The following is a 104181-nucleotide window of genomic DNA, read 5'->3' as shown; positions in this document are numbered from 1 at the left end:
GTATAAAGAGGATGTATCCGGAAATGGGCAACTAGATTTATTTGATATTAATGATGGAAATAATAATTATGTGGAAAGTAGAAATTCAGGCACTTCAGAAAAAGAATACTTTTACTCTGCAAAGCATTATGCAAAAGTAATTTATTCTCATTTTTTGGGTAAGTATATTTCGAAGAAGGAATTTGATGATTTTATGAGGGACCATGAATACATCCCAGTAGATTGCAAAACTGAAGTGAAGTTCTACTTAGAACAGCTGTATAATATAATACCAGAAACTGAGGGAGCCAAAATCATAGGCTATGATTTTAGGAATTAGGAGAAGATAAATGAATGAATCAAAAATTGAGTGGACTGATTCTACTTGGAATCCTGTTACAGGTTGTACCAAAGTTTCTATAGGTTGCGACAATTGTTATGCTGAAAGAATGGCCAAACGATTATCTGCTATGAAGAACCCCAGATATATTAATGAGTTTAAAACAACTATGCATGAAGATTTATTGGATCAGCCATTAAAGAAGAAAAAACCAAATATGGTTTTTGTGTGCTCAATGTCAGATTTATTTCACAAGGATGTTTCAGATGAATTCATTCGATCGGTATTCAAAACGATGAATAAAGCAGATTGGCATACGTTTCAAGTTTTGACAAAAAGACCTGAGCGACTTAAGAATTTAAGTCAATCATTGACATTTACGGATAATATTTGGATCGGAACATCTGTTGAACATGAAAGATATTTTAAGCGAGTGGATTTACTAAGGAGTATTCCTGCAAAGGTGAAATTTCTTTCTTGCGAACCTCTATTGGGCTCACTTTCAGGAATTAATCTTGATAGAATTAACTGGGTCGTTGTTGGAGGAGAATCCGGTCCTAAATCAAGAAATATGGAGATTGATTGGGTAAGGGAGATACGCGATGTATGCAAAAAAAATGAAGTATCCTTTTTCTTTAAACAATGGGGTGGCTGGAATAAAAAGAAGAATGGTCGTGAGCTAGATGGTAGATTTTATGATCAAATGCCGTAATATAGATAATAGCTACTTTGAGAAAAGTAAATTATCTTTGTTTGGTTGTTCTCCTAAAGACATAATTTGTTTTGATAAAAGTGGTAATAGCCGTAATACTAAATTGTTTAATTGAGAAGTGCATTGTTCAGAACGAACTTAAATTACGAGAAGCACAGCATTGTAAAGAAGCTTTACAAAATCTGAACAAATTCAAGTTGCTTTTGAATTTCGATTATCTTATAGTTATCATTGAAAAGTAGAAGAAAAGAATGTTCAATGCGTTGATATCTTTTCCGTCCTTAATGTTAGGAAGCAAAAAACTTAGTGTATCAATGAATTGTAAATACTTAGATTGGGGTGTAAACAGGAGTGAAAGATTACTTTTTTACTAAACTTAAGAAGGATGTAGTTCCTTATAATTGGCAACAAGCGCTAAATAATTTTTCAAAAAAAAATGATAAACAGGTCTATCTTATTCGCGAACCGTTATCAAAGACAAATGAAGAATATGAGTATAAAGATGCTTTTGTTATACTTATACCAGGGTATAAAATAGGAATCTGATGAGTTCGAAGATTTTGTTGAAGACTTTATGGAAGATTTAGGATATTTATCGGATAAATTTGAATATAAAGAAAAATTAGGAAGACCAAGAAAATGGAAGAAGGATCAAATAGCTGTCATTAATGAGGTTCCTGTAGATATTGAAGAATTTTTTAAAGATTTAAAGAAGTTTCAGCAAAAATCTGATAAAGATAGAAGGATATCAGAACTGCTAATTTCACTTCTTACTGGAAGTATAAATAACATTTACGATATTGATATTGAAGAACCCAAGTCACTATTAGAGAAAGTAAAGCAAAAAATTGTCTTGTTCGATGGCGATCAAACAAGATTCATTTTTGAGGAAATAAATCAACCAATGATCCGAATTCAGGGGTTGGCAGGTACAGGGAAAACGGAATTACTTTTACACAAGTTAAAGGAATTATATACAACTGGAGATGACACTAAAATTGCATTTACTTGTCATAATAAAGTCCTTGCAAGTAGCCTCAGGAATAGAATACCTGACTTTTTTACTTTTATGAAAGTTGAAGAACAGATTGCTTGGGAAGAGAGACTCTTTGTTTTTCATAGTTGGGGATCGTCAAAGATTCCAAATTCTGGTTTGTATTCAAAAATATGTCAACATTATGAACTCCCATTCCATGCATTTAATTTCGGTGATTTTAAAAGAGTCTGTCAAGAGGCCATAAAAGATTTAAGTGAAAAAGAAGAGGTTACTCCTTTATTTGATTATATACTAATTGATGAAAGTCAAGATTTTTCGGAAGAATTTTTTCAGTTATGTAGTATGGTTACCAAAAACTCAGTGTATATTGCTGGAGATATATTTCAAACAATATTTGTGAAACAGTCTACGGATGTTTCGCCAGATTTTCTTCTCAACAAATGCTATAGAACTGACCCAAGAACGCTAATGTTTTCTCAAGCAGTGGGTCTGGGATTATATGAAAGACCTGTAATTAATTGGTTGAATGAAAGTGAATTAAAAGCTTGTGGTTATGATATATCAATTGACGGCAATCAGTACACACTTAGTCGACCTAAAGTTAGACGATTTGATGATTCAGACGAGGATTTTATACCAGTAGAAATAGAAAGAACGAGTAGTAATTATATATTGGAGAGTATTATTGAAACAATTAATAAAATAAAAAGTAATAATCCGACTGTTGAGCCAAATGACATAGGTATAGTATTTATAGATGCAAATAAAAAAATTTATAACCAGATTGATCAATTAGAGTATAGAGTATACGAGGAGTTTCAATGGGATATAACAAAGGGATACGAAAATAAGGAGCAAGTTGAAGGAACTTTATTTGTTAGTAATAGAAATAACGTTAAAGGACTGGAATTCCCGTTTGTAATATGTGTTACGGATGATACTATTTCTCAAAATATTTCTTTGCGAAATGTTCTGTACATGACATTAACAAGATCATTTATATCTACGTATTTAATTATGACTGAAAAAAATCAAGATTTAGGTATATTATGGGATGAGAAGTTAAATGATATTATTTCCCAAAATAGATTAGTCATTCAAAAACCTGAAGAGTCAGATATTCTTTCAGAAGAAGAACTTCGAATAGACAAAGCCAAATATCAAAATATTGAAGAAATGCGAAATGACATATTTAGACGTTACAATATTACCAATACATCAGATAGAATAATGTTAACCGAAATTGTGGAATTGCACTGTAAAAATAAAATAAATGTAACTAAATCGGATGTCGAAAAAATTATTAGAGCCAATATTAATTTGTAAATTAGGTGATTAAATGATTTTAAAATTTTATTATAATAAACGAATAAGTAGCTTAATAAATTCTAGAATAGATTCAAAGGAACACCTATGGAAAATAATTTTAGAATCTTGCAAGCTGATTTTAGTTGGTGATTTAGTAAGTTCAGAGAAATCATCAGGGGAGTTGACCATTGATACAGAAAATAGAAGAATCTTTTTCAGCCAGAAGTCAACTAATGATGAAATAAAGCATTTTAGTTTTCAATTTCCATTTAAGATAGAAGATAAAAATGACTACTACACTTTGAAAACGTATAGTCAAGATACGGAAATACTAAATGCACACATACAGGTTATACAAACTTTGTTAGATAGAGGAATTCTTAGTGAATCACGTGGTATTTATGGAATACAATTGGAGTTTTGTGAATTAATTGAGAATACCTTAAATGATTTGTTTCTACCCAAGAAAATTACCGAAGATTTAGATGATATTTTGCTGGAGTTATTTTTATTTGAACCTAGCTATATTCGGTTTGATGAAGATCAAAAGAATTGTAATGGAAAAATCCATCCGTTGTTTCATTTTGATATTTTCTATTCTCAGCAGACCACCTTAAAATTAGGACTGAATAAATTATTTGAGTTTGATAACTTTTTCTTATTTCTTTCTAAAAATGAGAGTGAGTGTTTTTATATTTCAGACTGATAACAAGATCGGTCTTTCATAATCAAGATATATGAATGAACATATATTTTGATTATTTAAATTGTGCCTTCTTTTGAAACGTATAATAAAGCTGGAATCCTTAAGTAAAAAGATTCCAGCTTTATTTAAGACAACCTAATTTTCATATTATTGGTTTAAGAAAGTAAGTACCTAATCACTTAGTACTTACTATTTCCTTATATCCTTGCTCAATATAATTACTAAAAAATAAGTTGAGATCATATTCATCTTTCCATTAATCAGACAGAAAGTTCTGAAACTTTATTAGAAAACTAGCCTACCTGTTATGATAGTGTTTCCATTTGATAAATCATAGATAAATATGTTTGTTACGTTTCATCTACCCACCCTCAACAACCGGTTGGATCCCCACTTCCTCAATCCTGCGATTCCGCATCTTCGATATAGTCATCTTCAAGCCATCCAATTGAATCGTTTCACCCTCCATAGGGATTCGTTCGATTGAAGCCAAAATATAACCTGCGACGGAGATTGAGTTTGTGGAATTAGTAATATTGAAAAGCTCTTCTAAGCAATCGAAGTCTGAACGTCCATTTACCAGGAAACTGTCATCTGCCAGTTTGTAATAATCCAATTTCTTACCATCATATTCATCCCAGATTTCTCCGACCAATTCTTCAATGATATCTTCTAGCGTAACGAGACCCGCAGTCCCACAGTGTTCATCGATGATGATGGCTATATGGATTTGCTCGGCTTGAAATTTTTTCATCAGTTCTGAAACTTTCATACTTTTCGGGATAAAGCTGATTGGTTTGATAATCTCTTCTAATTTCTTTTCACCTTTCAGTACATGGTAATAAAAGTCCTTTTGATACACCACGCCGGTTATTTCATCAATGTTGTCCTGACAATAGGGCAGACGAGATAAGCCGGAGGATTCAAAGAGTTCCGCTATTTCTTCTGTACTCTTTTTACTGTTATTGGAAGTAATATCCGTACGTGTTAAAAATTTTTCTGTACTTCCAAATCGTAAAATGCGACGACACTTTTGATCAGAAGCTCGTCAGCCTCAACGATCGAACCCTCTTGAGCTGCTTTTTCCATAAGAATCATCCATTCATCTTCGGTGATGGAAGGTGTCGTTTCTTTGTTTATAAAAGTTTCATCAGTCTAATTTTTAAAATAGAGAAAAAGAGAGTCCACGGATAAAAATCGTCAATAAGGCCTTCAGTGGATGGACAAGGGCTAATGCAGACAGTCGTTCAAATCATTACCAGTCTGAAAGTGAGCGATATAGTTTCCTATAAGGAGTTCTTAGGTATACCAATTTATACAGTTCTTTTTGAATCCGTTTTCCATCTCCCCTCATTTAGTGCTATCATGAAATGAGAACCACAGATATTTCCCCTTAAAAGTAATTCTTACACCTAGACATCTGTCTGCAACTGAACTCCATTAAATGTTTCTTTATTGAACAAATTCAACTGCCTATTTTCATGTGATGTTTTTTTGCTTTGGAAAAAGGAGGTAGAACGATGTTCCAAGATTACAAAGTTGTGATTACTGGTGCGACTTCTGGTATTGGTCTGGCGACGGCTCGGCTGTTTATCGAGGAGGGCGCGACGGTCATCGGGATTGGACGAAATTTTAGCCGGACGACGGATTTAGGTGATCGGTTTATTCCTTGTACGTGTGATGTGCGGGATGCCGATGCAATCATGAAGACGTGTGAATTCATCGGAGAAACGTTTGACAATGAGCTGGATGTGTTTGTCAACAATGCGGGGTTTGGTGAGAATACCACGATTCGCGATGTGACGGTCGATCAGTTTGATCGCTGCTTCAGTCTTTTGTTGCGGGCACCGATGTTGTTTGCCAAAGAATTGTATCCTCTGTTATTGAATGCGCCGAAGAACAACGCGAGTATCATCAACACCGCTTCTGCTGCCAGCCGGACAGTCAGCTCTGAAAATCCATTGTATAATTTAGCGAAAAACGCCGTGGTGCTGTATACCAAACAGCAAGCTATGGGGTTTATTGGTGTGCGCTGCAATAGTGTGTCGCCGGGCTTTATCCAAACGCCGATTTTTCAGCGTGAGGGTGTCAATATGGAAGAAAACGACGTGTTGGCAATGTACGATCAGATGGCGAAGGTCACTTGCGGTCGAACAGGAAAACCGGAAGAAGTGGCGGACTTGATCGCGTTTTTAGCCTCGACGGATGCACAGTACATCAATGGCGCCGATGTCTTGATCGACGGCGGCTTGATGACGGTCAGTAATTAATGCCAGTTCCACTTTTCGCAGTTTGAATTAAAGAGAGTTGTTTAGTGGAATGGTATGCGTGGCGAAAATAAAACTCATTTTTGAAAAAAATGAATTCCTTAAAGTGAGATAGAAGGAGGATTCAACATGTTAAAAGAATACATCGTAATGATTACTGGCGCGACTTCTGGCATCGGCTTGGCGACGACGAAGGAGTTTCTGGATCAGGGGGCGACGGTGATCGGGATCGGACGGAATTTTAGCCGAACGAAGGATTTGGGCGAGCATTTTCTGCCGTTTAAGTGCGACGTGACGGATGAAGAACAGATCAAGGCGGCGGTGGCTTTTGCGAAGGAAAAATTTGGCAGGCTGGATAGTTTGATTTGCAATGCGGGGTCAGCGATCGTAGGCACGGTGGAGGAAGTGGATTCTGGAGAGTTTGAGCGGGCTTTTCAATTGTATGTGCTGCACGCGGCGATGTTTACCAAGTATTGTGTGCCGCTTTTGCGTAAATCGGAAAATCCTAGCATCACGCACACGGCATCGGTGGCGTCTTTTATGATTGGGGATTCGGTTCCGTACAATGTGTTGAAGGCGGCCTTATTGAATTACACACGGCAAAGTGCGGCGGCGCTATTAAACAATAATCCAGCGGATATGTTCGGGCGGCCAAAAGCGGTGACGGAAATCGAGGAGGGTGACAATACTTTCATTCGGGTAAATGCCGTTTGTCCTGGATTGATCCGCACGAATTTGATGCCGGATCAAGCGTGGGAAATGCTGGGGACAGAAGCGGCATTGAAGGCGATCCCGAGTCGACGGATCGGAGAGGACTGGGAGCCGGCGAAATTGTTTGCCTTCTTGGCATCAGCGAAAGCCAGCTTCATCACGGGTGCGACGATCACGATCGATGGCGGCTGGTACACGACCCATGCGCGGGTTTAAATGATTGAAGGAGGAATCGAAATGAAGGAAAAGTATGCACCATTATTTGAACCGATTGAATTGAAACATGGAGGTCGTTTGGAAAATCGTTTCGCAATGTGCCCGATGGTGGTTTTTGGCGCTGATCCGGCAACGGGGAGCCCGACGGAAGAGGATGTGAAATACTTTGAACGCCGGAGCAAGTTTGCCTCACTGCTAGTGACTGGAGCGATCACGGTTCAGGAAAATATTCAAGGCCATCCGAAGCAACTGTCCATTTTTAATGACGAGGGGATCGACGCTTACAGCAAATTGGCGGCAGCGATGAAAAGCAACGGCAGTAAGGCGATCGGTCAGATCCAGCATCCGGGACGCGAGGGTGTCTATGGCTGTAATGTGACAGGCAAAGCGTATGCGCCAAGCGCGATCGACTTTCCATTTTTAAAGTATAAAGTTACCGAATTGACCGAGGATGAAGTCTGGCAAGTGGTGAAGGATTTTGGATTGGCGGCGCAGCGGTTGTTAAAGGTAGGCTTTGATGGGGTAGAGATTCATGGCGCGAACCACTATTTGATCCAGCAATTCTTCTCTTGTTACTCGAATCAGCGAGAAGATTATTGGGGCGGCTCTTTTGAGAAACGGATGAATTTTGCGATCGAAGTGACGAAGGAAGTCTTGAAGGTCGCGCGCGCTGAAAATCCAGAGGCGATCGTGGGCTACCGGATCTCACCAGAGGAAATCCATGGAGAGATGGTCGGATATGACTTAGAGGATTCATTGAAATTGATCGATAAATTATTAGAACAGGACCTTGATTTTCTTGATCTGTCCTCTGCGGCGGGCGGGAATTTTGGCAAGGATGCCTACAAGGCAATGCCGCAAAGGGGGGACTTCACTGATCCAGTCAGCTTAGTGATCAGGAAGGCTGTTGCCGGCAGAGTCCCCGTCGTGATCTCTGGAACGATCCGTTCAGCCGATGAAGCGCTAGATGCTTTGAACTACGGGGATATTGCTTCGATGGGTGTTGGTGCATTGGCTGACCCAGACTTCAAGGAGAAGGTTTTAGCGGATAGGGAAGACACCATCCACATGAATGTCAAAGGACATACAGAGGATCTGGAATTGCCGATTGGGTTGATCGAGGTTTATACAGCAGGGATCGGCTTGCCTCAAGTGGAAGGGTTGATTGAGAAATAGCGTCGGAACATCGTTGTTTGGCTTAGTTAGCAACGGTGTTTTATTTTTATTTATTCATTTTCCAAAGAAAATGTTAACTAATTTTTTATTCAAAATGTTTATGAAGTCTTTATTAAATAATCAATGAATGATATAATAAAAAACGTTATTAAACTGCTGTAATATTTTTTAAGTTACAAAAAAGTCATTTAATTAATTAAATATGTAGAAAATAGTTTTTACCGAAAGAGATCGGTAAATAGGGAGGCGGATAAACTTAATTTTAGGGGTTTGGGAGAAAAAATATAAGGAGAAGCATTCAACCTGAATGTGTGGTGAAAAATGATTACAGAAAAACAAAAAGTAGCGATCGTTTCATTATCTGTTTTGTTGGTTGGGGAGATTCTTGCGGTGATCAGTATTGGTCTGATCTATTTTAACAGGGAATTTTTCGGGGAACACATCAATATTATTCGAACGTTTATCAATGCGTCGACAGCTTTCTTTGGCTGCTTCTTTTCATTTATAGCAGCACTGCTGATGTTTGAATTTTTGAAGCATCGTGAGAAACAAAAGGAAGCAGCGAAGACGATGCGTTTGTTTACTAAATTAAAAAAGGAATACGAGATCAATTATTCGGTCTTGCTTGAACTGGGGGAAGAAATCGCCAGCGGGTCTTCTGAATTAGCGAAATTGCTGCGGGAAAACCAGCAGGTGCGGGATCTCTTCGTGTTAGCCGTTTATCGGTTGGACTTTGTCATGTATGACACGTATTACCATGAGGTGGATTGGCACTTGATTCGTGAAATGGATAGTCACAGTGAGAGTTATCTTGAGCTGTTTGAGAAGAGCCATCAGATCGAGTACCTGTGCCAAGCGATCGTAGAGAACAAGATTCATACGGAGGAGAGTCTGAAGCATCTGTTGATGTTGCTGACTCAAAAAATCAGTCTTCTGCAGCAGCGTCAAACGGCGCTTGAGCTGAAACAAAAACCTGCTGAAATGGACAGCCAAAGCGACTATGTGGCTGAACCGGCCGGCGTGGAAATGGTCCAAGAATAAGTCTAAAACCAGAAACCTGTTTCTCAAGGTTACTGGTTTTTTTGTTTTCTAGTGGTGTGGGGATTGACCGGATAGGACGCGCAGCTTACCGGAAAGGAAATAGGGGTATGTTTGCTCGCGTAAATGGCTTACTATAAAGGAACAGAGGGAGGCAGGGTATGGACAAAGGGGTAAAGATTCAACTAGAGATCGGGCGTGAATGGGTGCAGCCTGAAGTTCAGATTCGAGCGGCAGAGGAGCAGATCGGCGCGCGGATCGCCCGTTGCTTTGACACGTATCAAGAGGAGCAATTGGTGATCAAGGTGAAGGACGCGTCTGTTTTCGTAACAAAAGTAGACATTGTGTATATCGAGATATTCAATAAGATCGTCACCTTGTATACGGAAAATGAGGTTTACTCGTTTCGTCGCTCGTTGGCAGCGTTAAAGGAAGAATTGCCAAGCGGGCAGTTTTTACAAGTATCAAAATCGGCGGTGGTCAACACGAAGGCGATTCAAAAGCTCGAGGTCGCTTTTTCGGGGAACTTGTATGAGTATCTAAAGAATGGACAAAAAATAACGGTCTCCCGGAGATTTGTCGAGCAATTGAAGCAGCATCTAGGAATGAACGAAAGGAGGCGCTTTTTATGAAAGAACTATTGAAGGTATTGGGGCGTTCGATTGGGATCGGGAGCACGATCTGCATGGTATTCGCTGTACTTTTTTCTACGAATGAAGTGAGGCGGACCGTGGCGAGTTTTCTTATATTGTCTGTGGTCATCGGTTTACTGGGGCTGGTCTATCAGATGAAGAAAGGGTCGCTGCTGCTGCACACGCTGATCCACATCGGCGGAAGTTTTCTTGCCTTTTTGATCGTGGCTAGGATCAATCACTGGTTTCCCTTCAAATGGCAGATCATTTTCTCGGCTTCACTGTCCTTTTTCGTTGTTTTTTTTGGTATCTGGATGTTTTATTACCTAAAATGCAAACAAGAAATCGAGAAAATCAACCAGAAATTATAGAAGAAAAAACAACACAAATAAAAATAACTCATTTGGTTATAAAAACCAACTATTTATAAAAAAATAAAAAAAGGGAACCGTCAATACGTCTGTAATCCAGTATACTATCGGTGAGGGATACTAGTTTTTATATAAATTGGTGATAAAACGTGTCGTGAGAGCCACCTGTAGGAAGTTGGTCATTTGTAGAGAGAATTGTCAGAGACTCTTTCAGCAGATGCACAGGTTGAAGGATTTTTAGACAGTTGGCAACATGTTGCAAAGGATTTTTTTAAAACGCTATAAAGGGAACAGCTAGGATCTTCCTCGACAAGATTTCTAGCTGTTTTTTGTTGGAAACAGTCAGAAAAAGAAAACCCACTAATGATACTAAAAATTGAAGGAACTTTGACGGAACAAGGGGAAGCGGCTATGATAGTTGAAAGGGTGTTAAAAAATAAAGGGGAAACTATGTGGGAACATAGGAAATGGGGGCAGCTATGGAAACAAAGAGTAGGCGCACGAAGGGAAAGAAGTACGAGACCTTTGACGCGATCTGTCAGGAGATGCAGGAAAAGAACTACCATAAACAAGACAAGACGTTTTCAGCTAAGGAAGGGAGCACATTGATGATGCTGCTTCCGGTGCCGTTCATCGTGCTTGTTGTGGTTGGTTATTTTTGGCGCTGGGGAGCGGAGGCATCACCGTTATGGGAAATCAACTTTTCCTTATTCATTCTATGCTTTTTCATTTCGATACCTGTTCATGAGCTGATTCATGGATTGGCTTGGGCAAATTACGCGAAAAAGAAAATGAAAAGCATTACTTTTGGGTTTAACGTCAAGGAATTAATGCCCTATTGCCATTGCAAAGAGGCGTTAGAAATGAAAGCGTATAAGATCGGTGTCTTGGCACCGGTGGTCGTGCTTGGAGGCGGGACATTTTTACTTTCGCTGATTTTTCCAAACACGGAACTGATCCTGCTTTCTGCCTTCAATATCTTCATGGCGGCGGGGGATCTGATGATTTTCTGGCTGGCACGCAAGATCCATGAAGGAGTCGTGATCGATCACCCGGAACTACCAGGATTTGTGGTATTCACAAAGTAAACTAAAAAGACAGGATTCCTTTTTTTGAGGAATCCTGTTTTTTATCTTTTCAAATACATTCCTAAACTTTCTGGTGCAGTCTCAACGAAGCCAAACTGTTTGTAGAGGTCATCTGCTGGGCGATCCGCGATCAGATTGATATACGCCTGCGGATCGATCTCATTATGGATATGCGTCATCAACAGCTTCATGATCTCCTTTGCCAGCCCTTGTCCCTGTTCTTTCGGAAGCACGGCGATATCGACGATTTGATAGGTCGTCCCGCCGTCACCGATGATTCGCCCCATTCCCACCAGTTTTTGGCCAGCGCTTCTGCGAATGATGACGGAGTAGATGCTGTTGCTCAACCCGATCTTACTCGCTTCTTTTCCTCTGGCAGACAGGCCGCAAGTTTGACGCAGCGCCAAGTATTCTTCGACTTCTGGAACATCGATTCGGATGGTATAGTTCTCCATTTTAACCCCTCCTTAAGACAATATATAGGCTCATTCTACGCTAGTTTTGCCTAGAAACAAAAAATAAACTATGCAAAATACGAATATTTTTTGAGTTTAAACGTGAAAATTAAATTTGTTTTTTTAACAGCCCAGTCACAGCACGGCATTCCGCTTGTGAAAACGTGATTTGGCAAATTTGCGGATTGACAAGAGCAAATTATCGGTATTATAGTCATGGCGTGATCACCACTCCGTTAAAAAAGAAAGGGAATTGTACTATGCCAGAAAACCAACTTACACCACAGCAATTATTTTCATTATCCAGAAAAACATTGGAAAAGCGCACCGCCGATTTTTATCAAGAAAGTCGTGATGAGAAAGCAACGATCAAACTATTGATAGCGCTTCAAGTCCGTGACGAATTGGGAGAATCCGATTTTGCCTTCTTTCTGAAGGATTTGGTTCGCCATCTATTTATGAGAACCAAAACGACACGTGCCTTGCGCCGTTACGCGGTCTATTTCAAAGACTATTTCGAAAAAGAGGAATGGCGGTTATTATCACTGCGGCTGCTAGCGATCAAGACGGTTCTTACTGAGAAGCTCCAAGGCTTGTATACCCAATTTGTCAAAGAACCATTAGCAGGATTTGCCGGCTCTTGAGGCCAGACTATAAAAAGGAAAAGGAGGAAGGTACATGATAAGATTAGCAGCGACATTTGAGAACAGCGAAGGAAAACACCATCGTTTAAGTGTGAAGGACCCAGATACGAGCAAATCAGCCGATGAGATCAAGGCCTCTTTGGAAAAATTTGCGGCGCTGGATCTATTCGAGAAAGACGGCATCGGCTTGTTTAAAAAAGTGGTCGGGGCCAAATTTGTTGAACGAATCGTTACACCGATTTTTGATAGAACGCATGAAGAAGCAGAGGAATTGACGGAGACTGCTCTAGATCAAAGAATAGCTCCGGTGAAACGGTCAATTCAGGATATTCGTGACCCGAAGGAATTGATCTTAGAACAACGAATGGTCAAGCCAGGGATTTTGCAGCAGCTCTTCGCGTTTCCAGCGGGAATTGCTCCTGCAGAAGTTTCGGAAGCAGAAGCCATGTCCTTAGTATTAAGGATGCTGCCGCAGGGAGGCGAGCTAGAGGATATCAGCGTCATTGAAGGGACAGATCCGTTGAGGTTCCGACTGCTCATCAAGCTGAAAGAGGAAGGAAAACCGCTGGGGAAGGAAAGTCCCCCAGATAGGCTACGAAAAAGCCGACACTTGGACTGAGAGAAAAAATAAACAGAAGCAAATCATGAGATTTCCTTCTGTATGGGCGATCAGGAGTCTTTTTTGTAGCTGCTCAAGCGGCCATTGTCGTCCCAAGCGCCGTATCGTTTATTTGCTTTGGTGCTGGTCAGCAATTTCTCCAGCCGCCGTTCAAACAGTTCGTTGTTTGCGGCGTAGCGCTGTATATTGTCGATCTTGATTCGTTGATAGAGTTCTGGGAAGCGTGCAAAATGCTGCTGAATCTCTGAATCTGCTTCAAGGGCCCGAAGTATCCGCGGATCAATCACGAAACGTTCCGGAGAAAGATCAGGCAAGCGCATTTCACCGAGTTCGGTCATTTGATCTAAATAAATCAAACGACGGGCACGTTCCTTGTTCAGCTCCGTCCATTGACTCTTTTTGGATCTAGGCGACAGCCGTTGTGCGACTTCCGTTTCAGAAAGCTTTCTCTTTGTGCTGTCGATCCAGCCGAAACAAATAGCTTCTTCTACGACATCTAAGTAGGTCAGGTTTGCCTGCGCTCGATCGATCACGACCCAACATTCTTTTTCAGAAGCAGCATGGTCTGCTAACCAATCTCTCAGGTCCTGTCGACGCTGAGGTTTATATAAATGATTCATTTCCAAGGATTTCACCTAATTTCTGTCAGCTTTTAATTCAGAGAGCGAATCCGCTCGCCTGCCGCGAGAATTTGCTGGTGGACGCTCTCCCAGGAGGTACCGTTGAATTTTTCATAACGCTCGAATACCAAGGGCAGCCCATTTGCAGTCTTGATGCTCTCAGAATCCATCAACTGGAAATGCAGATGCGGCTCCGTGGAATTTCCTGAATGTCCGATGTTGCCGAGAAGCGCACCCTGCTGAATCGTCTGTCCTTCCTTAACCGCGATCGAATCCTTTTCCAGATAGCAAAAGGCCGCATAAATCCCTGCGGTTTGTTTGAGGACGACATAATTTCCTGCGATTCGTTCAAAGCTGTCACGCGCTGGGTTGAAGAAGAGAGAATGACGGATCGCTGTGGTTTGATCATGGAGCCACGAGGCTTTTTCACCATCCAGAGTATTATTCTTCACGGTGACGACTTCGCCGGCAAACAGCGCATAGACCGGCTGACCAAAACAATAATACTGATCCAGCGGAATACCGCCAAAAAGATAGTTCGCTGAATTTGCAGTATGCGAAGCCTCTTTCTGATCCTTTTGAATGAAATCAAACGCATAACGCAAGCCGAATCGGTCTGTCCCATGACTCGGAACACGATCCGCCGGGCTTGTTTCCGTAAGCCATTCTCCCCGTAGAGGGAATTCAATAGTGACTGCTTTCTCCATCACGGAACCTTCTTTCTGTGGCGGCTTATTTTTGCTTGCAAGTGACGAGGGGACTATCCAGAAAACTAGGACACAACCAGGTAAAATAAGGTTTCTTTTCATCAGGCATCCCTCAATTATTCCTCATAAAAAACGCTTCGAAGATCTTCCAGATACTGAGTCAGTTTATCGGTGATCGCTTGATAATCGAGCTGATCGTAATCAGTCTTCTTTATTTCCTCCACTATCTCATTTGTAAACCCAATATTTCCCCAAAGTATCAACTGCTTACAACGGGCAACATCCAGTCCGGTCCGAAAGTTCGTTTCATCGATAGCATCAAATACATCCTCTGCACAATAGGAAGGCTGTTGTTTGGCCTTGTGTGCTAATTTTTGATTGATCGCTGCTGACTTCGTTTCGACTTGTAAATTGGTAAAATCAAAAATCCACGGATGTTTTTTCATCAAGTCGATCTGCAACGTATAAGATTGCAGCAGGCGCTTAAAGATATCCGTTTCCTGCCAATCCAGCTTATCCCAATAGTCATCAGTCATTGTCTTTTGGCAATAATCCAGCAAGAGTAGAAACAATTCCTCTTTGCTTTTTACATAGTGAAACATCAACGCCTTCGAAATTCCAGCAGCCTTAGCAATTCGATTGGTCGAAGCCTCGTCATAGCCTCGCAGTGAAAATTCTCTCAACGCCGCATTCAAAATACGTTGAACCTTTGGTTCATCCGTATTGAGTTCAATCAAAGTAATCACTCCTTTACCTGTTAGGTCAATTAGAGTGTAACAAGATTTACCTGATAGGTCAAACTTGTCGGCGGACAATGCGCTATTGATTACTAAAGGGTCGATGTTTCTTTTAACACCATACAAAATAAAAAGCCTCTAAACTTTTCTAGAGACTTTTTCGTAGAAGTATTTGGTTAACACCGTGTCACGTCCTATTTATTCTTCACTCATCCGCTAATCCGACCAGTTTTAGGGGACGGGTTCCTAGTGATCGCAGCTACGACAATTCCTTCTATTGCCAATTCTGGAAAGACGTTTCAATCCGATGATTCTTTAATCGAATCGGCAACTTGGATCAATCCGTTTCATCTTCTGATTGCTTTCTATCAATCGAGGCAAGCTAAAGACTCTTCTTAATTTCTTCAATCCACTTTTCAATCGCCTCAGCTAAAAGATATTGCTGCTGCATAACGGTTTTCCCGGCGTCATGGATATCAGCAGAATCGTTACTATCAGCTACGTCATCTTTCAACCGCCGCTTCATCTTTTTAACATTGGCTTCGAGGATACTGATGCAGGCTTTTTGATCTGCTGAAGACAAACTGTCCAGATTAAGGATGACGGCATTGAAGTCTAGAAAAATAGTGATGGGTCGGGCAGCGATTCCAAGCATTAATTTCTCAAATTCAGTCTTGCCTTTTTGAGTCAGTGAATAGACGGCTTTCTCCGGCATTTTTCCATTCTTCTTCAAGGTACTTTTGACGTACCCTTGCTTTTCCAATTGCAGCATCTTTTTATAGATCGTCGGGGTGCTGACTTTTACCCATTGAGAAATATTCCGATAGTCAATAAGTTTTTGGATATCATAGGCGCTCAAAGAGTCTTTTTTTAGAATACCCAAAACAATCAGATCAATCGTCCGCATCACAAAACCCTCTTTCTATGCTGTTTGTTTATAGTATATGTACAAGTATTATTGAGTAGACTACTATAAGTTATAGTATTTTGTTTTGTTGGGTAAGTCAAGCATCTCTGATAGCCCTGGATGCTCTTTTTAGTTGAAAGGGTGTGAGAATGGCGGCAATAAAAATGGAACCCCTCAGCAAGTGTAGAGAGGTTCCAGTTAAGTAGCCAGCTATTTCCCATCTAATTTTTTCTTTAAGCGTCTGTTTCTGCTATACATGAAGATCACGACAGCGATCAGTATGAGGATCACGGCGATGCCGACCCAGATCCAGGGAGGGGTCGTTTTTTCTTCGATCGAGACATCGCTGTCGTTGTAGTGTTTCGCCTCTTCACGATCAATCGTAAATGTCGGGCTGGCGTGCCATTTCTGATCACCAGCAGTGACAGTCGTTTTGACCGTGTAGGTACCGGGTGTGAATTCTGTATTGTCCATTAAAATTAAGAATGGGAAGCGGCTGCTTGGTGCGATCGAAAGCTGTTCCTTCTTCGCTTTTGTGATCGCTGTGCCATCTTTTTCTACTTCATAATCGATGGCGACATTTTTGACATAGGTTGCTTTTTCATTGTCAATCGTGACCATCACGGCGTTGCGGTTATTTGCTTGAGTTGCTTCCGCTTTGGTGATGTTCAACTCTGGTTTTACTTCGCTGGTCTTGTTTTGTAGCAAGACAGCGATCTCTCGTGAAAACACATTTTTGATATTCCCGTCGACTTTTTTATCAGAAAGCTGTTCTAAATACAGTCCGCCGGCTAAGACACCGTCGAATTCTTGTTTTGGCATGTGGACATCTAAATAAATATCCTTGGATTGATTTCCAGCTAAATCAATCTCTTGGTCGCTAAGCTTGACGTGGTCGGTGATAGAGGGACCAAAAGCACTCTCATCTTTATTCATCCCCGAGTATTCAACGACCCCCAAACTGTTAGTGACCGCACGATTGAAGGCAGCCTTGAGCTTGATGGGTTCCGCCGTTCGATTGGTCAGCGTGACTGTCAAGCGTTCTTCTTCATTTGGCTGGTAATGTAAATCATAATAAAGCTGATTTTTGTCTAGTTGCTGCTCCGAAGGGTGGATCACCGCATCGAAGCTGTCCAATGACTCTCCATGAGCGACAATTGGTAAAAATGAAAAGGCTAGGATGAGGAACACGCCCCGTATAGCTCTGTGTAATTGCTTTTTCAGCATTTTCTCTCTCCTTTACTTCAATTGTATTCTCCGCGTAATGGAAGAGTCTCTCTCAATAATCTTTCCCCTTTTTAAATCAAAGAACGAGGTCTCGTGTCTGACAGTTGATCGCCACTTTCTCAGTAAGTGCAGCTGCAAACGGGACATCCTTCTGTTTTTTAGCTTGGTGTAGCTGAGAATGTCCAGACTACGGTTGTTTGGTATTGTGCTGCGGTTTTAGCAGTATTCGCTGGCACACCGAGTGTAAACTTCGTGATCGGCAGCGCCGTTTCACCAGCGCCTTGATTGGTTTGAGCGGTGATGACAGAACCTGTCTGTCCTACGAGGAGGTTATAGGTGCTGTCATTAGCGATTCCTTCTCCTGTTGGCAACGAATTTACGTTATTGGTCAGCTCTCCGACGGTAAAGGAAAGAGAAGCCCCGGTGAGTTCTTTTTCACCAGCCTTGAAGGCTTCTGGCTGTGCGACTTTTATCGCCCATCCTGAGCTGGATGCCTCTCCACGATTGTCGCTGACGGCGACTTTCCCTGTCGTTATAGGTGACGTTTGAACACCATCCGAGGTGGCTGTCCACGTTTCTGCTGTTTTTGTCTGAATCGGATGTGAACCAAAGTTGAGGCTCGTTGGCAATGAAGCACTTGGATCGTCCGGATCTTGCGGGTCAAAGTTGATATTCCCGGATGTGTAATCCACCGTTCCTGTCGTATCTACTGCATGTGCGCCAGTGGAGAATGCGAATAAGCCGCCGACAAAAAGACCGGCGATGACGAATGCTGCTTGTTTTTTCATTTCATTTTCCTCCTATTTTTAACGAGTCGCCATCCCAAAAAAGCAATGACGAGTATCAATAGTCCAATGATACTTAAAAAAATATTCCGTTGATCATTTGTCTGTAGAAAACGTGTTATTCCAGAACGTGTAACGTTGTTTTTTTGACTGGGTGTGGTCGGCCTGTCTGTCTGGTTCCCATGGCTCGTCGTAGAATGGTGGGAATCAGCAGTGGTACTAGACGATGGTTCTGATGTTGAATTAGCCGAACTATTGCTGATTGCGGTACTGCTCTCGTAATAGTATTGGACCTTCCCGTTGGTGACAGTTGCTTCGGCTTCGGTCTGTCGAGAAAGAACAACGAAGAGTGACAAGAAGGCGATGATGACGAGTATCCGTTTCTTCAATTTGCTCCTCCTTTCTCAGTCCAAATGAAAAAATGCCCCCTCATTTTCTGCGCAGAAAAGAGTATGAACCTTATGAAGCGATTATAGCGCCTACATCAAAAAAAAGACCACTATAGTACTCACACAATCTTCACAATTAAGCAAAATATTTTTCTTATTTTTAATTTTTTTGTTTTAATAAGTGGAGAGATAGTTGAAAAGAAAGGGTTTACACAACAAAAACAGCTATGGGTATGTGAAAATAGCGTAGTTTTTGAAGCGTAATTATCGTAAAACCGATTATTTTCTTGAAAAAGAAAATTTTGACAGATATAACAGATGTAATAAAAAAGGAGGAATCAACATGAGGCAGAAATGTGCGCGTTTCTTCTATCAACTGTGCCTCGTAGGAAGCGCCATTTTTCTATTTTTAGCGAGTTCCAATCTGATAGTCAGCGCAGTATCCGTCGATTTATTTGCAACGACACAGGTGAAGAACTCTAGTGGAACGACCGCCGCTGCACCGTATCTGAATGTCAGTCAAAAACCCGTCACCTTTACGATCGACGGGACAACGACTGGCGTAGGACTGATCAAAACGGGTAAAAAGTATGCACTCATCTCTGTGCCGTCGCCGTTATCAGGAAAAGTGACGCCCAATGGGTCTTCAATGGTCACCACGACTGTAACGATTCCGTTGGCGGATTTGCCGGTGGGCAGTCTTTTGGGGTTGTTGTCGACACTGGTTTCTACTATTAATGGCTTATTGTTTTTGAATCCGTCCTTACAGGCACCCTTGAACAGCCTGAACCAAGCGATCAATAACCTGAAAAATGAAAACTATGGAAACCAAAATCTGCCGATCACGACGGAGCAATTATCTGCCACTTTGCTTGGTGTCAATATCAGTCAAGGGCTGCTGCCGATACTAACAGGTACGTTGTCGAATCGGTTGGTCGACTTGAAGAACGTGCTCAATACGCTGCCGCTGGGACTGATAGGGGCGATCCTCACCTCCGTGTTATCCAGCGTTGACGGCTTGATCACTGCATTAGCCAATCCGAACTCAACGACCAGCACCAATCTTGTTTCCGCATCGATCCTAGGGTCAACAACGGTTTCGATCCCAACTTTTGTAACAAGTCCGACAGGGATGACACAAGATTACGCGGCTATCGTTCGCGGAGGGATCGTACAAACGGATGATCTGACGATTCAATTGCTGAGCAATTTCGGCGGGAGCACGAACCTTTATTTTAGTGCAGGATCGGTAGTCATGAAGAGTGAAGGACTTCCGACCAACTTGAACTTCGGCAGTCACCCCATCCAAACAAAAGTAGATGAAACGTGGAATGCCCACGTTGGCGGCAGCAACGCCAATCCGCTTCAAACTGGAAAGATTCGAATAGAGGATACTCGGACCATCGCCAAATCTTGGCAATTAAAAGTCTCACAAGCCACGAACTGGTCGAGCGGACAAAAGAATCTAGCGAATGCGCGTATGAATATGATGGTGGGGGCATGGAACACCAATTTCCAGAATTACACAGGCGTCTCTAATCAAACGATCCAGCTCGCACCGGGAAATCAGATCACGCTCATGACACTTGGCAGTACGACCGCCCCGGGCTATGTAGAACTGCCGTTGAACCAGTTCCAATTGTTTGCACCAAAAAATACACCAAAGCAAACGGGAAGTTATCAAACGACACTCAGATGGACCATATCTGCCACCCCTTAAAAAATCCGACACAAGCGCCTAGATTTCTAGGTGCTTTTTTTGTGGGGAAATCATCCCAAAGAAGGAGAATTTTTCCAGACTATGTGAAAAATAATTACATTTGTTTTTCGCTATGCTATCATAAATACGAGGATATTCTTACAAAATAATCGATAAAGTTTGTGAATTGTCTTTTTGAAACAAAAAATCGTGCAAAGTATCAAAAAAGAGTATACGCAAATTTCTCTCGAAAAATAATTCATTTTATCCGATTTTAAGGAGTATTTTGGGTGAAAATTAGTAGAATCGGACTTGAAAAGGCAGCGTTCTAAAATAATACTTAACATAGAACACGAATAGATACAGGGGAGGTTTGTCTATGGAAGCATTAACGAAAGCAATCGCAACATTCAAGGGGGGCGTGAAGGTCCCGCATAATAAACATACAGCTGAATTTGAAAGCGTTTTTATGGATCCGCCGAAACTCGTTACTTTGCCGATGCAGCAGCACATCGGAGGCCGCTGTACCCCGCTGGTAAAAAAGGGCGACAGCGTCACTGTGGGGCAGAAGATCGCGGATTCTGATGCCTTTGTCTCCGCGCCGATCCATGCATCCGTTTCAGGAAAAGTGAAAGGGATCAAGCCCGTTCTGATGGCAAACGGACAGATGTGCGATGCGATCCATATTGCCAGCGATGGCTTGCAGGTAGTCTTTCCAGACCCTCAGCCAGTCGCGATCGATTCAAAGGAAGCGTTATTGAAGGCTGCGCGAGAGAGCGGAGTCGTCGGGATCGGCGGGGCAGGATTTCCCTTGCACGTCAAATTGGCTGTGCAAGACGACACGCCTATTGACACATTGGTCATCAATGGCGCGGAATGCGAACCCTTCATTACCTCCGATTATCGTGAAAGTCTCGAGTATCCGGAGCGGATCATCGCAGGGATGCAGATGGTCATGAAGCATTTGAAGATCACCCGCGGAGTCGTCGGCATTGAAAGCAACAAACCAAAGGGCTTAAAAAGGCTGCGGGATCATTTGAATGAACTGGCGGACCGAGACCCGGCGATCACCGTGATGGAAATCCCGTCACTGTACCCTCAAGGAGCTGAAAAAATGCTCGTTTACGCGACGACAGGACGGAAAATCCCGCCTGGGGAATTACCTTCAGAGGTCGGGTGCCTGATCCTGAATATCTCGACCATTTCCTTATTGCAGCGATACGTCGAGACCGGCATGCCCTTGACCCATAAGCGAATCACGGTGGATGGAAATGTTCCAGAGCCTAAAAATATCGTTGTTCCTGTGGGGACACCCATGGGCGAGGTGATCGCCTGCTGCGGAGGGCTGATCGATGAGCCCAGCAAAGTGATTTTAGGCGGTCCCATGATGGGGGTAGCTCAGTTTTCAGTAGAACTGCCCATCACCAAGCAAACCAATGCCATCACCATTTTGTCTCAAGCGGAACGTTTACCAGAGGAATCTCCCTGTATACGCTGCGGACGCTGTGTAGAAGCGTGTCCGATGTCTTTATTACCTGTACAAATCGAACGCTGCACACGAAACAAGGATGTCTCCGGCTTGAAAAAGCTGAAGGTCTCCGCCTGTATGGAATGTGGCTGCTGCGCATTTGTTTGTCCTGCTGGGCGACGGCTCGTACAGACGATGAAGCAGGGGAAACAGTTGGAAAGGGAGGCTGCTAAATGATTAAATTACCAGTTTCTATCTCACCCCATCTTCACTGCGGGCGCAATACCCGTTCGATCATGCTGGATGTGATCATTGCATTGCTCCCAGCGGTCATTGCGGCAACGGTTATTTTTGGATTTCGTGCGCTTCTCTTGGTCGTCGTAACGGCGGCCGCCTGTGTCACCAGTGAATACCTCACACGAAAAATTTTAAAAAAACCAGATACCCTCTCTAATTTGACTGCTGTTGTGACAGGCATCTTGTTAGCATTGAATCTCCCAGTGACATTGCCGTTCTGGATGGCTGTTCTAGGTGGTGTGATTGCGATCGTGATCGTGAAGGAATTTTTCGGCGGCGTTGGACAGAATTTTGTCAATCCGGCGATCACTGCCCGGATCGTTTTGATGATGTCCTTTGCGCCTCAAATGAGTACGTGGCAGCCGCCATTAAACTACTATATGTTCCGACCAGACGTGATCTCATCAGCCACCTACTTTTCAGCCGCTCAAACAGGGCAAGAGCTGCCTTCACTACTTGATATGTTTTTAGGCATCCGCTCAGGAAGTCTGGGGGAAACCTGCGCAGCCGCTTTACTGCTAGGCGGCGGGTATTTAGTCGTTCGGAAAGTGATCTCACCGCTTATTCCACTTTGCTTTATTGGGACTGTCGGTATTTTAGCTACGTTATTAGGCGGTCAGCCCCTCTACCAATTGATGTCAGGCGGGTTGCTATTAGGCGCGATTTTCATGGCGACGGACTACACGACCTCGCCAATAACAAAAAAAGGAAAGGTCATTTTTGGGATCGGCTGTGGGATCGTTACGGTGCTGATTCGCTTTTATGCGGCATTGCCGGAAGGTGTTTCCTATGCCATTTTATTAATGAATATCCTGGTTCCCCACATTGAGAATTTGACGATTCCGAAGGTTTTCGGGGAGGAGGCAAAGGTGAAATGAAGCAATCAAAAGCCAAAGTCATTTTTAGTGACGCCTTGTGCTTGTTCATCATTTGTTTAGTGATCACGTTTGCAGTTGCCGGGACACGGGCAGTTTTCAAAGAGCGGATCGCCAAGCAAGAATGGGCGCAGACCCAACAGGTGATGAGCCAGTTGATCGATGCCGAGAGCTTTAAAGAAATCAGCGTACCAAAGGACAATCAGGGCTATAAAGCTTTGGATACAGCAGGAGCGACGGTCGGCTATCTTTTTGTGACAAAAGCGTATGGCTATGGCAGCGATGTGCGTGTAATGAGTGCTGTCAAAGAAGGAAAAGTCACGGCTGTCGACGTTCTGGATGCATCGAATGAAACACCCGGTCTGGGGCAAAACGTTACAAGAAAAGATTTTAGTGATCAATTTGACGGCATGGATGAATCGCTTGAAGTAGTAAAGACGGACCCATCAAATAAAAACCAAGTCGAAGCGGTAACTGGAGCCACGAAATCCTCAAACGCCGTAGCTGCATCCGTCAAAGAAGCGCTTGCGTTGTTTGAGCAAGTAGCCCAGTCAGAGAAATAGGGGGAGAAGGAATGGAAAAAGAGAAGGCATCCGCCATTTTTAGCAAAGGATTGATCAGCGAAAATCCCGTTCTGCGGCTGACTTTAGGAACGTGTCCAACATTAGCGATCACCACCTCTGCCATCAACGGTCTGGGAATGGGAGTGGCAGCGACGGTCGTGCTTTTGGGCTCGAATGTCATGATCTCACTGTTGCGGAAGGTGATCCCTGATCGTGTCAGGATTCCAGCATTTATAACCATTATCGCAGGATTTGTCACCGTGGTTCAATTGATCGTAAAAGCATTGGCCCCAGCACTGGATGCGACATTGGGGATCTATCTGCCCTTGATCGTTGTGAACTGTATCATTCTTGGACGTGCAGAAGCCTATGCCAAAGACCACGCGGTTCTTCATTCCGCTTTAGATGGGTTGGGGATGGGCGTCGGCTTCACCATGACCCTTCTTTGTATGGGGGGGATACGTGAATTGCTGGGCAGTGGAACCATTTTAGGTTTTCCGATCACAGCAGGTGTCGTACCGCCTATGACGATCATGCTGCTGCCGCCAGGCGGGTTCTTTATTTTTGGCATGCTGGTCATGGCAGCCAATAAACTAAGCGACCGAAAAGCAAGAGAACTTGATTGTAACGCTTGTCCGATCGCGGAGGCGTGCACCGCCGTGTGTGAAGAAAAGGCGGGTGATGAGTGATGCAGGCGTTTGTGACGATTTTAGTTGCAGGCATTTTGACGGATAATTTTGTGTTGTCTCAGTTTTTAGGCATTTGCCCATTTCTCGGCGTGTCCAAAAAGTTGGATACCGCCGTTGGTATGTCGCTGGCGGTGACCTTCGTCATGGTATTGGCGACACTAGTGACCTATCCGATTTACGATGCGTTACTCGTGCCCTTAGGCTTGGATTATCTACAAACGATCGTCTTCATTTTGACGATCGCTGCACTGGTTCAGTTAGTGGAGGTCGTGATGAAGCGCTATATGCCCCCGTTATACAATGCACTGGGCATCTATTTGCCGCTGATCACAACGAATTGTGCAGTGCTGGGAGTCACCATCTTGAATTTTTCAAAAAACTACACATTTATGCAATCTATGGTCAATTCCTTTGCGGCAGGCATCGGATTTTTGTTAGCGATGGTGATTTTCGCTGGCGTACGCGGCCGTCTCGAAGGCAATGATATTCCAGAAGCCTTGCGAGGATTGCCGATAACATTGGTGGCAGCCGCGATCGTCGCGTTGTCATTTCTAGGATTTGCCGGCTTGGCAGAAGGATTGTTCAAATAGGGGGTGAAAAAATGACAGAAATCATGATACCTATCGGCATTGTCAGCAGTATGGGGTTGATCGCAGGGGTCATTCTTTCGCTTGCGACGATCATCTTTCATAAACCAGCGGATGAGAAAGAAGAAGCTTTACGTGAAGCTTTGCCGGGGATCAATTGCGGCGCTTGCGGTTTTTCGGGCTGTGACGGCTATGCTAAGGCGATGGCTCAAGGCGAAGCCGGGGCGACTAACTGTACACCGGGAGGAACGGTGACTCGCCAGGCGCTGTCGGAGATTCTAGGTGTGGAGGTAGGGGATATAGAGAAAATCGCTGCCTTTGTACGCTGCAATGGGACTTGCGAATATACCAACAATAAAATGGATTACACAGGTACACCGACCTGTAGTGGAGCCAATCAGATTTTTGGCGGTCCGCAGGCGTGCCGCTTTGGTTGTATGGGGTTTGGGGATTGCGAAGCAGTGTGTGAATATGATGCTTTACATGTCGTGGATGGGGTCGCCAAGATCGACGCTGAAAAATGTGTCGGCTGTCTAAAATGTATTCAGGCCTGCCCTAAAAACCTTATCGCGATGCTGCCCGCGGAGAATACCGCGATCGTCGTCTGTTCCAATCAAGACAAAGGAGGCGGGGTGCGGAAAATCTGCGACGTGGGCTGCATCACTTGCAACCGCTGTGTGAAAGCCTGCCCGCAAAAGGCGATCAAGATGGAAAACAACGTGGCGGTGATTGATCCAGAGGCCTGTATCAATTGCGGCGACTGTATCGAGGTATGCCCTCAAACCTGCATTTTAAAAATGCCCAGCAAAGAGAAAGTACCAAGTTGAGAAAAAGCCAGAGGAATCTTCAATTCATTGCTGGAGCTAAAATAAAAAAAGAAACGGACAGGTGTTCAAATGAAGCTATTAATCACTAATAATTATGAAACATTAAGTCAAGTGACCGCGGACCTTGTGTTATTGAAATGGGCAGAAAATCGCCGGGTAAACCTCGCATTGACTGCGGGCTCTTCCCCGAAGCGTGCGTATGAGATTTTAGCAGAGCGTTTAACGCAAGTGACGTTTGATAAGAGCTTGGCCCATTTTTATAATTTTGACGAGGTTTCGTTAAAAGGGCAGGAAGACGGGTTAACGATGCAGGCCTTGAAAGAAGAATTTTTCCATCCGTTAGGGATCGAAGCAGAAAATATCGAAGTGCTCCATGCGGGCAATTATCAGGAGTACGATCATCAGATTGCTGAAGACGGCGGCTTGGATCTTGTTTTGATGGGGATCGGCGGCGACGGACATTTCTGTGGAAATCTTCCCCAATTCACAGCCTTCGATTACGGCGTTTATCGCGTACCGATTGATCCAGGCGATGAATTGTACACGTTCATAGATGACGCCACGCCATACGAGCCGGGGGAAGAAATGATTACCTTTGGGGCACAGACGGTTTTAGCAGCCAAAGAGCTGGTGCTGATTGCCAATGGTGAAAAGAAGGCGGAAATCATTAAGCAGGCTTTGGAAGGACCGATCACCGAAGACGTGCCGGCTTCTGTTTTACGCCTGCATCCCAACTTGACCATCATTTTGGATGAAGAGGCCGCAAGTAAATTAAAATAAAAAAAAAGAGCGAATCCGCTCTTTTTTTTTATGCATTTTCTTCTAATTCTTCCTCTTCAACTGTTTCAAAGTACTGAGAATGAACAAAGACGAGGACGATTCCGATAAAGACCATCGCACTAGCAAAGTAGAAGGTATAATTTCCGCCGAATTTCGCACCGATCAAACCAGCGACAAAAGGTGCCAGTGATCCGCCGAAGAAGCGGACGAAACTATACGTGGAAGAAGCAATATTGCGTTTGATACCTGGGATCTCCATTGCGATCGTCGTCATCAAGGTATTGATGATTCCTTGGAAGAAACCAGCGACGATCAATGCCGCGGCTACTAATGAAGGGGTATCCGCATTGATTCCCATTAACAATAAACAAATGACAAAGCCGATAAAACCGATCATCAAGGTGTAAAAAGTTCCGATCATCTTTTCAAAGCGCGTAGCTAAGAAAATCGAGGAGATCGCCAGCAAAATGCCCCAGCCAAAGAACGTCATGCCGACTTCCATCTCAGAAAAGTTAGGCATTAAAAACGGCGCATACGCCAATAACGTGAAGAACCCGAAGTTGTAAAGCAAGGCAATCAAGCCAACAGAACGCAGCTTGTGGTTTTTCAGCGCCTTGACCCCAGCGAAAAAGGCGATTTTTTCTTTGTCGCCCTTTGGTTCTTTGAATAGAATCAGAATTGATAAGAAAGAAACCATCATCAATACAGACACGCCCGCAAAAGGCAAACGCCATGAAATGGACCCCAGTGAACCACCAACTAAGGGCCCGATCGACATCCCTAAGCCCATCGCAGCTTCATAGAGCATGATGGATTTTTCCGTTTGCCCCACTAAGACACTAACGATCGCAGAAAGGGCAGTTGAAATAAATAGCGCATTTCCTAATCCCCAGCCCGCCCGGAAGTAAATCAAGGCATCGATCGTGTTGGATAATCCCGCAAAAAGTGCAAATAAAATAATAATAAATAGTCCAAGCATCAAGGTCTTCTTTGTGCCGATCCGACTCGAAACAAAACCCGTAAAGAGCATGACGATCCCTGTTACCATCATATAGCTTGTAAACAATAGGGTAGTTTGTGCAGGGGTTGCTTGTAAAGATTTGGCGATCGAGTTCAAAATCGGATCGACCAAGCCGATCCCCATAAAGGCGATCATGCAGGCAAAAGCAACCACGTATGCAGCTCTGCCATTTTCCTTTTCTGTTACTAAATTCTCGTTGTTTTCATTTAAATTTTCCATTAAGTCACCACTTTCCATTCCATAGTGTAATCACAATTGCATTTTATGTCAATATTTACATAAATAAATTTACATATAAATTTTGACCAAAAAAAGCAGATCTTCAAAAGATCTGCTTTTCCATCTATTTCGCAAAATAGGCTTCAATTTTCTCCTCTGCCCAGTCACACCATGCAAGTTCTTCTTTACTCAATCGGATTTTCCGTTCTAAAATCAATTCTCGACCAAAGTTTTTCCGTCGCTCTTCCGCATCTAACTCATCCAAGCTAGCCAAGACTTTAGAGTAATCATTCACTTGTTCATGAAAATATTGTTTTCTTTCCATAATCAAAAATTTAGACGTGTCCCGATCCAAAGCTGAGATAGTAAAAACTTTTGCCAAAAATTCATCTTTTTGTGAAGGCGCGTGACTCTTGGTAAAGACCCACTCTTTGACTAATTCTTTTCCGGCAGGGGTAATATCGTAAATTTTCCGTTTCCCGTCTGGAATGTCGATGATCTCAATCAACTCTTGCTTACGCAGTTCCTTCAAAGTCGGATAAATTTGACTGTGGTGCGCTTCCCAAAAGAGATTTAAGAAGCGTTTCAATTCATACCCTGTCAGAGGCGAGCGAATCAGCATCGCCAAAACAACATAACTGATCGTATTCATTGTGTGATCCCTTCTTTTAAGGATAAGTGCTGCAATTTTTCTTCGTGTCTATTGTATCACTGATTGAAAAATATGACTAAAATAGATAGGCAATTTTCAGACTTTCGGCGGATGTACTCTCAGCCGCTTTTTTATACACTTAGAACAGAGAGGAAGATCGTCATGAAAGTGTTATTTGTATTTGAGGACCGCGAATATTCAAGCTTCTTCGTGTATGATTTGACGAGCGGTGTGAATAGTCTATTGCGTGTTTCACCAGAAATTCGTATTCAAAAGCTGACACTAGGTGAGTTATACACGCAGGTGCCCATCGAGAAATTCATGTCCTATTTTTCAATTGCTTTTTCTATAGAAGTAAAGAAATATTTGATTCTGAAAAAAGAAAACAGCCTATTAGGGGTGAAAGAAGCCGGTCTGGAAGAAGATGGCAGAATGCCTGTTACCATCTATAAAACATTCGTTGCACAAAAAAATGGGCAGCGTTTTACAAAAGGCGAGCATCGTTTGTCATTAGAAGAAATCGATGCCTACATCAGCTATCAAATTGATCAGGACGGACGCATAGACGTATTTGAACGACAAGAAGACATCATTCGCTTGATGAAAAGAAAAACGGTTCGTCCGCGTTTGTCATCCATTACGACTAATTACGGAACAGTCAAGGAATACTCCGGCAGCAACCTTAATCTGAAGGACATGCTGAAGCTGGGGACAGGCTATTTAGCAAAAGGCAGTGCTCGGATGAACAAGATCAACGTACCAGAAGCAGGAAGTTTCTCCTTGCTTGGGACATTTCCTTATCAACTTGGGGCAATCGACTGGGAAAAGAACAGTATAAAACTGCGTTCAGACCTGGCTCGCTAAAAAGTTATTCACAGGGAGGTCAGAAAAAGGGGTTTTGCGGCGCTGTTTAGCCGCTTACAATGCCATAAACGTTGTTAAATCAACACTTTTGCGAGTTTCACAACTGAGAAACTTTTTGGAAAAACCGTTTTATTGCTATTGACATTCGCTAGAAGTATTTGGCTATAAAAGGAAAAAGAATGTAAGAAAGACGAAAAAAATGGAGGGATCATTATGATTTGGACATTAATTGTTGGCGCAGTCATTGGCGCGATCGGCGGCAGCCTTTCTGGACGTGGGAAACAGATGGGGTGCTTATTCAATATTATTGCAGGGTTGGCAGGATCATACATCGGTCAAGCGATCTTTGGTCATTGGGGGCCGCATTTAGCAGGGATGGCCTTAGTCCCATCGATACTAGGCGCAGTTGTAGTAGTAGCGGTCGTCTCGTTCTTTACAGGACGTCGGTGACGAAGGATAGAAGTCGATTTTTCGGCTTCTTTTTTTGTCCTTTTTTGGAAACGTTCATCTTTTGAGCGGTCGTCCTTGTTAGATTTCTCTTTCTAATCGTGTTCGTTCTGTTTTTTTGGCACTCTTTGTTATAATAGAAAATGGGTGATTAGAATGATAAAACGAATTGAGAAATTACGTGCATTGATGAAAAATGACGGAATCGATGCCTATTTAGTAACAAGTCCAGCCAATCTTCGCTACCTGACGAATTTTACTGGAACGGCTGGTTTGGCTTTTATTACATTAAAGGAAGCCTTTTTCATTACGGATTTTCGTTACACAGAGCAAGCAAGTGAACAAGTTCAAGGAATGACGATCCTTCAGCATCAAGGCGATATCGTAGGTGAAGTTATCAAGCTGATGGAACGTGAAGGAATCCGTGTTCTTGGTTTTGAGGATGCATTTGTGACCTACGCGGAATATTCTGTTTTTGAAGAGGTGATTGATGCGGAACTGGCGCCTGCCAGCGGTCTGATCGAACGACTCCGAGAGCAAAAAGATGAGGGAGAAATCGCAATCATCGAAAAGGCCTGCGCTATTGCGGACGAAGGTTTTGATCATGTTTTGAAAATGATCCGTCCAGGAATGACCGAGATTGAGTTAGCCAATCAATTGGACTTTTTCATGCGATCACTCGGCGCCAGCGGAACTTCTTTTGAGACGATCGTGGCTAGCGGCTTACGATCCGCTTTGCCCCATGGAGTGGCCAGCGAGAAAGTAATCGAACAAGGGGACATGATCACTCTTGATTTTGGCTGTGTCTATCAGGGGTATGTTTCAGATATTACTCGGACCTTTGCGATTGGTGATCCAGGCCAATCTCTGAAAGACATGTATCAAATCGTCTTAAATGCGCAACTAAAGGTCATTGAAGCGGCCCAGCCTGGCGTCACTGGTGCTCAGTTAGATGCTGTAGCCAGAACGTTCATTAGCGAAGCTGGATATGGTGACGCATTTGGACATTCTACAGGTCATGGCATCGGCATGGAAATCCATGAGGGGCCAACTGTTAGTCGCTCAAATGAAGAAGCTTTGGCTGTCGGGAACGTTATTACGGATGAACCAGGCATTTACATACCTGGGCTTGGTGGAGTGCGTATCGAAGACGATCTAGTGATCGTAGCTGATGGGAATCGCCTATTGACACACTCACCAAAAGAACTTATCATTCTATAACATTTTTACTAAATAAATTAGAGTGGGATCACCATAGAGGAGTCCTTTTCTTCTTTAAACAAGACGTTTTATTAAAAAGAATCAGTGGTCATAGAGTAGTGGTAGCGTTAGTAAACAAGAAATGATAAACTAGAACCAAATCTGTAAAGATGGGGTACTATGCAGGGAATCAATTTCTTTGACAGCTTAATAAAACAGAGATTGATTGCTTTTCATTGAATTAGGAGGAAGTATCATGATTTCAGTAAACGATTTTAAAACTGGCTTGACTATCGAGGTGGACGGCGGCATTTGGCGTGTAGTCGATTTCCAACATGTAAAGCCGGGTAAAGGTGCGGCCTTCGTTCGTTCAAAATTAAAAAATCTTCGCACGGGAGCTGTTCAAGAAAAAACATTCCGCGCGGGTGAAAAAGTAGCGAAAGCACAAATCGATAATAAAAAAATGCAGTATCTCTATGATGATGGAGACAACTACGTATACATGGATATGCAGAGCTATGAACAAATTGAAATGCCTAAGCAGCAAGTGGCAGAAGAAATGCTTTATGTATTAGAGAACACAGAACTAACAGTCATTATGTATGGCAATGAAGTGTTAGGTGTTGATTTACCAAATACAGTAGTATTGCAAGTTGCAGAAACAGAACCAAACATCAAAGGAGACACTTCTTCCGGTGGATCAAAACCAGCTATCATGGAAACAGGTCTGACTGTCAACGTTCCGTTTTTCGTAAACCAAGGGGACAAATTGATCGTCAACACGCAAGACGGCAGTTACGTTTCTCGTGCCTAGAAAGCTGTTCTGTTCAATAGAAAATAGATAGTGATACGTATCAAACTTATTTTTCTGAAAGGAAAAATAATTACATTCGCAGGAGTAAGGATGTCAGTTCTACTTTTCGCAGAATAAACAAAAGAAAAGTAAAGAGATATCCAAAGAAATTTAAAGAATTGATAAGTATAGTAGAATGATATACGGCACGACAAACAGATTTATTTTTCTGAAAGGAAAAATAATTACATTCGCAGGAGTAAGGAGAGAGTAAAATGGCAGATGAAAAGAATTTAGTTTTAGGCGCGAGCCCTGAGCTTGGCGAAATTATTATTGCACCAGAAGTAATCGAAGTAATTATTGGGATCGCGGCTTCAAAAGTCGACGGTGTCTACGGTATGCGAGGCTCTTTAGCAAGCAATGTGAATGAATTGCTTGGAAAAGCGGCTCACGGAAAAGGTGTCTACCTTAAAAATGATGAAGATGGATTGAAAGTTGATATCTATTCTTACTTTGATTATGGGACTTCCGTTCCGAAAGTAGCTATGGCAATGCAAGAACGTGTGAAACAACAAGTCCTGTTTATGACAGATGTGGCATTGAGTGAAGTGAACATCCATGTCGTCGGAGTTGTCGCTGAAAAACTTGAACAACCAACGTTAGAAGAATTATTCAATGATGAAGAGGAAAATAATGAGTAAAGAATTGTCACGTCATGAAATTCGGGAGAAGGCCTTACAAGCGTTATTCCCATTGGATTTCAATCAAGAATTAACAAAAAAAGATGCCATTGATCATGCTTTGAGTATTGACCAACAAGAATTTGTCAGTGAAGACGAAGAAGAATTCGTGCCGGTCTATCTAGATGAACTAGTTGGCGGAGTTGTTGAACACCAAGCAGAGCTAGATACCATTATCCAAAAGCACCTGCGTTCCAATTGGTCGATTCAGCGAATTGCGAAGATGGATTTGATCATTCTGCGAATCGGGATCTACGAGATGTTGTACAACACTCAAGTGCCCAATCGTGTCGTCTTAAACGAAGCGATCGAGTTAGCCAAAACTTTCAGTGATGATCAATCTAGAAAGTTCGTTAATGGAATCTTATCTAATGTAATGAAAGAGATCGATGAAGCTGGGGCAAATAGCTAATTTAGCTATTTTTCCCAGCTTCATTTAAACTATAGAAAAAAGCGGGGAATGAACGTGGCACAACTTATTAATGGGAAAGAATTAGCAGAAAAATTGCAACAAGAAACAGCTGAACAAGTAAAAACATTCGCATCAAAAGGAATCCATCCAGGATTAGTCGTGTTATTAATCGGAGAAAACCCCGCAAGTCAAATTTACGTTCGAAACAAGGAACGTGCAGCAAAAAAAATAGGAATCCATTCCGAAGTAAAACGCTACCCTGAGACGATTACTGAAGCAGAACTGATCAAGGAAATCGAAGGGTTCAATCAAGCAAAGGAATTCCATGGAATTTTAGTACAATTACCCTTGCCAGAGCATATCAATGAAGAAAAAGTATTGCTTGCCATCGATTCATTAAAAGACGTGGATGGCTTCCACCCAATGAATATGGGGCGGTTATTTGCGGGCATTCCTCATACGATTCCATGTACACCGTATGGCATCATGAAAATGTTTGAGGCGTATGACATTCCATTAGCCGGTAAGCAAGCTGTCGTGATTGGTCGAAGCAATATTGTAGGAAAACCGATGGCGATTTTATTGTTAGGGGCAGACGCAACCGTTACATTGACCCATTCAAAAACAGAAGACCTGGCTAAAGTAGCTAGCAAGGCAGATATCTTGGTTGTTGCGATTGGCAGAGGACATTTTGTAACGAAAGAGTTCATTAAACCAGGTGCAGTCGTGATCGATGTTGGAATGAATCGTAACGAAGATGGAAAACTGATTGGTGACGTGAAATTTGATGAAGTTGAACCAATCGCTAGTTATATTACACCGGTCCCAGGAGGCGTGGGTCCGATGACGATCACCATGCTGATGCAGCAAACAGTCGAGTGCTGCGAGCGACAAGTAGCGGATCATAAATAGCAAAGAGGTGTTTAAATGGCACAAGAGTACTTAACGGTCAGTGCATTAAACAAATATATCAAACGAAAATTCGACGTAGACCCCTATTTAGAGCGGGTCTATTTGACCGGAGAAATTTCTAACTTCCGTATGCGTGCAAATAGTCATCAATATTTCAGCTTAAAAGATGAACGTTCTAAAATTAGTGCGATCATGTTTAAAGGTGCCTTTCAAAAGTTGAAATTCTCTCCCAAAGAGGGAATGAAGGTTATGGTAGTCGGGCGTGTGGCATTGTATGAGGCTAGCGGCAATTATCAAATCTACATTGATCACATGGAACCTGATGGCGTCGGAGCATTGTATCAGGCGTTAGCTGAACTGCGAGAAAAATTAGACAAAGAAGGCTTGTTTTCTCAACCGAAGAAACCATTGCCACGCTACCCAAAACGGATTGCGGTGATCACGAGCCCAAGCGGCGCGGTGATTCGAGATATCATTACAACTGTGAAGCGTCGCTATCCGATCGCTCAGTTGGTCTTATTTCCGACGTTGGTCCAAGGAGACAAAGCAGCAGCGGATATCGTAAAAAATATCAAAAAAGCAGAATCAATGGATTTCGATACGATGATCATTGGTCGAGGCGGGGGCTCTATCGAAGATTTATGGCCCTTTAATGAAGAGAGCGTCGCACGAGCGATCGCGGCTTCTCCGATCCCGATCATCTCTTCGGTGGGCCACGAGACAGATACAACAATTGCAGATCTTGTGGCAGATGTACGTGCTGCAACACCAACGGCAGCAGCGGAATTGGCGGTGCCGGTATTGTCTGAAGAAATTTTACGAATCAAAGAAAAACAGGCACGATTGGAGCAAGCATTTCTACACCAACTGCAACGAAAAAAAGAACGCTTCGAACGGCTACAGCAATCGTATATTTTTAAACAGCCCAATCGCTTATATGAGGCGCAAAGTATTCAATTGGATCGCTTAACACAGCAGCTCCAGCAAAATATGACAGTCTTAGTAAATCAGCGAGAACGAGAATTGATGCAATACAGCAATCGTTTGGCACAAGCAAATCCTATTAATCGTGTCCATCAAACACAGCAACAGATGATTTATTTGCAAGAGCGACTGCAGCAGCAAATGCAAGGCTATCTGGAAAGCAAGCAACGGCGTGTTCAGCAGGCCATCACGTCTCTTGATTTACTAAGCCCATTAAAAACCATGGGACGCGGGTTTACCTACACTACGCAGGAAGAGCATGTGATCCGATCGGTGAAAGCATTAAAAGAAAAAGAGATGACGGTCCACTTTGTTGATGGCACGGTAAAAGCATCTATTCTAGAAATTGAGGAAGGAACAGACTGATGGAAAAAAATACAACCTTTGAAGAATCAATCACGCAATTGGAAACTATCGTGACCCAATTAGAACGTGGAGACGTGCCACTTGAAGAAGCACTCGAAGCCTTCCAAAAAGGCATGGTTTTAAGCAAGCAATGCCAAGACACATTGACGAAAGCAGAAAAAACATTGACTAAGATGATGAGTGATGAGGAAGAAGTCCCTTTTACAGGTGAGGAGGAAGCTTAAATGTTGCAGCAGCTTTCTATCGAAGAACTACCCAAAGTCGAAAAAGAAATCCTTGATTTTATCAACACCTGCACGACGCATGAAGAGTTAAAGCAAAGCATGTGCTATTCAGTAGAAGCAGGCGGCAAACGTATTCGGCCGTTGATCATTTTAGCCACGGTTCAAGCATTTCGAAAGGAATTAACGCTCCCTGTGTATCAAACTGCTGGTGCACTTGAATTGATCCACACGTACTCCTTGATCCACGACGATTTGCCAGCGATGGATAATGATGACTTGCGTCGTGGAAAACCGACCAATCACAAAGTTTTCGGAGAAGCGTTGGCTATTTTAGCCGGGGATGCATTGTTGACCGGTGCTTTTCAATTAGTTAGCGAAACAACATTGAATCCCTCTGAGAGCGTTCTATTGATTCAGCTTTTAGCGAAAGCAGCTGGCAGCAGCGGGATGGTAGCAGGACAAGCTGGCGATATGGCAGCGGAAAAACACCATGTGCCCCTCGATAAATTAAAAGCGATTCATCGTGGAAAAACCGGTGCATTATTGACCTTTGCCTTTGTTGCGGGAGGAATCTTGGCGGATCAGACCGAATATGTCATTGATCTGCTTGAAAAACTCGGTGAACATATAGGCTTGGCTTTTCAGATCCGCGACGACCTTCTAGATGTGGTTGGGACGACCGAGATGCTAGGCAAGCAAATTGGACAAGATGAAAAATCAGACAAAAGTACTTACCCAGCATTGTTGGGACTCTCTGGAGCAAAGCAAGCTTTAATCGATGAACTGGCGCAAGCAGAGGCGACGGTCCAGCAGCTGACAGAAGCAACCGATTTTCAACCGAAATTGTTTGAAGAGCTGCTTACGCTTTTTGCATTGGAAAATGACTAAGCCGAAGAAAAACGAAATCTATTTATGAAGTAGGGGACAAAATGAAAAAAGAACGTGTCGATGTTTTAGCTTTCAATCAAGGACTTTTTGAAACCAGAGAAAAAGCAAAACGCGGTGTAATGGCTGGGCTTGTTTACGATCAAAAAAACGAGCGGTTAGACAAACCTGGCGAGAAAATATCGATTGAGACTATCTTGCAAGTAAAAGGTCAAAGTCTTGCGTATGTTTCTCGTGGAGGACTAAAATTAGAAAAAGCATTGAAAACTTTCGATGTGGATATCCATCAAAAAATCCTACTAGATATTGGTTCTTCGACTGGCGGCTTCACCGATGTAGCATTGCAAAACGGTGCTACGTTGAGCTATGCATTAGATGTCGGCTACAATCAGTTAGCATGGAAGCTGCGCCAAGACGAACGTGTCGTAGTGATGGAACGCACCAATTTCCGTTATTCAAAACGGGAAGATTTTGATCAAGGACAACCAAATTTTGCAACGATCGACGTGTCGTTTATCTCATTAAAATTGATTTTGCCTCCGTTACATGAAATCTTGACAGATGATGGCGATGTCGTCGCATTGATCAAGCCGCAGTTTGAAGCTGGAAAAGAATATGTAGGTAAAAAGGGCATCATCAAAGACCCGAAGACGCATCTAATGGTTTTAGAAGACATTACGTCCTTTGCGGCAGCTCATGGATTTGATGTGCAGGAACTAACATACTCTCCTATTACTGGTGGTGAGGGAAATATCGAATTTTTAGCTCATCTGAAAAAGGTCCCTGTTCCCGGAACCCTAAATGCAGCAATCGATTTGGCGAACGTCGTTTCAGAAGCGCATCAAAAGCTAGATAAGTAGTCAGGAGGAAACGGAATGCGGAAACAAGAGCGGCATCGGATTATCACACAATTGTTGAACGAGTACGATGTAAAAAAACAAGAAGATTTTGTAGAAATTCTTTCTCAACAAGGCGTGACAGTCACACAAGCAACGATTTCACGAGACATCAAAGAAATGAAGCTGATCAAAGTTCCGGCTCAAAATGGCGGCTATCGCTATAGCGTACCGCGAAAAGAACAAGAAGACGTGAATGGAAAATTAGCAGATCTTTTAAAAGAAGCAGTCGTTTTCGTTGATCAAATGGAAAAATTTATCACAGTAAAAACATTGCCTGGGAATGCTTCGGCCTGTGCAAATTTATTAGAGAAACAATTCACGAAAATCTTATTTACGACTTTGAATGATGATGACAGTATCTTGATGATCGCTAGAACAGAAGAAGATGCCAAGTACATTCAGCAAGATATTGCTCAGAAAAGTCAAAATAAGTAGCATGTCTCATTAAAAGGAGAATCTGAAGAATGTTACAAGAATTGACAATCAAAAATTTTGCCATCATTTCTTCGTTGCACTTGGGTTTTACCGACGGCATGACAGCTTTGACTGGTGAAACGGGTGCCGGAAAATCAATTATTATTGATGCCGTCAGCTTATTAGCGGGTGCCCGTTCATCCATCGAATACATTCGACAAGGCAGCGAGAAATGTTTGATTGAAGGCCTCTTCGATTTACCAAAGCAGAATGAATTTCAGCTTCTCATGGAAGAGTTAGGTATTGAGGTTGACGAAGCAGGGCTCATCGTTCAAAGAGACTTGAATGTCTCTGGAAAAAGCATCTCCCGAGTCAATGGCAGGATCGTGACGCTAGCTAACTTACGACGAATTGGACAGTTTTTAGTTGATATTCAGGGGCAAAATGATCATCAGGAGCTTATGCATCCTGAATCCCATTTACGATTGCTGGATAGTTTTGGTGATGCTGCTTTTCAGCAAATTAAACTGACGTATCAAACGGCGTATCGAAGCTATATTACTTTGGTGAACCAAGTCAAAAAGTTTAAGCAAAACGAACAATCCTTTGTCCAACGAATCGATATGTTGACGTTTCAACAAGAAGAGATCGGAAATGCAGAATTGACAGTTGGTGAAGAGGAGAAGCTGCTTGAAGAACGTGAGAAGCTGACGAACTACCAACGAATCGTCGACAGTCTTTCGAACAGCTATCAAGCGATGACGAACGAGGAAACGAGTTCTCTTGATGCGATTGGGTCAGCGAGTCAAGAACTGCAAACAATTGCTTCTCTAGATAAAGAGTACGAAAATATCTCAGACAATGTTCATAGCGCATATTATTTGCTGCAAGACGCTGTTAGTGAGATAGGGCGTCAGTTGGATCTTTTGGAGTTAGATGAAGAGCGACTGGATTTAGTCAATGAGCGTTTAGAATTGATCCATCAATTAAAAAGAAAATATGGCGATTCGATCGAGCATATTTTGAAATACTATGATCAAATCAGTCAAGAATTACTAGACTCTGATTTTTCCGGAGACAAGCTTGAAAAGCTTGAGAAGGAGCTAATCGACAAAGAGGAGCAGCTTCACGAATTCGCGAAGACGCTGCAAACTGCTCGAAAAAGTATGGCGGAGAAGTTAGAAGCAGAAATTCAACGAGAGTTGAAAGATCTTTATATGGAAAACGCCCGATTTAAAGTAGTATTTAAGGAAATTTCTTTTGTATCAGATGGTATAGATGAAGTAGAATTTTATATTACGACCAATCCTGGGGAACCCCTGAAGCCTTTAGTTAAGGTAGCATCCGGCGGAGAGATTTCTCGGATCATGTTGGCATTAAAAACCATTTTTTCAAAAACGCAAGAGCTGACGAGTATCGTCTTTGATGAAGTTGACACAGGAGTGAGTGGTCGTGTCGCACAAGCAATTGCAGATAAAATTTATCAAATCGGAAAGAATTCTCAGGCGCTCTGCATCACGCACCTTCCTCAAGTAGCTGCAAAAGCAGATCATCAACTATTTATTCGCAAAGAAATCGTTGGCGGTCGGACAGTGACGAAGGTGGAAGAAATGAAGGAAGCAGATCGGACAGAAGAGATCGCGCGAATGCTTGCTGGAACCGAAATTACCGATCTAACGGTGAAGCATGCCAAAGAATTATTGCAATTAGCAAAAAAATAGCCGGAGCAGCTGCTCCGGCTATTTGCTTACATAATACTAAGTAGACTACTCAAAACTAATGAACCAATTGTTAAAATTAACATGGTCCAAATAACAACCTTGGTAACTTTAGAAAATGTACTAGTGGATTTTTTGTTATTCATGATGTCACCATCCTCAAAAAAATTTCAAATTCATCATACTCTATTTCGTAAAACTCCGCAATCAACTGGAAAAAACTTTTAAAAAATACTAAGAAATCTTTTCGCGACGATATTGCGAATTCAATTGTTAAAACTCTCTAAATCCTTTATATTTTAAATGAATTGAAACACGAATGTAACGATAATGCAGTATAGTGAGGGTAGTAGTTTGAAGAGGAAGGACTGTATTTGTTGGCATCATTTTCACCAATATTATTGTTATGGTACATTTTTCCAATAATCGTCTTTTTAGGGTCTGATTATATCGTAACAACTTTTAAATTAAAACAACGCTTCAATTTGAAAACGCCAGATATTACTGTGCCATTTTTAATTGTTGGAATGCACGAAATTTCAAAAAGTATTAGTTCGTTTTCGATTTTACCATATTTTTTATTAACCATCCTATTATTAGGGATAAGTGTTGTGGTCTTTCAAGCCTATCGCTATCGCGAAATCATGTATGGTCGCTTCTTTAAGATGTTTTGGCGCTTGACGTTCTTATTGTCTGTTCTGGTCTATTTTATACTGATTATCGCTAGTATTATTAATGCCTTATAAACGCTAAAAACTTCTAAAAGACTCTAAATTACCCGCCTTCTGCCTGACAAGACAACATGGTTAGAGAAGGTCAAAAAAGTGTTATTTTTGTTTTTTACAAAATGTGGTAGATTGTGGGGGATTGTGGTAGACTAATCTCATGCGGTGGTAAAAAGGGGTGGAGTCTAGATGTTCATGGGTGAATTTCAGCACAATATTGATGCGAAAGGTCGATTGATCGTTCCATCAAAATTACGTGAACAATTAGGCGAAAAATTCGTTGTTACCCGAGGCATGGACGGTTGTCTGTTTGGGTACCCATTAGACGAATGGAGCCAACTAGAAACAAAGTTGAATGAGATGCCGCTTTCTAAGAAGGATGCGCGCGCGTTCGTACGTTTTTTCTATTCAGCAGCCACTGAGTGTGAGATTGATAAGCAAGGTCGAATTAACATCCCAGCATCTTTACGCAGTCACGCTTCAATTGAAAAAGAGTGTGTGATTATTGGGGTCGCTAATCGAATCGAGATTTGGGATCAAACACGTTGGAATGACTTTACAAAAGAAACAGAAGCTAGTTTTGATGACATTGCAGAAACAATGGTCGATTTTGGATTTTAGAGAAGAGGATTATGAATGACAGACTTTCAACATACAACCGTTTTGCTTCATGAAACAGTTGATGGTCTAGCAATCAAACCAGACGGTATTTATGTTGATTGTACATTGGGCGGAGCTGGACATAGTGAATATTTACTGAGTCAGCTAAACGCGGACGGGCACCTTTATGCTTTTGATCAAGATCAAAAAGCAATTGATAACGCAAAAATCCGCTTAGCTGAGTATGTACAAAAAAATCAAGTGACCTTTGTTAAAGCTAATTTTAGAGAACTTACGGCTGAATTAAATCACTTAGGTGTGACGGAAGTCGATGGGATTTTATATGATCTAGGTGTTTCCTCTCCACAACTGGACGAAGCAGAGCGTGGCTTTAGTTATCATCAAGATGCACCACTGGATATGCGCATGGATCAAGATGCACCTTTGAGTGCGTATCAAGTTGTAAATGATTATTCTTATCATGAATTAGTGAAAATATTTTTCCGTTATGGAGAAGAAAAATTTTCTAAGCAAATCGCTCGTGTGATTGAACGCAAGCGAGAAGAACAACCAATCGAAACGACTGGACAGTTAGTAGATATTATTAAAGAAGTGATACCTGCACCTGCGAGACGTAAAGGCGGACATCCCGCTAAACGTGTTTTCCAAGCAATACGTATTGCAGTAAATGATGAGTTAGGTGCGATCGAGAGTTCTTTAGAGCAGGCGATTGACTTGTTAGCGATTGAAGGAAGAGTCAGCGTGATTACCTTCCATTCACTAGAAGATCGGATCGTCAAAACGATGTTTAAAGAATTCAGTACACCAAAAGACATGCCTCCGGGCTTGCCGATGGTACCGGAAGAATTTCAACCAGTATTAAAACTGGTCAATCGTAAACCAATAGTTGCCTCAGAAGAGGAATTAAATGAAAATAACCGCGCGAGAAGTGCTAAATTGCGAATCGCTGAGAAAGTGAAGAAAGGATAAGGACGATGGCTGAATTAAAAGATAAACAACAGTTTCAATTTGATTCTCAGCAAGAAGAGATTCACCAAACGCCAGATTCTTTTCAAGTCTTCGTTTCTCCTGGAGATCGCTTAAAGAAAATCACACGAGTTGAAAAATTTGCTGTGTTAGCCTTCTTAGTGATGTTGATTGGACTATCTATCGTGATGGTTAATTATCGTAACGAAATCAGTAAAACTCAAAATGAAATTACAAGTATTCAAACGAACATTGACGCAAATGAAAAAACAGCGACCCAACTACAACAAGAAAAGAGCGAATTGTCTCGTTCCGATCGGCTTAAAGAAGTTGCTGAGAAAGCTGGTCTTTCGATCAATGACGCGAATTTAAGGAAAGTGAAGTAAATGAGCTTTAAAAGGCTACGAAGAAAAATCCGAAAAAAGAATTTAACTCCGATGAACAATCGCAAAAAAGTAGGCGTTATTTTGTTTGCTACAAGTATTGGATTGTTCTTTTTGTTTGCCGTTCGCATGATTTATGTTGTAGCGGGCGGACACGTTGCGGGAACCTCCTTGAAGGCTAAAACAGAGGAATTGTACCACGGCGGCGAGGTTGTCAAGGCGAAGCGCGGGACGATCTATGATCGCAATGGGGAAGTCATCGCAGAAGATGCAACCTCTTACTCGATCTATGCGATTCTTTCAGAAAGTTATGTATCAGGGAAAGATAAACTATACGCGCAAGAAAAAAACTTTGACGAGTTAGCTTCTATTTTACATAAGTATTTAGGGATCAAAGAAAAGTCAGCGCTAAAAACCCTGAAAAGCGGTATAAACAGTGATGGTACAAGTAAGTACTATCAGGTTGAATTTGGAAGCAAAGGGAAAAATATCTCTGAAGAAACCAAACAAAATATTGAGGATGCAATGAAAGCTGCGAAAGTTAAAGGCCTGTACTTTAACGAACACACCGATCGGATGTATCCAAATGGGAATTTCGCGTCTCATTTCATCGGCTATGCACAACCAGATAAAAAAGAAGCATTGGTCGGAATGATGGGGCTTGAAGCGGCCTATGATGATGTCTTAAAAGGGAAAGATGGAAAAGTCGTTTACCAGAAAGACGAAAATCAGCGCCCTATTCCAGGTAGTGTTGCCGAAGAAAAAAAGGCAGTCAACGGAGAGGACATTTACACAACCTTAGATGCAGGTCTTCAAAGTTATTTGGAAACATTATTAGACAAAGTCAATGCAGAAGCAAAACCTTCAGAAATGACCGCAACATTAATGCAAGCCAAAACAGGAGATATTCTTGCGATGTCTCAACGTCCGACCTTTAATCCTGAAACGAAAGAAGGATTAGGAGAAGAAGATGCGTGGCGGAATTTCTTGATAGAAGATAGTTATGAACCTGGTTCGACGATGAAGGTCTTTACTACTGCTGCTGCAGTAAATGAAGGCATCTTTAATGAAAATGAAAGTTATATGTCTGGCAAGATCCAAGTAGCTGACGCTACCATTAATGACTGGGATCTGGGTAAAAAAGGAATTTTGACCATGCGTCAAGCGCTGTCTTGGTCTAGTAATGTCGGGATGGTCAAATTAGAGGAACGATTAGGCGATAAGTGGCCTGAATACGTAAAGCGTTTTGGCTTCGGTCAAAGTACCTACTCTGGTTTACCAGGTGAAACGAAAGGCACGCTGCCAACAAGCAATATCGTTGACCAAGCGATGAGCGCATATGGGCAAGCAATTGGTGTAACAAACTTCCAAATGATGCGCGGGTTCACCGCAGTAGCAAATGATGGAAAAATGTTACAGCCTCATTATATTGAAAAAGTTTCTAACCCTAATACTGGAAAAGAAATTATCATGAAGCCAGAAGTAGTGGGTGAGCCAATTACACCCGAAACTGCGAAAAAGGTCCGTGAATATATGCGAGATACTGTTGAAAGTGAAAACTATGGTTCTGCGTACGATCAATATAAAGTGCCAGGATATAATATTTCAGCAAAGACAGGAACAGCACAGATTGCAGAAAACGGTCGGTATTTGACTGGTGAAACAAACTATATCTATTCAATTGCTTTGATGCTTCCTTCCGAGGACCCAGAGTATATCTTGTACTTAACGATGAAACAGCCGCAAGAGAACAAAGCAGGGATTTTGGGTGATATCGCGAATCCATTACTGAGTCGTGCAATGGATTTCCAAAATAGCGATTCAGATTCTTCGAACGAAGAAAGCAATACAAAAGTCACTGTAGAAGATTATCGCAATCTTTCAACTGCTAAAGCAGCGGCTGATGCTAATAAACGCGGAGTGACTGCGGTAGTTGTTGGAGACGGCGACAAGGTCGTTCAACAATCTGCGAAGCCAGGAGAAAAAGTCATGGCAAATGAACATTTGATTTTGTTGACAGATGGGAAGAAAGAAATGCCCGATGTTCGTGGCTGGTCAAAAGCAGATATCTTAAAATTGACCAATCTATTAGATATTGATGTTAGCTTTAAAGGGGACGGTTATTGCACGAAACAAAGTATTGCTCCTTATACAGAAGTATCTAAAAAGAAATTGAAAATCACGTTAGGTTAGGACTGGAGAGAAAAAAATGCAACCGGCACAACTATTTATTGCTTTTGCCAGTAGTTTCGCAATTACTGTTGCAGGCATGCCTTTTATTATTGGTTACTTTAGAATGAAGAAACAAGGACAAGAAATTCGGGATGAAGGTCCGAAATGGCATAATTCAAAAGCGGGAACTCCCACAATGGGTGGGTTAGGATTTTTAGCTGCCGCAGTGATCACTGCGATTTGGTTTAGCCTTTGGGCTCATCAAATGACAACATCGCTACTAATTTTGGTCTTTGTTTTACTATTGTATGGAATCATCGGATTTTTAGATGATTTCATCAAATTGTCGAAGAAACAAAATGAAGGACTGACTTCTGGGCAAAAATTTATTGCACAAGTTATCGTAGCAATTGTCTTTTACATTGTTTATCGAATGGAAGGCTACCCGAATACCTTGAATTTCTTTGGTATTGATTTACCATTAAATATTATTTACGGCTTGTTTGTGATTATATGGCTGGTTGGCTTTTCTAATGCAGTAAACTTAACTGACGGAATTGATGGATTGGTTTCTGGTCTAGGAACGATCTCCTTTGCAACATATGGAATCATCGCATGGCATCAGCAACAGTACGAGGTATTGATTGTCTGTCTTGCAGTCATGGGCGGATTAGTCGGATTTTTCCCATACAATAAGAAACCGGCGAAAATTTTCATGGGTGATGTTGGTTCACTCGCTTTGGGTGGATTGTTGGCAGCTGTGTCGATCATTTTGCATCAAGAGTGGACATTGCTACTGGTTGGATTGGTTTACATTTTTGAAACAGCAAGCGTGATTATTCAAGTCACTTCCTTTAAAATGACAGGGAAGCGTGTTTTTAAAATGTCCCCATTGCATCACCATTTTGAAATGTCTGGTTGGTCAGAATGGAAAGTGGATACGGTGTTTTGGGCAATTGGACTTATTGCATCCATTGTTGTTTTATTGATCGTACTGTAGGAGATGACTAGAAAATGAAACAAATCAAACAATATGAGAACGAAAAAGTATTAGTATTAGGATTAGCAAAAAGTGGATTTAGTGCGGCCAAGTTATTAAATGACTTGGGCGCACTTGTTACGGTCAACGATGGAAAGCCGTTTGAAGAAAATCCAGAAGCCCAAGGGTTATTGGAGCAAGGCGTACGAGTGATCACTGGACATCATCCGATCGAATTGTTGGATGAAGATTTCTCTTTGATGGTTAAAAATCCTGGAATTCCGTACGATAATCCTTTAGTAGCAAAAGCAGAAGAACTGCATATCCCAATCTTGACCGAAGTGGAGTTGGCTTATCAAGTCGCAGAGTGCCCAATCGTTGGAATCACTGGAACGAATGGCAAGACGACGACAACCACCATGATCGGTCTATTGTTGAATCAAGAAAGAGCGGCAGGAAAAGCTCACTTAGCTGGGAATATTGGTTTTCCGGGTAGTGAAGTTGCTGCAAAGGCAAGTGCAGATGATGACATCGTTATGGAGCTATCGAGCTTTCAACTAATGGGGATCAAAGAATTTAAGCCGCAAATTGCTGTGATTACAAATATTTACGAAGCGCATTTGGATTATCACAAGACTCGAGAAAACTACGTGGCGGCAAAATGGGCGATTCAAGAAAATATGACGGCTACAGATTACTTAGTACTCAATTGGAATTCAGAGGAATTACAGGAAATGAGCAGAGGAACTAAAGCAACTGTTGTTCCTTTCTCAACTAAAGAGGTATTACGAAATGGTTCTTATCTATTAGAGGGTGCATTATATTACCAAGACGAAAAAATCATGGATGCTTCCGAACTAGGAGTACCCGGCGCACATAATATTGAAAATGCTCTAGCCGCAATTGTTGTAGCAAAATTAAAAGGCGTTTCCAATAAAAGCATTCGGACAGCATTGAGTAATTTCCATGGTGTACCGCATCGAACACAGTATGTAGATACAATCAATGGACGGAAATTTTACAATGATTCAAAAGCCACGAATAGTTTAGCTACAGAAATGGCATTAAGCGGTTTCGATAATGATCGCCTGATTTTATTAGCGGGTGGTTTGGATCGCGGAAATGGATTTGATGAACTAATACCTTCACTCGAAGGAATCAAAGCAATGATTCTTTTTGGTGAAACAAAAGATAAATTAGCTGATGCTGCGAAACAAGCAGGAGTTGAAACAATCATTAAAACATCAAATGTTGAGACTGCCGTACCATTGGCGTATGAGCAAAGCAAAGAGGGCGACAGTATTTTACTTTCTCCCGCTAATGCAAGTTGGGATCAATACCCCAACTTTGAAATTCGTGGAGACAAATTTATGCAAGCTGTGAAACAGTTAGAAAAGTAGGGAAAATGAAATGAGAATACTTGTGACAGGCGGCGGCACGGGCGGACACATCTATCCAGCCTTAGCATTTATCCGTTACGTACAAAAAATCCAACCGGATTCTGAATTTTTATATGTGGGAACACATCGAGGGTTGGAAAATAAAATCGTGCCTGAGACAGGCATCTCTTTTAAAACAATCAAAATTCAAGGATTCAAACGAAAACTTTCGTTAGATAATGTAAAGACCGTACAGTTGTTTCTTGAGAGTATTAAGCGTTCGAAAGAAATCTTACGTGAGTTCAAGCCAGATGTTGTCATCGGAACGGGGGGCTATGTCTCTGGATCCGTGGTCTATGCAGCTGCACGAATGAAAATTCCAACGATTGTTCACGAACAAAATAGCGTTCCAGGGATCACAAACAAGTTTTTAAGTCGCTTTGCTGACCGAATTGGGATTTGTTTTCCGGATGCAGCGCAATATTTTCCAGAAAATAAAACAGTATTAGTAGGGAATCCGAGAGCTCAAGAAGTTGTTACTAGCGGAAAATCGGAGGTTTTAGAACAGTACGGATTATTTTCCGATATCCCTACAGTTTTAATTTTCGGTGGAAGCCAGGGCGCATTAAAAATAAATCAGGCAGTTATTCAAGCACTGCCTAAATTTTCTCAAAAAGAATACCAAGTACTTTACGCTTCAGGAGATCGTTATTATAACGAGATTTCCGAAAAAATCGATGTAGACAAAATCAGTCACAACCTTTCGCTGCAACCATATATAAAAAATATGACAGACGTTATGGCGAATGTTGATCTGTTGATCGGTCGGGCTGGAGCAACATCAATTGCAGAATTTACGGCCTTGGGATTGCCAGCAATTTTAATTCCGAGTCCTTATGTGACAAACGATCATCAAACAAAAAATGCACAAAGCTTAGTAAATGCTGGGGCTGTCAAGATGATTACTGATGCAGAGTTAACAGGTGAAAATCTAGTAGAAGCTGTAGATGAAATCATGGCGGACTCTGAAAAAAGAGAAAATATGGCGAAAGCCTCTCGACAAGAAGGGATACCCGATGCAGCTGAGCGCCTTTGGGCATTGGTAAACGAGATCGTCAAATAGTTTTTGGAGGTGAGGAACATTAGCCGCGAAGAGTTTCCAGAGGAAAACAAAGAGCAAGAGGAAAAACCAAAACCTAAAAAAGAAAATTTAACACCTTGGCAATTAGCAAATATGGAATATTTGAAGCAGAAAGCACTAGAAAATGGCGAACCGGAAGTACCACCCAGTATTTCTGAGCACTCGGAGACATCAAGCACTGATGAACCCGCCGATGAAGAAGACGAAGTACCAGTAGAGCAGGAAACAATCGATGCTGAATTTGAGATAGAAGAGAACACGGAAGAAGAAGAGACTTCGAAAGGACCGAAAAATGGATCTTTCTTAGAACGGCTGCCAAACATCAAGCACGAGCGAAATCGTCGTTTGGTTCGCAGGTCTTCAATTTTGATCGGACTATTTTCAATACCGGCACTATTATTATTATATTATATTTCGCCCTTGGGTAAGCTAGGCGGAGTGAGTGTCCAAGGTAATGAGAGAATTTCAGCAGAGGTAATAAAAAAAGAACTCAATTTTACTGTAGGCGATAATCTTTGGAGTCAGTTTTTTGACCGTCAAGATAATATCAAGAAGTTAAAGAAGCAAGAATTGCAAATTGAAAATGCGGAAGTCCATATTGATGGCTTTAATCATTTCGAAGTGCAAGTAAAAGAATTTCCGGAAGTCGCTTATTTGGAAAGTAATGGGAAATATTCACCTGTTATTTCTAATGGGAAAATCATACCAGTTGAAGTTGAAAAAAGTAATGGCGATTTACCGATCCTGGAAAGCTTTACTGGATCAAAACGCATTTTAAATGTACTAGATGGCTATAAAAAATTAACAGAAGAAGTCAAACAGGGAATTTCTCAGATCAAGTACGCTCCAACAAGTGAGAATAAAGAGTTGCTAGAAATTTTCATGAATGATGGAAATAAAGTTTTGGTAAGTATTAATGAATTAGGCACTAAAATGAATTATTATCCTCAGGTCGCCAAAGAAATGAATGACAAACAAATCAAAGGTGTCGTAGATATGGAAGCAGGGATTTACAGCTACCCCTACGCTGAGAATTCAGCTACTGAAGATTCAGCGCAGGACTCAACAGAACAAACCGAAACACCCGCTGGGAATGATTAAATTTATTACAAGAAAATGTTGAATCTTCTTTTTCATTCTAGGCAAAATGTGGTAAAATTGAAGGCAGTGAATTACTTGCAAATAATTATATTTCATGCTTAACAGTAACTTAAAATATTAAATCTGAATAAAGCATTTATTTGAAAATAGGAGGGAATCCCATTCATGGCAAAAGCAGGAATGTATGTAGGCCTTGATATCGGGACAACATCGATAAAAGTTGTTGTTGCCGAGTACATCGATAGCCAAATGAATATCATTGGTGTTGGAAACGCAAAATCAGAAGGAATCAACCGTGGGATTATCGTAGATATTGATAAAACAGTACAAGCGATTCAACGAGCAGTAAAACAGGCCGAGGAAAAAGCCGGGATTCAGATCAAAAGTGTCAGCGTAGGATTACCTGCCAACTTATTAGAAGTTGAGACTTGTCAGGGAATGATCGCTGTTAATAATGAATCGAAAGAAATTATGGATGAAGACGTTCGTAATGTCGCTTCAGCAGCAATGGTTCGTTCAGTTCCTCCTGAAAGACAAATCGTTGCATTATTACCTCAAGAGTTTACTGTTGATGGCTTTGAAGGCATCAAGGATCCACGAGGGATGATCGGTGTTCGACTTGAAATGTTCGGACTGGTCTTTACAGGGCCTAAGACGATTATCCATAACATTACAAAATGTGTAGAAAAAGCAGGATTGACTGTTGCTGAAACAGTGATTACTTCTTTAGCATTGACAGAGTCTACTTTATCAGATGGTGAGAAAGATTTTGGTACGATTGTTATCGACATGGGCGGCGGTCAAACAACAACGGCAGTTATGCACGATAAGCAATTAAAATTCACTCACGTGGATCAAGAAGGCGGAGAGTTTGTTACAAAAGATATTTCCATCGTCTTAAATACGTCATTCAACAATGCAGAGGCATTGAAAATCAATTATGGAGATGCCTATCCAAGTCGTACGTCTGCTGACGAAGATTTCCCAGTAGATGTTATTGGGAAAACAGATCCTGTGAAAGTGGACGAACGCTATCTAGCTGAGATCATCGAAGCACGGCTGGAACAAATTTTCCGTAAAGCCAAAGAAGCATTGGATGAAATCGAAGCCTTAGATTTACCTGGCGGTGTTGTGTTGACAGGTGGGGCGGCTAGCTTACCAGGCGTGGTCGATTTAGCAGAAGATATTTTTGGGACAACAGTGAAGCTGCACGTACCAAATCAAATGGGATTGAGAAATCCAGTCTTTACAAATGTCATCAGTATCGTCAATTATTCAGCTGAACTAAGTGATGTGTATCATTTAGCAAAATCTGCTGTTACAGGTGAAAAAGTGTCCTTATCTACTTCACCTCAAACAAATGCTGTTTCAACAGCTCCTGTATATGATGATTACGAAGCAGCAAATGACTATGAAGAAGAAACAAAGCCAAAAAATGAAGAAAAAGTAACTGGAAAGATCAAAGATTTCTTTTCAAATATTTTTGATTAATTTTATAAGAGGATGCTTCTTCTTTACGCTTTAGCGTAATATTAGTAGAATGATAGACGGATGAAAATGAAGGCTTACTTTTTTCCTGAAAAAGTAATTACATTAGTATGAAGTAGGAGGAATAGAAAACATGGAATTCTCAATAGATAACAATATTAACGAAGGTGCAGTTATTAAAGTTATCGGTGTTGGCGGAGGCGGCGGAAACGCCATTAACCGTATGATCGAAGAAAACGTCAAAGGCGTTGAATTCATCGCATCAAACACTGATGTACAAGCCCTTAAAAATTCAAAAGCAGAAACAGTGATTCAATTAGGCCCTAAATATACTCGTGGGTTAGGTGCTGGATCGCAACCTGAAGTTGGCCAAAAGTCAGCAGAAGAAAGCGAACAAGCAATTAGTGATGCACTTGAAGGTGCAGATATGGTCTTTATCACTGCCGGAATGGGCGGCGGTACTGGTACTGGAGCTGCTCCGATCGTTGCGAAAATCGCAAAAGATCTTGGTGCTTTGACAGTCGGTGTCGTAACGCGTCCATTTAGCTTCGAAGGACCAAAACGCGGACGTTTCGCGGCAGAAGGTATTTCATTACTGAAGGAAAATGTAGATACCTTATTAATTATCTCAAACAACCGTTTACTTGAAGTTGTTGACAAGAAGACGCCAATGCTTGAAGCATTCCGTGAAGCGGATAATGTGCTACGCCAAGGAGTTCAAGGTATTTCTGACTTGATTACAGCTCCTGGATATGTAAACTTGGACTTTGCCGATGTGAAAACTGTGATGGCAAATCAAGGAACTGCATTGATGGGTATCGGTGTTGCTAGTGGTGAAGATCGCGTAGTCGAAGCAACGAAGAAGGCAATCTCTTCTCCATTATTAGAAACTTCAATCGATGGTGCGGAACAAGTATTATTGAACATTACAGGCGGTTTAGACATGACATTATTCGAAGCACAAGATGCTTCTGATATTGTTGCAAATGCAGCAACCGGTGATGTAAACATTATTTTAGGTACATCAATCAGCGAAGAATTAGGCGATGAAATTCGAGTTACAGTAATTGCGACAGGAATTGATCCAACAAAAAAGGAGCGTAAGGCTACTCGTAACACACAACGTGCTAGCCAAATCCAATCAGTTCCTCAAAAGCAAAATTTAGATATTGAACCTTCAAGAAACAATGAAGGTCAGTCGGCTTTCGGAGAATGGGACATTCGCAAAGAAGAAAACATTCGCCCAAAAGTTGAAGAAACACAATTTGAGAATATCGAAAAGAAAGAATTTGAAACGTTCAACCGTGAAGAAGTAAAACCTGAAAAAGACGAAGAACTAGACACACCACCATTCTTTCGCCGTAGAAAATAAGAGGGGGAGAGCACATGATCGCTGAAAACTTGCATAGAATCGAGCAAGAGATTCAGGAGTCGTGTGCTCTTGTTTCACGTAACTTGCAGGATATTACGATGGTTGCGGTGACCAAGAGTGTCGACTCCATAGCAGCAAAAGAACTCGTTGAATTAGGCGTGACAGATTTAGCTGAAAATAGAGTAGACAAATTACTTGAAAAAAAGCAAAGTTTTTCACACGATCAACAGATAAAATGGCATCTTATTGGTAATTTACAGCGTCGCAAGGTAAAATTGATTATAAATGAAATTGATTACTTTCATGCGTTGGATAGTTTACGCTTGGCACAAGAAATTCAAAAGCGTGCAGAGCATCCGATTCATTGTTTTATTGAGGTGAATGTTTCTGGAGAAGAATCGAAGCACGGGCTCAAACCTGAAGAGCTTCATTCTTTTGTTGAAGAATTGGAAAAATTAGACAAGGTCTATGTGGTCGGATTAATGACCATGGCTCCTTATGACGCAAGTCAACAGGAGGTCCGCACTATTTTTTCTACCTTGAAACAGCTTCAAGTGAGTGTGAAAGAAAAAAACTTGCAGTACGCACCATGTACAGAATTGAGCATGGGGATGAGCCAAGACTTCAAAACGGCAATTGAAGAAGGTGCCACTTTTGTTCGAATCGGAACGGCACTATTTAGGAAAGGTTAGGTAAAGTTAATGGGAATTAGTCTAGCAAAGATCACTGATTTTTTTGGTTTAGCGGATGATGATATGTACGAAGAAGCAGCACCTGCACCAAAGAAGCAGGTTAGCCGCCCACAACAACAAAGCGCGCCTAAAAAAGAACGCGTCAGAGCGCCACGTTCTACATATCAAAAGCAAGAGATTGAACGTCCAAAAGCAAGAGTTCAAACGAAGGCTCAGCCAGTTGCTGAACCTCAGACAAATCGTAGAGCTGAAGCTGTAATGAAAAAAGCTGAAAGCGCACCAAAGAAAAACGAAAAAGTCGTATCGATGCCAAACAATAATAGTCGGGCACAACGACTTGCACCAAAAATTGAACAAAAAAGTAAAAATCGTATTTCAGTAGTTGAACCAAGAGCCTATAACGAGGCGATGACTATTGCGAAGCGAGTTGGGCAAGGTGAAGTTGTTTTGATCAACTTTCAGTCCTTAGATGAAATGAAGGCACGTCGCGTCGTTGATTTTCTGACAGGTGCTGTTTTCATGATTGATGGTGATATCAAACGTGTCGGCAATGAAATGTTTTTATGTACACCGACTAGCGTTGAAATTACCAATACTGCTTTGAGTTCAATGGTTGATGATGACATTTATGGTTTAGAAATGTAAAGGAGCCGCTTATTTGGAATTGATTATTACACTTTTTAATATTTTAACTCGACTAGTTTATCTTTATACGACAATCTTGATTGTCTACGCATTGATGTCATGGTTCCCTGGAGCCTATCAATCTAGATTTGGACAACTTTTGAGTCGAATTTGTGAGCCGTTTCTTGATTTGTTTCGCCGATTGCCATTGCAATTTGGTGGAATCGATTTTTCAGTGATGGCAGCGATTTTTGCATTAAATTTTGCGATGAGGATTTTACAAAGAATTCTGATTAATCTGATGTTCTAAGGGGGTGGCGAAATGAATGCGAATGTCTATCAACACTTTAGACCTGAAGAGCATCCATTTGTTGAAAGTGTTGGCGATTGGTTAGAACAAGTCGAAAGCCAATATGCGCCTTACTTAACGAATTTTTTAGACCCTCGACAAGCATATATCTTAGAAACCTTGATTCGCGAAAACAGTGAATTGAAATTTTCTTTTTATGGCGGTTATGAAGATGCTGAGCGTTGTCGCTGCATGATTTATCCTGAGTATTATGAACCGCAGATCGATGATTTTGAACTTGTAATGATCGAAATCAATTATCCTAAGAAGTTTACAGAGCTTTCTCATGGGAAGATTTTAGGAACATTGATGAATGCAGGGATCAAGCGGGATTATTTTGGCGATATTATTTCTGATGGTGATCGCTGGCAAATCTTTTTAGCGAAGGACTCAGCGAGCTATATCGTTAGTCAGGTAACGAAGATCGGTCGTGTATCTGTTCATTTAGAGGAACGATCTTATACGGAGATTATCATACCGAAAGACAGTTGGGCTGAAGAAACGACGACAGCGACTTCGATGCGTTTAGATGCAATCATTTCTACTGTTTACAATATTTCTCGTCAACGGTCGAAGCAATTGGTTGAAGCCGGAAAAGTAAAAGTAAACTGGTCAGTCAATGAACGTCCAGATTATTTACTTGATTTACTAGATGTCGTTTCGGTTCGTGGATTTGGCCGGATTCAGATCCAAGGATTAGAAGGAAAAACAAAGAAAGAAAAATTCCGTTTGCGCTTAGGCGTTTTACGAAAATAAATTTATGAGGTGAACAATAATATGGCATTAACTCCATTAGATATTCAAAACAAAAGTTTCTCCACCAAAATGCGTGGGTATAATCAAGATGAAGTCGATGATTTCTTAGATATGATCGTTCGCGATTATGAAGACAGCATCGCAAAAAATCGTGAATTAGAAAAAGCACTAAAACATTCTGAAGAAAAATTAGAATACTTCAATGAATTGAAGGAAGCGTTGAACCAATCAATCGTTGTGGCACAAGATACAGCGGACAAAGTAAAATCTTCTGCAAGCAAAGAATCTGAAGTCATTGTAACTTCTGCGCAAAACCGTGCGGATGAATTGATCTCAAATGCAATGCAAAAAGCCAACTTGTTAACGACAACGGCGGAAGATAAAGCAAAAGAAATCTTAACGGACGCAACCTCTAAAGCGCGTCAATTGGCTGCTGAAACAAATGATTTGAAGAAGAAAACGCGTGTCTTCCATCAACAATTATTGTTATTATTGGAAACACAAATCGATCAAGCGCGCAGCGGGGACTGGGAAGAAGTATTGAAGCCAATGTCTTCTTATGTCGGTGACGGTCATGAAGTTTTGAGAGAAGTTTTGGCGAATGAACTTGACAGTGATACGATTGATGCAGTAGACTCAAATGAACCAATAATTACCGATGTTCCTCAGGACGAGGACATGGGATTAACGATTGATATTCCTGAATTAATTAAATCAGATGAAGAATAAACAATCTAGAACAGAAAAGCTGATTAGATTCTTTTAGCGAGCCGATGATAGTGAAAGTTCGGCAGACCCTCTAATTGGAAAGATCCTCTAGAGCATTTGATTGTGAAGCTTAGTAGCAGTCGACGCGTCATTGCGTTACCGATGATCAGAGGAAACTTCTAGGTTTCAAATTTGGGTGGTACCACGACAAGCTCGTCCCTTTGCGGATGCGCTTGTTTTTTTGTGTTTTACAGCTTCGAAACTTAGGAGGCTGTATTGTAAGAACTGAGTAAACTGCTTTTTAGGCAGAAACACTATATTTTTAAGGAGACGATGGATCGTGAAGACAAAAGAAACTCTTCAACTTGGAAAAACCGGTTTTCCTATGCGGGGGAACTTACCAAACCGTGAAGGTCAATGGGAAAAAGAATGGGAAGAAAATGGCATTTATGAAAAACGTCAAAAATTGAATGAAGGCAAACCAACATTTGTTTTGCATGATGGTCCTCCCTATGCAAACGGGAATATTCATATTGGTCACGCGTTAAATAAAATCAGTAAGGACATTATTGTGCGCTCAAAATCAATGTCAGGCTTTCGTGCACCGTATGTTCCCGGCTGGGATACTCATGGTCTCCCGATTGAACAAGTTCTTGCGAATAAAGGAATTAAACGTAAAGAAATGTCCATGGCCGAATACCGTAAAAAATGTGAAGAATATGCGTTGTCTCAAGTGGACAAACAGCGCGAGGATTTCAAACGTTTAGGAATTGCTGGCGAATGGGACCATCCTTACGTTACCTTGACACCTGATTATGAAGCTGCAGAAATTCGTGTGTTTGGTAAGATGGCTGAAAAAGGCTACATTTATAAAGGCTTGAAGCCTATTTACTGGTCACCATCAAGTGAATCTTCTTTGGCTGAGGCAGAGGTTGAATATAAGGACGTGAAATCTCCTTCAATTTTTGTGGCCTTCAAAGTAAAAGATGGCAAAGGAATCTTAGATGCAGATACGTCCTTCATTATCTGGACAACTACACCTTGGACCTTGCCAGCAAACCAAGGGATCTCTGTAAATCCTGCCTACACATATGTTGTTGTAGAAGAAGCAGGGAAAAAGTATGTCGTTGCGAAGGACTTATTGAATAAAGTTGCTGAGGAATTGGATTGGCTTGATCCGAAGGTTATCAAAGAAGTTGCTGGGAAAGACCTAGAATATATGACTGCACAGCACCCATTTTATGACAGAGAATCATTGGTTATTTTAGGGGACCATGTCACCTTGGATGCTGGTACTGGTCTGGTTCATACGTCTCCTGGTCACGGGGAAGATGACTACTTTGCTTGGAAAAAATATCGGAATGACATCATTTCTCCAGTGGATAATCGCGGAGTGATGACGGCGGATGCACCTGGTTTTGAAGGTGTTTTCTACGACAAAGTGAACCCGATGGTCACAGAATTATTAGAAAAAAATGGGGCATTGTTGAAGTTAGAATTCTTTACCCACAGCTATCCTCATGACTGGCGGACTAAGAAGCCAATTATTTACCGTGCAACACCACAATGGTTTGCTTCAATTGATAAATTCCGTCAAGATATTTTAGATGAAATTGAGAAAGTGGACTGGATCATTCCTTGGGGCAAAACGCGTCTGTACAACATGATCCGTGATCGCGGCGATTGGGTGATTTCTCGTCAACGGGCATGGGGCGTTCCATTGCCAATTTTCTATGGAGAAGATGGGGAAGCGATCATTACACCTGAAACGACGGAGCATGTGGCACAGTTGTTTGCGGAGTTTGGTTCTAATGTATGGTTTGAACGGGAAGCAAAAGATTTATTGCCAGAAGGATTTACCCACCCAAGTTCGCCTAATGGTCTCTTTACGAAAGAAACAGACATCATGGATGTATGGTTTGATTCGGGTTCTTCACATGAGGCCGTTTTACGCCAACGGGACAACTTAACATTCCCTGCGGATATGTACTTGGAAGGATCAGATCAATACCGTGGCTGGTTTAACTCAAGTATCACGACAAGTGTAGCAATCAATGGTGTTGCTCCTTATAAATCAGTTCTTTCTCAAGGATTTACGTTAGACGGTGAAGGCCGTAAGATGAGTAAATCATTGGGCAACACCATCGTTCCGGACAAAGTCATCAAGCAGATGGGTGCCGATATCTTACGTCTCTGGGTGAGCAGTGTCGATTATGAAGCCGATGTGCGTGTGTCTATGGATATCTTGAACCAAGTGTCAGAAGTGTATCGTAAGATTCGTAACACGATGCGTTTCTTGTTGGCGAATACCACAGACTTTGAGCCTTCAGAACACACCGTTGCTTATGATGAATTGCGTTCCGTAGATAAATACATGCTAGTTCGCTTGAATGATGTGATCAAAACGATTCGTGAAGAAGGGTATGAAAAATATGATTTCACGCAAATCTATAAAACAGTTGTGAACTTCTTAACTGTTGATTTGTCTTCCTTCTATTTGGACTTCGCGAAAGATGTTGTATACATCCAAGCAGAAAACAGCTACGAACGTCGTTGTATGCAAACTGTTTTCTATCAAGCAGCCGTTGCATTGACCAAATTATTGACACCGATCATTCCTCATACGACAGAAGAAATCTGGACGTACTTGAAGGAAGAAGAAGCGTTTGTTCAATTAGCAGAATTGCCTAGCTATGAAGAATATCCTAACCAAGGCGAATTGTTGGATACGTGGAAGGCCTTCATGGACTTCCGTGACAAAGTCTTAAAAGCCTTAGAAGAAGCACGAAATGAAAAAGTAATCGGTAAATCGCTAGAAGCGAAAGTAACGATCTATCCAAATGAACAAGCGGCTGCTATGCTGACCGCGTTAGACGCAGACCTTGCTCAGCTCTTGATCGTATCACCTGATTCATTCAGTATCTCGAAAGAAGCAGCACCTGAAAATGCTGCGGCGTTTGATGATGTCGCTATCTTGGTTGAAAAAGCAGACGGTGAAGTTTGCGATCGCTGCCGCCAAGTTCGTACGACGGTCGGAGAAGATGAAAAGCTGCCAACCTTATGTGCTTCATGTGCGCATATTGTAGAAGAAAACTATCCAGAAGCAGTAGCGGAAGGATTGGAATAAAACGTCTTATAATAGAAGAAACCCGTGTCGAATGGTCGGCGCGGGTTTCTTTTTTTGATTTTTAATGTGCAAGCCATAATGGAACATAAAAAAAAGCTGGGAAGCGTGTCCCAGCTTTTGGTTGTTAATCCAATTTTCCGCGTTCACGGTACCATTGATCAGGCTGCCAAGCCCATTCATGACCGTTCTTGGCTAGAAGATCGAAGGCGCATTGTGGTCCCATGGTTCCAGAAGCGTAGTTCGGGAAGCCTGGAGTGGTCTGATCCCAAGTATTGCGGATACGATCCACGATCTCCCAAGAGTTTGCTACTTCGTCCCAATGAGAGAAGTTTGTACCATCGCCATTTAAAGCATCTAATAATAGTTTTTCATAGGCTTCAGGACTGTTTTCTGTTACTTCAGCGCTCTGACGGAAATCTAATTTTACTGGTTCTGTCGTGAAACCTTGGCCGATTCGTTTTCCGTTTAAAGTAAGCGAGAAGCCTTCTGTAGGTTGAATATAAATGGTCAAGATATTTTGCGGCAATTCTTCTTCACTAGAAACATCTTCTTGTTCAGAGCTAAAGACATTAACAGGAACTTGTTTGAAGACGATATTGATACGTGTTCCTTTTTCAGTCATTCGTTTCCCAGTCCGAATATAGAACGGGACACCTGACCAACGGAAATTATCGATCATAAATTTACCTGCAACAAATGTTTCCATTAAAGAATCTTCAGCGACATTTGGCTCATCGTGGTAAGCAACGAAGTCTTTGCCATCTAACGTCCCTGCGTCATATTGTCCACGAACAAAGTTTTGCAGTACTTCTTCGGGATTGTACCGACGAATAGCTTGTAAAACTTTTACTTTTTCCTCACGGATGGACTTGTTCGAGAAAGAAGTAGGAACTTCCATCGCCAACAGCGCAACAACTTGTAAGATATGATTTTGTACCATATCCTTTAACGCGCCGCTGTGTTCATAGTAACCACCGCGATCTTCTACACCTAGTGCTTCAGAAAAAGTAATTTGAACGTTTTCGATGTAACGGTTGTTCCAAAGGGATTCAAAGATGTTGTTTGCAAACCGGATCACGGAAATATTTTGAATCATTTCTTTTCCTAAATAGTGATCGATACGAAAAATGTCTTGCTCTGGGAAAACGTCGCGAATCTCATTATTCAGTTCATTTGCAGAATCATAATCAAATCCGAAAGGTTTTTCGATCACTAAACGGTTATAGCCTGTAGTAGTCAAAATTTCTTGAGATTTCAAATGACTCACAATGGTTCCAAAAAATTGAGGTGCCATGGCTAAGTAATATATGCGATTGCCTTGCAAGTCATACTTTTCATCCAATTCATCAGCCAAATCTTTTAGCTGGTCATAATGTTCAGTGTCATTGACATTGTGTGACAAGTAGTAAAAGTGGTTAGAGAATTCTTGTGCTTCTTCCTCTGTTGGGGCGAGGTCCTGGATCGTCTCACGAACGATCTCACGATAATGATCGTCGCTCCACGGCCGTCTAGCCGTACCGATCACAGCAAAGTGTTTTGTCAGATTGCCTTTTTTATATAGACGAAACAACGACGGGTATAATTTCCGTTTTGCTAAATCGCCTGTGCCACCAAAGATGGTGAATAGTGCTGCCTGTTCCATAAGTTTCACTCCTAGCTAATCATAATGAGTTCTTTTCAATCAAAAACGCGTATCTAACATCCCGAAGGATCGTTAATTATAAGGCGTCTACAAAAATCGTTGATGCGGCTTTGTAACTAATTGAAACCTCTTTTTGGTCGTTTTGTAAAGTAATCGGCCCTTCATAGGCAGCAATTTTTGTGATTTCGTATTCTTCATGGATGGCGATGCCAAGATCCATCAAATAGTCGAGCAAGTCTTTTTCGTCTAAAACACGAGCGATCCGAATAGTTGTTCCTTCAGGGTAGCTTGCTAAGGTTTGACGGTCTTTTTCATGAACGGTCTGATCTTGTTGCGGAATCATTCCGCCATGGGGACAAAAAGTTGGATGGTCTAAATAATGATCCAATTTTTGTTCTAATTGTGAGGATGTCACATGCTCTAATACTTCTGCTTCATCATGGACTTCATTCCATGAATAGCCTAAATGATCGACTAAGAAGACTTCCCATAAACGATGTTTACGGACAAGCGTACTCGCCTTTTCCAAGCCAAGCGGTGTTAATTGAACGCCTTGATAAGGGGAGTGCTCAACGAGTCCTTCTTTTACTAGTTTATTGATCATCTCGCTGACAGAAGCGCCAGAAATGGACAAACCAGCGACAATTTTTTTATTGCTGACTTTTTCTTTGTCGCCACCTAATTCTAATATTAATTTTAAGTAATCTTCGCGATTTGGTGTCATTGGTGTTCATCCTTTCATAACGAAGCATATCAGATTAAGTTTACCAAATAAATCTTCTTTTTTCCATTTGATTGGACTTTTCTTTTTGGCTTGTTCAGCTAGTGATAACAAAAGTAATTAAAAAAAATTTCTAAGAACACTTGCCTATTTTTTTAAAAAAAGGTAGTATATTAAAAATAAATGAGAATTGTCAAACTATTTAAAGGATTGATGTTGAATGACAAAGCAACAAATGACAGAGGCCCGGACCATGTATGATCCCTCTTTTGAGAAGGATGCATGTGGTATGGGCTTTATTGCTCAAATGAATGGAACAGCTTCGCATCAATTGGTGAAGCATGCATTAACGATGTTGAAACGAATGAATCACCGAGGCGGAACCGGGGCAGAACCTGAAACAGGCGATGGCGCTGGAATCTTGGCGACAATTCCCGACAACTTTTTTCAAAGAGAAGCAAAAGCGGCAGGTGTTGCTTTGCCGGATCGTGGACATTACGCAGTAGGAATGTTCTTTTTGCCAGCGGATGAGAAGCACAAGAGCGGACTGCAACAGGCGCTCGTAAAGGAAATTGAAGCGGCGGGTTATTTGGTCCTTTGGCAGCGGGATGTGCCGTTCCAGTATGAAAACTGTGGACCAGGTGCTCAAAAAGTCATGCCTAGATTTGTGCAACTGTTCATAAAGCGGCCGTTAGAGGTTGAAACAGCGCGTGAATTTGAAGACCGCCTGTATCGTTTGCGCCGTAAGCTGGAGAAGACCTACCATGCTGGGGAAATGGCGATATGCAGTTTATCCAGCCGAACAATTGTTTACAAGGGCATGCTGCATGCATATCAAGTTGGTATTTTTTATGATGATTTGCAGGATGAAGGCTTTGCCGCAAGTATCGCGGTGGTGCATTCGCGCTTTTCGACCAATACTTTTCCTAGCTGGGACCGCGCACAGCCTTTTCGATTCTTAGCGCATAATGGGGAGATCAATACCTTAAGAGGATCTGAAAATTGGATGAAGAGTCATGGCATCGAAGTATACAACGAAGAAGATTCCGACTCCGCCAAGCTAGAAAATTGTATGGAATATTTGTACCGAAACGGTCGTGATATTCCTCACGCATTAATGATGATGGTACCAGAAGCCTGGTCAGAAGAAGCGGGTTTGGGCGAAGAGCAGACTGCTTTTCAAGAATACAATGCCAGCTTTATGGCTCCGTGGGATGGTCCTGCGGCGCTGTGCTTTACAGATGGTGAAATGGTCGGCGCTACGTTAGATCGAAACGGGCTGCGTCCTTCTCGATATTCGATCACGAAGGATGGCTTTGTTCAAGTGGCCTCTGAGTCTGGCGTCGTTGATTTTGCGCCTTCGAATGTGATTGAAAAGGGTGTTTTAGGACCGGCGAATATGATTTTGGTTGATACGGTCAAGGGAAAGTTCTACCGCAATCAGGAAATCAAAGAAAAATATGCGAAGGCACATGCGTACAATGAGTGGTTGACTGAAAATCGGATTGAGCTGTCGCAGCTTGCGGAGACGGAACGTAAAGACGCCTCGCTGACTGAAAAAGACCTTCAGCGTATGTGGAAATTGAACGGCTATACCGATGAGATCATTCGAGATGAATTGTTGCCGATGGCGGAAAAAGGCGAGGAACCGGTCCTCTCAATGGGCTATGATTCTCCTTTAGCTGTCTTGAGTGACAAGCCGCAATCGCTATTCACGTATTTCAAACAGCAATTTGCCCAGGTCACGAATCCCCCAATCGATGCGATCCGGGAACAACTTGTGATTGGAACAGAGATGTTCTTGGGAAGAGATGGGGACATTCGTGTGGATGATGCCCATAATTGTCAGAAACTGAAAATAAATAGCCCGGTTCTCAGTACGAGTGATTTTCTGAAAATCGCACAATTAAATACAAAGGAACAAAAGGCAGTAACACTCTCGACGCTTTATCCAATCGACGGACAAAACGCATTGGAAGACGGGTTGGAATATATGTTCAAGGAGGCCGAGTCTGCTATTGATGCTGGCGGGACCATCCTTATATTGAGTGATCGAGGCTCAGAAAAAGCGAAAATGGCGATGCCGATTTTGTTGGCAGTGTCTGGGCTCCACAATTACTTGGTGCGAAAAGGAAAGGCCTCATTAGCAAGCTTGGTCGTGGATTCTGCTGAGGTCTGTGAAGTTCATCATTTTGCGACTTTGATTGGCTATGGTGCCAGTGGCATACACCCTTATGGGGCCTATGCGACATTGAAGAATTTCGAGATTGAAAATGGTCTGGAAAATTACCGCAAGGCGGCTGAAAAAGGAATCGTGAAGGTGATGTCGCGGATGGGGATCTCAACGATCGCCGGTTATCACGGTGCACAACTCTTTGAAGTAGTGGGGATTAGCGAACCGGTTACTAACAGGTATTTCACTGGAACGGCTAGCCGTATCGGTGGTCTGTCTCTGCATCAAATCGAAGAAGAATATTTACAGCGGCATCGGTTAGCTTATGGACCGAAACAAAATGACCTGTTAGCCTCTGGGGGAAGCTTCCAGTATAAAGCAGATGGGGAACATCATTTGTTCAACCCGAAGACTATTTACAATTTCCAGCAGGCAGTTCGTGCGGGCGATTATCAATTGTTTAAACATTACGTTAGCCAAATGAATCAAGAGGCGTTGGATGAACCGACCAATTTACGGGCGTTATGGGAGTTCAAGAAAGAACGACCATCAGTAAAACTCTCTGAGGTCGAGCCTGCGAGTAAGATCGTTAAACGCTTCAAAGTCGGGGCGATGTCTTATGGTTCTTTGAGTGAAGAGGCCCACCAGTGCATTGCAGAGGCGATGAACCGGATCGGTGCCAAATCAAATAGCGGTGAGGGCGGAGAAAATCGCAACCGATTCAAGCCTAAAGCAGACGGCAAGAACTTCAATAGCAAAATCAAGCAAGTGGCTTCTGGACGTTTCGGTGTAAATGCTGAATATTTAATGAGTGCCGAAGAATTACAAATCAAAATGGCGCAGGGTGCTAAACCGGGTGAAGGTGGGCAATTGCCAGGAAACAAGGTCTTTCCTTGGGTCGCTGAGATTCGTGGCTCCACACCTGGGGTCCGCTTGATTTCACCACCGCCGCATCATGATATTTATTCGATTGAGGATTTGGCGCAGTTGATCTACGACTTAAAAGCGATCAATCCCTATGCGAAAATCAATGTGAAGCTGGTGTCAAGTACGGGTGTTGGAACGATCGCGACAGGCGTTGTGAAAGCTGGAGCTGACGTGGTCGTTATCTCGGGATACGATGGCGGAACTGGCGCGTCTCCACGAAATTCAATTCGGGATGCTGGATTGCCGTGGGAGATGGGTGTGGCCGAAGCACATCAAATACTGGCGATGAATAACTTGCGTCAACGGATGACGTTAGAAACAGATGGGAAATTAATGACGGGCCGTGACGTGGCGATGGCGATTCTACTGGGTGCGGAGGAATATAGTTTTGCTTCCCTTGCTTTAGTAGCGATCGGTTGTGTCATGATGCGTGTATGTAGTTTGAATACCTGTCCGGTAGGCGTAGCCACGCAAAATCCAGCTTTACGAAAATTTTTCGTGGGCAAACCGGAGCATCTGATTCATATGATGTATTTTATAGCAGAAGATTTGCGGGAAATCATGGCTGATTTAGGCTTTAGAAGCATTGATGAAATGATCGGCCATACGGAAGTGCTGGAACCGCGCTTTATTGCAAAAGGCAAAGCAAAATCTTTGGATTTCTCACGTATTTTATCTACCAGTATTGGGATCGAACGGAAAACAGAAGATCCATTTAAGGAAAAGAGAGAATGGCCTGAGTTGGATCACTTCGCTGAAGGTGCCATCAAAAATGGAGAACAGGTCAGCATCAGCCATCCAATCAACAATGTGAATCGGACTGTCGGCGCACGAATGGGCGGCTGGATCGCAGAGCGCTTTGGAAACTATGAATTGACGCCAGGTCAGATCAAGTACACTTACACAGGAATCGCCGGACAAAGTTTTGGTTCCTTTATTACTCAAGGGATGGAATTGAAGCTGATTGGTGAAGGAAATGACTATGTGGCTAAAGGATTGAGTGGCGGTCGAGTGATTATTGTACCGCCAAAGGATGCTGCATATGATGTGGAACAATCGCCAATCGTCGGAAACGTGGTATGCTTCGGTGCGAATCGAGGAGAAGGCTATTTTCGTGGAAAAGCCGGCGAACGTTTTTGTGTTCGAAACAGCGGCGCGAATGTCGTCGTTGAAGGCGTCGGGGATCATGGGTGTGAATACATGACTGGCGGTGTTGCTGTGATCTTAGGTGAAACAGGGCGGAATTTTGCTGCGGGAATGTCCGGCGGGGTGGCCTATGTTTATGATCCGAAGGGCACATTTGCTGATAAGTGCAACTTAGAGATGGTCGATCTTTTCAAGTTGGGCGAAACAGGAGACGATGCTGTCTTGAAGGAAATGATCGAGAAGCATCTTACGTATACAGATTCATTAAAAGCGGCTGAATTGTTAAATAATTGGGCGTCGGCTCAACAACATTTTGTCAAAGTTTATCCAAGAGAATACCACGAAATGGTTCGTGTGACCGAAGAATTGGCGAAGACTGGTCTATCAGGCGAAGCGCTGATCGAGAAGGCTTTTGTCGAAGTCGTCGGAGAGCAAACGGTACCGGCTGGAAAGGGGCGTGGCTAACATGGCAGATCCATTTGGCTTTTTAAAATATCCACGGAAGGACAATCCTTATCGGCCAGTTGAAGAGCGGGTTCAAGATTGGGAAGAATTGCAAACACCGCTCTCTACAGAAGAACGACAAGAGCAAGCGGCGCGCTGTATGAACTGCGGGATTCCTTTTTGCCATACAGGTATTTTCTATGGCGGCAAGCGCGCAGTCTCAGGCTGTCCCAATGACAATCTGATCCCTGAGTGGAACGACTTTGTGTTTCGTGGTGATTTCAAGAGTGCCTTTGATCGGTTAGCGAAAACCAATCCACTTCCAGAAATGACTGGACGGGTATGTCCTGCGCCTTGTGAAAAGTCTTGTACAGAGGGATTGAACGGTTCGGGTGTTGCGATTCATGATAATGAACGCTTTATCATTGACCATGCCTTTGAACAGGATTGGGTAAAAAACGACGGGCTTCCCATCGAACGGACCGATTTTAAAGTCGCAGTCATCGGTTCTGGACCAGCGGGCCTTTCTGCTGCATGGCGGTTAAATCAACTGGGGCACCAAGTAACGGTGTACGAACGCAGCGATCGTGCGGGCGGCTTGTTAATTTACGGGATTCCAAATATGAAGCTGGATAAGGAAATCGTTCAGCGACGTATTGATGTGATGGAAGAAGTAGGGATCTCATTTGTATTAAATACCGAAGTGGGAACGGATATTTCCGCAGAGGATTTGCAGGAGAGGTATGATCGTGTCATTATCGCCAGCGGGGCAAGTGTTCCTCGCGATTTGAAAATTAAGGGACGCGAGCTACATGGCATCCGATTCGCGGTGGATTATCTGACGGATTGTACAAAAGATGTGTTGCAACATGGTAAAAAAGTGGTCGATCAAAAATTAGCTGGAAAGCATGTGATCGTCGTCGGTGGTGGCGATACAGGAAACGACTGTATCGGCTCAGCTATACGCCAAGGTGCGGCTTCAGTCAAGCAATTGGAGATTACGCCGCAATTGCCGGCAGCTCGTACTGTGAACAATCCGTGGCCGGAGTATTCAATGATCACTCGTGAAGGCTATGGTCAGGAAGAAGGTGCCGTGAACAATGCAGAATTAACTGCATATACGACGTCAACAACCAGCTTCATCGGCGCTGAGAGAGGGCAAGTGATCGCCATCGAGACGACTCAAGTAGACAATCAATTCCAACCTATTCCAGGCACTGAAAAAACATTGAAGGCAGATTTAGTATTACTGGCAATGGGATTCACTGGGGCAGAGAAAAATCTATTGGATGCTTTTGATGTTGAGGAAATCTATGAGGACTATGCAACGAACAATGAAAAAGTATACGTAGCTGGTGATGCCCGGCGTGGACCAAGCTTGGTTATCTGGGGAATTCGTGAAGGACGGAAAGCCGCAGAGCAGGTCGATCAAATGCTGCGGTCGTTGATTCAACAATAAAAAAATCAGATTGCCATCAAGAAATTTGACTGGCGATCTGATTTTTTTGTGAATCAAAGGAAAATCCTGTTCTAAAAAAATAAAGGACCCTTCACGATTCAAATTGACAGTAAAGGGTCCTTTAACTTTTTCAAGTTTAAAGAATAATACGAAAAAACAGTACAAGTGCATAGCTATTGGTTTTTTACAGGAACGATTGGAAACGAGACATCGTCCAGTTCATCATAGAGGGTGTCAGGCATCCCGTTTTTGGTTTTGATCAATAAGTGATAGCCATACTGATCTTGGATAGCTAATTTTTGTTCACTTAATTCAATCAACTGGTAGATGATGGCGGTACCATCTAAAATAATCGATAAGTCAGGGTAAATCGTAATCGTGTGGTGTTTGTGCTCTTTTGGATGAGTGAACTCCCAAGAACCAACGTACACACTATTCAAATCTTTCGTTTCCCGTTTGCGCACGAATTTAGAGCTCACTGCTGCTACACCGAGTGAGGTCGCACTAAGGAAGACGGGCCATTTCAATCTCATCAAAAAGCTCCTTTCACAAGTTTACGAAGTTAAATTAAAAACTAAAAAGTGTATTTCGGCAAATCACATTTTAAGCAGCTTCTTTTTGAAGGCTGCAAACACTGTAAAAGTGAAGAATAAACTTAAAGTGAACGCCATTCACACATGCTTTGTTATACTATATAATAAAGTCTGTCATCTTTCCATCCGGCTTAAGGACTATTTAACTTTTTTGAGAAGGATTTTGATAAAAATGAAGTATTCTGCGATTCACTTAGCAACTTTTATTGAAAGAAGCAACCGATTCATCGCTCGCTGTCGTTTGGTGGAGACAGGAGAAGATATTATTACCCATGTGAAAAATACAGGTCGCAGCAAAGAACTGCTGCTGCCGGATACGTTAGTGGCTGTGAATCATCAGCCCTCAGAAAAACGAAAAACAGCGTATGATTTAATTGCTGTAAAAAAAGGAGAAATGTGGGTCAATATTGATTCACAAATCCCGAATGCATTAGCTGCTGAAGGAATCCTCACCGGAAAAATCAATCTGCCAGGCTTAAAGGGAGCCATTACGTTGTTAAAGCGAGAGTATACCTTTGAACATTCGAAATTCGATATTTACTTTGAAACGGATATGGATGAAAAAGGATTCGTGGAAGTAAAGGGAATGACTTTGGAAAACCACGGGATAGGTGCGTTTCCAGATGCTCCCACACTAAGAGGGTTAAAGCATGTGGAAGAGCTGCGCGTGGCTCAGAAAATGGCGTATCAATGTTATGTATTGTTTGTCGTACAATTTCCCAGGATTGAAACGGCAACGATCCATCGTGAAATGCAACCGGCGCTCTATCTTGCTGTTGAAAAGGCTCAGGCAGACGGCGTGCAGATTTTAGCGTATAATTGTGAGGTAGATCAGGCGCATATTTCAATCAAAGAGTCTGTTCCTTTTGTGTTGGATCAACCATTTATTGATCCTAATTTATGAAGTGTACCATAGAGAACTTGATGCAATAAGCGGGCTTTTTTAATACACACCCTGAAATGAAAGAGGAGGAAGATTCATGATTAATTTAGGCATTATTGGAACAAATTGGATCACTGATCAATTTGTTCAAGGGGCACTTGAGACGGGGGATTATCAATTAACCGCTGTTTATTCGCGAAAATTAGAGACCGCTCAAAAATTTGGTGAAAAATATAGCGACGTTGAATATGCGACGGACCTTAAAACATTTTTCGGAATTGCCCATATGTCGACGGTGTACATTGCTTCACCAAACAGTTTGCATTTCGAACAAGCCAAACAGGCTATTTTGGCAGGAAAAAATGTGATTGTTGAAAAGCCAGCGTTTTCTACACCTGATGAAATGGATGAGATTATCGAGCTGGCGAATCAAAAGAGTGTTTTTTTCTTTGAAGCTGCTCGTAATATTCATGAACAAGCGTTTAAAACGGTCTCTGATTTTCTCCCATTAAAAGATCATGTCATCGGAGCGGATTTTAGTTTCATGAAATACTCCTCGCGATACGACCAGGTATTGGATGGAGAGGAACCAAATATTTTTTCACCCCATTTTTCAGGGGGAGCCTTGGCCGATCTAGGTGTCTATCCAATTTACGCAGCGTTGGCCTGGTTTGGTATGCCGCAAGACAGCTTTTACTTTGGTCAAAAAATTTCTACTGGAGTAGATGGAATGGGTACAGGTATCTTGCGCTATGAGCATTTTGATGTCACGATTCGAACGGGTAAAATCGGAGACAGCTTCCAACAATCTGAGATTTATTTAACGAATGGGACATTGGTTTTAAATGCTGTCAATTCGATTGATGACGCGGTCTTTCATGATCGTGGGCATCAGCGAAGAGAAAAATTAACGGTCCATCAACTGGAAAATCCAATGGTGGAAGAAGCGAGAGAATTTGCCCAAGTGATCATGAACCCGACGGATCGTAAGCTAGGGACCGATTATGAAGCGTGGGTGGAATTGTCTCGTAATGTGAACCAAGTGATTTATGATATGCGAAAAAGTGCGGGCATCGTATTTGATGCCGACGAGAAATAGAGGAAAATATGGATAATCAGGAATTTGTACCATTTTTACAAAAAAATTGGGAGGATGCTGGATTTGAAAAGCCAGCATTGATCCAATCAAGCGTGTTTACACCTATAACAGAAGGTAAAAATCTAGTTGGAATCGCTCCGACTGGCAGCGGGAAAACTCTCGCATATTTACTGCCACTGCTGAATAAAATGACGCCAGGAAAGGCCAGCCAAGTCCTAATCTTGACCTCTTCACAAGAGTTAGCGATGCAAGTTGTGGAAGTTGCTCGCAAATGGCTGTCAGGCTCAGGCATGAAGGTCCAGCCGTTGATTGGTGGAGCCAATGTTAAGCGGCAGCAAGAGGCACTGAAGAAAAAACCGGAGCTCCTAATAGGTACACCGGGTCGTGTCATGGAGTTGATCACAGCAAAAAAAATCAAAACACCGAATATCCAAACGCTGGTATTCGACGAGGTCGATCAATTGGTTCAGGGGCAAAGCCTTCAATTGATTCAAAAAATCCTAAAAGCCAGTGACAACGGCGCACAGCATTTATATTTTTCTGCGACGGCGGATACTGTATTAGAGGAATTGAATACCTTTGAATCCGAGCTGCTTGTAGTAGATGTTTCAGAAGAAGATGACAGCCAGGGAGAAGTCTCACACTTTTACCTAGAAACCAGCGATCGAAAAAAAGTTGAACAACTGCGCCGCTTACTGAATATGCCTACTTTTTGGGGTATGATTTTTTTCAATCAATTAGGAGATATGGGTAGCGCGGAAGAAAAATTACTTTTCCATCAATTGCCCGTAGCCAGCTTAGCATCAGATCAATCAAAATTATCCCGTAAAGGTGCGATCGAGCAATTCAAGAAACACCAAGCGCTAGGGCTTTTGACCACAGATTTGGCTAGCCGAGGATTAGATATTGAATCGCTGCCGTTTGTGATCAACGCAGATGTTCCGTTAAGCGAAGAAAGCTATTTGCATCGTGCAGGACGTGTTGGACGAATGGGGAAAACAGGAGTCGTTATTTCACTTGTCACCCCTCAGGAGAAAGCGGATTTAACTAAAATAGGGAAAAAATTAGCACTAAATCTGGCACCTATTTACCTATTTGGCGGCGAGCTGCTCACAGAAGAACCTGTAAAACAAAGCGATCCTAAAAAGAAAAAAAATAAGAAGAGCAAGGGAAAAAGACGAAAATAAGTCTTTTTTCTTTGCTCTTTTTTGTATTGCCAGATAATCAAGCGGATCAATGGGCTTGTGTAGGAGTAAAAACATCATTTTTTGTGAATTTGTAAGCGTAAGTAGATTAAATTTAAGTTAGTCATCTTGCTAAAATAAGTTAAAATCGCTACAATAGTGGAGGTATGTTCTCGTAGCTCAGTAGGATAGAGCGATCGCCTCCTAAGCGATAGGTCGCTGGTTCGATTCCAGTCGAGAACGTCAAAAAAACCACTTAGAAAACATTCTAAGTGGTTTTTTCTATTTAGGACGCCCAATCGCCATTTCTGAAAATAGGGACTTTTGTGCCATCTTTACGAATGCCATCGATCATCATTTGCGCAGATCCGACCATAAAGTCCACGTGCGTTTGGCTGCTATTTAATCCAGCAGCAGCTAATTCTGTCTTGGTCATTTCTGTTCCGCCTTCGACACTGAAAGGATACGCAGCACCAAGAGCTAAATGATTTGATGCGTTCTCATCAAAAAGAGTATTGAAGAACGTGATCCCCGATTGTGAAATCGGCGATGGATCTGGAACTAAAGCGACTTCACCCAGATGTTTTGCACCTTCGTCAATCGCCAATAGTGAGGCCAAGACATCTGAGCCTTCTTTCGCAGAGAATTCCACGACTTTTCCATCTTTAAATGTAAAGCGCATGTCTGTTAATGTTGTCCCTGCATAACTCAACGGCTTTGTGCTGGTAATGTAGCCATCGACACGGTTTCTGTCTGGTGCAGTGAATACCTCTTCTGTAGGCATGTTCGCCATGAACTCATTTCCGTCCGCAGCAAAACTTCCAGCACCTTCCCAAACGTGATTATCTGGAAGGCCAATGACGATATCTGTCCCAGGCGCTGTATAGTGAAGGGCGGAGAATTGTTCCTTATTCAAACGCTCCGCTTGTTCACGCATTGTTGCATCGTGCGCTTCCCAAGCCTTCACGGGATCATCCGTGTAGATGCGTGTAGTTTTAAAAATCTCATCCCAAAGTCTGTCCACTTGCTCTTCGCTTGAAGAAAGATCTGGGAAAACTTTTTGTGCCCAAGCAGGGCTTGAAGCAGCGACCACTGTCCAGCGTAATTTATTGGATTGAGTTGCTTCCATAACCGCTTGAAGAGCCTTTCCACGGGCTGCCTGAAAACTGGCGACACGTGAAGTATCCACCCCTGACAAAGCATCTGGATTTTGAGAAACAATGCTGATACGTGTAACTCGTTTTTCAGCAAAAGTGTTGGCTTCATCCACTTTATAGGAAGGAACTTCATTCAAGCGATCCTCCGCTGCGTAGGTCAAAAATTCCCGTTGGATCTGATCGTCATTCCACTGTACGATAACTTCCGCGGCCCCTAATTGATAAGCTTCTTTTGTCACAAGACGTGCTAAAGCTGCTTGTTCCACACTAGCATAAACGATAACTGTGTCTTCTTTTTGGATATTTACACCGACTTTCGCAATCAAGTGGGCGTATTTTTCTAAAAGTGTTTCAAAATTAGGTAAAACCATTTGTATCCCTCCATTTCATTGATTCTATCTTAGCATTACTTTGATGCGGGTTCCCGTTTCTAGACTTGAAACATCAAAATAGTTTCCACCATCAATTCAATGTGGAACGAAAAGTCAGAAAGCGAGCTGAAAAAACTGCCTAAATGGAAAGCCGAATGCCGATTTACGTTTGATTCTGAAAGTAAATCGGCATTCGGCTTTCCATTATTTATTCTGCTTTATTTTCAACGATTAAGAAGCAGCAGCGACAATTTTTTTCGCAAAGGCTTCTAAGTTCTCGATATCCTCTTCCTCAGCGGCCATCTCTACCTTCACACTATCAGCACCACGAGTAGCTCCTGTTTTTACGAAAGCCGCATCGAAATCATCCACAGATTTACAGTATTGATCATAAAAAGTATCTCCAGATCCGCATACACCGAAGATTTTTCCTCTTAGATCCAATTCTTGAAGGTCTTCATAAAAATCTACGATCTCATCTGGAAGATCACCTTCACCATAAGTATAGGTAGCTACGACACAGATATCCGCATCTTCAAAATCTTCCGCTTCTACTTGTGTACATTCATCAATTTCTACATCAAGATCTAAATTTTCGAAGGCTTCTGCCACGATATCGGCGATTTCTTCGGTATTTCCAGTCATACTGGCGTAAACAATTTTTGCTAATGTCAAAAGAATTCCTCCTTATTTGTTTGAATGCCATACATTGCTCAACCTTTAAAGGTCACTTTTCTCCATGACGGATCGCGAAAAGCTGAAAGGACATTCTTAGCTTCAAGCTAAATTCATGGTCATTATATCAAAATAGAAATCAAAAAGGAATCACTGGTCTCTAACCATTTGTTCGCTTTATAGGGTTATGTTAAAATAGACAAGATGAAAAAGGAGATTTGTCCAGCTTTTCACGAGTTCTATTTTTTATTTTTTGAGAAGTGCAGTAGAATTTCGACAGTATAGTTAGTAGTGTTTAGCTGTTCCATAGAGTTATTTTCACCACTAACTAGCGAAAAGTTAACTGGAAAATCAGATTTTTATTCTTAATAAAAAAGAGATTTTGACTATTCATAAGGAGACGAGAACATGATTACATTAAAATCACCCCGAGAAATAGAAATGATGAACGAGTCAGGCGAACTTTTGGCTGATGTCCATCGCCATCTACGGGATTTTATAAAACCTGGTGTTACAAGTATGGAAATTGAAAAGTTTGTTAGAGACTTCATCGAGAGTCATGGCGGAATCGCCGCTCAAATCGGCTTTGAAGGCTATGAATATGCGACCTGTTGCAGTATCAATGACGAAATTTGTCACGGCTTTCCAAGAAAGAAACCACTAAAGAATGGTGACTTGATCAAAGTGGATATGTGTGTGGAATACAAGGGCGCAATGTCCGATTCATGCTGGTCTTACGCAGTAGGAGAAGCCTCACCTGAGATCGAACGTTTAATGGAAGTGACTAAAAAAGCACTGTATTTGGGAATTGAGCAAGCACAAGTCGGCAATCGAATCGGTGACATAGGTCATGCGATCCAAACATATGCTGAAGGAGAAGGATTCTCTGTTGTGCGCGATTTTGTCGGACATGGCATTGGACCAACGATCCACGAAGAACCAGCGATCCCTCATTATGGTATAGCGGGGAAAGGTTTGCGCTTACGCGAAGGCATGGTGATCACCATCGAACCAATGATCAACACCGGTGTATGGCAAATGAAAATGGACCCAAATGGCTGGACTGCGTATACGCGTGATGGCGGTTGGAGTGCCCAATATGAGCACACTTTAGCAATTACAAAAGAAGGACCAAAAATTTTAACTTCACAAGGTGAAGAAGGAACTTATTAGAACGATGGAGATTTTATGGGACCAATAGATAAAATTAAAGAAAACAAAAAATTAATGGATTTTATCCAATCGATCCAAAAACACTTAGCAGAGACAGAAATAGGCGACCGCTCCGTAGTAGTTGCCTATTATTTGTTGCTGTCTTTTTTTCCGATATTAATCATCGTCGGCAATCTGCTGCCATACTTTAATATTACTCCTGAAACGGTGCTGCCTTATTTGAGTGAGGCGATTCCTCCAAATGTTTATAGCTTTTTGAAGCCGGCAATCATTGGATTATTGGAAAATACTTCAGGCGGTATGTTGTCTATCTCTGTTTTGGCCGCGTTATGGTCCTCCAGCCGAGGGATCAATGCCTTGCAGACCGCATTGAATCGAGCCTACGGAGTTGAAGACCGGGGAAATTTTGTGATCAGTCGGATCGTCTCGGTCGGGATCGTTGGTATTTTGATGATGGCGATTATAGCAGTCGCGTTGTTTTTCAGTGCAGGTCAAGTTATTTTAGATGCGTTGCAGCAATTATTGCGTTTTTCACCAGATATTATTGAAACATTCTTAGCGCTGCGCTGGCCGGTCACACTCATTGGCTTATTAGTTATTTTGGGCGGGTTATATATTGTTATTCCTAATGCTCATGTGCGAATCAAGTATGCATTGCCCGGCACGATATTTGCAACAGTGGGTTGGATCGTATTGGCGCAAGGATTTAGTATCTATGCTCAGACTTTTGCCCAACGAGTCTCTGGGTATCAGATTATCGGAAGTTTCATCGTTCTGATGTTCTGGTTGAACTTTGCCGCGACCATTATTATTTTGGGCGGCGTACTGAATGTCACGATTGAAGAATATCATACCGGACAAGAAGTCACGGAAGGATCTAACCGCGTGAATAAATGGTTCAATCAATTAAAAGATCGTTTTATTAAAAAGAAGAAATAAGTTCAAGAATTTTTGTAAGATTTCAGCAGAACCTTGTAAAGAGGGTTGAATTCTATATAATAATTTTTAGTTAAAGGGCAGGTGGCAATATGTTAGTATCATTCGGGCTGATCATCAAATACTTTCTTACTTTTTTGATGGCATTGATCTTGACCCCGATATTTAAAATAATTTCGGTCCAGACCGGATTGGTAGACAATCCAAATGCACGCCGAATGAACCAAGTGCCTATGCCAAGTGCAGGCGGGTTGCCAATATTTATTACATTCGCTATTTCATCCTTGGTTTTGTTTCGTGATGCCATTCCTTTTGAGTACATCAGCAAAATTTTGCTGGGTGGGCTGATCATCATCATTACAGGATTGTTGGACGACAAGTTTGAATTGACGCCTAGACAAAAGAGTGTCGGTATCTTGCTGGCAGCTTTGGTTATTTATTATTTTGCAGACATTCGGTTCAACTTCTTTACCGCGCCGTTTCTTGGACGGATCAATCTTGAGTGGCTGAGTTTACCTGCTACATTGTTTTGGATTTTTGGGATCACGAACGCGATGAACCTTATTGACGGATTAGACGGTCTGGCTTCAGGGGTATCAATTATCAGTTTGACCACGATCGGTGTGATTGGGTACTTCTTTCTCCACTCATCGACAGTCTATATTTCATTAGCTATTTTTTGTTTAGTTGCTAGCATCATGGGGTTCTTCCCATATAATTTTCATCCTGCAAAAATCTATCTAGGGGATACTGGAGCGCTATTTTTAGGATTTATGATGTCTGTTCTGACATTGCAAGGGCTAAAAAATGTTACATTCATTTCTTTGATCACACCTTTGATCATTCTGGGAGTCCCTGTAACAGATACTTTTTTTGCAATGGTTCGTCGGAAGGCAAAAAACATGCCGATTTCTGTTGCGGATAAGCAGCATCTGCATCACCGATTATTAAATTTAGGTTTTACACATCGCGGAGCGGTCTTAACTATCTATGCAATCGCCGTATTGTTTTCATTTTCCGCACTGTTGCTAAATTATACGAGTCGAGTAGGAACGATTGTTTTGATCATAGCGATGGTTTTTGCCCTGACCTTCTTATTAGAATTGATCGGATTAATTAGTGAAAAATATAGTTTTATTACTAAAAGTTTCCGTTTCTTCGGGAATAGAGAATATCGAACGCAAGTATTGCATAAATATTTTAAGAAATGAGTGTTGTCGTCCATTATGAATAGATACGAACCGAATGTGACTGTCAGCATCGTGACACATAATAGCGATAAAATTTTTTTGAGCTTGGATTCCTTGATCGAACAATTGAAGGATGAGCAGCAGATTCAATTGAAGATTTTTGACAATGCATCAGAACCAGCGTACCAAGAACGACTAAAAAAATATCTCGCCCATCCTTTTGTATCCATTGAGTTTCATAATGAAAATAAGGGTTTCGGCTTTGGGCATAACACCAATCTCTTAGAAACAACCGGCTACGGCATTATTTTTAATCCTGATATTATTCTTTCCGACAATCATCTGAGAGAGATGGTCAATCATTTATCAGCTCAGCCAGATTGCGGTCTGCTAGCACCAAAAATTTTAAATGAAGATGGAACAATGCAGTATTTGATTCGCAATCATTTAGATGTTTTTGATTACATGCTGCGTTTTATCCCGTTTAGATTCATTAAAAAAATCTTCACAAAACGTTTAGAGAAATTTGAGTGCCGGGATCTTCCTGAGGATCGCGATAGTATTGTCCGTATGATTTCCGGTAGTTTTATGGTTGTGGATTTAGCAAAATTTCAAGAGATACAAGGATTTGACGAACGGTATTTTATGTATTTTGAAGACAACGATCTTTGTCGTAAAATGGAGCAAGCAGGCTATAAAGCTATTTATAGTCCGCAATTTTCAGTGGTTCATCTGTATGAACGCGGAGCAGTGAAGAACAGAAAGTTATTTTTCATTTTTTTACAGTCCATGCGAAAATATTTTCAAAAGTGGGGCTGGCAATTTTTTTAATTTTGGAGGTAAGGGATGCAAAAGCAGTCCAAGAGGCGAATTTCTGTTTGTATGGCAACCTACAACGGACGTCACTTTATTGAAGAACAATTGAACAGCATATTCCCACAACTTTCAGAACAGGACGAGTTGATTATTTCCGACGACCATTCCACCGATGGTACGTGGGAATTTTTATTAGATTTAGCAGAAAGGGATTCCCGTGTCCAGTTATTCCAGAATGAAGGAAAAGGATTGATCGCGAATTTTTCAAACGCCATCCAAAGAAGCAACAACGCAATCATTTTTCTTAGTGATCAAGACGATGTTTGGCATCCAGATAAGGTGGAAAAAATGTTGCTACATTTTGAGAATCCCAAGATAACTGCGGTCGTTTCTGATTTGATTATCGTTGACAATGATTTCGAGGTCTTAGTTCCGTCTTATCAAGCGATGCGTCATACACACGCCGGGTTTTGGCATAACCTGGTGAAAAGCAGTTATATTGGTGCAGGAATGGCTTTTCGATCTGAACTGAAATCAATTATTTTACCGATTCCGCCAGATGTTCCTATGCATGATATGTGGATTGGTTTATTAGCCGATTATTATCATGGGGTTCAGTTTATTCCAGATGAATTGGTTTATTATCGTCGTCATGGCTTGAATGCATCTGAGATCAAGACGACTGCTTCACGAGTGCAGCAGTTTAAATGGCGATGGAATGCACTGCAATTAGTTAGAAAAAGGATAAAGGAAATTAAAAAAAATCAGCAAAACGATTTTTCTAATACCTGACATCGGGTATAATGTGTTCGTATGTATAAAAAAGGAGCGTAACTATGAAGGGAATAATCCTAGCAGGGGGAAGCGGTACTCGCTTGTATCCTCTAACCAAAGCAACGTCGAAACAATTGATGCCGGTTTATGACAAACCGATGATTTACTACCCAATGTCTACCTTGATGTTGGCAGGGATCAATGAGATATTGATTATCTCAACTCCACAAGACACACCGCGTTTTGAAAATCTTTTTGGAGACGGTCATGAGTTGGGAATCCACATTGAATACGCAGTACAAGATAGCCCAGATGGATTGGCTCAAGCGTTCATCATTGGCGAAGAGTTCATTGGTGACGATAGCGTCTGCTTAGTTCTAGGCGACAATATTTATTACGGCGATGGCTTGTCGCGGATGCTGCAGCGTGCAGCGAAAAAAACAGAAGGTGCTACTGTGTTTGGGTATCATGTAAATGATCCCGAGCGTTTTGGTGTTGTAGAATTTGACGACGACATGCAGGCAGTTTCTATCGAAGAAAAACCTGAAAAACCAAAATCTCATTATGCAGTGACGGGCTTATACTTTTATGATAATGAGGTTGTGGAGATTGCCAAAAATATCCAACCCTCTGAACGTGGAGAATTAGAAATCACGGATGTCAATAAAGAGTACCTGAAGCGCAATAAATTGTCTGTTGAAGTAATGAGCCGAGGATTTGCTTGGTTAGATACTGGCACACATGAGTCATTATTAGAAGCATCAACATTTATCTCAACGATCGAAAAACGTCAAAATTTAAAAGTCGCTTGTTTAGAGGAAATCTCATATCGAATGGGTTACATCACAAAAGAACAATTGGTCGAATTGGCACAACCATTGAAGAAAAATCAATATGGGCAATATCTATTACGTTTAGCAGAAGAGGATTAAACATGGGAAAAATTAAAGTAACTGAAACAAACTTAACAGATGTAAAAATTATCGAGCCAGCAGTATTTGGCGATCATCGCGGATTTTTTACAGAGAGTTATTCTGTAGAGGATTTTAAAGCAGCTGGGATCGATTTCGATTTTATTCAAGACAACCATTCCTTGTCGACACAACCAGGTGTACTTCGCGGCTTGCATTTTCAAAAAGGCGCATCGGCACAAACCAAGTTGATTCGTGTCGTAACAGGTGCAGTTCTTGATGTGATCGTGGATATTCGTAAAGGCAGTCCAACCTATGGGAAATGGGAAGGTTATATTCTTTCAGAACACAATCATCGTCAATTGTTGGTTCCTCGTGGGTTTGCTCACGGCTTTGTGACGCTGACTCCAAATGTCAACTTTATGTACAAATGTGACAACTACTACGATGCAGAAGCAGATGGCGGCATCTCATTTGCAGATCCAGATTTAGCGATTGAATGGCCAATTGCCATTGAAAAAGCAATCACCTCGGAAAAAGATGCGAAACAACCGACATTGAAAGAATTTGAAGCAGAAAATCCTTTCGTATATGGTGAAATTTAAGGAGTAAATATAGATGAAAAATATTATCGTAACAGGCGGAGCGGGATTTATCGGCTCTAACTTCGTTCATTATGTTGTAAACAATCATCCTGAAGTCCATGTCACAGTGTTAGATAAATTAACTTACGCTGGAAACAAGGAAAACCTTGCTGGACTTCCAGAAGATCGCGTGGAGTTAGTTGTCGGAGATATTGCCGATGCAGAATTAGTCGATCGTTTAGTGCAGAAGGCTGATGCAGTCGTTCATTACGCGGCAGAATCTCACAATGATAATTCATTGAAAGACCCATTTCCATTTGTACAAACAAATATCATTGGAACCTACACTTTAATCGAAGCTTGCCGTAAACAGAATGTGCGTTACCATCATGTTTCAACAGATGAAGTGTATGGAGACCTTCCATTACGAGAGGATCTCCCAGGGCATGGAGAAGGCGAAGGAGAAAAATTCACTTCAGAAACTCCTTACAACCCATCAAGCCCTTATTCATCAACTAAAGCAGGCTCTGATTTGTTAGTTAAGGCATGGGTTCGTTCATTCGGCTTACAGGCGACAATTTCAAATTGCTCAAACAATTATGGCCCTTACCAACATATTGAGAAATTTATCCCACGTCAAATCACCAATATTTTAAGCGGTATTCGTCCAAAATTATATGGCGATGGTAAGAATGTACGCGATTGGATCCATACAAATGATCATTCTTCTGCGGTATGGTTGATTTTAACAAAGGGTAAAATCGGCGAAACCTACTTGATTGGCGCTGATGGTGAAGAAGACAATAAAACGGTCATGGAAATCATTTTGGAAGAAATGGGTCAATCAAAAGACGCTTACGATCACGTAAAAGACCGTGCTGGTCATGATTTACGTTATGCGATCGACTCCACAAAATTACGTGAAGAATTAGGGTGGACACCAGAATTCACTAATTTTCGTGCAGGCATGAAGGATACCATCAAATGGTATACCGAGCATGAAAACTGGTGGCGGGCTGAAAAAGAAGCGGTCGAAAACAACTACGCAAAGAACGGCCAATAATACAAACTGAATGAGGCAGGTTATACCTGCCTTTTTTCGAGTTTTTCTTCTCCTTTTAGACGGAGCAGAAAAACTGTATCTGAAGAGAAGACACACCTAGTAATAAAACTATTGTCAGTTTTATTGGAATGAATCAAAGAGGCTTACAAGATATAGATAGGAGTAGATAGAGATGATCTTAATTACAGGCGGACATGGACAATTAGGAACTGAATTACGTCACTTGCTAGACGAGAAGAAAATCGAATATGTGTCTACGGATGCAGATCAATTAGATATTACAGATAAAGAAGGCACGTATAAATTTATCACTGAAATGAAACCGGAACTGATTTATCATTGTGCTGCCTATACTGCGGTAGATAAGGCAGAGGACGAAGGCAAAGAATTAGATGAATTGATCAATGTGGATGGTACACGCAATGTAGCGGAGGCTGCAAAGGCAGCAGGAGCGACGCTGATCTATATTAGTACAGATTACGTCTTCGATGGAACAAAGAAAGACGGCATGTACCAAGTAGGGGATGCAACAAATCCATTGAGTGAGTATGGTCGTACGAAACTTTTAGGAGAACAAGCCGTTCAAGAAATAATGAAGGATTATTACATCATCCGCACTTCTTGGGTTTTCGGTATTTATGGTCATAACTTTATCTATACAATGCAAAACTTGGCTAAAACTCATGATCGTTTGACTGTTGTAAACGACCAATTTGGACGGCCAACATGGACACGTACTTTGGCCGAATTTATGACATTTGTAATTGAAACAAACGCGCCATTTGGAGTGTATCATTTATCAAATGAAAACAGCTGTTCTTGGTATGAATTTGCCAAAGAAATTTTAAAGGATACCAAAGTCGAGGTTGCTCCTGTAACTTCTGAAGAGTATCCGCAAAAGGCGACACGTCCACAATACTCAATCATGGACTTAAGCAAAGCAAAAGCACTAGGATTTGAGATTCCAACTTGGCAAGAAGCACTTGCAAGTTTCCTTGAATTAGAAGCTAAACAATAAAGAGTCGGAGGTAAGAAAGATGTTTGAAATCGTGGTCGTTCTTTATCATATGACTGCTTCAGAATCATCAACGATCGAAAGCTTGAATACTCTTCTTACCTCTGAAGCTTTTTCTGAGATTCGCAGTATTTTGATTTTTGATAATAGTGAACAAGCTGCTGAACCGCAGGGATTAGATGCGCGATTCACGTATCATCATAGCCAAACAAATGTTGGCTTGGCACAAGCATATAACACTGCGCTGAATCAGATGAGTGAATCGGCGGTATGGTTGATTACGCTGGATCAAGACACGACGATTTCCTATGAGTATTTAGAAGCGTTAATAAAAAAAGCTACACAATTACCAGAATCAGTCGTAGCCATTGCTCCGATCATCAATGATCAGAAACAGCAAATTTCACCTGTCCGCAGCGACACCTTGCGTCCTTTACATAAAGAACTGCCTGAAGAAAATCAGATGTATTCTAAAGACATAATGGTTATCAATTCAGGAACCGCAGTACGTGCACAATTTTTACGTGAAATTGGCGGCTACAACTTGTCCTTTCCCCTCGATTATTTAGATCATTGGTTGAGCTGGCGTATTTTTTTCGAAAAAAAACAAATGTACATCTTATCAAATGAATTGCAACATCAATTATCTGTCTTAGATTATGCTAAGCGAATGAATTTTTTTCGCTATCAGGCTATTTTATCCGCTGAAAAATGCTATTATTCTTTATATGATAAACAACTGTATTCTCAATATCGTAGACAATTGTTTCTGCGAGGATGCAAACAGCTCTTGAACGGAAAATTCAATTATGGAAAAATGACACTTAAATTTTTATTCTCGGGAGGAAACAATGGAATCAAGAGCACAAAAGCGAACTAAGGAGACCCCCTATAAGAAGATCAATCCGTTTGAATGGGTCATTAATCAGATTATTCGCTTTCGATATATCATTGGCGTTCTTTTTTTAATTTTGATCGTGGCGCTGAATTTAAATGGAAGTTCGATTGGCTCTTGGGATAGAATCGTTTCAGAGCGTAGCGACAATAAGCAATCAGACGTTATTTTTGGACAGAATCGAGAGGTTCGCTCGGATGAGTGGATGGTCCAGACCCCATTTTATTTTTCTCAAGCAGAAAGCGACTATCCAGTAGTCAATAAGCAATATGGCAAAGAGGGTCAAAATATGATCATTGCCTATAATTCACCTGTAAAGGACCTGACAGTGATTGGAAAACCTTTCAATTGGGGATTTTTCTTCTTAGGGAAGGAGAGGGGACTTTCTTTCTATTGGGGCTTTAAAATTATCGCAATGATTTTACTGAGTTTTGAACTCGTCATGATTTTAACAAAACGTAATAAATATTTGTCTTTGCTTGGCTCGTTTTGGATCACGTTTTCGCCCTCGATCCAATGGTGGTTTATGCAGCACGTGGGGGATTTGATGTTCTTTACGTTAGCCATTATGGTTGCGAGTTATTATTACATCGCGAAGCATGAAAATCGGCTGCTACGACTATTTATGATGGCGTTGATTGTCATTAACGGGATTGGATTTGTTTTAGTATTGTATCCAGCACATCAAGTACCCTTAGCTTACCTGATTCTATTTTGGCTATTTGGTACATTGATCCATTTCCGAAAAGAATTGGTGTTAGACGTTTGGGATCTGCCAATTATTATTGGAGGGCTTGGAATTATTGGTGTTGTTCTTTTCCATTTTTATAGCACCTCTAAAGATGCAATCGATGCGACCCTCAACACGATCTATCCAGGACATCGAGAAGCGGGTGGCGGAGGAAGACCGCAATCAGACTACTTCTTGTTCCTAACCAATTGGAAGATTCCATTTGAAGATTTCAATTTTCATGGAACCAACAATGGAGAGGTAGCTTCGTATTTCAACTTCTTGCCGTTAACGGTTCTTTTGTCACCCTTCATTTTCTTTTCTAAGCATGGTAAAGATGAGAAATACATGGGTGTGATTTTAGGATTGTTCTGTTGTTTTATGTTTGGTTGGACCTATTTCGGATATAGTCATGGGATAGCTAAAGTATTGATGCTGACATATGTAACAAGTACACGAGGGCTGGTTACATTAGGCTTTGGAGCAGTCTTATTGTCATTATGGATGATCAATTTCTTCTGGGAGTACGTCCGCATAACTTGGTGGGTAAAATTAATTTTTCTAGCTCTTATTATGATAAAAGCAACGCATGCTGTCGTGTCTTCAATTATGGGGCTGTATTTTAACAACTTTGAGATTTTTATGACATTAGTGATATTTGCGCTGATCCTTTTCTGTCTACTGTTTAAGTTAAAAAAAGTGTTCATACTTGCGATGACTATTTTGATTCTAGTATCAGGTTTTTCAGTCAATCCCGTTGTTCATGGCACTGGAGCAATTGATAAGAAAACATTGGCGGAAGAAATAGTTAAAATCAAAAAGGAAGATCCAGAGGCGCTGTGGTTATCAGAAGCAGACCTTTACAACTTTACTCCAGCTCTTGGTGTTAAGACGATCAACTCTGTCCGCTTCTATCCAGACATGGCGTTATGGCATAAGATTGATCCGAAACACAAACAAGAAAAAATCTATAATCGTTATGCGCATGTACGTGCGTTTGTGGACAAAGGAGAAACAAGTTTCCGCTTGGATCGCCCAGACAACTTCACGGTTACACTTAACTTTACAGACTGTAAGAAGCTTGGCTTTAAGTATGTGATTAGTAAACGGCCTTTGGAGGATTATAACGCATTGAATTATGCGCAATTTGATCGGATATATGGTCCTGATAAAGATAAATGGTCGATATATAAATTGAGTTTTACTTCAGACGAAGATCAAATGCAGCCTGAAGATGCTGTTGATCCAATTGGGGGAACGGAAGATTATCAAGAGATTCCACAACCTGCACCGAATTATGATGAGTATATTAATTAAAGGAAGTTCGGAGGAATAAAATGGGACGAGTAAAGGGCAGCACGGCTGATCTATTGAATTTGATCAGTGCGTCTATTCTAATTGGAATGACATTGTTGTGCTTTTTCCTTTGGACCAAAGGAATTGGCACACCTGGGATGTTCTATATATATGCACATATGAGCCGCTACATGCCGATTGGCGCTACTATCGTTTTAGCGTTGAACTGCTATCGGATGAAATGGGATGACTTTGCCTGGGTGGGAATCGCTCTGGTTTCGATTGTTTTCTTCCATCAATTTGATTCTTTGAGACAGGCTGATATTTTTTTAGATGTTACAATTGCCTTGATCATCTTTATAGTCTTAGATTTCAAATTGGTCGAATTCACAAAGGGGATACGATTAGTATTCGCAGGATTGATATTGCTGGTTTTACTGATCACGGCATTTCGCATATTTACCGAGATCCCAACTCCGCCTTCAGGTATCAGTATCTGGGATAAAAGCAACAAGTTGCAGGAAATCTGGATCAATACCAACACTATCGGGAGTAGTGTCATGTGTTCAAGTTTTTTAGCTGCGACATTATTGCAGTCTCTGGATTTGACGTGGGCTAAATTGCTGAAGTTTGCTGTATATGCGATCGCTCTTGCCTGTACTTGGGTCGTTCAATCGCAGGCAGCGTTCATTGCTGTCGCATTTTTTGTTCTTTTTGACCTGTGGCCTAATTTTTTGAAAGAAAAAGTCAAATGGGCCTACGGAATTGTTTATAGTGTGTTTTTGATAGGAATATTTCCTTTGTCCCTCTTTTTAGCAAACTCGAGTAATATCGATTTGTTTACGGGGCGTGAAGATATTTGGAAACATTTTTATGATACCTTGTTTAAAGTTAGAAAGCAGTTTTGGGTGGGAATGCCGGCGTTCACGTTTAAACGTGGGCAGCAAGTTTTAGGGAATCACAATAGCTACAATTCTACGTTAGGGGCATTTGGTTTGATTGGCCTTGTTCTGATCAGCCTCTTTATCCTATATAATGTATGGTTGCTTATTCTTAGAGAGGATACGCAAACGATCCAATTCAGTTTTATTATCGCCTTTTTCGGAGTTTTATTGCAATCAACTATGGAAGATACGTTGATGGCTCCTTATTGGATACCAATTACTTTCTGTTTATTAGGACTTGCTTGGCAGCAAAATCCAGAACCTGACGAGTATTACGATTATTCGACAAATGTGTTTGATCCGATAGAAGAGGAGTATGACATAGAACCTACGCGAAGAAGTCGTAGAAGATAGTGATTAAAAAGTTGGCTCTTCGTCAAATCGTGTTGGTGGAGACCAATCTGAATAAAAGATAGTCTATGTGCGGCGCGATTTAAGCGCCGCATATTTTATTGTTTTCAAAGATCAATCCTTGTTGTAAATAGATTCGCGCGCGAAAATTATAGAAATTTCGATATCCAAATGCGATTCGTTTGATCAACTTGATTTTATTGTTTAGTCCTTCGGTCACACCGTTAGACAACTTCACCTTAAATGCATTCGCAATACCTGCGTGATATTTTTTGAAAATCTTGAATTTCTTTTTAAACGATTGAGGCAAACACGGATTCATTTCTTTCAAGGTTTCTTGAAAGCCTTCGGTATCTCTTTTTGAGAAGTAATAACGTAAAAGTTGGACAAAATTATAGGCGGTTCGTAATTCCTCGTTATCACTCAACAGTTCATCGATTATTTCCGTCTGACTAAGCTCTTTTTTGAACAGTCGGTGATACTGCCGTTTGAACGGCTCAAGCTTGTCGGAGTCTTTTAATAATAATTTCCAATATCGTTTAAGACGGCGGTATTTCCTTTGATTTTCGGAAGTAGAAGTGCGAAAGCGATTCATGACCTGTATCCGTAATTGATTAAAGCTGCGATTGATGTGCTGCACGATATGAAAGCGATCGGTGACGATCTCGGCATTTGGAAACACGGTTTTTAGCAGCTGGTTATAGCTGGCGTTCATGTCCATCACAAGATAGTTTACTTTCAAGCGCGCCTTTCTTGGAAAACGCATGAAGTATTGTGTCAGTTTAACTAATCGGCGATCTTCCAGAATGGTGAACAAGCGATTCGTTGTCCCGTCAACACAAATAGAGCTCATAGCTCCAGAAACGGATTTCATTGATTTAAATTCATCCATACATAAAACGGTCGGCAGGTAGTTTTGGTTCGGCTGATAGTCCTTTGTCGCCTCTCTTAAAATTCGAGCAACGGTAATATCGGAAACAAAGTACTTCTTTGCGATCAATTTTCGTGATTGGTTTTCGAATAATTCTACTAATATTGCCTGTTTGAGTTCCTTTGTCAGTTGATGATGCTCATCCACTAAGTCCGTTTTCGCAGAAAACGTTGATCCGCAATCATGGCAAAGATAACGGCTACGTTTTAATTCTAAAATCGTCAGCCTTTCTTTGAACTTCAACATCTGTGAGTTCGTTAGATAAGAGCCATTACGAATGATGCGCACAGAGCCGCATTGTAGGCAATGAGAAAAGTGATTCGTCAAATTTCCTTTGATGATTTGAGCATTCACGCCTTTGTATTTCCTTTCTTCCAACCAATCATCATCGAAGAACAAATTTTTATCTGTTAAACCAAGTAATTTTCTAGTAGTATTATCCATTGAGAGACTCCTTTGGTAGGGTAGGTTTTAGTCGACTAAATTTTACCAAATGTGAGTCTCTTTTTGATTTGAAGATAAGAAAAAAGTGCTGGTAGAAAATCTACTTCGATTTTCCACCAACACAAAATATTATAGAGCCCAAAAGTTTAGGTGCGGTTTTAAGCATCTAAACTTTTTTTGTGTAATTTTAGCAGTTGATTTCTCTATTTTGGCCGTTCAGTTTGAAAAATAGCATGAGAAACAGAACCAATTTTTGTTTTCTTTGAGAGTAAAAAAAAGCATCTGAGTAATTTAAATTAGAAAGATAAGAATAGACACTCTTGATAATACAATAGTGGCAAGAGCGTGGAGCATCAGAAAACAGGTTTTCACAGACAAAACTTAATAAAAATTTTAGCTCGTTGAAACAGCGATCTATTTGTCCTACGGCCGTGGGAGGAAATGCATAGTTCGAGGGTGTAAATGAGTTGCCTGTACTAACCAACGGGTAAAGGATAGAATAGGGTCTTGAAGGTCCAAGTGAATTCGGGAAGCATATTCTTATTAACCTTGCTTTTACATATATCTTTCTGTAGAATAATAACGTTAATCAACCCTAGAAATAATAAATAATGCGCTAGATGAGAGGGAAAAAAATGTTCAAAGACTTACTTAGTTTTTTTAAAGAAATTATCCAAAATCGCACCCTATTAAAACAGTTTTCTGTCAACGACTTCAAGGCCCGTTACGCGGGATCTGCCTTGGGGATTTTTTGGGCCTTCGCAAATCCATTAGTGATGGTAGTGACTTACTGGTTTGTGTTCGGTGTTGGGTTCAAAGCAGCAATGACCGATGGAAAATACCCATTTATTGTCTTCCTGTTAACAGGGTTAGTTCCATGGATGTATTTTTCAGAAGTATTAGGCTCAGCGACAAACGTTTTCCGTGAATATAGTTATTTAGTTAAAAAAGTTGTTTTCAACATTCGAATTTTGCCGTCTGTTAAATTATTTTCTGCCATGTACATGCATGTATTCTTTATTATTATTGCATTGATCGTAGGGATCTTTAACCATGTAGTACCGGGTCTGCATATTTTACAGATGTTTTATTATCTTTTTGCGATGATGATGTTTTTGACGGGACTGACTTGGATCACATCTTCGATCCAACCGTTCTTCCCAGACATCAATCAATTTATTGGTGTGATTATGCAAGCGTTGATGTGGGGAACCCCGGTTCTATGGAGTATCAACCAATTTGCGGCACATCCAACAATCCAGTTTATTTTGAAATTCAATCCGATGTTCTATGTCGTCCAAGGTTATCGAGACGCGTTCTTTGGCGAGCAATGGTTTTGGGAAAAACCATTATTGACGATTTATTTTTGGGCTGTGACATTGATTTTATTAGTCGTAGGCAGCATCGTCTTCAAACGCTTGAAACCACATTTTTCTGATGTGTTATAAGGAGATAAAGTTAAATGACTGAAACAGTAATTGAAATTAACCACTTAACAAAGAAATACGATATGTATAAGAAACCTTCTGATCGTTTGAAAGAAGCTTTAAGTCCAACAAGAAAAGTGTACCACGATGTCTTTTACGCGTTGAATGACGTTAACGTTGAAGTGAAAAAAGGTGAGATGATTGGTTTCATTGGAGAAAATGGGTCGGGAAAATCGACTATTTTAAAAATCATTACCGGCGTACTGACTCCTTCTGAAGGAGAAGTGAAAATTGAAGGAAACATCGCGGCACTTTTGGAGCTGGGTTCAGGATTCAATCCAGAATACAGCGGGTACGACAACATTTTCCTAAACGGAATGGTATTAGGGTACTCTCGTGAAGAAATGGCTGAGAAGGTCGATGATATCATCAATTTTGCAGATATTGGCGACCACTTGTATCAGCCAGTTAAAACATATTCCAGCGGGATGTTTGTCCGTTTGGCTTTTGCGGTAGCTATCAATGTTGACCCGGACATTCTGATCGTCGATGAAGCGTTGGCCGTAGGGGACTTAGAGTTCCAATTAAAGTGTATGGAAAAATTTACTGAGCTGCGCAATGCGGGGAAAACGATTCTTTTCGTTTCCCACGATGTTAATGCGGTGCGTCGTTTTTGTGACCGGGTATATTGGTTGAAAAATGGTGTAGTAGAAGCAGAAGGCGAAACGATGGAGATCACGGAAGATTACGAAAACTTCCTGAAGAAGAAATCATTAAAAACCGTCGATCGCGACAATTCAACATCAGAAGAATTTTCTGCTTACGATATTGTGGAAGTAAAATCTGCTGAATTATTGGACGGAGATCTGCAACCGTTAGAGATCATCGAACAAGATAGCAAGGTCGTAGTGAAGGTGACCTATAATGTCAAAGACGACTCTATTAAAAAACCAGTTCTAGGTGTCGCGATTCGTACAGTAGATAATAACTATGTTTGCGGCTTGAATACACTGTTAGATGAAGAATCGATTCCTTGGAAAAAGGGAGAGAATGTCTTTTATCTTGAATATGAAAAAATGGCACTTTTAGGCGGCGAATACTATTTTGACGTGGCCCTTTTTGAAGAAAATGCAACGGTGCCGCTAGTTTACAAAACGAGATATATGACTATGTTTATCTCCGGTAAATATGTCGGTGAAGGCATCGTCGTTTTGGATCATAAGTGGAAGGACACGATTAAATAATGAAGTATGATTTTGATTTGTCTTTGGAAGAACATACAAGTGTCGGGAAAATTATCAGTCAGATTACAGAAGGTTCGACTGTCTTAGAATTTGGTCCTGGCAATGGTCGGATGACTCAGTATCTGATCAATGAAAAAAAATGTGAAGTATCGATCGTTGAATTCGATCCGGTCTTATTTAAGCACGTCATGGGCTTCTCCCAGGACGGCTTTTTAGGAAATATTGAAGAATACAAATGGAACGATCATTTTGCGACTAAAACCTTCGATTTCATTATTTTTGCGGACGTGTTAGAGCATTTGACCGATTCAGAGAGAGCACTACAAGAAGCCAGCAAATTTTTGGCGCCTAACGGAGAAATTTTGTTGACGTTCCCGAACTTGGCTCATAATTCTGTTTTGATTGACTTGTTCAATAATAAATTGAATTGGAAGCAATACGGTCTTTTGGATCGCACACACAATAGCTTCTACACACAACAAGGCTTTGAAGAACTGTTTGAGCGAATCGGATTAGCCGTTCGGCGAGAAGACTTTACCTATGCTCAAGTTGGACAAAATGAATTGTCAGCTAGCTATGAAGAACTGCCTGAAATGGTACGTTATGATTTCAAAAATCGTCCTTTTGGGGAAGTTTATCAATACTTTTATGCTTTGCGCAAAGAACCTGTGGAACAGCCAGAACGTGTGGTACCTGTGAACTCCAATTACAACAAGCAAGTACAATTGGCTTATTTAATAGAGGACACATTCGAGATCGAACCGTATATTTTTAATAATCAAACCAATGAAAATAAAACAACGGTTCATCAAGCACCGTCTAACGCAGAAAAACTACGAGTAGTAATCGGTAAAGTGCCTGCAACAATCGAATTATCTATCGTAGTTGGAAACAAACTATTACCGATCGAAGAAACAAATGCTTCTTGGTATCAAGAGGACCTGTTTTTATTCCCTAATATTAAAGAAGAACCGTATGTCATTATCGACGGTACGTTGGTTGCAGGCAAGGAATTTACGGTCTCTGTCAATGTTTTGAATGAAGAAGAATTTATTTCCTCTGAAGTGAAAGTCATGCAGGATGTCGCGAACGAAAAAGAGAAGAATCGTCTTCTTTCACTGAAATTGCACTATTTCGATAAGTACGATTATCAATTGAAGACCATTCCATTTGAGGAAGCAACACCTGAAATGAACGGAATCAAACTAACAATTGAGTCGATTGAAAACAACGAGGCTGAAAATGAAGCTATCATCAAAGGCTGGGGATTTTCAGAAGCACATCATTTGCCACTGGACTATCTACTGGCAGACTCGATGAATGCTGTACAAGTGAATGCTATTTATCGTCCTGATGTGAATGAAGTTTTCGGGATTGATTCGACTGAAAAATTTGGATTTATTTTAACAGTTAAAAATAGGCAGGTAGTGGATGACATTAAACTACTAGTAATTGATGATCACGATCAGATCTATCCGATTGTCGCGAAAAATGCAAAACCGAAAAATCCGCCGGTAACAAAAAAAATCCGTCATTTATTGGGATCAATCAAACGAAATGGCTTTGCTGGTGCAGTGAAAAACTATCAACGCTCGAAGCTGTTAAGCGCCAACTACGAAGAATGGATGACGAAGGTCGAAGCACCCACACGAGAGCAATTGATCGAAGCATCTAAAGAATTGCCTTTTCAACCGAAAATTTCTCTTGTCGTGCCGGTTTACAATGTAGATGAAAAATGGCTGCGCGCGTGTGTAAAATCATTAACGGATCAAGTGTACCAAAACTGGGAGCTTTGTTTGGCAGATGATGCGTCTCCTAAAGCGCATATCAAACCACTGTTGCAGGAATTGGCTGCTGCGGATGAACGTGTAAAAATTGTTTTACGCGAAAAAAATGGTCATATCTCTGAAGCAACAAATTCTGCGATTGCTATCACAACTGGAGAATATATCGGCTTTTTAGACAACGACGATATTTTGGCAGATACAGCATTATTGGCAGTTATCAACGCACTGAATGAAAATCAGAACCGTGAATTCATTTATACAGATGAAGACAAGCTTTCGATGAGTGGCAAACGATTCGATCCATTCTTCAAACCTAATTGGAATGAAACGTTGCTCTTAGGACACAATTACATCACCCATTTTGTTGTTGTGAAGCGTTCGGTCATTGATGCCGTGGGTGGATTGAGAACGGAATTTAACGGAAGCCAAGACTATGATTTTGTTTTACGTGCTACCGAAGCCGCAAAGGAAATTTACCATATTCCCAATATTCTGTACCATTGGCGAACGATCGAGACTTCTGTAGCGATGGATCCTCAAAGCAAAGAATACGCTTATGTGGCTGGCCAAAATGCTTTGCAGGCAGCGCTGGAGCGTCGAAAGCTTAAGGGTGTCGTAACAATGACGAAAAATTATGGTGCGTATAAAATTGACTTCAGCTATGAAGCAGAGCCAAAGGTTTCAATCATTTTAAGCGGCAATCCCAGCGAAAAACAACTGACGGCACTTTTAGCCACTGACTGGACGGATATTGAAATTTTGATGCCACACTCGCCCATTGCTGACGAGCGCATTCGCGTGATTGAAGGAAAAAATGAAAATGAGCTGGCTAAGGAAGCGACAGGAGAGTATCTCGTTTTCTTAGCAGAAGAATTGGTTCCAACCAAAAATACCTGGCTGAAAGAAGCGATGAACTTTGTCCGTCTTCCAGATGTCCATGCGGTAACGGGTAAAGTGATCAGTAAAGATGACGCAATCTTGAATTGCGGGGTACTGCTTGATCCAGAAAATGAGCGGGTCGTATACGAACAGCAAGGCCTATCGAACAAGACTATCGGAACCTATTTCCGTCCCACATTGCCACGTGAAATTTATACGGCAACAGAAGACGTGATGATCCTTACAAAAGCGGATTTCTTAGCTTTAGGAGGCTTCGATTTGTCTTTACCGACGCAAGTTAAGGGAATTGACTTCTCAATTCGATTGTCAAAAGAACACAAACGATTGATTTTCGATCCTTACTTCGAAGTTCGCTATCCTGGTGAAAATCATTTTAGTGTAAAAAGTGATGCCTACGCAACGTTAGCGAAAAAGTATTCTCAAGAATTGAACGATCCATTGATCAATCCAAATCAATTCAGCATAGGAGGGTAATCCAATGGCAAAAAATGAACAAGTTTGCATTGATCAATGCAGGTATCATCCAAAAACAAAACAAATGGAAATAAAAGGATGGGCGCTCGATCTGGATTCAAAAGCAGTACCAACGATCGAAATCCATTCTGAGAATGTGATCAATGACAAAATCGAGTGGTATCCTCGTTCGGATGTAGCAGCCGCTCATAAAACGAGTGCCAGTCTTGCTGTGGGGTTTAATATAACGATTGAAGCAGCCGATCCATCTGTGCCTCTTACCCTTGATTTTGTTTTTAGAGACCACATTCAAAGTAAGGCTTTTACACCGAATGAAGAAATCATGAAAGAGCCAAAACAACCGTCGCAGATTCATGCAATTTATGGAAAAGCACGTAGAGGTCTGGGCTATCTGAAGCGTAATGGGATCAAGGGGACGCTGAGACGCATCAAGCTAGAACAATCAAAGCAATCTGATGAAACCTATCAAACATGGATCGCTGAAAATGAAAATTGGGACCTTGAATCGATTAAGTCAGAAATTGCAGCCTTTAATTACCAACCCGTGATTTCGATTTTGATGCCGGTATATAATGTAGAAGAAAAATGGCTAGCAAAATGTATCGAATCCGTTCAAAATCAGTTTTATCCAAACTGGGAATTGTGTATGGCGGATGATCACTCTACCGATGCGTCAGTTAGACCGCTATTAGAAAAATACGCCGCTCTAGATTCACGAATCAAGATCGTGTTCCGTTCTGAGAATGGACACATCTCGAAAGCAACTAACTCTGCGTTAGAGATTGCTACAGGTGAATTCGTTGCGTTATTAGATAATGATGATGAGTTAGCACCGATCGCGCTGTATGAAGTCGCAAAACGTTTGAATCAAAATTCTGATTTGGATTTGATCTATAGCGATGAAGACAAGATCGATATGGATGGCAAACGTTTTGATCCAGCATTCAAGCCGGATTGGTCACCGGATTTATTGTTAGGGACCAATTATATTTCTCACCTGGGTGTCTATCGTCGCTCAATCATGGAGAAAATCGGTGGCTTCCGAGTCGGCTATGAAGGGTCGCAAGACTACGATCTCGTCTTACGCTTTACTGAGCAAATCCCTTCAGAGAGAATCGCTCATATCCCGCAAGTGCTGTATTATTGGCGTATTTTACCAAGTTCAACTGCGGCGGATCAATCAACCAAGAGTTACGCGTTCGATGCTGGCTTAAAAGCTGTTCAAGATGCAATACAACGACGCGGAATTCAAGCGACCGTGAATCATGCAGCTGGAAACGGACTTTACGATGTCGATTATAAAGTGTTGTCCGAGGATTTGGTGAGTATAATTATTCCCACGCGAAATGGTTATGACGATGTAAAACGCTGTATCGATTCAATCATTGAAAAAACAACGTATCCAAATTACGAAATCGTCATGGCCGATAACGGCAGCGATCAGCCTGAGATGCAGGACCTTTATGCAAACTACCAGAAACAATTAGGTGATCGCTTTGTAGTAGAATCAATCGATATTCCCTTCAACTACTCTCGCATCAACAACTTAGCCGCGAAAGTCGCAAAAGGAAAATATCTGCTATTCTTGAATAACGATACCGAAGTCATCACACCAGAATGGATGACCAAGATGGTCTCCTTTGCACAGTTTGATCGTATCGGATGTGTCGGTGCCAAATTATACTACCCTAATAATACGATCCAACATGCTGGAGTCATTCTAGGCATGGGTGGTGCCGCTGGTCATGGGCATCATACCTTCCCACGCGGAGATTTTGGTTATTTCGGGAAATTAGAGATCAATGTCGATTACTTAGCAGTTACCGCTGCATGCCTAATGATACGTGCAAAAGACTTTGCTGAATTGAATGGTTTTGATGAAGAGCTAACAGTTGCCTTTAACGACGTTGATTTATGTTTGCGAGAATACGAAAAAGGACACAATAACGTATGGCTGCATGGTGCTGAATTGTATCACTTCGAATCCCAATCTCGCGGCTACGAAAATACGCCAGAAAAACAAGCTCGATTCGAAAAAGAAACCAAGTACATGGAAGATACGTGGACCAAGTATATCGAAAACGATCCTTATTATAATCCAAACTTGACGAGAGTCGGAGGAGACTTCTCGGTGAGGGTAGGGAAGTGAGTAACCAAACCATTGGTTACTCTTTTTTATATTTTATAAGAGCTTTCCACACATCTAATATGATAAAATAGTGATAATCAGATTAGGGAAAGTTGGGAGGTGTGTCAAATAATCATTTTTTGGTTATTTGGCATTGGCTATGAAAAAGAAAAAAATGTTACTTAACTTATCTTTGTTAGTTCTTTTGTGTTTACCATTAGTAGGATTTACGTATTCAAATGAAGAATCAACAATAGAGAGTAGAGAATTATCGAGCATGGTGCAGTCAGAAGTAAACAGTACTGATGACACCCTTGCTGAATCAGAACAGACTAACGATTCTTCAACATATAACTCAGAAACAATTGAATCAACAGCAACAACGAACAATGAAATATCAACAGAAGAATCCCAACATGACGTAATAGATAATGGTATCCCCAAAGTACGCGCGGAACGAATAGGAGAAAAGTTCTATATTTCTATTACACATGAAAACTATGTTCTGTTAAAGGAACTTGGTGGAGAAAGAATTAACGACAGTGGGAAAAACTATCAGAAAACTTTCTCTGCACAAAAGATGATAAGCGAAGAAGGTACAGAGTATTATTTGCTAACTACTCCTAAAGAAGAGTTGGGGTATATTCTTCCGTCAAGCACTGAAATAGTAGTTGGAGAAGAGGGTAAACTAATTCAGGAGACAGATAAGTTTGCAAGTATTTCCTCAACAACCGAAAAAATGTTCACTCCTGATTTCCAAGAATACGGAACAACAGAAGCATTCAAAGATCGTACGTTTAAAGTTGAAGGATTTTATAATCATTTCAATGGAGAAAAGTATTTCTTATTAAAGGATTCTTCTGATCAATCAATCGGTGTCGTCAATGCAAAAGCAGTTGAAATAGGTTCTCATCCGGCAGGTAAAAAACATTCAATGAATGAATATTATTCAGTCGTAAAAAAGGATCAAAAGGTTTGGAAAAATTTGGATCTTGAGGAACTAGGATCGACGGCAGCAATCGCAGAGAAAACCTTCAATGTCAAGGAGTGGTATTACCATTATAATGGAAAGAAGTATTATTCACTCTATGATAGTAACAATACTTTTAGAGGTATTGTGGAAGAAGGGACGATCAAGAAAGCCGGAAACCAAGGGGGTGTTTGGTTCGGAACAAATCAATATATCACTATTACGAAAAGTAACTGGACAATTTGGAAAGATTTCAATTTTAACATAGGAAGTTCGACCAAAAATATCTACCAACGCACGTATCGAGTGGCAGGTTACTATAATCATTTTAATGGGATGAAATATTTGTCTGTTTATGACAATCAAGGGCAATGGCAGGGGTATTTGAATGAAGGGGCAACTGAAAAAGTCACTACGCTTGGCGGCAAATGGTACGGGACGAATCAGTATATAACTGTAATTAAAAATAATTGGGCAATTTGGAAGGATTTCAATTTTAACTCGGGTAGTTCAACGAAAAATCTTTATCAACGTACTTATCGGGTTACGGGTTTTTACTATCATTTTAATGGAACAAAATACTTATCTGTTTATGATGGTAGAGGTAAGTGGCAAGGATATTTGAATGAAGGTGGGACTGAAATAGTTGGTAGTCCTGGGGGGAAATGGAACAGTGCGAATCAGTATATAACCGTAACTAAAAATAATTGGACAATTTGGAAGGATTTCAATTTTAACTTGGGTAGTTCAACGAAAAGTCTTTATCAACGTACTTATAGAGTAACCGGGTGGTATCGTCATTACAACGGTTCGAAGTACTTGTCTGTGTATGACAACAAGGGAAAATGGCAAGGATATTTGAATGAGGATGGAGCTCAAAACGTTAATAATCCAGGTGGAAAATGGAACGGAACTACTCAATACGTTACGGTTAATAAAAATAATTGGACAATTTGGAAAGATTTTCATTTCAAAACTGGAGTTTCAACAAAACAGATGAATACTAAAACGTATAAAGTTACTGGATGGTACCGGCATTATAATGGAACGAAGTACCTGTCTTTGTATGATAATAAAGGGAAATGGCAAGGCTACTTAAATGAAGATGGTGTTTCCAAAGCAAACGGTGCTCAAGGAACAGGATTTTCGATGAATAAATCGGTACTTGTAGTTAAGAGCGGCTATTCTATTTGGAATAATTTTAGTTGGAAAGAGAAACTACGTACCAATTCACTGATTAATAAAACCTATCAAATAAAATGGTATTACAAACATATGAATGGTTCTACCTATTATTCACTGTATGAATCGAATGGGAAATGGTTGGGATATGTCAATAGTGGGGCCGTTAGAGAAAGAAGAGGTGCGGCTCACTATTTAGGAACGAGCCGGCAACGAATAATAAATGAGCTAACTGCCCATCAAAATGATCGCTTTTATTTAGGTACTCCCTATCGAGGATTAAATTCAAGTAACCCCGAGCCTTATATGGTGCCATATGGTGCGCCAAATCAATATGGTCCTGGAATGAACTGTACAGGATTTGTAGCATGTGTGATGCGACGAAGTGGTGGAAATTTGCAACGTATATCGGGAATTACACAAGGGTGGGGTAGCTACGCAAATGCCTATAATTGGCGCGATGCTTTGATGAGAAATACAGAATATTATACGTTCAATTCAGTCGATGCTTTGTTAAAAAGTGGAAAAGCCCAAAAAGGAGATATTATATACTTTGATCCTGTTTGGAGTGATATCAACTATGATTGTCATATTGGTATTTTTTGGGGGAATAGTTCCAAGGAAAATCGGATATGGCATCAAGTATTAGCAGGAAACATGCAGTCACATATATTCTCTGGAACCCGTTTTTCTAAAATATTTCTTTTTCCTCAAGATTAAATGGAAAAATATACACTCAAGTTTTAATTATTTATTCTATAATTTTTCCTAAATAATCAAGTCTTAATTTAGATGGAAAAGCGATTAAATCAGTTGATTTAGTCGCTTTTTATTCTTTTCTTTTTTATTACTTTTTTTACGAATACTACTCTTTTTATAGCCTGTATGGTAAGATGTGTAATGGATTATTTTGTGGATTAGGAGTGTTTGTATGAATAAAAATGGCGAATGGAGCGCCGCACGTCGACTATTTATTATTTTGATGGACGTGATCGTTTATAATGTCTCCATCTACTTTAGTTTCTTGCTAAAATTTGGTGGAAGTATTCCAGTCAGAAACTTTCAAACGTTTGAAAGTTCTGCATTGTTTATTTCTCTTTTCTTTATTATATTGAATGTTTTACTAGGTGCTTATGTTTTCTACAATCGAATTATGAGTGACATTGTCTTTGTAACAGTTATTGGCCAATTTCTTATGTCATTAGGGATTATGATCATTACCTTTGCGGGGCGGTGGTTTGCTTTTCCGAGAACTGTAATTTTGATTTCTTTTCTTTTAGGAACGATATTATTGATCATTTATCGTACGATTATCTATAAAGCGTATATGAAGCTAAGTTCAGATAAGAAAATTACTATCTTGGGATTTGAGAAGGATGTCGCACCGGCAATTCAAAATTTTGGCTCACAAAAAAACAATAAACATAAAGTGCAATCTGTCGTGATAGATCATTTTTATGAGAATTTGGTTGAAATTATTGATGATTTAGATATCGTGTATCTAGCTTCGGATATTGAAGAATTAGAGAAGCTGAAAGTCTATCAGTTAGTCACTAAAAAAGAAAAGAAGCTATTCTTAAATACGACGTTTGAAAATTTAGTGACGATCAATCCTAACATCATGAACTTTGAAGATGAAAGCATCATTGAATCATCTGGCTTTAGAATCCCTTCTGAAGATGCGATGTTTAAGCGTATTTTTGATATTTTAGTTTCACTGATTTTACTAGTAATAGCCTCTCCATTCATGTTGGTTACTGCAATTTTAGTTAAAGTAACATCGCCTGGTCCAATTATTTATAAGCAAATACGAATTACTCAAGATCAAAGAGAATTTCCAATCTACAAATTTCGGTCAATGAGCGCGACGGCTGAATCAAAATCGGGTCCTGTTTTAGCTAAAAGTAACGATGCTCGGGTAACGCCGGTGGGCAAATTTATTCGTGCAGTACGTTTCGATGAATTACCTCAATTGATCAATGTTCTTAAAGGGGATATGTCCATTGTCGGGCCTCGGCCGGAACGCCCATTTTTTGTGGAGCAATTTAATAAAGAGAATCCTTACTACTATCTACGCCATAACGTTCGTGCAGGAATCACGGGGTACGCTCAGGTTTATGGGAAGTATGCTTCGGACTACAACAGCAAATTAAAATTTGACTTGTTGTATATCAAGAAGTATTCTTTTATGCTGGATTTAAAAATTCTATTACAGACGATTAAGATTCTGTTCGATAAAGTTTCTTCGCAAGGATTAGAAGAAGAGGAAATATGTACATCATTAGATAAAATGGATTTTCCAAGAGAGAAAATTCTTCAATAATTCGGGGTGAAAGAATGTCTACACCAAAATTTAGTATTATTATTCCAGTTTTTAACGCTGAAGTTAGTATTATTAGAACAATTGACGTTTTAAAAGAGTTTGCTAACATTAACTTTGAAATAATATTAGTCAATGACGGATCTACTGATGGTACGGAGAGATTAGTAAACGACAGCATTGGTGATGATCCTAGGTTTCATCTGTTTACTAAGAAAAATGAAGGCCCTGGTTTGGCTAGAAATTACGGTATAGAACGTGCAAAAGGAGAGTATCTTTTATTCTTTGATGCGGATGATTATCCTGAAAAAACAATATTAGATGACTATGCATCAATTATTTCTGATTACCCTAAGCTAGACTTGATTATCAGTTCTTTTACCTTTAGAACACTGAATCAGGAAAAGGTTGCTGATGAAAAGGAATACTTAATAACTGAACATGTTTATGATGACAATGAAGAATTTTTATCTAATATGTATGAACTAATGAATAAACAGTTAATGTATGTTGTATGGAACAAATGTTATAGAAGAGATACAATTATTAAAAATAAGATTCGTTTTAAAGACTATCATAGTTGTGAAGATCGGATTTTTAATCTGGAATACTATAAGCACTGTTCTCTAGTTTTTATGAATCCTAAAGTTGAGTATGTTTATGAATTTGACGGCGGTCAAGGAATTACTAATCAGTATAGTGAAGAGAAGTTCGCTACTTTTAAAGAATTCTATAATCGAAGCAATGCTATTACTAATTACGAAAATAAGGAAGGCATGGCAGCCTTGTTACTTAAAGGAACGACATCAGTAATTTTTTCTATTTTAGAAACAGAGAAAATTACTAGAAAACAAAAGAAACTTGAAATTAATACAATATTGAATGATGTGTCGATTATAGAGGCAAGAAAGATTGCTGTAACTGATACTACAACAAAAAAAATTACTAAACTTCTTTTTAATATGCCAAAACCATTACTTCTCTTAGTACTTAATACCGGAGCTTTTGTGGATACAAAGATGCCTGGGGTAATGGCTTTATTGAAGAGAAAATATTGATGATTGAGGTATTGTATGTACAGTAAAGATAAACAATTACGTCGAGTGCAAGAGAATAGTTTAAAACTTGCAAAATATTTTTCTGATTTTTGTGATAAAAATGGGTTGCTATGTTATTTATGTGGAGGTGGAGCTATCGGTTCAATTCGTCATCAAGGTTTTATTCCATGGGATGATGATTTAGATTTTTTTATGCCTAGAGATGATTATGATAGATTGATAAAATTATGGGCAGAGCAGGAGGACAATGGCAGATATACTTTACTGAGAGCTAATAAAGATTACAATGACCGCAACTCTTTCACAACTATGCGAGATAAAGAAACTACCTTCATAAAAACTTATCAAGCGGACTTAGCTATTGTTCATGGAATTCAAATTGATATTTTCCCCTTGGACATAGCCCCGACTAAAAGTTTTCAGAGAAAAATCCAAAAGTTTTGGGCTTTAGTATATGCTATTTATTGTAGCCAACAAATCCCACAAAATCATGGGAAGTTTTTTGCTGGATTGGGTAAAGTTCTCTTATACTTGGCACCAAGTCAACAAAAAAAATATCATGTGTGGAAATTTGCTGAAAAAAAAATGATGAAATATAATTCTACGACTACAGGTTTTGTTACAGAACTATGTGTAGGACCTAAATACATGGGGAATGTATATCCTGAAAAAGATTTTTCTGCTGCCAAGAAAACTGCGTTTGAAGATGTAGAACTACCGATACCAATAGGTTATGATAATTATCTGTCGAATGTCTTTGGAGATTATATGAGACTACCACCAGAAAATCAGAGAACGGCTCATCATGAAACGGTATTTATTGATCCAGATAATTCATATAAAAAATATAAAGATATTTACTATTTAACTAATAAGGAGGACAAATAAGTGATTACAGCATTGATTATTGCCGGTGGCGTTGGAAAAAGAATGGGGCAAGACATTCCTAAACAATTTATTACAATCGAAGGGAAACCGATAATCATTTATACTCTTGAATCTTTCGAACAGCATCCCATGGTTGACCGAGTATTGGTCGTATGTAAACACGGTTGGGAAGAAACGTTATGGGGCTATATTAAGGAATATGGACTAAAAAAAGTTCAGTGGATTATTTCTGGAGGATCGAAGGGACAAGAATCCATCAACAATGGTGTTCAATTCCTTAAAGACTACTCTGAAGAGAACGATACAATTATTATTCACGATGGGATCCGTCCATTAGTCGATGAAATCGTTTTGTCTGATGTCATCGTTAAATGTCAAGAGCATGGTAACGGTGTAACTTCACTTCCGTATAATGAACAAATTTTCTTGAAAGATACAGAAGAAACGACAAAGCAATATATTGATCGAAATACATTACGTCGAGTTTCAACACCTCAGGCTTATCAATTCGGTAAATTGAACTGGGCATATGATAAAGCCATTAAGGAAGATATCGGAATGACGGATTCTTCTTATACAAATACTATGATGGTTGAACTTGGTGAAACTCTGTATTTCGCAGCAGGTTCGGATAAAAATATCAAATTGACGACTAAAGATGATTTAGAACTCTTTAAAGCATATTTGAAAATGAAGGATTAGAGGTGGAAGTGTGTTATTAGAAAATGAAATCTATTTAGCGGAGTTAGATAAGATTAATCATGCGAAAAACGATTGGAACAAGATCGATAACCACTCCTTTTTGATTATTGGTGCAACTGGAATGATTGGTTCATATATGATCGACGTTTTGATGAATCGAAATGTGAAATACAAATCGAATATACATGTCTATGCAATGGGAAGAAGCCTGCAACGTTTGGAAAAACGCTTTTCTATGTATTTAAACACTCCTTTTTTTCATATGGTGGAGGGTGACGTAACTCAGCCGATTAGTCTTAGCAAAGACGTAGATTATATTTTCCACGGAGCTAGTAATACACATCCAAGAGCATATTCTTCAGATCCCATTGGTACAATTATGACCAATTTAATGGGAACACAGCAGGTATTGGAATTTGCAGTTAATACTAAACCGAAACGAATAGCCTTTCTATCAACCGTTGAAATCTATGGTGAAAATAGAGGAGACGTGGAGAAGTTCACTGAAGATTATTGTGGCTATATTGATTGCAATACTTTAAGAGCCGGCTACCCAGAGGGAAAACGAGCTAGTGAAAGTCTGTGTCAAGCATATATTGCTAAGCATGATTTAGATATTGTTATCCCTCGTATTTGTCGTACCTTTGGACCTACGATGTTGCTGAATGATTCAAAAGCGTCCTCTCAATTTATTATGAATGCTGTGAATAATGAGGATATTGTTTTGAAAAGTGAAGGAAATCAATATTTTTCTTATGCGTATGTCGGAGATGTAGTGTATAGTTTACTTTACCTATTGGCGCATGGAGGAAATGGTGAAGCTTATAATATTGCAGTCCCAGAGTTTGATATGCATCTTAAAGATTTGGCTCAAAATTTAGCAAATATAAATCAGAAAGAAATCATTCTTGATTTACCAGACGAAGAAGAGCGCAAGGGTTTTTCAAAAGCAAGCCAAGCTATCTTAGCTTCAAATAAAATTGAATCCATCGGATGGAAACCTTTATTTGGCTTGAATGAAGCTTTAAAAAATACAGTAGAATTAATCAGAAATGAGCTAGTCTAATGTGCGAGATAAGTATTATTGTTCCAGTATATAACGTAGAGAAATATTTAAATAAATGTGTGGATTCCATTTTAAATCAAACGTTTAAAGATTTTGAATTAATATTAGTTGATGATGGATCTCCGGATAATTCAGGAGCAATTTGTGATCAATATGCTAAGAAAGATTCTCGTGTCAAAGTAATTCATAAATTAAATGGCGGATTAAGTGATGCAAGAAACGCTGGGATTGATGTAGCTAATGGAAAGTATCTTGGTTTTATTGATAGTGATGATTATATTGCAAAGGATATGTTTGAACTTCTTTATACCAACATTGTTAAAGAAGATGCAAACTTGTCAATTTGTGGAATCTATCATGTATATGAAGGAAAAGAACCTGAAAAAAAAGCTGAGAAGTACATGGTTCTTAATCAAGATGAAGCAACTGTACTCATTTTTCACGGTAATCAAATTTCAGACCACGCAGTTAATAAATTATACAGCAGATCGATATTTTCTGAATTGAGATACCCTCTTGGAAAATATCATGAAGATTCATTTACTATAGTCGGTATTCTTGATCAGTGCGAAAGAATAGTCGTGGATACAAAGCAGAGGTATTATTATTACCATCGAGATGACAGTATTACTAGTCAAACTTTCTCAAAAAAACATTTAGAATATATAACAGCCTGGGAACAGAATGAAAGAAAAGTAGCAGGTCGTTCGAAAGAAATTGAAGATGCTGCTCATCAACGTGTGTGTTTTGCTAATTTCTTGGTATTAGATAAAATTGTCAATGCAGACATGGAAAAATCAGTTCCAGAAATTAATACTATAGTGAATTATCTGAAAACAAACTATATGTTCATTATGAAGAATAAAATTTTTACGAGAAATAGAAAACTAGCGCTTAGTATGTTGATGATAAGCTTATCATTTTATAAACTACTATCTAAATTTCAAAATGGAGTAATTAACAAAAAAAATAAATAGGTGGTTTGAAATGAAAAAGTTGACAATTACAGAGGTTCAAGGACGAAGTTTAGATATTCTTAGTTATATTGATGAAATCTGTAGGGGAAATGACTTAAAGTATTCAATCTTCTATGGAAGTTTGATTGGCGTTGAAAGACATTCTGGTTTTATTCCATGGGATGATGACATTGATATTGTTATGATAAGAGATGATTATGATCAATTAATGAAGTTATTATCGAAAGAGTCTTCAAAATTTAAATTATTAAGCTTTGAAACTTCAACTAATTATCGCTATCCATTTGCAAAATTGGTTGATACGGAAACAACTGCCAAATCTAAACAATTTTTTAGTTATGAAGATCCCGAGTTTGGTGTGTTTGTTGATATTTTTCCAATTGATGGTATCCCGAAAAATAAAGAAGAGCAAGATAAATATCAACTAGAATGTGAATCATACCGAATAAATATGATGGATACACTTGGTTTAGCGTATGCTAGGTCGTATTCTTTAATAAAATCTCTTGGTAAATTAATTATTAAGTCATTGTATCATAAGAAGTTAAAAAAAATTGGTGATGACAATTATTGGAGAATAAAATACAGTGAAGCAACTAGAAGGTATGATGTTAACCGGTCAGATTACTGTGGGTACTTAGAGTTCATAAATATAAATTGGGGAGTATTTCCAACAGATTGGTTTAAAGAGTTTGAAGATGTTGAATTTGAGGGAAGAAAATTTTTGGCTATAAAAAACAGAAGTGATTTTTTGACGCTAAGATACGGTAATTATATGAAGA

Annotated in this window: 99 protein-coding genes and 1 tRNA gene; 82 read left to right on the top strand and 18 right to left on the bottom strand. The window is 40.8% G+C overall.

The features are described from left to right. The 5 genes from A5868_RS19025 to A5868_RS11045 all read left to right on the top strand — a co-directional run. A partial coding sequence (locus A5868_RS19025; protein ID WP_176374157.1) for a hypothetical protein occupies nt 1-319 on the top strand: 319 nt, incomplete at its 5' end. Between the two features lie 10 nt (nt 320-329). Next, the gene (locus A5868_RS11060) at nt 330-1031 is read left to right on the top strand and encodes a DUF5131 family protein (RefSeq protein ID WP_086303460.1); all 702 of its coding nucleotides are present in this window, start codon (nt 330-332) and stop codon (nt 1029-1031) included. A gap of 351 nt (nt 1032-1382) precedes the next feature. Next, entirely contained in the window at nt 1383-1577 is a 195-nt protein-coding gene (locus A5868_RS11055; RefSeq protein WP_087654164.1) for a hypothetical protein, read from the top strand. 28 nt (nt 1578-1605) lie between these two features. Next, nucleotides 1606-3354, top strand: a complete 1749-nt coding sequence (locus A5868_RS11050; RefSeq protein ID WP_087654163.1) for a DEAD/DEAH box helicase — start codon at nt 1606-1608, stop codon at nt 3352-3354. A 13-nt stretch (nt 3355-3367) separates the two neighbouring features. Further along, nucleotides 3368-4042: a hypothetical protein gene (locus A5868_RS11045; protein ID WP_087654162.1), complete on the top strand. Its 675-nt coding sequence runs from the start codon at nt 3368-3370 to the stop codon at nt 4040-4042. Between the two features lie 361 nt (nt 4043-4403). Here the strand turns inward: A5868_RS11045 and A5868_RS19365 are convergent, their stop codons facing one another. Beyond that, nucleotides 4404-4907 (bottom strand): transporter associated domain-containing protein, encoded by a 504-nt coding sequence (locus A5868_RS19365; RefSeq protein WP_254908285.1) that lies wholly within the window; start codon nt 4905-4907, stop codon nt 4404-4406. A 655-nt stretch (nt 4908-5562) separates the two neighbouring features. Between A5868_RS19365 and A5868_RS11035 the strand changes: the two genes are divergently transcribed. The 7 genes from A5868_RS11035 to A5868_RS11005 all read left to right on the top strand — a co-directional run bounded on the left by A5868_RS11035 (nt 5563) and on the right by A5868_RS11005 (nt 11541). Beyond that, nucleotides 5563-6312, top strand: a complete 750-nt coding sequence (locus A5868_RS11035; protein WP_086303461.1) for an SDR family NAD(P)-dependent oxidoreductase — start codon at nt 5563-5565, stop codon at nt 6310-6312. A gap of 126 nt (nt 6313-6438) precedes the next feature. Beyond that, on the top strand, nt 6439-7236 hold the full coding sequence (locus A5868_RS11030; protein WP_086303462.1) for an SDR family NAD(P)-dependent oxidoreductase: 798 nt from the start codon (nt 6439-6441) through the stop codon (nt 7234-7236). 21 nt (nt 7237-7257) lie between these two features. Beyond that, a complete protein-coding gene (locus A5868_RS11025; protein ID WP_086303463.1) occupies nt 7258-8412 on the top strand; it encodes an oxidoreductase in 1155 nt (384 codons plus the stop codon). A gap of 321 nt (nt 8413-8733) precedes the next feature. Next, the gene (locus A5868_RS11020) at nt 8734-9453 is read left to right on the top strand and encodes a hypothetical protein (RefSeq protein WP_010780179.1); all 720 of its coding nucleotides are present in this window, start codon (nt 8734-8736) and stop codon (nt 9451-9453) included. A 158-nt stretch (nt 9454-9611) separates the two neighbouring features. After that, nucleotides 9612-10082 carry a LytTR family DNA-binding domain-containing protein gene (locus tag A5868_RS11015; protein WP_086303464.1) on the top strand — a complete coding sequence of 157 codons (471 nt, stop codon included), beginning with the start codon at nt 9612-9614 and terminating at the stop codon, nt 10080-10082. Further along, nucleotides 10079-10453, top strand: coding sequence for a DUF3021 domain-containing protein (locus A5868_RS11010; RefSeq protein ID WP_086303465.1), 375 nt, complete (start codon nt 10079-10081; stop codon nt 10451-10453). The genes A5868_RS11015 and A5868_RS11010 overlap by 4 nt, the downstream gene beginning before the upstream one ends. Before the next feature lie 479 nt (nt 10454-10932). Further along, nucleotides 10933-11541 (top strand): DUF3267 domain-containing protein, encoded by a 609-nt coding sequence (locus A5868_RS11005; RefSeq protein WP_010780182.1) that lies wholly within the window; start codon nt 10933-10935, stop codon nt 11539-11541. Nucleotides 11542-11582: 41 nt separating this feature from the next. On the opposite strand, the gene A5868_RS11000 is transcribed toward A5868_RS11005, so the two are convergent. After that, nucleotides 11583-11996, bottom strand: coding sequence for a GNAT family N-acetyltransferase (locus A5868_RS11000; RefSeq protein WP_086303466.1), 414 nt, complete (start codon nt 11994-11996; stop codon nt 11583-11585). A 260-nt stretch (nt 11997-12256) separates the two neighbouring features. Here A5868_RS11000 and A5868_RS10995 point away from each other — a divergent pair, with 260 nt between their 5' ends. Beyond that, complete coding sequence (locus A5868_RS10995; protein ID WP_086303467.1) at nt 12257-12640, top strand: hypothetical protein; 384 nt, start codon at nt 12257-12259, stop codon at nt 12638-12640. 34 nt (nt 12641-12674) lie between these two features. Beyond that, the gene (locus A5868_RS10990) at nt 12675-13259 is read left to right on the top strand and encodes a DUF2922 domain-containing protein (RefSeq protein WP_086303468.1); all 585 of its coding nucleotides are present in this window, start codon (nt 12675-12677) and stop codon (nt 13257-13259) included. A 50-nt stretch (nt 13260-13309) separates the two neighbouring features. Here the strand turns inward: A5868_RS10990 and A5868_RS10985 are convergent, their stop codons facing one another. From A5868_RS10985 to A5868_RS10955, 7 genes are all read right to left on the bottom strand, one after another. Continuing rightward, the gene (locus A5868_RS10985; protein WP_176281284.1) at nt 13310-13879 is read right to left on the bottom strand and encodes a YdeI/OmpD-associated family protein; all 570 of its coding nucleotides are present in this window, start codon (nt 13877-13879) and stop codon (nt 13310-13312) included. 32 nt (nt 13880-13911) lie between these two features. Further along, the gene (locus A5868_RS10980) at nt 13912-14688 is read right to left on the bottom strand and encodes a M23 family metallopeptidase (protein WP_176281285.1); all 777 of its coding nucleotides are present in this window, start codon (nt 14686-14688) and stop codon (nt 13912-13914) included. 14 nt (nt 14689-14702) lie between these two features. Continuing rightward, nucleotides 14703-15332: a TetR/AcrR family transcriptional regulator gene (locus tag A5868_RS10975; RefSeq protein ID WP_254908286.1), complete on the bottom strand. Its 630-nt coding sequence runs from the start codon at nt 15330-15332 to the stop codon at nt 14703-14705. A 373-nt stretch (nt 15333-15705) separates the two neighbouring features. Beyond that, complete coding sequence (locus tag A5868_RS10970) at nt 15706-16230, bottom strand: PadR family transcriptional regulator (protein ID WP_086303471.1); 525 nt, start codon at nt 16228-16230, stop codon at nt 15706-15708. Between the two features lie 210 nt (nt 16231-16440). After that, nucleotides 16441-17457 (bottom strand): DUF916 and DUF3324 domain-containing protein, encoded by a 1017-nt coding sequence (locus A5868_RS10965; protein ID WP_086303472.1) that lies wholly within the window; start codon nt 17455-17457, stop codon nt 16441-16443. A gap of 158 nt (nt 17458-17615) precedes the next feature. Next, on the bottom strand, nt 17616-18245 hold the full coding sequence (locus A5868_RS10960; RefSeq protein WP_010780191.1) for a WxL domain-containing protein: 630 nt from the start codon (nt 18243-18245) through the stop codon (nt 17616-17618). Beyond that, nucleotides 18242-18631 (bottom strand): LPXTG cell wall anchor domain-containing protein, encoded by a 390-nt coding sequence (locus A5868_RS10955; protein ID WP_086303473.1) that lies wholly within the window; start codon nt 18629-18631, stop codon nt 18242-18244. Before A5868_RS10955 ends, A5868_RS10960 begins: the two co-directional genes overlap by 4 nt. Nucleotides 18632-18974: 343 nt before the next feature. Between A5868_RS10955 and A5868_RS10950 the strand changes: the two genes are divergently transcribed. From A5868_RS10950 to A5868_RS10915, 8 genes are all read left to right on the top strand, one after another. Continuing rightward, the gene (locus A5868_RS10950) at nt 18975-20351 is read left to right on the top strand and encodes an adhesive domain-containing protein (RefSeq protein ID WP_086303474.1); all 1377 of its coding nucleotides are present in this window, start codon (nt 18975-18977) and stop codon (nt 20349-20351) included. Between the two features lie 358 nt (nt 20352-20709). Further along, a complete protein-coding gene (rsxC, locus tag A5868_RS10945) occupies nt 20710-22035 on the top strand; it encodes an electron transport complex subunit RsxC (RefSeq protein WP_086303475.1) in 1326 nt (441 codons plus the stop codon). After that, nucleotides 22032-22973: an RnfABCDGE type electron transport complex subunit D gene (locus tag A5868_RS10940; RefSeq protein ID WP_086303476.1), complete on the top strand. Its 942-nt coding sequence runs from the start codon at nt 22032-22034 to the stop codon at nt 22971-22973. Before rsxC ends, A5868_RS10940 begins: the two co-directional genes overlap by 4 nt. Next, nucleotides 22970-23533: an FMN-binding protein gene (locus A5868_RS10935; protein ID WP_086303477.1), complete on the top strand. Its 564-nt coding sequence runs from the start codon at nt 22970-22972 to the stop codon at nt 23531-23533. Before A5868_RS10940 ends, A5868_RS10935 begins: the two co-directional genes overlap by 4 nt. A gap of 11 nt (nt 23534-23544) precedes the next feature. Then, nucleotides 23545-24222: an electron transport complex subunit RsxE gene (gene rsxE, locus A5868_RS10930; protein WP_086303478.1), complete on the top strand. Its 678-nt coding sequence runs from the start codon at nt 23545-23547 to the stop codon at nt 24220-24222. Beyond that, entirely contained in the window at nt 24222-24812 is a 591-nt protein-coding gene (locus A5868_RS10925; RefSeq protein WP_086303479.1) for an electron transport complex protein RnfA, read from the top strand. Before rsxE ends, A5868_RS10925 begins: the two co-directional genes overlap by 1 nt. Nucleotides 24813-24823: 11 nt before the next feature. Then, the gene (locus tag A5868_RS10920) at nt 24824-25636 is read left to right on the top strand and encodes an RnfABCDGE type electron transport complex subunit B (protein ID WP_086303480.1); all 813 of its coding nucleotides are present in this window, start codon (nt 24824-24826) and stop codon (nt 25634-25636) included. Between the two features lie 69 nt (nt 25637-25705). Next, the gene (locus A5868_RS10915; RefSeq protein WP_086303481.1) at nt 25706-26416 is read left to right on the top strand and encodes a glucosamine-6-phosphate deaminase; all 711 of its coding nucleotides are present in this window, start codon (nt 25706-25708) and stop codon (nt 26414-26416) included. A 28-nt stretch (nt 26417-26444) separates the two neighbouring features. Here A5868_RS10915 and A5868_RS10910 read toward each other — a convergent pair whose 3' ends face one another. Together A5868_RS10910 and A5868_RS10905 are read right to left on the bottom strand one after the other, a co-directional pair. Further along, a complete protein-coding gene (locus A5868_RS10910) occupies nt 26445-27674 on the bottom strand; it encodes an MFS transporter (protein ID WP_086303482.1) in 1230 nt (409 codons plus the stop codon). A 106-nt stretch (nt 27675-27780) separates the two neighbouring features. Further along, on the bottom strand, nt 27781-28308 hold the full coding sequence (locus tag A5868_RS10905; RefSeq protein ID WP_086303483.1) for a PadR family transcriptional regulator: 528 nt from the start codon (nt 28306-28308) through the stop codon (nt 27781-27783). A gap of 162 nt (nt 28309-28470) precedes the next feature. Between A5868_RS10905 and A5868_RS10900 the strand changes: the two genes are divergently transcribed. From A5868_RS10900 to recN, 13 genes are all read left to right on the top strand, one after another. Next, entirely contained in the window at nt 28471-29172 is a 702-nt protein-coding gene (locus A5868_RS10900; protein WP_086303484.1) for a hypothetical protein, read from the top strand. A gap of 213 nt (nt 29173-29385) precedes the next feature. After that, nucleotides 29386-29622 carry a GlsB/YeaQ/YmgE family stress response membrane protein gene (locus A5868_RS10895; protein ID WP_035019402.1) on the top strand — a complete coding sequence of 79 codons (237 nt, stop codon included), beginning with the start codon at nt 29386-29388 and terminating at the stop codon, nt 29620-29622. Nucleotides 29623-29775: 153 nt separating this feature from the next. Further along, on the top strand, nt 29776-30840 hold the full coding sequence (locus A5868_RS10890; protein ID WP_086303486.1) for a M24 family metallopeptidase: 1065 nt from the start codon (nt 29776-29778) through the stop codon (nt 30838-30840). A 235-nt stretch (nt 30841-31075) separates the two neighbouring features. Next, a complete protein-coding gene (efp, locus tag A5868_RS10885) occupies nt 31076-31633 on the top strand; it encodes an elongation factor P (protein ID WP_010780206.1) in 558 nt (185 codons plus the stop codon). A 254-nt stretch (nt 31634-31887) separates the two neighbouring features. Continuing rightward, the gene (locus A5868_RS10880) at nt 31888-32313 is read left to right on the top strand and encodes an Asp23/Gls24 family envelope stress response protein (RefSeq protein ID WP_010780207.1); all 426 of its coding nucleotides are present in this window, start codon (nt 31888-31890) and stop codon (nt 32311-32313) included. Beyond that, nucleotides 32306-32764, top strand: a complete 459-nt coding sequence (nusB, locus tag A5868_RS10875; RefSeq protein WP_010780208.1) for a transcription antitermination factor NusB — start codon at nt 32306-32308, stop codon at nt 32762-32764. The genes A5868_RS10880 and nusB overlap by 8 nt, the downstream gene beginning before the upstream one ends. A 54-nt stretch (nt 32765-32818) precedes the next feature. Then, nucleotides 32819-33676: a bifunctional methylenetetrahydrofolate dehydrogenase/methenyltetrahydrofolate cyclohydrolase gene (locus A5868_RS10870; protein WP_086304403.1), complete on the top strand. Its 858-nt coding sequence runs from the start codon at nt 32819-32821 to the stop codon at nt 33674-33676. A 15-nt stretch (nt 33677-33691) separates the two neighbouring features. Beyond that, nucleotides 33692-35026 carry an exodeoxyribonuclease VII large subunit gene (gene xseA / locus A5868_RS10865; RefSeq protein WP_086303487.1) on the top strand — a complete coding sequence of 445 codons (1335 nt, stop codon included), beginning with the start codon at nt 33692-33694 and terminating at the stop codon, nt 35024-35026. Next, complete coding sequence (locus tag A5868_RS10860) at nt 35026-35250, top strand: exodeoxyribonuclease VII small subunit (RefSeq protein ID WP_010780211.1); 225 nt, start codon at nt 35026-35028, stop codon at nt 35248-35250. Before xseA ends, A5868_RS10860 begins: the two co-directional genes overlap by 1 nt. Beyond that, nucleotides 35251-36138 (top strand): polyprenyl synthetase family protein, encoded by an 888-nt coding sequence (locus tag A5868_RS10855; protein WP_086303488.1) that lies wholly within the window; start codon nt 35251-35253, stop codon nt 36136-36138. A gap of 41 nt (nt 36139-36179) precedes the next feature. After that, the gene (locus tag A5868_RS10850) at nt 36180-36995 is read left to right on the top strand and encodes a TlyA family RNA methyltransferase (RefSeq protein ID WP_086303489.1); all 816 of its coding nucleotides are present in this window, start codon (nt 36180-36182) and stop codon (nt 36993-36995) included. A gap of 15 nt (nt 36996-37010) precedes the next feature. Beyond that, nucleotides 37011-37469 (top strand): arginine repressor, encoded by a 459-nt coding sequence (locus A5868_RS10845; protein ID WP_086303490.1) that lies wholly within the window; start codon nt 37011-37013, stop codon nt 37467-37469. 29 nt (nt 37470-37498) lie between these two features. Beyond that, nucleotides 37499-39169 carry a DNA repair protein RecN gene (recN, locus tag A5868_RS10840; protein ID WP_086303491.1) on the top strand — a complete coding sequence of 557 codons (1671 nt, stop codon included), beginning with the start codon at nt 37499-37501 and terminating at the stop codon, nt 39167-39169. Between the two features lie 26 nt (nt 39170-39195). Here recN and A5868_RS10835 read toward each other — a convergent pair whose 3' ends face one another. Continuing rightward, complete coding sequence (locus A5868_RS10835; RefSeq protein WP_010745911.1) at nt 39196-39312, bottom strand: DUF4044 domain-containing protein; 117 nt, start codon at nt 39310-39312, stop codon at nt 39196-39198. Between the two features lie 228 nt (nt 39313-39540). Between A5868_RS10835 and A5868_RS10830 the strand changes: the two genes are divergently transcribed. The 17 genes from A5868_RS10830 to ileS all read left to right on the top strand — a co-directional run bounded on the left by A5868_RS10830 (nt 39541) and on the right by ileS (nt 57749). Further along, nucleotides 39541-39912 (top strand): DUF3397 domain-containing protein, encoded by a 372-nt coding sequence (locus A5868_RS10830; protein ID WP_010780216.1) that lies wholly within the window; start codon nt 39541-39543, stop codon nt 39910-39912. 168 nt (nt 39913-40080) lie between these two features. Then, nucleotides 40081-40512, top strand: coding sequence for a division/cell wall cluster transcriptional repressor MraZ (gene mraZ / locus A5868_RS10825; RefSeq protein ID WP_010780217.1), 432 nt, complete (start codon nt 40081-40083; stop codon nt 40510-40512). A 15-nt stretch (nt 40513-40527) separates the two neighbouring features. Beyond that, complete coding sequence (rsmH, locus tag A5868_RS10820) at nt 40528-41481, top strand: 16S rRNA (cytosine(1402)-N(4))-methyltransferase RsmH (RefSeq protein WP_086303492.1); 954 nt, start codon at nt 40528-40530, stop codon at nt 41479-41481. 5 nt (nt 41482-41486) lie between these two features. Further along, entirely contained in the window at nt 41487-41864 is a 378-nt protein-coding gene (ftsL, locus tag A5868_RS10815; protein WP_086303493.1) for a cell division protein FtsL, read from the top strand. Beyond that, on the top strand, nt 41865-44054 hold the full coding sequence (locus A5868_RS10810; protein ID WP_086303494.1) for a penicillin-binding transpeptidase domain-containing protein: 2190 nt from the start codon (nt 41865-41867) through the stop codon (nt 44052-44054). A gap of 16 nt (nt 44055-44070) precedes the next feature. Beyond that, nucleotides 44071-45033, top strand: a complete 963-nt coding sequence (gene mraY, locus A5868_RS10805; RefSeq protein WP_010780221.1) for a phospho-N-acetylmuramoyl-pentapeptide-transferase — start codon at nt 44071-44073, stop codon at nt 45031-45033. Between the two features lie 14 nt (nt 45034-45047). Next, nucleotides 45048-46412 (top strand): UDP-N-acetylmuramoyl-L-alanine--D-glutamate ligase, encoded by a 1365-nt coding sequence (gene murD, locus A5868_RS10800; RefSeq protein ID WP_086303495.1) that lies wholly within the window; start codon nt 45048-45050, stop codon nt 46410-46412. Nucleotides 46413-46422: 10 nt separating this feature from the next. Next, the gene (gene murG, locus A5868_RS10795; RefSeq protein WP_086303496.1) at nt 46423-47514 is read left to right on the top strand and encodes an undecaprenyldiphospho-muramoylpentapeptide beta-N-acetylglucosaminyltransferase; all 1092 of its coding nucleotides are present in this window, start codon (nt 46423-46425) and stop codon (nt 47512-47514) included. A 3-nt stretch (nt 47515-47517) separates the two neighbouring features. Then, nucleotides 47518-48633, top strand: coding sequence for a cell division protein FtsQ/DivIB (locus A5868_RS10790; RefSeq protein ID WP_176281286.1), 1116 nt, complete (start codon nt 47518-47520; stop codon nt 48631-48633). 165 nt (nt 48634-48798) lie between these two features. Beyond that, complete coding sequence (gene ftsA, locus A5868_RS10785) at nt 48799-50124, top strand: cell division protein FtsA (RefSeq protein WP_010780225.1); 1326 nt, start codon at nt 48799-48801, stop codon at nt 50122-50124. Between the two features lie 130 nt (nt 50125-50254). Further along, complete coding sequence (gene ftsZ, locus A5868_RS10780; protein ID WP_010780226.1) at nt 50255-51493, top strand: cell division protein FtsZ; 1239 nt, start codon at nt 50255-50257, stop codon at nt 51491-51493. 14 nt (nt 51494-51507) lie between these two features. Continuing rightward, nucleotides 51508-52185, top strand: coding sequence for a YggS family pyridoxal phosphate-dependent enzyme (locus tag A5868_RS10775; RefSeq protein ID WP_010780227.1), 678 nt, complete (start codon nt 51508-51510; stop codon nt 52183-52185). Nucleotides 52186-52194: 9 nt separating this feature from the next. Continuing rightward, on the top strand, nt 52195-52830 hold the full coding sequence (locus tag A5868_RS10770) for a cell division protein SepF (protein WP_086303497.1): 636 nt from the start codon (nt 52195-52197) through the stop codon (nt 52828-52830). A 13-nt stretch (nt 52831-52843) separates the two neighbouring features. Then, on the top strand, nt 52844-53119 hold the full coding sequence (locus A5868_RS10765; RefSeq protein ID WP_010780229.1) for a YggT family protein: 276 nt from the start codon (nt 52844-52846) through the stop codon (nt 53117-53119). A 12-nt stretch (nt 53120-53131) separates the two neighbouring features. After that, on the top strand, nt 53132-53914 hold the full coding sequence (locus A5868_RS10760) for a YlmH family RNA-binding protein (RefSeq protein WP_086303498.1): 783 nt from the start codon (nt 53132-53134) through the stop codon (nt 53912-53914). A 21-nt stretch (nt 53915-53935) separates the two neighbouring features. Continuing rightward, entirely contained in the window at nt 53936-54643 is a 708-nt protein-coding gene (locus tag A5868_RS10755; RefSeq protein WP_010780231.1) for a DivIVA domain-containing protein, read from the top strand. Between the two features lie 319 nt (nt 54644-54962). Further along, a complete protein-coding gene (gene ileS / locus A5868_RS10750; protein WP_086303499.1) occupies nt 54963-57749 on the top strand; it encodes an isoleucine--tRNA ligase in 2787 nt (928 codons plus the stop codon). Nucleotides 57750-57873: 124 nt separating this feature from the next. Here the strand turns inward: ileS and zwf are convergent, their stop codons facing one another. Further along, nucleotides 57874-59391 (bottom strand): glucose-6-phosphate dehydrogenase, encoded by a 1518-nt coding sequence (gene zwf / locus A5868_RS10745; RefSeq protein ID WP_010780233.1) that lies wholly within the window; start codon nt 59389-59391, stop codon nt 57874-57876. Between the two features lie 76 nt (nt 59392-59467). Next, nucleotides 59468-60115: a metal-dependent transcriptional regulator gene (locus A5868_RS10740; RefSeq protein ID WP_010780234.1), complete on the bottom strand. Its 648-nt coding sequence runs from the start codon at nt 60113-60115 to the stop codon at nt 59468-59470. 217 nt (nt 60116-60332) lie between these two features. Here A5868_RS10740 and gltB point away from each other — a divergent pair, with 217 nt between their 5' ends. Both gltB and A5868_RS10730 read left to right on the top strand, forming a co-directional pair. Further along, nucleotides 60333-64823, top strand: coding sequence for a glutamate synthase large subunit (gene gltB / locus A5868_RS10735; protein WP_086303500.1), 4491 nt, complete (start codon nt 60333-60335; stop codon nt 64821-64823). 1 nt (nt 64824) lies between these two features. After that, nucleotides 64825-66261: a glutamate synthase subunit beta gene (locus A5868_RS10730; protein WP_086303501.1), complete on the top strand. Its 1437-nt coding sequence runs from the start codon at nt 64825-64827 to the stop codon at nt 66259-66261. A 173-nt stretch (nt 66262-66434) separates the two neighbouring features. On the opposite strand, the gene A5868_RS10725 is transcribed toward A5868_RS10730, so the two are convergent. Beyond that, nucleotides 66435-66794: a DUF4828 domain-containing protein gene (locus tag A5868_RS10725; protein ID WP_010780237.1), complete on the bottom strand. Its 360-nt coding sequence runs from the start codon at nt 66792-66794 to the stop codon at nt 66435-66437. Between the two features lie 232 nt (nt 66795-67026). On the opposite strand from A5868_RS10725, the gene sfsA reads away from it, so the two are divergent. The 4 genes from sfsA (at nt 67027) to A5868_RS10705 (ending at nt 70263) form a co-directional block, all read left to right on the top strand. Continuing rightward, nucleotides 67027-67758, top strand: coding sequence for a DNA/RNA nuclease SfsA (sfsA, locus tag A5868_RS10720; protein ID WP_086303502.1), 732 nt, complete (start codon nt 67027-67029; stop codon nt 67756-67758). Between the two features lie 76 nt (nt 67759-67834). After that, entirely contained in the window at nt 67835-68836 is a 1002-nt protein-coding gene (locus tag A5868_RS10715; RefSeq protein WP_086303503.1) for a Gfo/Idh/MocA family protein, read from the top strand. An 8-nt stretch (nt 68837-68844) separates the two neighbouring features. Next, the gene (locus A5868_RS10710) at nt 68845-70023 is read left to right on the top strand and encodes a DEAD/DEAH box helicase (protein ID WP_086303504.1); all 1179 of its coding nucleotides are present in this window, start codon (nt 68845-68847) and stop codon (nt 70021-70023) included. A gap of 166 nt (nt 70024-70189) precedes the next feature. After that, nucleotides 70190-70263, top strand: a tRNA-Arg gene (locus A5868_RS10705). Between the two features lie 43 nt (nt 70264-70306). On the opposite strand, the gene A5868_RS10700 is transcribed toward A5868_RS10705, so the two are convergent. Further along, nucleotides 70307-71548 (bottom strand): aminopeptidase, encoded by a 1242-nt coding sequence (locus A5868_RS10700; protein ID WP_086303505.1) that lies wholly within the window; start codon nt 71546-71548, stop codon nt 70307-70309. A gap of 231 nt (nt 71549-71779) precedes the next feature. Continuing rightward, on the bottom strand, nt 71780-72223 hold the full coding sequence (locus tag A5868_RS10695; RefSeq protein ID WP_086303506.1) for a flavodoxin: 444 nt from the start codon (nt 72221-72223) through the stop codon (nt 71780-71782). A gap of 408 nt (nt 72224-72631) precedes the next feature. On the opposite strand from A5868_RS10695, the gene map reads away from it, so the two are divergent. The 12 genes from map to A5868_RS10635 all read left to right on the top strand — a co-directional run bounded on the left by map (nt 72632) and on the right by A5868_RS10635 (nt 84904). Continuing rightward, a complete protein-coding gene (map, locus tag A5868_RS10690) occupies nt 72632-73396 on the top strand; it encodes a type I methionyl aminopeptidase (protein WP_010780243.1) in 765 nt (254 codons plus the stop codon). A 15-nt stretch (nt 73397-73411) separates the two neighbouring features. Next, nucleotides 73412-74335, top strand: a complete 924-nt coding sequence (locus A5868_RS10685; protein WP_010780244.1) for a YihY/virulence factor BrkB family protein — start codon at nt 73412-73414, stop codon at nt 74333-74335. Between the two features lie 89 nt (nt 74336-74424). Continuing rightward, entirely contained in the window at nt 74425-75543 is a 1119-nt protein-coding gene (locus A5868_RS10680) for an MraY family glycosyltransferase (protein WP_010780245.1), read from the top strand. A 15-nt stretch (nt 75544-75558) separates the two neighbouring features. Further along, a complete protein-coding gene (locus tag A5868_RS10675) occupies nt 75559-76353 on the top strand; it encodes a glycosyltransferase (protein WP_086303507.1) in 795 nt (264 codons plus the stop codon). A 15-nt stretch (nt 76354-76368) separates the two neighbouring features. Continuing rightward, nucleotides 76369-77130: a glycosyltransferase gene (locus tag A5868_RS10670; RefSeq protein WP_086303508.1), complete on the top strand. Its 762-nt coding sequence runs from the start codon at nt 76369-76371 to the stop codon at nt 77128-77130. 44 nt (nt 77131-77174) lie between these two features. Then, on the top strand, nt 77175-78044 hold the full coding sequence (gene rfbA, locus A5868_RS10665; protein ID WP_010780248.1) for a glucose-1-phosphate thymidylyltransferase RfbA: 870 nt from the start codon (nt 77175-77177) through the stop codon (nt 78042-78044). A gap of 2 nt (nt 78045-78046) precedes the next feature. Further along, complete coding sequence (gene rfbC / locus A5868_RS10660) at nt 78047-78628, top strand: dTDP-4-dehydrorhamnose 3,5-epimerase (RefSeq protein WP_010780249.1); 582 nt, start codon at nt 78047-78049, stop codon at nt 78626-78628. Nucleotides 78629-78641: 13 nt separating this feature from the next. Next, a complete protein-coding gene (gene rfbB, locus A5868_RS10655) occupies nt 78642-79670 on the top strand; it encodes a dTDP-glucose 4,6-dehydratase (protein ID WP_086303509.1) in 1029 nt (342 codons plus the stop codon). Between the two features lie 172 nt (nt 79671-79842). Then, nucleotides 79843-80688, top strand: a complete 846-nt coding sequence (gene rfbD / locus A5868_RS10650; RefSeq protein WP_086303510.1) for a dTDP-4-dehydrorhamnose reductase — start codon at nt 79843-79845, stop codon at nt 80686-80688. Between the two features lie 19 nt (nt 80689-80707). Then, nucleotides 80708-81565 carry a glycosyltransferase gene (locus tag A5868_RS10645; RefSeq protein WP_086303511.1) on the top strand — a complete coding sequence of 286 codons (858 nt, stop codon included), beginning with the start codon at nt 80708-80710 and terminating at the stop codon, nt 81563-81565. Continuing rightward, nucleotides 81537-83627 carry a DUF7657 domain-containing protein gene (locus A5868_RS10640; protein ID WP_086303512.1) on the top strand — a complete coding sequence of 697 codons (2091 nt, stop codon included), beginning with the start codon at nt 81537-81539 and terminating at the stop codon, nt 83625-83627. The genes A5868_RS10645 and A5868_RS10640 overlap by 29 nt, the downstream gene beginning before the upstream one ends. A gap of 20 nt (nt 83628-83647) precedes the next feature. Then, nucleotides 83648-84904 carry an EpaQ family protein gene (locus A5868_RS10635; RefSeq protein WP_086303513.1) on the top strand — a complete coding sequence of 419 codons (1257 nt, stop codon included), beginning with the start codon at nt 83648-83650 and terminating at the stop codon, nt 84902-84904. A gap of 79 nt (nt 84905-84983) precedes the next feature. Here the strand turns inward: A5868_RS10635 and A5868_RS10630 are convergent, their stop codons facing one another. Then, nucleotides 84984-86276, bottom strand: coding sequence for an ISL3 family transposase (locus A5868_RS10630; protein WP_087654161.1), 1293 nt, complete (start codon nt 86274-86276; stop codon nt 84984-84986). Nucleotides 86277-86911: 635 nt separating this feature from the next. Between A5868_RS10630 and A5868_RS10625 the strand changes: the two genes are divergently transcribed. From A5868_RS10625 to A5868_RS10570, 12 genes are all read left to right on the top strand, one after another. Then, a complete protein-coding gene (locus A5868_RS10625; RefSeq protein ID WP_010780255.1) occupies nt 86912-87724 on the top strand; it encodes an ABC transporter permease in 813 nt (270 codons plus the stop codon). Between the two features lie 14 nt (nt 87725-87738). Next, the gene (locus tag A5868_RS10620) at nt 87739-88947 is read left to right on the top strand and encodes an ABC transporter ATP-binding protein (RefSeq protein ID WP_010780256.1); all 1209 of its coding nucleotides are present in this window, start codon (nt 87739-87741) and stop codon (nt 88945-88947) included. Further along, nucleotides 88947-92108: a glycosyltransferase gene (locus tag A5868_RS10615; RefSeq protein WP_087654160.1), complete on the top strand. Its 3162-nt coding sequence runs from the start codon at nt 88947-88949 to the stop codon at nt 92106-92108. Before A5868_RS10620 ends, A5868_RS10615 begins: the two co-directional genes overlap by 1 nt. A 4-nt stretch (nt 92109-92112) precedes the next feature. Continuing rightward, complete coding sequence (locus tag A5868_RS10610; RefSeq protein ID WP_086303516.1) at nt 92113-94257, top strand: glycosyltransferase family 2 protein; 2145 nt, start codon at nt 92113-92115, stop codon at nt 94255-94257. Nucleotides 94258-94396: 139 nt separating this feature from the next. After that, the gene (locus tag A5868_RS10605) at nt 94397-97108 is read left to right on the top strand and encodes a hypothetical protein (RefSeq protein WP_217808895.1); all 2712 of its coding nucleotides are present in this window, start codon (nt 94397-94399) and stop codon (nt 97106-97108) included. A 211-nt stretch (nt 97109-97319) separates the two neighbouring features. Continuing rightward, nucleotides 97320-98711: a sugar transferase gene (locus A5868_RS10600; protein WP_086303518.1), complete on the top strand. Its 1392-nt coding sequence runs from the start codon at nt 97320-97322 to the stop codon at nt 98709-98711. A 14-nt stretch (nt 98712-98725) separates the two neighbouring features. Further along, nucleotides 98726-99766 carry a glycosyltransferase family 2 protein gene (locus A5868_RS10595; protein WP_087654159.1) on the top strand — a complete coding sequence of 347 codons (1041 nt, stop codon included), beginning with the start codon at nt 98726-98728 and terminating at the stop codon, nt 99764-99766. Between the two features lie 15 nt (nt 99767-99781). After that, nucleotides 99782-100654 (top strand): LicD family protein, encoded by an 873-nt coding sequence (locus A5868_RS10590; RefSeq protein ID WP_086303519.1) that lies wholly within the window; start codon nt 99782-99784, stop codon nt 100652-100654. Continuing rightward, nucleotides 100655-101356: an IspD/TarI family cytidylyltransferase gene (locus tag A5868_RS10585; RefSeq protein WP_086303520.1), complete on the top strand. Its 702-nt coding sequence runs from the start codon at nt 100655-100657 to the stop codon at nt 101354-101356. A 10-nt stretch (nt 101357-101366) separates the two neighbouring features. Continuing rightward, nucleotides 101367-102422, top strand: a complete 1056-nt coding sequence (locus A5868_RS10580; protein WP_086303521.1) for an NAD-dependent epimerase/dehydratase family protein — start codon at nt 101367-101369, stop codon at nt 102420-102422. Continuing rightward, the gene (locus A5868_RS10575) at nt 102422-103399 is read left to right on the top strand and encodes a glycosyltransferase family 2 protein (protein ID WP_087654158.1); all 978 of its coding nucleotides are present in this window, start codon (nt 102422-102424) and stop codon (nt 103397-103399) included. The genes A5868_RS10580 and A5868_RS10575 overlap by 1 nt, the downstream gene beginning before the upstream one ends. A gap of 10 nt (nt 103400-103409) precedes the next feature. Further along, a partial coding sequence (locus tag A5868_RS10570) for a LicD family protein (protein ID WP_087654157.1) occupies nt 103410-104181 on the top strand: 772 nt, incomplete at its 3' end.

Source organism: Enterococcus sp. 12F9_DIV0723 (genome assembly GCF_002174375.1).
Lineage (GTDB): Bacteria > Bacillota > Bacilli > Lactobacillales > Enterococcaceae > Enterococcus_A > Enterococcus_A gilvus.
Note: the sequence above shows the minus strand (reverse complement) of the source record. Positions and strands in the feature narration are given on the sequence as shown.

Excerpts from the sequence above, each read along its gene's own strand:
- A5868_RS10900 (WP_086303484.1), top strand. The coding sequence starts at position 28,471 with ATGAAAGTGTTATTTGTATTTGAGGACCGCGAATATTCAAGCTTCTTC.
- A5868_RS10950 (WP_086303474.1), top strand. The coding sequence starts at position 18,975 with ATGAGGCAGAAATGTGCGCGTTTCTTCTATCAACTGTGCCTCGTAGGA.
- rsxC (WP_086303475.1), top strand. The coding sequence starts at position 20,710 with ATGGAAGCATTAACGAAAGCAATCGCAACATTCAAGGGGGGCGTGAAG.
- A5868_RS10615 (WP_087654160.1), top strand. The coding sequence starts at position 88,947 with ATGAAGTATGATTTTGATTTGTCTTTGGAAGAACATACAAGTGTCGGG.
- ftsL (WP_086303493.1), top strand. The coding sequence starts at position 41,487 with ATGGCTGAATTAAAAGATAAACAACAGTTTCAATTTGATTCTCAGCAA.
- A5868_RS10810 (WP_086303494.1), top strand. The coding sequence starts at position 41,865 with ATGAGCTTTAAAAGGCTACGAAGAAAAATCCGAAAAAAGAATTTAACT.
- A5868_RS11020 (WP_010780179.1), top strand. The coding sequence starts at position 8,734 with ATGATTACAGAAAAACAAAAAGTAGCGATCGTTTCATTATCTGTTTTG.
- A5868_RS11000 (WP_086303466.1), bottom strand. The coding sequence starts at position 11,996 with ATGGAGAACTATACCATCCGAATCGATGTTCCAGAAGTCGAAGAATAC.
- murG (WP_086303496.1), top strand. The coding sequence starts at position 46,423 with ATGAGAATACTTGTGACAGGCGGCGGCACGGGCGGACACATCTATCCA.
- A5868_RS10855 (WP_086303488.1), top strand. The coding sequence starts at position 35,251 with ATGTTGCAGCAGCTTTCTATCGAAGAACTACCCAAAGTCGAAAAAGAA.
- A5868_RS10700 (WP_086303505.1), bottom strand. The coding sequence starts at position 71,548 with ATGGTTTTACCTAATTTTGAAACACTTTTAGAAAAATACGCCCACTTG.
- A5868_RS10685 (WP_010780244.1), top strand. The coding sequence starts at position 73,412 with ATGGGACCAATAGATAAAATTAAAGAAAACAAAAAATTAATGGATTTT.
- A5868_RS10850 (WP_086303489.1), top strand. The coding sequence starts at position 36,180 with ATGAAAAAAGAACGTGTCGATGTTTTAGCTTTCAATCAAGGACTTTTT.
- nusB (WP_010780208.1), top strand. The coding sequence starts at position 32,306 with ATGAGTAAAGAATTGTCACGTCATGAAATTCGGGAGAAGGCCTTACAA.
- A5868_RS10920 (WP_086303480.1), top strand. The coding sequence starts at position 24,824 with ATGACAGAAATCATGATACCTATCGGCATTGTCAGCAGTATGGGGTTG.
- gltB (WP_086303500.1), top strand. The coding sequence starts at position 60,333 with ATGACAAAGCAACAAATGACAGAGGCCCGGACCATGTATGATCCCTCT.
- A5868_RS10860 (WP_010780211.1), top strand. The coding sequence starts at position 35,026 with ATGGAAAAAAATACAACCTTTGAAGAATCAATCACGCAATTGGAAACT.
- A5868_RS10995 (WP_086303467.1), top strand. The coding sequence starts at position 12,257 with ATGCCAGAAAACCAACTTACACCACAGCAATTATTTTCATTATCCAGA.
- A5868_RS10635 (WP_086303513.1), top strand. The coding sequence starts at position 83,648 with ATGGGACGAGTAAAGGGCAGCACGGCTGATCTATTGAATTTGATCAGT.
- A5868_RS11005 (WP_010780182.1), top strand. The coding sequence starts at position 10,933 with ATGGAAACAAAGAGTAGGCGCACGAAGGGAAAGAAGTACGAGACCTTT.
- A5868_RS11045 (WP_087654162.1), top strand. The coding sequence starts at position 3,368 with ATGATTTTAAAATTTTATTATAATAAACGAATAAGTAGCTTAATAAAT.
- A5868_RS10645 (WP_086303511.1), top strand. The coding sequence starts at position 80,708 with ATGTTTGAAATCGTGGTCGTTCTTTATCATATGACTGCTTCAGAATCA.
- A5868_RS10775 (WP_010780227.1), top strand. The coding sequence starts at position 51,508 with ATGATCGCTGAAAACTTGCATAGAATCGAGCAAGAGATTCAGGAGTCG.
- rsxE (WP_086303478.1), top strand. The coding sequence starts at position 23,545 with ATGGAAAAAGAGAAGGCATCCGCCATTTTTAGCAAAGGATTGATCAGC.
- A5868_RS10590 (WP_086303519.1), top strand. The coding sequence starts at position 99,782 with ATGTACAGTAAAGATAAACAATTACGTCGAGTGCAAGAGAATAGTTTA.
- xseA (WP_086303487.1), top strand. The coding sequence starts at position 33,692 with ATGGCACAAGAGTACTTAACGGTCAGTGCATTAAACAAATATATCAAA.
- A5868_RS10770 (WP_086303497.1), top strand. The coding sequence starts at position 52,195 with ATGGGAATTAGTCTAGCAAAGATCACTGATTTTTTTGGTTTAGCGGAT.
- A5868_RS10845 (WP_086303490.1), top strand. The coding sequence starts at position 37,011 with ATGCGGAAACAAGAGCGGCATCGGATTATCACACAATTGTTGAACGAG.
- mraY (WP_010780221.1), top strand. The coding sequence starts at position 44,071 with ATGCAACCGGCACAACTATTTATTGCTTTTGCCAGTAGTTTCGCAATT.
- A5868_RS10940 (WP_086303476.1), top strand. The coding sequence starts at position 22,032 with ATGATTAAATTACCAGTTTCTATCTCACCCCATCTTCACTGCGGGCGC.
- map (WP_010780243.1), top strand. The coding sequence starts at position 72,632 with ATGATTACATTAAAATCACCCCGAGAAATAGAAATGATGAACGAGTCA.
- A5868_RS11060 (WP_086303460.1), top strand. The coding sequence starts at position 330 with ATGAATGAATCAAAAATTGAGTGGACTGATTCTACTTGGAATCCTGTT.
- A5868_RS10980 (WP_176281285.1), bottom strand. The coding sequence starts at position 14,688 with ATGAAAAGAAACCTTATTTTACCTGGTTGTGTCCTAGTTTTCTGGATA.
- A5868_RS10620 (WP_010780256.1), top strand. The coding sequence starts at position 87,739 with ATGACTGAAACAGTAATTGAAATTAACCACTTAACAAAGAAATACGAT.
- A5868_RS11025 (WP_086303463.1), top strand. The coding sequence starts at position 7,258 with ATGAAGGAAAAGTATGCACCATTATTTGAACCGATTGAATTGAAACAT.
- A5868_RS10730 (WP_086303501.1), top strand. The coding sequence starts at position 64,825 with ATGGCAGATCCATTTGGCTTTTTAAAATATCCACGGAAGGACAATCCT.
- A5868_RS10725 (WP_010780237.1), bottom strand. The coding sequence starts at position 66,794 with ATGAGATTGAAATGGCCCGTCTTCCTTAGTGCGACCTCACTCGGTGTA.
- A5868_RS10915 (WP_086303481.1), top strand. The coding sequence starts at position 25,706 with ATGAAGCTATTAATCACTAATAATTATGAAACATTAAGTCAAGTGACC.
- A5868_RS10575 (WP_087654158.1), top strand. The coding sequence starts at position 102,422 with ATGTGCGAGATAAGTATTATTGTTCCAGTATATAACGTAGAGAAATAT.
- sfsA (WP_086303502.1), top strand. The coding sequence starts at position 67,027 with ATGAAGTATTCTGCGATTCACTTAGCAACTTTTATTGAAAGAAGCAAC.
- A5868_RS10610 (WP_086303516.1), top strand. The coding sequence starts at position 92,113 with ATGGCAAAAAATGAACAAGTTTGCATTGATCAATGCAGGTATCATCCA.
- A5868_RS10895 (WP_035019402.1), top strand. The coding sequence starts at position 29,386 with ATGATTTGGACATTAATTGTTGGCGCAGTCATTGGCGCGATCGGCGGC.
- A5868_RS10890 (WP_086303486.1), top strand. The coding sequence starts at position 29,776 with ATGATAAAACGAATTGAGAAATTACGTGCATTGATGAAAAATGACGGA.
- rfbD (WP_086303510.1), top strand. The coding sequence starts at position 79,843 with ATGATCTTAATTACAGGCGGACATGGACAATTAGGAACTGAATTACGT.
- A5868_RS10905 (WP_086303483.1), bottom strand. The coding sequence starts at position 28,308 with ATGAATACGATCAGTTATGTTGTTTTGGCGATGCTGATTCGCTCGCCT.
- rfbC (WP_010780249.1), top strand. The coding sequence starts at position 78,047 with ATGGGAAAAATTAAAGTAACTGAAACAAACTTAACAGATGTAAAAATT.
- mraZ (WP_010780217.1), top strand. The coding sequence starts at position 40,081 with ATGTTCATGGGTGAATTTCAGCACAATATTGATGCGAAAGGTCGATTG.
- A5868_RS10715 (WP_086303503.1), top strand. The coding sequence starts at position 67,835 with ATGATTAATTTAGGCATTATTGGAACAAATTGGATCACTGATCAATTT.
- A5868_RS10605 (WP_217808895.1), top strand. The coding sequence starts at position 94,397 with ATGAAAAAGAAAAAAATGTTACTTAACTTATCTTTGTTAGTTCTTTTG.
- A5868_RS10680 (WP_010780245.1), top strand. The coding sequence starts at position 74,425 with ATGTTAGTATCATTCGGGCTGATCATCAAATACTTTCTTACTTTTTTG.
- ftsZ (WP_010780226.1), top strand. The coding sequence starts at position 50,255 with ATGGAATTCTCAATAGATAACAATATTAACGAAGGTGCAGTTATTAAA.
- murD (WP_086303495.1), top strand. The coding sequence starts at position 45,048 with ATGAAACAAATCAAACAATATGAGAACGAAAAAGTATTAGTATTAGGA.
- A5868_RS10925 (WP_086303479.1), top strand. The coding sequence starts at position 24,222 with ATGCAGGCGTTTGTGACGATTTTAGTTGCAGGCATTTTGACGGATAAT.
- A5868_RS10625 (WP_010780255.1), top strand. The coding sequence starts at position 86,912 with ATGTTCAAAGACTTACTTAGTTTTTTTAAAGAAATTATCCAAAATCGC.
- A5868_RS10990 (WP_086303468.1), top strand. The coding sequence starts at position 12,675 with ATGATAAGATTAGCAGCGACATTTGAGAACAGCGAAGGAAAACACCAT.
- A5868_RS11030 (WP_086303462.1), top strand. The coding sequence starts at position 6,439 with ATGTTAAAAGAATACATCGTAATGATTACTGGCGCGACTTCTGGCATC.
- A5868_RS11015 (WP_086303464.1), top strand. The coding sequence starts at position 9,612 with ATGGACAAAGGGGTAAAGATTCAACTAGAGATCGGGCGTGAATGGGTG.
- rfbA (WP_010780248.1), top strand. The coding sequence starts at position 77,175 with ATGAAGGGAATAATCCTAGCAGGGGGAAGCGGTACTCGCTTGTATCCT.
- A5868_RS10630 (WP_087654161.1), bottom strand. The coding sequence starts at position 86,276 with ATGGATAATACTACTAGAAAATTACTTGGTTTAACAGATAAAAATTTG.
- A5868_RS10595 (WP_087654159.1), top strand. The coding sequence starts at position 98,726 with ATGTCTACACCAAAATTTAGTATTATTATTCCAGTTTTTAACGCTGAA.
- A5868_RS10935 (WP_086303477.1), top strand. The coding sequence starts at position 22,970 with ATGAAGCAATCAAAAGCCAAAGTCATTTTTAGTGACGCCTTGTGCTTG.
- A5868_RS10740 (WP_010780234.1), bottom strand. The coding sequence starts at position 60,115 with ATGACACCAAATCGCGAAGATTACTTAAAATTAATATTAGAATTAGGT.
- A5868_RS10965 (WP_086303472.1), bottom strand. The coding sequence starts at position 17,457 with ATGCTGAAAAAGCAATTACACAGAGCTATACGGGGCGTGTTCCTCATC.
- A5868_RS10835 (WP_010745911.1), bottom strand. The coding sequence starts at position 39,312 with ATGAATAACAAAAAATCCACTAGTACATTTTCTAAAGTTACCAAGGTT.
- A5868_RS10910 (WP_086303482.1), bottom strand. The coding sequence starts at position 27,674 with ATGGAAAGTGGTGACTTAATGGAAAATTTAAATGAAAACAACGAGAAT.
- ftsA (WP_010780225.1), top strand. The coding sequence starts at position 48,799 with ATGGCAAAAGCAGGAATGTATGTAGGCCTTGATATCGGGACAACATCG.
- A5868_RS10880 (WP_010780207.1), top strand. The coding sequence starts at position 31,888 with ATGGCAGATGAAAAGAATTTAGTTTTAGGCGCGAGCCCTGAGCTTGGC.
- A5868_RS10600 (WP_086303518.1), top strand. The coding sequence starts at position 97,320 with ATGAATAAAAATGGCGAATGGAGCGCCGCACGTCGACTATTTATTATT.
- A5868_RS10970 (WP_086303471.1), bottom strand. The coding sequence starts at position 16,230 with ATGCGGACGATTGATCTGATTGTTTTGGGTATTCTAAAAAAAGACTCT.
- A5868_RS10670 (WP_086303508.1), top strand. The coding sequence starts at position 76,369 with ATGCAAAAGCAGTCCAAGAGGCGAATTTCTGTTTGTATGGCAACCTAC.
- A5868_RS11050 (WP_087654163.1), top strand. The coding sequence starts at position 1,606 with ATGGAAGATTTAGGATATTTATCGGATAAATTTGAATATAAAGAAAAA.
- recN (WP_086303491.1), top strand. The coding sequence starts at position 37,499 with ATGTTACAAGAATTGACAATCAAAAATTTTGCCATCATTTCTTCGTTG.
- A5868_RS10710 (WP_086303504.1), top strand. The coding sequence starts at position 68,845 with ATGGATAATCAGGAATTTGTACCATTTTTACAAAAAAATTGGGAGGAT.
- A5868_RS11010 (WP_086303465.1), top strand. The coding sequence starts at position 10,079 with ATGAAAGAACTATTGAAGGTATTGGGGCGTTCGATTGGGATCGGGAGC.
- A5868_RS10960 (WP_010780191.1), bottom strand. The coding sequence starts at position 18,245 with ATGAAAAAACAAGCAGCATTCGTCATCGCCGGTCTTTTTGTCGGCGGC.
- rsmH (WP_086303492.1), top strand. The coding sequence starts at position 40,528 with ATGACAGACTTTCAACATACAACCGTTTTGCTTCATGAAACAGTTGAT.
- efp (WP_010780206.1), top strand. The coding sequence starts at position 31,076 with ATGATTTCAGTAAACGATTTTAAAACTGGCTTGACTATCGAGGTGGAC.
- A5868_RS10640 (WP_086303512.1), top strand. The coding sequence starts at position 81,537 with ATGGAATCAAGAGCACAAAAGCGAACTAAGGAGACCCCCTATAAGAAG.
- A5868_RS10755 (WP_010780231.1), top strand. The coding sequence starts at position 53,936 with ATGGCATTAACTCCATTAGATATTCAAAACAAAAGTTTCTCCACCAAA.
- rfbB (WP_086303509.1), top strand. The coding sequence starts at position 78,642 with ATGAAAAATATTATCGTAACAGGCGGAGCGGGATTTATCGGCTCTAAC.
- A5868_RS10760 (WP_086303498.1), top strand. The coding sequence starts at position 53,132 with ATGAATGCGAATGTCTATCAACACTTTAGACCTGAAGAGCATCCATTT.
- A5868_RS10985 (WP_176281284.1), bottom strand. The coding sequence starts at position 13,879 with ATGAATCATTTATATAAACCTCAGCGTCGACAGGACCTGAGAGATTGG.
- zwf (WP_010780233.1), bottom strand. The coding sequence starts at position 59,391 with ATGGAACAGGCAGCACTATTCACCATCTTTGGTGGCACAGGCGATTTA.
- A5868_RS10675 (WP_086303507.1), top strand. The coding sequence starts at position 75,559 with ATGAATAGATACGAACCGAATGTGACTGTCAGCATCGTGACACATAAT.
- A5868_RS11035 (WP_086303461.1), top strand. The coding sequence starts at position 5,563 with ATGTTCCAAGATTACAAAGTTGTGATTACTGGTGCGACTTCTGGTATT.